We start from the raw sequence: 102,900 nt of genomic DNA on the forward strand, positions 1-102,900 counted from the left end.
TTGCTGCGTTAGATACACTGCCAACTGCACTGCTTGCTGCATTAGATACGCTGCCAACTGCACGACTTGCTGCGTTAGATACACTGCCAACTGCACTGCTTGCTGCATTAGATACGCTGCCGACTGCACCGCTTGCTGCATTAGACACACTGCCAACCACACTACTTGCTGCGTTAGATACACTGCCAACTGCACCGGTTACTACATTAGACACACTGCCAACCACACTACTTGCTGCGTTAGATGCGCCATCAACTGTTGCCTCAACTGCTAAGGAAGTTGTATCATATATACCGCTAACCGTATTATTTACCGTTTCCATTGCACCACATAAGATAGTACTCACATTAGATACACTGCCGACTACACTGCTTGCTGCATTAGATACACCGCCAACTACACTACTTGCTGCACTTCGTCTTCGTCGTCTTCGTCTTTGTCGTCTGCCGCCTTCCGCTATCACTCGTATCGGTGCATGGCGTATACCACCGACTGTGCCGGTTACTACATTAGATACACCGCCAACTATACTGCTTACTGCACTAGATACACCGCCGACTGTGCCGGTTACTACATTAGATACACCGCCAACTGTACTGCTTACTGCACTAGATACACCGCCGACTGTGCCGGTTACTACATTAGATACACCGCCAACTATACTGCTTGCTGCACTAGATACACCGCCAACTATACTGCTTACTGCACTAGATACACCGCCGACTGTGCCGGTTACTACATTAGATACACCGCCAACTGTACTGCTTACTGCGTTAGACGCGACAGCAACTGTTACCTCAACTGCTAAGGAAGTTGTATCATATATACCGCCAACTACGCTAGACGCGACAGCAACTGTTACCTCAACTGCTAAAGAAGTTGCATCATATATACCGCCAACTACGCTAGACACACCGCCAACTACACTACTTGCTGCACTAGATACCCTGCCGCCTGCGCCGGTTACTACATTAGATACACCGCCAACTATACTGCTTGCTGCACTAGATACACCGCCAACTATACTGCTTGCTGCACTAGATACCCTGCCGCCTGCGCCGGTTACTACATTAGATACACCGCCAACTATACTGCTTGCTGCACTAGATACACCGCCAACTATACTGCTTGCTGCGTTAGACACGCCATCAACTGTTGCCTCAACTGCTAAGGAAGTTGCATCATATATACCGCCAACCGTATTATTTAGGGTGCTCACGATGTCTTCAAGTTTCTCTGCTGCCTCTATTTCTCCGGAGGCTCTTGCTTCTGCCGTAGCCCTTTCTCCTCCTTCCTCAGCTCTTTCTTCTTTGGTTCTTATCACTTGTTTTTCTAAACCGGTCTGCATATTGAGAGCATATGCTCTTGCCATCATTATTTTAGCTTTATAAGAATAGATTCCCATTGATAAGAACAAAACACCTAAACCTAACGAAATCATTCCTATCGTCATATAACCGCTGACAGGTAAACAAAGGGGGAGAAGGGTAAAGGATAATACCGTCAATGCAAGACAAACAACACCCAAAACAATCGATATTATACGAATCATATCACGTTTTCGAGAAAAAGGATTCAGTATGGAATCCCTTTGACACGTGGGGTTCATAAGATTCGGGAATATTGAAGCAGCCAAAGGATTCGTATCAGGACCGAAACCTGAAGAATTCACAAAATTAACACCGGATATTGCACGCTCCAACATATCTGAATAATTAGATAACCTTGTTATTTTAAGAAAAGACGCTTGGTCCATCTTCACAAGAGATACAATGGACAAAGCAAGGCCTACTACTAAAATTACCGTTCCCATTATATAGGCAATGGTTGTTGACAATCCTACGAAAGGAGAAATAAGCATCAATATGCCAAGAAGCAAAAGGATTACTCCCGCTATTAAGGAGATCGTATTACGCAAAAAAGAACAATTTTCTTTTTGAATAAGTCGAGAATCCAATTCTGAAGAAATTGCCCTAGACAACCCATTAATAACATTCATAATAAATTATTATAATAATTAATTAAACAATACATGATATAAGAAATATTATTTTCTATAAAGAGCAAAGTTTATTTGTTGTTTCGTAATTATTCCCGCTCGTAAAATTTTTAGAGGAGTTAAGGAAATAACGGTAGAAGGAACACCTTTTATGGATTCGTCATCTTCAAAAATAACAGCAGCTTGCTCTTTGATTGTTTCGGGTATGTCCGTTAAGTCCTTCTCAGGAGAAATCCCTGAATAATTAACAGACGTTGCTACAATCGGATGTCCCAATTTTTTAATTAGGGCTAAGGGAATAGGATGATCGGGGCTCCTGACTCCTATAAAAGGAGTATTTGAATAAAAACGAGAACATTTGAGAGCATCCGTCATCGGAAGAAGCACGGTCAACGGACCGGGAAAAAATGTTTCATACAATTTTAAAAAATCATCGGAATATTCGGAAACAATCCCTTCCAAATCATCCAAACAGGCAATTAAAATTGCCAAAGGCTTATCTTCGGATCTTTTCTTAAGAGAAAAGATTTTCTCCACACCTTTTTCCGAATATAATGAAACCCCTAAACCGTAAACCGTATCGGTAGGAAAAATAACAATTTCCCCTTCACACATTTTAAGAGCCGCCTCCGATAGTTTTTCTTCCAAAAAAATGACCGTCTTCTTAAGTTTTAAAAAAGATTTGATATTTTATCGGAAAAAATAAATTTATAGAATAAAAATTCGATTTTAATATAGAAATATTTATAAAAATAAATTATAAAAATAAGTTTTTAACCAAAATCTTAAACAATCAAGACAAGGACTAGTACATTATGGAAAATCATTCTTTTGTTAAAAAAATGATCGGAGGTTTAGAATTTATGGAAACTCCCGGAAATGACGAAGACCCTATTATAATTTTATTACATGGATACGGAGCGAATGCCAATGATTTAACTTTTTTTCCCGATTATTGTCATTTTAAGGATGTCAAGCCTACTTGGATTTTTCCTAGAGGAATCGAACCGGTTCAAGGATTTTCGGAAGGAAGAGCCTGGTTTCCTTTAAGTATTTCTCAACTTTTAACCGATGAATATCAACATTCGGATAAAAAGCTTTCCGAATTGTTTCCTGAAGAGCTTTTTATTAAACCCACGGAAGCCATAAAAAATCTTGTTGAAGATCTTAATCTTCCGCACGAACGAACGTTTTTAGGCGGTTTTAGTCAAGGCGCCATGATTTCTACGGACGTAATCTTAAGCTCTCATCATCAATTTCCCGGTTTATTCGTATTATCAGGCACCTTAGTAAAAGAAACCAAGTGGCGACAATACGCCATGACTAAGAAGAAACTAAGTATAATTCAAACGCATGGCACTCGTGATGATATTTTACCTTGGAAAGCAGCAAAGAAACTAAGCGAAGTTTTACAAGGTCCAGGAATCACCAGTGAATTTATTTCCTTTGATGGGGGACACGAAATTCCCGGCATTCTATTCAATAAATTTGTAAGTGTTATCGAGTCCGGAAATTAAACGGCATTTAAACCAATAAGATGCTCTAACTCCAATAGAGTCCGTTCCAGACAAAAACTTTTGTTGGTTCCTTTTTCCAAAGCCTCGTAGGCTTTGTTTATGACGTCTAAAACCCTATGTAAAGACAGATAAGGTAATTTACGAATACTCTCCTTATGAGAAGAAAAACTCATATAATCAATCATATCGTGTTCTAATAAGAATCGATCTCTATAAGCAAGCAAAATAGAATTAAGAATTTCCTTAATTTCATTTTTATCGGGTGATTTATTATTCAAAAATTCATTGAGTAGATACAATCTTGACGTGTTTAAAAATAAAATTTTTTCGGAGAAAAAGTTCTCAATAACGGATGTTTCTTCGGAAAGAAAAAAGATTTTGCATCTAGATAAAATCGTTTCCGCTAGATTTTTCCTTTTATTTGAAGTAAGAATGAAAAGAGTATCCGCCGGGGGTTCTTCTAAAATTTTTAACAAAGAAGCAGAAGCGGATAAAGACATTCTATCAGCAGCATAAATGACGAATATTTTCGTTGTGAAGATGAATGGCTTTTCATAAGCTTTTTTAGTCATGCTACGAATAGTATCAATAGAATGAAGATATATTTTCCCTTCCGGAAAATATTCGTAAAGATCAGGGCGATTCTTATCTGCTATAAATTGACGAGAGACGCCTTCACGATAATGAATTTTTTCAGTAATCTGACGAACTTTAGACTCCACAAAATTAGATCTTTCGGATAGAAGAACCACCGCTTGAGGAAACTCATTATTAGCAATCAGCCGATCGAATACTTCCATAAATTTTTAAGCACACAAAAAACCGGGAAAACAAAAAACAATTTCAAGAACTTCCTGAGAAAGCTCATGAACGGGTTTAGAAGCATCTATTGCTCTGATTCTTTCCGGATATCTCTCTTTCATTAATTGAAATCCTTTCTCAACCCTTTTATGAAATTCAGAACCTCTCACTTCTACTTTGTCTAGAGGACTTTGCTTTTTTTTGCGTAGAATACCTTCGTATGAAGGTATTTCCAAAATAAAAGTAATATCGGGCATCCAGTTTGTTTCTTTAAAAAAGAAATCATAAAACCGCCTACAAAAAGAATCGACGAAATCCAACTCAACAATACTTTCGTTAGGAGAATATCCTTGGTACACAACGGTCGAGTCATGGAATCTTTCACAGATTACGATATTTTTTCTATGCAAAGCCGGAAGAATAACCTCCTCCAAATGCTGAGCTCTAGATGACAAAAACAAGAGCAGTTCAGCAGGAAGATTTAAATCCAAAGCTTCTTTTTTTAAAAGAATCTCCCTCAACTCTTCGCCTAAAGGAGAGCCTCCAGGTTCTCTGGTATGGACAACTTGTTTGCCCATATCTTTCAGTTCCCTAACTAAATTCCGAGCTAAAGTAGTTTTTCCGGAACCTTCACCGCCTTCTATGGAAATAAACAAGAACACCGTCCTCTATAAAAATAAATAAGAATTAATCAATTCTCTTTTACTTCCGATAGTTTTTCACTATCCTGGTCCAAAACTTCTTCGGATTCTCCGATCCCAGACAATTTTTCAACAGCAACCAAAACATCATCCCCTTTTAAATGTACGAGACGGACTCCTTGAGTCGATCGCCCCATCACTCTAACATCTTTCATGCTGATCCTAATAGCCTGTCCATGAGCAGACATCATCAAAATGCTATCGTGATCCGTTACAGTCAATGCCCCTAAAACATTACCGTTTCTCGAACTTGTCAAAATCGAGCGAACACCCACTCCCCCTCTGTTCGTTTCTCTAAAACCTTGAACTAACGAACGTTTACCGCATCCCTTTTCACAAACAATCAAAACAGATTGACCATCGGATACGACCTCACAACCTACAACTCGATCTCCAGCTCCTTTTAAGGTAACCCCTCTTACCCCTCGAGCTGTTCTTCCCATGGCTCTAACTTTATCTTGAGGGAATCGAACGGCTGCTCCCATATGAGTAAATAACATGATCTTATCTTCGAGACTAAGAATCCTTCTCGCCATGATTAACTCATCACCTTCGTCGATTTCAAGCGCCCGAATACCTTTTTTACGAGGATTGCTAAACGCTTGAAGATCTACTTTTTTAACTACTCCGTGTCGAGTCGTCAAGAAAAGAAAACCTCCTTCTCCAAAATCCTTTACGCGCACAACGGCAGCTACACGTTCATCTTTACGAATACCTTCCAAAAAATTAACCAAAGATTTCCCTTTAGAACGTCTCTCACCTTCAGGAAGTTGCCATACTTTTAACCAAAAACACTGACCTAAATTCGTGAAAATCAATAAATAATCTTTCGTAGAAGCTACATAAACAGTCTTTAAGAAGTCGGTTTCTTTCTTCATGTCGAACCCGGAAACTCCTTGACCTCCTCTTTTTTGCTCCTTGAACAGTTTAATCGGCATACGTTTGACATAATCATCTTTCGATACGGTAATAATTACAGGCTCATCGACAATAATGTCCTCTATATCCTTTAAATCACTCTCCGCTAATTCTATTTGAGTCCTTCTTACTGAAGAATGAGTCTTCAAAACATCGGTCAATTCTCCGCGAATAATATCTTTTACAAGGATTTCTTGAGCCAAAACATCTTTGTAATAAACAATTTTAATAGTGAGTTCCTGATGTTCCTTTCTAAGCTTTTCGAATTCAAGTCCGGTTAATTGATAAAGCCGAAGCTCTAATATGGCAAGAGCTTGTTTTTCTGAAAATTCAAAAAAATCAATCAATCGAATCTTCGCGTTCTCTTTATTATCGCTCTCTTTAATCGTTTTAACGACTTCATCCAACATCGATACAGCTTTTAAATAACCCTGTAAAACATGAGCCCGAGCTTCCGCTTTGTTAAGTTCGTATCTCGTCCTACGTCTGACAATTTCAATTCTATGACGAATCCAACAGGATATCATACGTTTGATATCCATGGTTCGCGGAAGATTCTTATCCAAAGCCAACATATTACCGCCGAAAGTCACCTGAACATCGGTGAATTTCAGCAGTCTATTAATAATAATTTCCGATTGCTCTCCTCTTTTTAATTCGATAACAACCCGAATGCCTTCTTTATCCGATTCATCACGAACGTCGGATATACCGACGAGAGTCTTATCATTAACCAAATTAGCGATTTGTTCGATTAGACGAGATTTATTGACGTTGTACGGTAATTCAGTAATGATAACGGCATCTCTACACTTGTCGCTACTTTCTTCAACAATCATTTTTGCTCTGACCTTTAGCTTCCCTCTTCCGGTCAAATAAGTAGAACGAATACCTTCGGTTCCACAGATGATTCCTCCGGTAGGAAAATCGGGGCCCGGCATTACACGCATGATATCTTCAACAGTTGTTTCAGGATCCTCTAAAACCAGAAGAGTAGCATCGACAAGTTCACGCAGGTTATGGGGAGGAATATTCGTAGCCATACCCACTGCGATTCCTGAAGAACCATTACACAAAAGATTAGGAAATTTAGAAGGAAACACCGTCGGCTCCATACGAGTCTCATCATAATTAGCCACCATGTCCACTGTGTCTTTATCTAAGTCCTCCATTAACTGGAGCGACCCTCCGGTCAATCTGGCTTCGGTATATCGCATAGCCGCAGGCGGATCTCCGTCTATTGAACCGAAATTACCTTGTCCGTCAACAAGAGGATACCTCATTGACCAATCTTGAGCCATCCTAACGAGAGTCGGATAAATGACGCTTTCACCGTGAGGATGATAGTCTCCGGAAGTATCTCCGCATATTTTAGCACATTTTCTGTGTTTGCTACCGGGAGATAGATTAAGCTGTCTCATAGCATATAGAATTCTTCTCTGAGAGGGTTTAAGACCATCTCTTACATCCGGAAGAGCCCTGGAAATAATGACGGACATTGAATAACGGAGATAGCTCTCTTTCATTTCTTCTTCCAAATTTCTAGGTAAGATGATCTCATCCTTTCCGAACGACATATAATAATCCTTAAATATCTAAATTACTCATTCTAATTGATAAAGCGTGACTTTCAATAAAATTTCTTCGGGGAGGCACATCCTCGCCCATAAGCATAGTAAACGTATGATCGGCTTCCATCCCGTCCGTTACCGCAACCTGAATCAAAGTTCGTTGATTCGGGTTCATAGTAGTATCCCAGAGTTGATCCGCATTCATTTCTCCAAGACCTTTATAACGCTGAACTTCTATGCCTTTTTTTCCGTTTATTCGAAGAAAATCTATAGCATCCTTAAGAGAACGACATACTTTAACTTCCTTATCTTCCGTAATTACGGTTAATAACCCTTGCTTGGAAACGATCGAATAATCGGATAATTTCAATCCGTAACTTTCCAAATTTTTATTAAGCTCAACAAAAGAAGTCTTCTTATGTAGCTCTATGGACTTAAAGGGAACTTCTTCTTTAGAAAATTCTTCCTTGAGCAAATCAAGTTCCTCATCGGAATAGATAAAACGAATGTTCTGTTGTTTATTTGTTTCCCAAGAAACGGAATACATCGGATAAACTCCGGATTCATTTCCGGCTTCAATGAATTCTTCAAAAGGAACGGCTTTTTTCTCCAATCCCGAAATAAAACTTTCAACTCCTAAAATTGCCGATATCAAACTTTTTACGGATTCTCCGGATAACTCCTGTCCATCCGTAAGAACAATCTTAACATTTCCCGACCCTAAAGAAAGCAAATATTCATCCATCTCTTTTTCCGATAAAATGTACCGAAATTCTTTTTTCCTACTGACTTTATATAATGGAGGTTGAGCTATATACACACATCCGCTCTCAATTAAAACAGGCATATGACGATAGAAAAACGTTAACAAAAGAGTACGAATATGAGATCCATCAACATCTGCGTCGGTCATAATAATAATTCTTCTGTAACGCAATTTATCGATATTAAAGCTTCCGGGGCCTATACCGCTACCTAAAGCGGCTATGATAAAACCTATTTCCTGATTCTGAAAAACCTTCTGTAAACGAGCTTTTTCGACATTTAAAATTTTACCGCGAATCGGAAGTATCGCCTGAAATTTACGATCTCTTCCTAACTTAGCCGACCCACCTGCAGAATCACCTTCAACTATGTAGATTTCACATTTCATTGGGTCTTTTTCCAAACAATCTATCAACTTCCCCGGCAATCTGGCACTATCCAATGCACTTTTTCTTAAAGTTAATTCTCTGGCTCTTTTAGCAGCCTCTCTAGCCTGGGCCGCGATCAAGACTTTATCTACAATCATTTTGGCGGTTTGAGGATTTTCTTCGAAAAAAACAGTTAATCCTTCACCGGTAACCTGTTGAGCTATAGACCCGACATCACTATTCCCTAATTTTTGTTTAGTTTGTCCTTCAAATTGAGGATTAGGAACCTTAACGGAAATCACAACCGTTAATCCTTCTCTCATATCATCTCCGGTTAAAGAGATCTTATCCGATTTGAGCAAATTATGATTCTTAATGTAGGCATTCAATACTCTAGTAAGAGCTGTTGAAAATCCAGTCAGATGAGAACCGCCTGATCTTGTGGGAATATTGTTGACGTATGAATGGATGAGTTCGATATACCCATCGTTCCATTGCATAGCCACTTCAAACTCAACAAGACCGTCATCCCCCTCTTTTACCCCTTTGAAATAAATCGGAGTATTGAATAAACACTCCTTGTTTTCATTCAGATAATTGACGAACGAACGTAAACCGCCCTCATAAGAAAAAACGATTTTATCAAAAGAATCATCTCTTTCGTCTTGAAAGCCAATCGAAATACCGCCGTTTAAAAAAGCCAATTCTCTAAATCGCTTAACCAAAATACTCCGATCGAAATCAACGGAAGCAAAAATCTTAGTATCCGGGTAAAAAACGATTTGAGTTCCCCGCTTATCGGTTTTGCCCTTAATCTCTAATTCACTAGTCGGAACTCCTTTCGAGAAGGTCATTTCATAAATAAAGCCGTTTTTATAAACTCGAGCAATAAAAGTCGAAGACAACGCATTGACACAAGAAACCCCTACTCCGTGTAAACCTCCGGAAACTTTATAACTCTCCTTATCAAATTTTCCTCCGGCGTGCAAAATCGTCAAGACAACTTCCAAAGCGGACACATCCCTACCCGCTTTTTGAGACTCCCCTTTATGAATTTCAATGGGAATCCCTCTCCCGTCATCCTCTATCGAGATGCCGCCGTCTTTTAAAATCTTTACATCAATGGACGAACAATGACCGGCCATAGCCTCATCGATACTGTTATCAATGACTTCGTAAACCAAATGATGTAATCCTCCAACACCGGTATCTCCTATGTACATTCCGGGACGCTCTCTTACCGCTCGTAGCCCCTCCAAAACGGTAATAGCCGACGCATCATAATGATTATCTTGAGAATTCATAAATTTAAGTTACCCTAAGAAAAATTCTATTCTTGTTACTGTTGTTCTGGGAACGCGCGCCCGTAAACGTTCCATTAAAATCTTCTGATTAAATTGTTTAAGAGAGCTATAGAATGACGAATTATATACGACGACCTTTAAAACGGAATCGATAAACCCTATGGCTCGAGACATATTTTTAAATTTTTCATTTATAATCAAGTCCCATGCTTCCATAACTTCCAAAGAAGACTCCCGCTTCATTTTTTTGAAACGAATCTCCGCTTCAAAAAGAACGTCTTTTAAAGATGTAGTGGTTGTTGCCGTAAGAGATCTTTTTGCACGTTTCAGTGAATTGTTATCTTTCGAAAAAAACCGACTCACCCATACCTCTAAAGTGAAAATAACCTGGAATTTCGGTGCCTCAGTAAAGAGAACCCATTATAAATCTTCCTTAAAAAAAGTCAAGACGAGGTAAAATTAGAAATTTCGATCGCTCCCTGAAATTCATTTTCAATAAAATCCCTGATTTCAGAATCGGAAAGGTACTTTTTTAATAAAACAAACTCGGGCTTTTCCGAATCTTCACTTCTAACGACAACGATATTAACGTATTTAAGCGAATCAATCGATTCGATAAATAAGGCGTCCCGCTTAGGATTCAAACCGGAAGCCAAAGCAAAATTCCCGGGAATCACCGCCAAATCGACGTCATTCAGACTACGGATGAGCATAGGCGCGGGAACCTCAACTAAAGTAATCTTACGTTCATTACCGTAAACATCTCGCGCCGTTGCGGTATTCAAAGAATCTTTTTCTTCTTTAAAACGAATTAAAGACAACGACGACAAAAGATCCAAAGCTCTTTTTTCGTTAGTCACATCAATAGGAACAGCTATGGTTAGAGGACAAGAATCATTCCGAAAGTCTTGTAACGACTTATTTTTCTTGGAATAAATCCCCATCGGCTCTATATGAACCGGTGTAAGAATAGCCAATTCGCTATATTTCAACTCACGACATTCATTCTCAAAATATAAAATATGCTGAAAAAAATTGGCATCGACTTGCTTGTCCGCAACCAATCGATTAGGTATTTTATAATCATCTACTTCGATTATTTTTAAAAATACTCCTTCTTTTTCCAATTTCGGTTTGATCCGTTTCAGAATTAAAGCGTGAGGAGTAGGTGTAGCCACTATAGATATCTCGGTAATATTTTCCGAAAGTTTAGATTTATTTCGGCATCCGCTACAGAGGAAGCATAAAAGCAAAATAAAAACGGATAAATTACGGTTCATTTAAAGAAGTCCTCGTTTTTTAAGAATATGATTCATCAAAACATTACCTATAAAATTGGTAGTTTCTACCAGAATTAACGTAACAATCAGGACCAAGACGACTACAAACGGATTAAATCGATAATAACCGTATTGCATAATCAGTTGTCCTAAACCACCCCCACCTACAAACCCAGCTAAAGCGGATAAACCTATTACGCTAACTACAATCGATTTAAGACCTGCAATCAAAGAAGGTAGACATTCGGGAAGAACTATTCTGAATACGGTTTGAGAAGAAGAAGAACCGAGAGACAAAGCCGCTTCTCTGAAATAACGATAAACAGGTAAACACGTTTCCGCAACTAACCTTGTTACGAAAGGTATCATCCCTATAGTTAGAGGCACGACGGAAGCGGTAGCACCTAGACTGGTACCGACAATTAATCTTGTTAGAGGAAATAAAAAAACAATCAATACGGAAAAAGGCACGGAGCTCAAAAAATTCAATAATAATTGGATCCCACTGTTAATCTTTTTGAGATATCCGTTTTTTGCATTTGCGATGATACAAAACAAACCCAAAGAGAATCCGATAATTGATGATAAAACGAAAGATAGACCTACCATGTAAAGTGTCTTTAATAATTCTTTGGGAATTAAACTAAGAGCAAACGAAAGATCTTTCCAAAATACCATATTTTTTAAACCGGACTTGAAACGACAACGTGAAATTTCTCAAGAGATTTACGAAAATTAATCCGATCCGACTCCCGTCCCGTTAAAGCAATGACGAGAAAACCGACAGGAGAACGACACAGTAAATCAATATCACCGGCAAGAATATTAACAATTACGGGAATTTTTTTCAGCAATTCTCCTATGATCGGACGAAAAGCATTTTCTTTGAGAAAACCTAACCTTAAAATTTCCGTATCGTCTTTTGTCAAAAAATCATTATATTTTTTAAAATCTTCGACTCCTCCAATCAACATTCGAGTCAAGTCATGCTCGGGCCGTAAAAATAAATCTTCGGAGAATTTTTCCTCAATTTTTCTTCCCTGATGCATAACCATAATTCTATTGCAAATTTTCTTTACAACATTCATTTCGTGGCTGACAAAGACTATGGTCAATCCGGAAACGCTATTCATTTCGATTAGAATATTAAGAATATCTTCGGTTGATCGTGTGTCGAGAGCGGAAGTAATTTCATCGCAGACCAAAACTGAAGGATTCATAACCAAAGCTCTGGCTAGGGCTACTTTTTGCTTTTCTCCTCCGCTTAAAGCGCTAGGATAATCGTTTTTCTTATGCTCCAACCCTACGGCAGCTAGCAGGTTTTGAGCCTCTTTCAAGGCGTTTTTTTTGCTGATTTTTCTAGAAATGAGTAGAGGGTAGACGACATTATCCAAAACGTTTTTTGAAAAAAAAAGACGAAAATCCTGAAAAACATGACCTACGGAAGACCTATCGCACGAATTTTGTCCGCCTTGAATTGTAATAGTCCCCGAAGTTATCTCCGTGAAAGCACTGAGACAACGCAATAACGTCGATTTTCCGGATCCGCTGAAACCTATGATCCCAAAAATGTCTCCTTTATTAACAAAAAAAGAAATGTCTTGAAGCAAAACGGTATCACAGCCTCTAACTGAAACCGATTTAAAAATGTGTTCCACTTCTATAAGAGGTCTCGATATCATTGAATCAAGAAAATAAAATTAAAGACGGCAACAGATTGTAGCGTACCTTTCGAAAAAAAACCATAATTTTAAGCAATGGATCGAGACAATGAATTCCTGTTTGAATTTATTGGCTCCGAATCGGATTTATTCGAAAATGGGAGTTACATCCGACAACTCATCCATCTGTGTGACCGCTTTTTTCAAAGCGGTTTTGAGATCATCGATTGCAAGATAATTCTGGTGATGTCTTTCCGTTAAACTTACAATTTTCTTCAGTTGTTTTTCCGTCTTTATTTTTCCGTTAAAATATATCTGTGATAAAACAAGAATTACTCCTATGCATAATGTCACAATACCGATGCAAACTCCTGCAACGACGGGAAGACCGGCAATCAATCCGAGAGAGGAGATAATCGTAAAAATTACCGCAAGAATTATAAAAAGCATACCGCAAACAAATTGAACCTTATTTAAAAGCGAACTTGCTTTTTTTTCGAATATTCTGGGAACATCGGTCCTGAGACTATTTCCCTGAGTCAAAGATGCTTCTTCAAGCAAATTTTCGTCAGAAGAAGAAATCGATATGTTCATAACTGGAGGAACTTCAGGCATAAAGGCCATAACATTTAATCCTTTAATTTTTAAATAAACTATTTCGTTTGTTTTGATGATTTGCAAGTTTCATCAAAAATTGATTTTAAGAGCTTTCCTTCCAAAATCAATAACAACAATTCTTCTTTGGAAACACCCGTTTGCTCCTCGACAAATTGCAATCCTTCCTCGAATGCCGTGGGATTGCTTACTTGTGCCGAATAATAATAACCTCTTAGCATGTGATCAAAGAATTTCAAGATACTACTTAGAGACACATATTTTGCGTTGAAAATTGTAGCCATTTCCATTAAAAACTTCCGAAGTTTGTCGGAATTTAGAAGTACGGCAGCCAGAAGACAAGGACATACAGCCAACACTCTACTGCTCTCGACAAACGCATTTGAGAAATCTTCTATAACGGCAGAACGGTCAGAACTGAACAGCATTAATTTTTGGAATGTGTTACTTACCGGAAGGTCACCTAATTTATTACCTTTGTCTAAAATTGAGTTATACGCCTGTTCTTTTTCGACTCGTTCTTCAAGACTGCTCTCAGTAGACGGTACAACGGGAATAGCTCCTCTTGAATCCTCATTTTCAGGATCAGGAATTGAATCAAACAAATGTATCGAATCCCTTTTAAATAATTTCAATATGAATAAATGGAATAGTTTGTTTTGTTGAAGATGTTTTTCAACAACAGCCTTATATTTTGCTTCATTTGAGAATAAATAGGATTCACGCAATAACTTATCTCTTAAATTTAATTTGACTTGTTGCAACTCGACAAAACTAAGCCCTCCTATCAAATAAGTATTTATAACCTCAGCCGTTGCATTCAAACAACCGGAATCACACTGAGTGAAAGGATCCTCAAGCCCTAATGACTTATAAAGAGTGTCGGCTTTGATAATAGCTCTTTCCGCTAACAATTTAGAAAAGACCATTGACGAGCTTTCATTCAAGGAATCTTCATTTTGTAGCTCTATTAAGGCTATAAAAACACAATAAATCTCAAAAAAATTTTTATTTCTAAAAACACCCTGTGAATCTACTAACTCTTTTTCACTCGTATCAAGTAACAAAGCGCAAATATCCTTAGTTTTAATATGAAAAAAATCACGCACCCAGCCCGCTAAAGGCTCGAGTTCGCTTTTTGAAAAGCTCAAACCGATGTTCAGTAAAATTTTAGCTAATTCTGTATTGACATTAATGTTAATAGTCTTTTTTTCAGAAAGATTTTGAAGTCTTTTGAAAAAACTCAACAAAGGATTGTCACTTATGAAAAATCGTTTGAGTTCTTCTTTTTTTTGAGAAGATATACTAAGTGGCCTAAACCGAACGCTTTTGTCATCCCGAAGACTTTTAAGAGTGTTGCATCGCTCAATGTAATCAATTGTTGTTTGCTCATTCATTTCGATCTTTTTTTCCAATCCATGTTGAATACGATTGGAAAAATAATGAGAAAATATTAAAAAGGACAGCGCAACTAGGGAAACGGAAAAAAATACAATCCAAAGACAAATGGAAAGCGGCAAAGGTGCCATCAATATTCCGGCAAGCGCAGCAAACAAGCCTACGATTAGAGAAATCACAAGCAAAGTCCGTGCAATTCTAAGACACGTGTTTCTTCGAGTTATCAAATTACCAATATTCGAAGACTTCGGAGAATTGGGGAGTACCGCAAAATTATTCATTAATCACCAATTATATTGCCTGTAAAAATCCATTTTAAATCAAAAAGTTAAAAAGATAAATACTAAACAACCAATTTTTAATAATGAAAAAATATTTTAATAACCTAGGTGTTTAAAAATTAATTTGTGAATTATTATCGGTATGCCTCAGTATGAGGTAAATTTTTCTTAATATAAACCGGAGTTTTTGAAATGACAGCCGACTCTTCCATACTTAGTATTATAAATCGCCTCCTCGGTAACGAGGCTGAAGAACTCTTAACTTATCGTTGTCGTCATATAAGTCAAGAATCCTTAACCCTCCCTTCTCCGCAATTTTTAGACACCGTTTTCACGGAATCCGATCGAAATAATAGAACGCTTAGATCATTACAGTCTCTTTTTTCTCAAGGTCGACTTAAAAACACCGGCTATTTGTCCATTTTACCTGTCGACCAAGGTGTAGAGCATTCGGCAGGGGCAACATTTGCGGCTAATCCGGAATTCTTCAATCCCGAAAATATAATCAGATTGGCTGTCGAAAGCGGTTGCAGCGGGGTGGCTTCGACTTATGGAGTGTTAAGCTTATTATCGAGAAAATATGCACATAAGATTCCATTTATCGTAAAACTTAATCACAACGAGCTTCTTTCTTATCCGAATACCTACCATCAAATATTCTTTACCCAAGTTGAAGAGGCTTATAATTTGGGAGCCGTTGCTGTCGGAGCCACTATTTATTTCGGATCGGAAACAAGTCGAGAAGAGATTATCATGGTTTCCGAAGCTTTTTCCAGAGCCAGAGATCTTGGAATGGCTACTATTCTTTGGTGCTATTTAAGAAACAACCACTTCTCACAACCTGAAACGGATTATCATGCAGCAGCCGATTTAACCGGACAAGCAAATCATTTGGGGGCAACTTTGGGAGCCGATATCGTTAAACAAAAATTACCTACTTGTAATGAAGGGTTTAAAAAATTAAAATTCGGAAAAACCGATGATCGTATCTATACTGAACTCTCTTCCAATCACCCCATAGACTTATGTCGTTATCAAGTCCTTTGTTCGTTCGCAGGAAAAATAGGTTTAATCAATTCCGGCGGTCCTTCCGGAACAAATGATCTGGCCGAAGCGGTAAGAACAGCTGTTATTAACAAGCGCGCCGGAGGCATGGGATTGATATTAGGAAGAAAAGCTTTCCAAAAACCTTTTAAAGAAGGAGTCGATATCTTGGAAACGATTCAAGATATTTATTTAAATAAGAATGTTACAATAGCGTGAGGACAATATGCATAAACATAAAAAAGACAAGCCGTTGGGAACGTTTACTTTGGCAATGTTATCACTGGCCGTTGTTATTAGTTTAAGAAACTTACCTCTAACGGCAACTCAGGGTTTATCCACTCTTTTTTATTACGGATTAGCCGTTTTGGGGTTTATGATCCCCTATGCTCTGATTTCAGCTGAATTAGCCTCTATGCATCCTCAAGGAATTTATGCGTGGGCTAAAGAATCTTTCGGACCGAAATGGGGGTTTTTTGCTATCTGGATGCAATGGTTTCATAACATGACATGGTATCCTGCTATGTTGGCTTTTGTTGGAGCTTCTTTAAGTTATCTCATAAATCCGAGTCTTGCTCATAACAAGATTTATTTGATGAGTATTATTTTAGTAGGTTTTTGGGGATTGACCTTTTTTAACTTCCGCGGTGTTTCGATTTCCGCTAGGTTCAGTACCATTTGTGTAATAGCTGGAACTATTATTCCCGGTATTATATTAGTGACATTGGCTTTGTATTGGATTATTGGCGGTAACCCAATAGCAATCTCTTTCGATTCATCAAACCTTATTCCTAAGTTCAATGATTACTCTTCTCTTGCGTTGCTGGCAGGTATGTTTTTAGCTCTAAGCGGATTGGAAGCTAATGCCAACCTAGCTTCCGATATGAAAGATCCTAAGCGTAGTTATCCGAAAGCCGTTTTCTTCGGAGCCTTTTGTACACTGGCAATTTTAGTTTTGGGATCTATTTCCATAGCTATCGTTATACCTAAATCCGAAATCAGTCTTGTTTCGGGTTTAATAAATGCCTTTTCTCTGTTTTTCAATAAGTATAATTTGCAATGGATAACTCCCATTATTATTTTTTTAACGATTGCAGGCTCTTTAGGCGAGATGAATGCTTGGATGTTTGCCGGAACTAAAGGTTTATATATCACAGGGAAATCGGGATGCCTACCAAAGATTTTACAAAAAGTCAATAAAAACGACGTTCCCGTTAATTTGATGCTATTTCAAGCTATAATGGTAACGATATTTACGGCAGCTTTTATTTGCTTGAGCAGTGCGGACCTAGCTTACTGGATCCTCAGCGCATTAAGTACGCAAATGTATTTGGTTATGTACATTTGCTTGTTCTTAGCGGGAATCGTTCTACGATACAAACAACCTCAAACTAAGAGAATTTATAAAATTCCCGGCGGTAATTTCGGTATGTGGGTACTAGTATTGACAGGTGCTTTTTGCTGTATTTTGGCTCTAACGATCAGCTTTTTTCCTCCTAAGATGTTAATGGAGGCTCATGAATTGATAAAATATGAAATTTCCCTGATATCGGGGTTCTTATTTTGTTTAATTCTTCCCTTAATCATTTACGCCATACAAAAAAGAAAAGAAGCAGTCTAAGAATGTTTAGGAGAACACTAATAAAAAATGCGAACCGGAATTCGGTTTGTATTTTATCCGGTCCTTCTCATGGAGATGACTTATACAAAAAAGAAAAAGAAAGCATCCTAGGATGCTTTCTTTTTTTAGGTAGATTGTTAAGTAAAAAATAGGTACTGAATAAAAGCAGTAATCACAAAAAAGATCGTCATTGACATGATGTCGTTAAAAGCCGTCACAATCGGGCCGGATGCCAGAGCAGGATCTACTCCGATGCGAACGAAGAAAAAGGGAGAAAGAACCCCTAAAGTGGTAGCTGTCAAAGATGCTCCTAAAATTCCCGATGCAACGGTAATCCCCAATTGAACGCTATTTCCGGCAAACATTCCTATTTTCAAAAAACTCATCATATAAACAATAAATCCACAAAAAATCCCGAGAACGACCCCAGTCAATAATCCAATACTCATTTCCTTAAAAATCGTATCTTTTCGTCGACCTAAAGACAAAGTACCCGTTGCCATACTTCTTACGAGAATCGTACTGCATTGAACTCCCACATTGCCGGACATACCGTTAATAAGAGGGATAAAAAATAAGACTAAAGCAAGCAAAGTGGGAGCTATTTGTTGAAAATAAGCCATTATCGCAGCGCTAACCAATCCTGCAAATAACGTTACCAACAACCAAGGAGCTCGGGATAAAAATCTTTGAAAAACATTGTAATTATGATAACCGACATCTTCTCCAGTCCCTGCCATTTTAGCAATTGTTTCGTCTGCAATATCTTCAATAGCCTCAACAACATCTTCGTACGTGATTGCACCTATCAAAAAATTTTCCTCATCCACAACCGGAAGAGCCGCAATCTTATATCTTTCAACCAAATCAACTACTTCTTCTCTCGTAGCATCCGGAAGAACTTTGTGTTCGACCTGACTCATAATTTGTCTTAAAAAAACGTCCGGAGCACTGATAATCAAACTTCTATCCGTAACTACTCCCTGTAATTCCCCTTTAAAATCCAAAACGAATACCAATCTTGTTAAATCAATTCCAGGGTTATTACGCAAAGAAGAAGCAACTTCTTTAATAGTGGTTTCCATCGAAAAAGCAAAAAATTCATTCGTCATCAACCTTCCGGCCGTATTACGACTATGTTTTTGCAGATCTTTAATTTTGAGAGCCTTTTTAGAGTCTATTAAATCTAAAACTCTCCTATATCTTCTATCGGGAATATCATCTAACACCCAAACCGCTTCATCAGGAGGCATCTGTTCGATAAGAGCACAAATCTCATTATCCGACAGCTTTCTGAAAATAGCCCAACGAGAGGCCGAATCCGTGTTGATGATAAATGCTACTTTTGAAGTCATACAGGAGAGATTTTTATATAAAATCGATCTCATTACAGGAGGAAGCCCAGAAACCGCATAAGCAAGATCTATGGGATTATATTCAGTCGCTATTTTGGCTATATCATGAGAATGAACGTCTTGCGATAAATGATTAAAAGCCTTCTCTAATCGAAAGCTCAATTCATCGTCCAAATGACTCGTCTTGGAATCCATATAATTTTATCCTTTTAATAATCGGAACGAAACTTTTCATCGGCATGATAAGATAACGCTTCGTATTCCGATAAAAATTTCCTAAACAATTCCGAATCCTTAAGATTTTTCAAATAAAGATTCCTATCAGAGAAAAACATTGGAGGAGTTACCTCACTCATCAAAGCCCTTCTCAAGTAGTATAAGGATTTATCTAACAAATTTTCTATAGAATATAAGCATGCCAACCAATAATCAGCCTCAAGACTGCCTAAATTTAAAGCTTTAATAAGAAATTTCTCGGCACTTCGTCTTAAAGAATCTACATCTTCTTTCAAATATCCCATCTCCGAACAACAAAAAGACAGAGCTACCAAAGCTCCTCCTAAAAACATCCACAGAAGTTCATTAAAACCATCATTTTTTAATAAACCGGCCGTAAGATCCACAACCTGAAATAGCGATTCCTTATTAAAAAAATAATAACCGTACTCGAAAAGAGCCTCAAGATAGAAAGGCATAATCATATTCTTGTTTGGAAATAAGGATTCAGCATAGTTCAATATTTTTATCGCTTTCTTATAAAATTCTTCTTCATTCAACAATTTGCCGATTAAAAGACAGGATTGTCCCCAATAAGATAAAATTTCAAAACGATTTTCGATTCGCCAAGCTTGTAAAAAACAATTTTCAGCATCTTTAAAATAAAACTCCGCATAAGCAGATTCGAAATCATATTTTCCGATTGCCAACAAAGAACAACCCTTAAACATACGATAAAGTGCACAATCGGGTCTTAAGGAAATGATAAAATTAATGATTTCTGAAGACTTTCCTAGCAGACGAAGATCTCTCTTAAAAGACCCCCAAGAAAAATAAGCCTTGTAAAGACCGTATCGAGCTTTCAGAAAATGTGGTTCCAGATCAACGCAAGCCGAAAAATAAGCTACGGCAGAAGAAAAAAATCGTTCATCGTCAAAATATAAACCGGAACACAAATAAGTCATACCAGCGGCAAATAATAAATCGGTATTAATGGGAAATGAGGATAACAGAGATAAAATGCGAACTCTTCCCTCTCTTAATAAATCGGGATCTTCCAAAAAATGTCCTAACATACCGATTCCGGTAGCCAATAGACCGGATAACTTTAATTTTAAAAAGTCATCAATCTCTCCTCGAAAAGAAGTTAATTTTTCTAAACCCGTTTCAATCCTATTCAAATCTCCTTTCAACCAACCGGAATATAAATAAAGTTCACCCCAAGAAAGTTGTAATAAAGATGAAGTTGAAAAAATTTGTAAGGAATTTTTTAAAATTTCATCAGCGAGAATGAAATCTTCTTCGGAACAAGTAATTTCAAATAATCGTTTAGCGTTAAGAGCATATTTAAGCCAATACTCCTTATAACCGGCCTCACAGTCTCCTTTAGATCTGAAAGATAAAAAAATAGCCTTGGAAAAATGTTTCAATGCTTCTTTCATCATTGATTTTCGTCCTAAATGCATGCTCTTACAAGCCAGCATTTCTCCTATATAAAAATGAATCTCGGAAACATTGCCGTCACATAATTCTAAGGCTCGATTAAAAGAAGTTTCGGCCACACTAAGATCAATTAATTCAAGAGATTCAAGATAGAGAGACAGATGTATTTTTCCTTTATCCAGATAAAAGCAAATAAGAAAACTATGCGACTGTATGTTTAACTTATCCAATAACCTGTCCGCTTTTAAAATATGTTCGACTGCCCAAACTAAAGAGGAACGGTCTTGAGAAAACAAGTAAATACCGTAACGACACTTATATTTTAAGTATTCAACTTCAAACGACTCCTCCGTTAAGGATAGAGATTGGTTTAAAACGGAGATTGCATAAGAAAAAAAATCGATATCGTTTTCGGAATTACCGTATTCGAAGGACAGGTGAGCTATTTTGACAACCAATACCCTGTCCTGCGGGTTCAGCAGCAATATGGTAGTTGCTAAAGCAATAAATGATTCTTTTAATTCAAAACGCGGCAAACGTCCAGCTTCAAATAAACAAAAATCCGTTAGAGATATCGTACCTATTTCTTCCGTTTCTAAAACATCCGTAAATAAAGTATTAAAAAAAAATGACTTCATAAACAATCCGTAAAAAGGATTCAAGACAAGATCATATCAAGTTAAAAAAAATAGTCAATAGTTCTAATTTATGTAAAACTCTATATTCGAAGAATTAGTTCAACAACCGTCTCAACATGCATTGTTTGAGGAAACATATCGAATAGTAGGACATTTTTTATTGAATAATCATTTTTCATTAAATTTAAGTCTCTAGCCAAAGATTCAGGATGACAAGAAATGAAAATGATTTTTTTCGGTCGTTTTTTTAATAAATTCATGATCAATATTTTCTCACACCCTGCTCTAGGAGGATTTAATACGACTGTATCGCAATCCGGTAAGCGATGAAAAATTTTCTCCAATTTATCGCATATGAAAAGACAATGATTCGTTTTATTTAAAATCGCATTTTCATTTGCCGATTTTATTGAACTCGGAACACACTCCACCCCAATGACTTTACGACATTTGTCTTTTAAGAGTATGCTTAAAACTCCTATACCGCAAAATCCGTCGATTACGTTAGGCCCCTCTATCATATCCAAAACGGTCCGAAACAAACATTCAGCCTGAAGATGATTTACCTGAAAAAAATTTCCCGCTCTTATTCTAAAAACGCTTCCTAAAAATTGTTCCTTTAAATAATCACAACCGAAAATTAATGAAAAACGAGAGGAAAAATACGACTCTTTAAGATCTTTTCTGCAATTAAGAACGACTCCGGAAACGGAAGGACAAGCCTTAATAAGTTTATCAACCGGAGATTTAAAAGGTTCCGTATTTTTTTGATCGGTAGCCAAACAAATAAGATATTGTCCCGAAAAACGACTTCGCCTGATAATTAAACGAGAACAAGGAGGAAAACGCGATAGGTTTTGTCTGAAAAAATCCAAAATGTTATTAATGCCTTTTTCAAGAAAACAGTAGGGAATTTCCGTAAAACGATTCTCGTCTGAAACGGAAAATCCAATTTTACGATTAGGGAAGTCTATTGAAAAATCCAATTTGTTTCTGTATTCGAATCGCTCCGGTGAGGGAAGACAAGAAGGAACATGAATATCAAGAGATGCAAACTTACGAAAAGCGCTGACAACTCTATTTCTTTTAAGATCAAGCTGTTCGGAGTACACCAAGCCCATCAAAGGACAGCCGTTACATGTTCCCGCAAGCTTACAACGAGCTTCTTCTCTTAAAACGGAAGGCGATACAATCTTCACGATTTTTCCCAGAAGATAGTTTTTACGTTCGGCAATAATGGACACTTCAAGATTGTCTCCTGGAAATCCCCCAGGAATAAACACTTTGATATTACCGAAAGACCCTATTCCGAAACCTTCCGAAGTCACGGAAACGATATCCGTAATAAAACTACTATACATTAATTGAACGACACACTTAAAAGATCGGTCTCTCAGTATAACCGAAAACTAATACTATTCGTTAAACATTTGAATCTCCGATGATTCCGATGACTCCGATGAGTCCGATGAGTCCGAAACGCAATTCCAGACATAAGCATAATAGTCTTTCCGATAGGAATTTTCGGCTTGTGTCATTAGGGATCGAGAACCGCTGACGACACGACCTTGTTTGAATAAGAAAAAGAAACGAGGTTGACAACATTCCATTAAGTATGTTGCATTCTGCCCTAATAGAGAACGCTTTCCTCCGCCTTCCCATTGCCATCGATGCAAACTCTGATAATCGCAAAAAATATAACCGCGATCACACGAAACATCGTCATTCCAATCTCTTTCTATTGCGCCCGTTAAGATTCTTCCGGAATAAGGTTCTATAAGAGAATAAAAAAGAGAAAATATCATCCCAATTCCATAAAAGGGAGATTTGACGACATTAAACAAAGATCTTAAAATTTCTCTCGGAACATCGATAAGCCTAAATTTATCCTCAATAGTGCTTTTTCTTTCTTGAATCATTTTGTAAAAAATATAGAAAGGGATAATCAAACTTCGAAACAAATTGTAAACCATAACCCCGAGTACGAAAAAAGGCATGAGAACAGTCACAGAAAAGACCACGGAAAATCGATCCGCCCTCTCTCCCGAAGGGCATATATAAGCTCCTACTATTCCATTTCCGTTTTCATCCAAACCCGAAGAATCCAAGTACCATAAAAAACGACTTACTTTGAATTCGCAATCAGTAGACGGTGATTGAATATTTACTCCAATATTGGATACGGAAATAGGCCTTCCGGGATTAATTCCGAGAGGACGATGAGTAAAAACATCCCTTCTATAAGCTGCTCTCAAAAAGATCAATAACCCTCCTATTCCCAAAATGAAAGGAACGGACAGGGCCAAACCGAGAGCAAGTCCGTTAAACGGCAAAACACTCAAAGAAGATAAACAAACACCTCCAATCATAAATACGAGAAATATTAACAGTCCGACGAAAATACAACATATTCTTCTATTTCTATTAACAACCGAAAATTTTGTTGAATCTGCCGAAGATTTCATAGCATCGGCTATCTTAGGGAAGGAAGAAAAATTTCGACCGATTCGAGCCCATTCACTTTCCGATGGAAAGGACTCTTCTTTCAAAAAGAGAGTTGATGATTTTTTTAAATGAGAATCAGGTAAAAATAAACTCATAAACAAATGAAGTGGATTATAAACCATTTATAATTTTTATTATACAATAAATGGATCATTCCGGTAATTTTTCTTAAATTTTTCGAATTAAATCCAGAATTTTATGAAAAAAAATATAATGCTCAAATTAAAAATACTTTTATAGACATGCCGGAAACGGCCTTAAACGTATGGTTCGATTGTATTATAACTTCTGTAGTTAACAAGGAAATGAATACAAAAAAAATTAATCCACCCTTAATGATTAGATATTATGTTTAAAGAACGATTTTCTTCCAGGCTAGGTTTCATCCTATCCATGATGGGAATAGCCGTAGGAGCCGGTAACATTTGGCGATTTCCTCGAGTGGTTGCTCAAAATGGAAATGGGTCTTTTCTTCTTGCTTGGGTTCTGTTTTTATTCACCTGGTCCATTCCCTTGATTATAGTCGAACTTTCGATAGGAAAATTAACGAAATCTCCTCCTATACAAGCTATTGCAGCTATGGCAGGAAAAAAATTTGCTTGGATGGGAGCTTTCATCACTTTAGTAACGACCGGTATTCTTGCTTATTATTCCATTGTGGTTTCTTGGGGGGTCAACTATTCCGTGTATGCTGTTCAAGGAAAACTCTTAAGTCATCCCAATCTTACCGTTTTATGGTCCGAAACAGCATCCGGATATCAAACTTTATTAATTCACGGACTGGTTTTGCTTTGCGCCCTTTTCGTTATCAATAAGGGCGTTTCCGGAGGTATAGAACTATGTAATAAAGTTCTTATTCCAGGATTTTTTATATGTATTAGTTTGATCTTCATACAGGCTCTTTGCCTCCCCGAAGCTTTAGCGGGCATTAAAAAATTATTTACTTTAGATATTCAATCATTTAAGGAATCCAAGACCTGGATAGAAGCCCTAACTCAGAATGCTTGGGATACCGGTGCAGGATGGGGCCTTTTATTGGTCTACGCAGGATTTGCTCCCAAAAAAGAAGGAGTCGTGACAAATGGCTCTCTAACAGCTATATCAAATAATTTAGTCTCTCTCATTATGGGGATGATTTTGTTTGCGGTTATAACTTCTCTGGATTTCAACGGGATCTCAGCTTTAAGGGAAGGAGAAGGATCTACAAGTTTAGGGCTTACCTTCGTTTATTTGCCTCGTCTTTTTCTTGGAATATCTCCATATACTTTTCTTCAGTATTTTTCGGCTTGTTTATTTTTTCTTGCCTTTACGATGGCTGCATTTTCATCCATGATATCCATGTTGTTTCTTTTAGCGCAGACTTTAAAAAAAATTGGATTAGCGAAGAAAGAAACCTTAGCTAATTTTTTAGCTTGTCTGATAGCTTTTGTATTGGGGGTTCCTTCCGCTTTAAATTTATCTTTCTTCCAAAATCAAGATACGGTTTGGAGTATAGCGCTTATCATTAACGGGCTGTTTATTATCTTTGCCGCGTTAAAATTCGGCGTATGGCTATTGACCAAAGAAATAAACAAGTTTTCAGAAAAAGATTTTAAATTAAGAAAAGGTTTTGTTCTTATTATTCGATTCGCAATTCCTATTCAAGGTATCATTTTACTGGCTTGGTTTTTGAAAATGGAAACAATGAATTTTAATATTCATCATTTTTTTACAACAAATGTAGGAAATATGCTTTTACAATGGGGAATTCCATTAGTGATATTTATAAGTCTAAACAAACGATTAATAAAAAACACATATTAACTCTAGACTTATTGATATCACTATAGTAGAATGCTCCGTTTACTCTTCTTTTTAAGAGTTTTAGACAAAGTTTTGACGCTTTTATAAGCCTATTTACCCCAGGAGATCAGATTATGTCAACAAACCCAGTACAATCTCAACCATATCCACAGTCTTATTATTCGGATCGGCAACCTTCATCACCCGAACAGAACACCGAAATTCTATTAAACGCGCTAGCGGAAAGGCTTAGAACAACCACAAGGACACCTGATTCCCGTGCAGATCTCCGTGCAGATCTCACTTATTGTAAACAGGCTTTATGTGTTTTGAACACTAATCTTCAAGGCTTAAGAGCAGAGATAGCCGGTTTGAAAGAAGCGTCCGAACCTTCTTCCGTCGCATGTTCGATTTTTCGCTTTATCTGTGTTGTGATTACAATTCTGGCTCTTGCCGCCTTGGTTGTATTAGCACTCACCGCTTGTGGGATTATTCCCGGTTTAGGTTCTATAATTATGGGAAGCGCAATCGGTGCGGCATTCGGAGCCAATACTTTCGTGGCTCTTTGTTCGATTTGTGCAGGTATTGCTCTTGTCGGTGGGATTGGATTCTTTTTATCAGGGAAAAGACCACTCTGCTGCTAGAACAAGACAAAAGAGAGTTATCCGTTGTGTGACTCTCTTTTTATCGGTAAGAGAGATTATTTTATTTTTTAATAAAAAGTATTGTGAGTTTAATGACAATCCCCGCTTCTCATTTATCTACGATCGAGCGTGCACCCCCGAAATGTCCGTCCGCCGAAGAGGAGATTGAACGTCTCAGAAGAGATATTGACGCTTTAAAAGCAACAAAAAACTTAGTTGCCCCTCAGAATATATGTTCAGGTCCTGCTTTCCTTAATTCATGTTTGATGGCTATAATTATAATTTGTACCATTGGAATTGTTTTGAGTGTTTTAGGACTTGTCGGTGTTTTACCTCAGATTTTGCTTATACTCGGAGCAGGTAATCTTATATGGCTAATCATAAGTCTATCTATGGCCGCTTTACTAAGTTTTGTATTCGCCGTAAGCATGATGTTTTTCTATTCAAAGTATATAGCCCAACCAAAATCCATCGAGCACATTCCTTTAATTACTTCTCAAAACGACGTTCTGGCACTTCTCAACGAAATTGATCCTAGTTCTAAATAGGTCGGTTTAAAGACTTGAATTTTTTTTTGATAGCTAATACAATTTAAACTTCTTACTTTTATCGACTTTCTAATTTGAGAGATGATTGTTTACTAAATTTTTGAACAAATCTTCGGATTTTGTAGGTATTCGATTATAATGCAAAGTGTTATTCGTTTGCTTTTCAACTTGTACCCGGGAGAAGAGAAAAAATCAGGATTATTTCTTCTTTTAGGTCTTCTATGGGGTATAGGCAGTTATGGCACTTTAACTCTCTCGGAAGGTCTATTTATCGAAAAAGTAGGCGCTTTTTATCTTCCTAAAATTTACTTAATTTCTTCTTTTTTTTTATGCTCTTGCTCGGGATTATTGTTATGTCTGATGACAAGAAAAAAAATTTCTTCGAAATATCTTTTTTTGGCTCCCGTCATAGGGATTATTTGCAGTAATCTGTTTCTTCTTTGTGCATTGCCTCAACTCACTGGTTCGGCTTTAAAAGCCATCTATTTTTTTTATCGTATGACGGGATTCGGATTTACTATCTTATCATTTACGACGTTTTGGAGTTTTGCCGATCAGTTCTTTAATCTTCAAGACGGTAAGCGTTGTTTCTGCATTTTCAACGCCATTATTTTCTTCGGAGACGCTATAGGAAGCGGTAGTATTTCTTGGTTCATAGATTATATCGGCATTCGGGGCATTTTGATTATATTTACTTGCTGCCTGATATCGACAATTCCTTTAATCTTCTATATATCCAATAAATTTAAATTTTTATCCGAAGAGCATAATCTCTATATTGAAACCGAACACTCTCCTTCCATACGAAAATCCTTAAAAATCATTCTACAATCCAAGTTTACTCTTTTATTGGTGGGTTTTTATTTTTTAATGCAAATTTTAGCCATTGCTACCGAATACAACTATTCGAGCTTCTTTGAAAAGACTCTTGTGTCAACACAATCCAATCTTCCGATTACCTCATTCATCAGTAAATGCAGTTTATGGGTCTCCCTGGGTAATATGTGCTTTGCATTACTTGCTTATAGTAGAATCATTAAAAAAATCGGCATCAACAATATTATCATTATTGCTCCAGTTTGTTTCGTTCTTCTTTTTTCCGTTTGGCTATGCAAGTCCTCTTTATATATAGCGATTTTAGCCGTTATAATTAGAGAAGGAGTTTGTTACGCTTTAGACGATAATAATTTACAATTACTGATATCGGGAATACCTAATAAAATTAGAAATCAGATTCGGATTTTAGTGGAATCTTTTATCGAACCGTTAGGCATGCTGATGTGTTCTTTCTTATGTCTACCCGGAAAACAGATTCCTTTATCCTTCGCAATAGCACTGACGGCTTTACTTTTGGTATTTCTTCTCCGCTATCAATATCCGAAAGCTATTTTTAAAAATTTATCGCTCGAAACCATTTCTTTTGATAAAAAAATGGTTGATTGGATCAAACAGTTGTCGAAAAAAGAAAAACGACAAGCCGAATTGTTTTTTCTTAAAACCCTAAAAAGTCAAAGCGAAAAAGAGCAAATAATCACCTTTGAGCATCTCTTAAAAATAGGCGATCGTAACTTACTACCCAGTCTTTTGGCTCATTTAAATAAATTTTCTCTTCCTGCAAAGGTGAAAGCAGTTGAATTACTCAGGGAAAGTATTTGGGCTAATGACTATTTTTGCATCGAACTACTTGAAAGATGGCGAAAGACCGTTCCACACCCCGCCATCAAAACCGCTATTTACCTTTATTTTGCTAAACATCGTCTTCTCAACCCGGACGACATTGCCTGCGATCTAAACTTATACAGCCCGCAAGCGGGATTATTTATGTCATCAATCATCGCCATCAGATCTCAGACCCTCGATCATCCTCTTATGTCAAAAGCCACTGAAAAACTTAATGAACTGTTAATGTCGGATCTAAAGGAGGATATTATTCAGGGAATCACTATTTTGGAATTTGAATCCAATCAAAGAAATATTCAGACTCTCATAGAATTCCTATTCCATCCTTCCAAACAAATACAAATTGCCGCCGCCAAAGCTTTGGCCTCCAGTGTTTCTTCGGAACAAAAATATTATGCTTCTAAAATAATAAAAATTATAGGCGTTACCGATAATACCTCGCTTAAAATGGAACTTCTTCATATTTTAGAACAGATTTTGGATAAAAATACGGTTAAAGAATTCGTTCTAACTATAGCTAAACTGAAATCTAAAGAAAAAAAATATGCCGAAAGTATCGTAGTCAATCTTAAAAAAGAGATTATTCCCGATTTGCTCAATATTTTATGTGATGAAAAAGACAACAATAAAGCTCGCCTTTCTGCGGCAAGAATTTTAGGAAAAATCGATATCGTTCTTTTAAGAAAAAAGATTCATAAACTGGTAAAACAAGAGATCAGTGTGGCTTATTGCCATGCTCATCATGTGGAAATGCTTCCGAAATTGTATCCCAATTACGATTTAAATTTACTCACTAACGCTCTAATGACGAATTATCGTTCTTGTGTTCAGTTTATTATAGAACTATTAGGAATTAGCGGTTCGGCAGAAAATTTCGATGTATTATCAAGATCCTTAAACAGTAAAAATTCGAAAATTAAAGCACAGGCCTTGGAATCTCTTGAAAAGAGTTGCAGTAGTTCACTTTACGCACTTATAGAACCTTTTATGACTAAGGAAGCCCCTCATTCTTATCATACACGTAAGTATATTAAGTCTGGAAATCGGACGTTTAGTTTAAAAGAGATTTTAAATATAATGAGCAAATCTTCGGTTAGATTGAATCAAATAACCGCCGGACAGTTGCAAGAAGAATTGTCTTGTTTAGATTCGGTTTTCAAAAAACCTACGGTTTATGAAGAAATTATAAAAGAACAAATTGAAGAAAATATCTCTGGATTAAACATGGTTTAATGTCTATGAAAGAAACAGAACAAAATCTAGTTAGTTTAATTGATAAAGCCTTTTTGTTAAAAAGAGTGAAATTGTTTTGTTCTTTAGATATGGATTTTCTACTTGCGATTTCAGAAAAAACGGAAGTATCCAGTTACAAGAAAGGCGACGGGATCTTTAGAAAAGATCAAGCAGGGAATCGTCTGTATATTATATCAGAGGGAATCGTAGAAATAAAAACGGAAGATAAAAAAGATGTGTTTTCCATCTGGGAACTTAAGTCTCCCGAATGTTTCGGAGACGAAAGCTTAATTAATGAAAATCCTCGTGGGTATGAAGCAACGGCAAAAACCTCTACGAAACTACTCTCTCTAAATAAAATCCAATTTTTGCATATTCTGGAAGAATGTTCGTCGGTATCTCTGGCATTATTGGAAGTCTATACAGCAAAAACTACCTTTAGAAGAAGATAGTCTTTGCCTGTTTCACCGACTAAATTCATGCTCCTTTCTTACTTTTAATATAAGAAATAGCATCCCCTACAGTGCGTAGTCTTTCAGCTTCTTCTTCCGAAATTTCAAAACCGAATTTCTCTTCAAACGTCATAATTAATTCGGTCAAATCAAGACTATCGGCATTAAGATCCTCAACAAAAGATTTTTCAGGAGAAACATCTTTTTCATCCACACCTAATTGCTCAACAATAATGCTGATGACCTCATTCTCTAAACTCATTGTTCTTTCCTTTATATTATTCATATATAACAAAACGTAACGGCAAATTATATTGGGAAAAAAAATTTTTTTTCAAGTTTTCCAATACAAACTTCAATTTAAAAAGGAACTATTCCCCCATCAACAACCAAAACTTGAGCCGTTATATAACTAGACATATCCGAGGCTAAAAAAACGGCTGCATCAGCTATGTCTTTCGGTTTACCCGAACGTTTTAACGGCACTTGCTTAATCCATTCCGTTTTTAAATTGTCACTGAGTACAGCTGTCATATCGGTCTCAATAAAACCAGGAGCAATACAATTAACTCTAATTCCTCGGCTACCCACTTCTTTAGCAAGGGATTTCGAGAAGCCGATCATGCCGGCCTTACTAGCGGCATAATTCGTTTGACCAGGAGAACCTCCTAATCCGACGATAGAGGATATGTTAATAATACTACCCGCATTCTTCGACTTTAACATTAAAGGAACGGCAACGGAGCAGGTATTATATATGCTCGTCAAATTAGTGGATATCACTCGATCCCAATCTTCCGGAAGAAGTCGCATCAAGAGTTTATCTCTGGTAATTCCAGCATTATTCACTAAAATATCAATCCGGCCGAAAGAATCAAAGAAAGTTGTTATCGCATTCTTTACGCTTTCCAAATCGGAAACATCGACTGATCTAAAAATAATATTTTGACCTTCATTTTTTTTTATTGAGCTGACAGCTTGTTCTCCCTTCGAAGCATCGATACCCCAAATTTCAACCACGGAGGCTCCTTGTTCCGCAAAAGCGGTAGCTATAGCAAACCCTATGCCTCGAGTTCCTCCAGTAACTATAGCACGTTTTTCCGACAATAAATCCATTCATCTACCTCCGAATCAACAATAATTCATAACTTTTAAAAAATTCTCTAATCCAAGCAAAGAATCAATATTATAAGAAGGTTGTTTTATGCCTATAGACTTATTCAAATTCGTAAGAACTTTTCCGCAACCTATTTCCAAAAAAACTTCTGCTTGATTTGACATTTTCAAACACCCCTGAAACCACTTTGTGGGTGACGTGATCTGCCTAAACAAAAGATTTCGAATCTCTTCCGATTCGGCTACATAATCACCGACAACATTAGAAACGAACGAAACTGAACTGTCGCTAATCGGTAAATCCACTAAATAATTCTTTAAAAGACCCTCTGCTTTCTGCATCAAAGGAGAATGAAAGGCTCCGGAAACATTTAACTTAATAAGTTTACGAGCTCCCTTGTTTTTTATCACCTCGGAAGCATGCTCAACAGCTTTTTCTTCACCAGAAATTACTGTCTGAAGCGGAGCATTGTAATTGGCTATCCAAACATCGGTTCCTAATACCGAAATCACTTCTTCAACCTCTTGAAACGGAAGTCCGAGAACTGCAACCATAGAACCTTTAGACTCATGACAAATTTCATTCATGAAGCCGGCACGAAGTTTAATGATTTTCAATCCATCGGAAAACGTAATTTTTCCGGAAGCGGTTAAAGCCGTATACTCACCGAGACTAAGACCGGAAACAACTAGCGGATGCAAATCAGGGAGCTCTTTATTTAAAATTCTTAAAAGTGCCATTCCATGAACATAAACAGCTAATTGACTATTGACGGTTTCCGTTAATAAATCTTGAGGTCCCTCAAATAAAATATTCGAAAAATGAGATTTCAGAAAATCATCGGCCGCATCAAAAATTTCTCTAGCTTCGGAAAAAGCTTCATATAAATCTTTTCCCATAGAGACATATTGACCGCCCTGACCGGAAAACAAAAATGCATACTTAACCAAAATGACCTCTTGTTAATCTTATAACCGTCTTAAGATGGCTGCTCCCCAAGAAAGCCCTCCTCCGAAAGCCACAAGTAATATGTGATCATTCGTATGAACAAGATCCTGTTTCAAAAGCTCATCCAAAGCTATTCCCACGGAAGAGGAAGCCGTATTTCCGTATTTATGTACCGTTTTGAAAACTCTATCATCAGAAATTTTAAAACGTTTGGCAATGGCATCTATTATTCTGGCGTTGGCTTGATGCGGAACGAGCCAATCCAAATCGTCTTCCGACAAATGAGCATCTTCCAAACACTTCTTTGAGGCATGTTCCATCCTTCTAACGGCATGTTTAAAAACTTCTTTTCCCTCCATTGAAATAAAATGCAAACCCTGCTTTACCGTGTCTGCAGTAGCCGGTATTCGACTCCCTCCTGCAGGCAAACTCAACAAACCAGCCAAATGACCGTCGGTTCCCAAACAAATTTGGACTATCTCGGATCCGACGATATCTTCAGTTTTTTTTCGAGAAATGACGCAAGCGGAAGCTCCATCACCGAATAAAACACAAGTATTTCTATCTTGGTAATTTACGAATGAAGAAAGTTTGTCTGCAGCTATCAAAAGAACGTTATCGTAGCTGCCTGATTCAATATAAGCTTTCGCTACGGACAAACCGTATAAATATCCCGTGCAAGCTGCCGAACAATCAAAAGCGGGTATCTCAAATAAACCGAGATACGCCTGCGCAAGAGAGCCGCTGCTCGGAAAAATATAGTCGGGAGCCGAACTTGTAAAGATAATACACTGAATATCCTCTTTACGAAGACCCGAAGCTTCGATAGCTTTTTGGGCGGCTTGCGCTCCCATATATGAGGCATGCTCTTCCTTTTCGGCTATTCTTCTTTCTTTCATTCCCGTTCTGGATACAATCCATTCATCAGACGTTTCGACTAATTTTTCCAAATCCGAATTAGACAAAATCTTTTCCGGAAGATAAGATCCCGTACCTAATATTAACGCCTGATTTTTCATACATATTCCTAGGTATCACATCGAAAATCAAATTCAAAAAACTAAAGTAATTTACAAACAAATTAACTCGTGATCATAATCGGATAAACGATAAATTTCTAATAAAAATTTTTATTTCTAAAAAGATTGTTTAGCTTTTTTTTCTAAAATCACGACAATGGTTCGTCGGACTGAAAAGTTCGAATTATTTCATGAAAACCTCAAAATTCAACCACGTCTATGTCTAAATATCCTCCCTCACTCAGCAAAATTATTTTAACTCTTAAACAGCTTCCCGGAATAGGATTTAAAATGGCAGAACGATTGGCCTTTGATCTTCTTAGCTGGCCCAAAGAAAAATTACAGAACATAACGACCGTTTTGGAATCCATACCCGATCATTTTGATAATTGTTTCGACTGCGGAATGCTTATAGAAAAAAAGACGGACTGTTCATATTGTAATTCTCAAACAAGAGACTCTTCGGTTATGTGTATCGTAGCTTATCCCAGAGATGTTTTTTCAATAGAATCTTCAGGAACTTTCAAGGGTATTTATTACGTTCTCGGCAGTCTTTTCTCACCTGCATCAGGGAAAAAACCGATACCGGGGCGAATCATAAAATTACGAGAAAAAATTTCGACGATTAAAACCAAAGAAATCGTGATTGCAATGGATTTCACGCTTGAAGGCGATACTACTGCACTATATCTCAAAAAAGAATTGGGAGATTTAGGCATTAATATCACTCGACTGGCTACAGGATTACCTATGGGTCTGTCTTTGGATTACATCGATTCCAGAACCTTAGCAAAAGCTTTTTCGGGGAGAAACGTTTACTGATTAAGTATTCCGTATCATTATTTTTCATTTTCAGTTTAATACATTTGTAGTATGAATGTTCCTTGAACTCAAAGGAATCCTTCTTAAAAGGTGTTTTATGAGAAAAATTTTTTTTTTCACGCTCTCCCTAGCTTTCTTTTTAACAAGCATCTCTTGTTATCTTGTCGCATCGGACATTCAAAACGATCCCGTAGTAGTAACAGACATCGAGGTCTTGATTGAGTCCCCTCAAGGTCTCAAAAAAACTCACTGCGAACTCAAAACAAGAAGAGGTGAAATTTTTTCCCAAAGCGATTTCGACGTCGATTTAAAAACGCTATCGAAACAGTATGATTATATAGATCCCGTTATATCCGTAGATAAAGGACTGGCGTCTATTCATGTTACGGTCAGAGAAAAACCCGAAATCGGGATGATAACAATTCGAGGAAATAAAAACGTTTCGGATACACGAATTTTAAAAATATTGAAAATATCCAAGGACGAATTGTTTGACAAAATCGACTTCTTAGAAAATTTCGATAAGTTAAAAACTTTTTATTTAAAGAAGGGTTACTTTGAATCGAATATATCTTATAAAATAAACTACGTCAATTCCGGTATCGTGAACATTTGCTTGGATATTAACGAAGGGTGTTGCGGGAAAATCAAAGAGATACGAGTTTTCGGAGTTTCTAAAAAAGAGCAAAATGATATTCGAGAGCTTATTTTCGTCAAAAAATATTCTCCTCTTTTAAGCTGGTTCGATGGATCCGGCCTTTATCATCCGGAAATGGGAGAACAAGATAATCTATGCATCACTAACTATTTCCTTAATAAAGGTTATGCAGATGCTGAAGTTACGTCATTTTTTGAAGCTAAAGGAAATTCCGTCATTTTCGTTATTAATGTGGACAAAGGATCTCAATATCGATTGGGTCACATTCACATCGAAGGAAATAAGATTTTTTCAAAAAAACAGTTAGACGGTTGTCTTCTTATAGGTCCGAAGAGTCTTTATTCACCCGATCTGGTTTGGGAAGGAGCTCAAAAACTTAAAGAGCTTTATGAACAAAAAGGATACGTAAATGCCTCGGTAGACGTTCGTTTTAATTTAAGGGAAGACGATCATGTTTACGATGTTTGTTACCAAATCGACGAAGGAACCCCTTATAAGGTAGGTTTGGTTAAAATCACCGGAAATACTCAAACGAAACAAGAAGTCATTTTGCATGAGAGCTCCTTGTTTCCGGGAGAAACTTTTGATAGAATAAAGATTGAAAGTACCGAAAATCGACTACGAAATACCAGTTATTTTAAGACCGTTAACGTTTACAGCACACGTTCTCAGTTAAACCCTGTAGACGAGAATGAAGAGTACCGTGACATATATATTGAAGTAGCGGAAACTTCTACCGGAAACATCGGTTTATTTTTAGGATTCAGTTCTTTAGATAACTTCTTTGGGGGGGTTGAATTATCTGAGAGCAATTTTAATTTATCGGGATTGACTTCCATATTAAAGAAAGGTCCGAAAGCTCTTAGAGGCGGCGGAGAATTTCTTTATTTAAAAGCCAATATAGGAGGTAAATTAACGGATTATTCTTTGAAGTGGACTAAACCTCATTTTTTTGATACTCCATGGATTTTCGGAGCGGAAATCGAAAGAGCTATGAATAAAGCTCTTTCTACGGGTTATGATGTCCAAACTTATGGCGGTAATACAAGTTTAACTTATGTCATCAACCGGTATTTAAAATACGGTTTCTATTATCGAGGAAATCAAAGCAGTCTTCATGTTAAAAAGAACAATCCGAATCCGTCTCCCAGTGAAGACGATAATAAAGGATTTCTTTCCGGTTTGGGATTAAATTTTGCTCTCGATTCTACCGATAGTTTTCGTAATCCTAAACAAGGCGTAAGAGGAAAATTAAATCTTGAAGTGGCAGGATTAGGCGGGAAATATCATTTTTTGAAAACATCTTTTCTCGGCAGCCTTTATAGAAAAATAACTGATAAAGGCATCTTAAAACTTAGAGGAGAAATACAGTTTATTCAACCTTATGCAGATACTACTGCCAATAAAGTCCCCATAAGCGAACGATTTTTCTTAGGTGGAGAAACGACCGTCAGAGGGTTTAAACCCTTTTCCATCGGACCTAAATACTCAGCAAACGAGCCTATGGGAGGCATTTCGTCTTTATTGATTTCGGAGGAAATTCAGCATCCTTTAATTTCAAAACCTTGCGTAAACGCCTTTGTGTTTCTCGATGCCGGATATGTAAGCTTAAAACCTTTTCACTTATCTCGTCATATATCTGCCAGTTCAGGGTTCGGAGTACGTTTTGAAGTCATGCAAAACGTTCCTATTATGTTGGGCTTGGGATGGCCGTTCAATCCCACCGAAATACTAGAAGGCAAAAAAATTAATAATAGTCAAAGATTCTTCTTTGCTTTAGGAGGGATCTTCTGATACTGTTTCGCTTCTATTTTATTGGATAATAAAGAGAGTTTTATGAAAAAATTACCGCTATTATTTCTGTTGGCTTCTACCTGTTTGCCTCTTTCGGCTCAAGAGATCAGATCGTTAGATCTAAAAAGATGTTTTGAAGAATCTCTTTTAGGACAAAAAGAAAGGACATCGTTAGAACTTCTGAAAAAACAATTTTCTGAAAATACCGAAAAGTTGGAGAAAGAATTGGAAACCTTGGGTAATCAACTTCAAGATGAAGATTACATGGCTGGACTGTCAATGAAAGCGGCTGAAGAGTTAAGAAAAAAATTTGACGAACTCGGTCAGGAGTACAATATCTATCATAATCAATATTATCAATTGTTGAATCAAGCCAATATGCGCGCTACTCAAAAACTTTTGAAAGCCATTAAGTCGGCGTCTCTTCAAGTTTTGAAAAAAGAGAACTTAGATTTAATTGTTAATGAAGAAGTGATTTTAGCTTCGAAAGAAGGTATTGATGTTACCGATAAAATACTGAATATACTTGAAAAAGATTTTAAGGAAAGTAGTCATAAAATCGAAGCCGATGATAACTCCTAGTTTATAAGAGGATTTTCATGTCTGAAATAAATTTATCTTTTTCATTGAAAGAATTGTCCGAAATCACCGGTTCTCAGATATTTGGAGATCCCGATTATATCATTCAAGGTGTCGGCGCTATAGATAAATCTTCTTCTGCCGAAATAACTTTTCTTGAAAATTCAAGATATGACAAGTTTTTTGCGAATTCTTTGGCTGGAGCCATTATAGTTTCACCTAAACACGATTTGGTGGAAGGTAAGAATTATTTGTTGCATTCTCAGCCGATGTTGGCTTTTCAGAAAATCGCAGAGCTTTTTATGAAAACACCGAATTCCGGTTTTGAGGGAATACATCCTACGGCAATCATACATGAGGAAGCAATTGTAGAAGACGGTGTTATTATGGAACCTTATGTCGTAATTGCTAAAGGAGTCCAAATCGGTTCCGGCACAAAAATCAGTACCGCTTCTTTTATAGGAGCCAATACGAAAATCGGAAATGATTGTTTGATACATGCTCACGTCACAATCAGAGAAAACGTCATTATCGGAAATCGAGTTGTCATTCAACCTGGAGCCGTTATCGGTTCATGCGGTTTCGGTTATACGCCTGATCAATGCGGCAATTACAATTCTCTCAAACATTTGGGAAAAGTTATCATCGAAGACAATGTTGAAATAGGAGCTAATACGACGATTGATCGCGGTAGATTCGAGTGTACGTTCATTGGGAAAGGAACAAAAATAGACAATTTGGTTCAAATTGCTCACAATGTGACAATTGGCTCTCATACTCTAATAGTATCGCAAGCTGGGATTTCCGGTTCGACTCAAATAGGAAATCGAGTTATTATCGGGGGACAAGTAGGAATAGCCGGTCATTTATCTATATGCGACTTAGCCGTAATAACGGCAAGAACAGGATTGGCAAAGTCAATCCCGACTCCCGGAGTTTGGGGAGGAGCGCCTGGCAGACCTCATAAAGAAAATATGCTTAACCAAGCGCAATATAAAAAGATTCCCTCTATAGAAAAAAGAGTCAAATCTTTGGAAGAAACTTTAAAAACTCTTGAACTTGCCGGAAAATCATAAACTCCCCTTAGCCAAGGCTTCGAGTTTTTTTCAAGTTTCTGGTACATCTGGATTTAACCAAGAGAATTTTTTTGAGGATTCTGTTAAAGTTCAGCGTGCTGACTCTTCCTACTCTCAATAATTCAACAATGGATTTAATTCCGAATTCCAGTTCCTCTTCGGTTTGAAAAATGAAAGCATCTCCCCCTGTTTTAAAAAAATTCAAAAAAATCCTATTTGAAAATTCAACACTCTCCGAAACAATCTCGCTTAAATTGAAAAACTTCAGATTAACAACGTTTTCTTGAATAAGGACTTTTTGTTTCGTAACTTCATAAACATTGTTTTTTAAATAATCGGTATATAATTGGGTGTTCGTATTAACGGATTCTTCAGGAGTGAAGGAACGAAGCAAGTTCAAATCATTTTCCAAACCGAAAAATAGTCCGCCTGCCGAAAGGCCTTTACATAAATCGGTTTGAAAATTTTCATCATAAGCATTTTCTTCTGAAGATTTTTCGAATACATCATTCCCCATTTGAAGAAAAACTCCCTTTTCACTAAAAAAATGAGCTAATTCCAGACCGGAAAAATAAACGGTATCTCGATCAGGAAACACCTTGTCTTCTTTTTTTAAATAGGTATTGAGCCCATGAGATAATCCATTACACATAATCAAAGGAAGATTGCTTACTTCGGAATAACAATCCATTAAATAAGTTTGTCTTAAAAAATCTCCTCGATAAAAAATGATTCCTCCCAAACTTCTTACTTCTACCATTAATTCAACATTTTTTTGCAAGTCGGAGTCATAAACAGCTTCGGTTTTCAAAAAAAATAATTGAGAAACTTTATCTTCGATTGAACCAAGACTATTGAAATAGCATTCCGCCTTATCGGAGTCTTTTTTCACCCTATATTCGTCAACCGAAGATTGAGTAAATCCCGAAAAAGTAATATTTCTTGAATCACATTGAGAATCATCAACCTGCATAGTAGAAATCCTTTTGGTTAGGTATAAATTTTTTGTTTCTATAATTAAACCAGTTAAGGTCAAGTATTTATTTCGATTATCATCGCCAAGTCCTCCATTAAAATCACCGCTGAACCTAAAAGAATTATCGATTTCTTTCCTATAAATTTTCATTTCCACGCCTCCGGTTCTTGGATAAAAATATTTTTTTACAACCAAAGCTAAAGGATGGTATGGGATGTCGACAATTTTTGTTAAGAAAACAATCATGTTTAAATAAATTTTTTACATGATAGTGTGAAAAAAAATAAAAATTTATTACTGATTTTGACTTGTATTTTCGAAATTCAGTAAATATAATCACCTGTGATAACTTTCGAAAGTACATATTTCTATGAGTCCTTGCAATTCTTATTTTTCTTTATATCCGGGCTTAAGCAGACTGGAATTTGTAAAGAAAATGCTCGATGATTTCGGCGAAAACAACTGTATTTCCTCACTTAAGAGAATGATCCTAGTTAGGGAATTCGAAACTCGAGGCGAAGCCGCTTATCTTAACGGCTTAATCGGAGGCTTTTATCATTCTTATGCCGGAGAAGAAGCCATTGCGACGTCTTTAATTGCATCGTGCGGAAAAGAGAATTTTATATTTGCTTCCTATAGATGCCATGCTTACGCGTTGGAACTCGATGTATCGCCCAGTGCTATCGCCGCTGAACTTTTGGGTAAAACCACAGGATGTGCTCTGGGCAGAGGAGGTTCGATGCACATGTGTGCAGACACAATGCCCGGAGGATTCGGTATAGTAGGCGGACAAATTCCTTTAGCCCTGGGTGGGGCTTTTTCGGCTAAATATCTTGATCGAAACTGCATTTCAATCGCCGTTATCGGCGACGGTGCCGTAGCACAGGGAGTTTTTCACGAAAGTCTCAATTATGCCTCTCTTCATTCTCTTCCCTTAATGATCATTGTAGAAAATAATTTTTGGGGAATGGGAACGTCGTTAAAAAAAGCCATAGCAGCTCTTCCAATATGGGAACGTTATGGAAAGGCTTATGATATTCTCTCTTATTGTTTAAACGGAATGGACTTTTTTAATTGTTTATCAGGTTTCCGTGTCGCTCATCAACAAATGTTCAAAACTCAACGACCGGCTCTAATCGAATGTTCGTGTGCACGGTTTAGAGGCCATTCCATATCCGATCCAAATGCTTATCGAAGCGAGCAGGAAATGAAAGAAACTTTTCAACAAGATCCGATCATACTTTTAAAAGATGATTTGATAAAGGCTGGTCTTCTGACTTCCGAAGAATACGATGTGTTTAAAAAAGAAGCCAAAAACACTGTCCGGGAAGCATTTTCTTATGCCGAAAATTCACCGGATCCTCTTATTACAGAATTGGAAGAAAACGTCTATGCCCCTTAAACAAACTATTCCTATTAGAGAAGCCCTTCGACAAGCAATCGATGAAGAGATGTCTCGAGACGACACCGTCTTCGTAATCGGCGAAGAAGTCGGAAGTTATAATGGCGCCTACAAAGTGACAAAAGGATTATTGGATAAATGGGGACCTAAAAGAATTATAGATACTCCGATCAGTGAGGCAGGTTTTGCGGGTATGGCCATCGGAGCGGCAGTAACCGGATTACGTCCCATCGTAGAATTTATGAGTTGGAATTTTTCTTTAGTAGCAGCCGATCAGATTATTTCCAATGCAGCAAAAATGTATTATATGACTGGAGGAAAGTTTTCGGTTCCGATAGTATTTAGAGGCCCTAACGGAGCGGCTGCTCAAGTCTCTTGTCAACATTCCCATTCCTTGGAAGCCCTTTACGCCAATTTTCCTGGTCTTATTATTGTAGCTCCGTGTACACCTTTCGATGCTAAAGGATTATTGAAAAGTTCAATACGTAGTAACAATCCGGTTTTATTTCTGGAAAACGAATTGCAATATCATATTCAAGGCGAAGTTCCAACGGAAGAATATACGGTCCCTTTGGGGAAAGCACGTATGGTTCAAGAGGGAAAAGACATTACGATAATCGGTTACAGCAGGATGATTTCGGTGTGTTTAGAAGCAATCTCAGTCGTAAAGAATTTAGGAATATCCGTAGAACTCATTGACTTACGCACAATTAAGCCTTTAGATGTTTCTTCTATACTCAGATCAGTGCATAAAACCGGAAAATGTCTTATTGTTGAAGAAGGTCATTACTTTTCGGGAATAGGAGCGGAAATAGCAGCTACTTTAGTTTCACTGGCTTTTGACTCATTAGACGCACCTGTTTTACGCGTGACTCAAAAAGAAACCCCCATGCCCTACTCGAAAATTCTTGAAGCAAATAGCTTACCTAATGCCGATCGAGTTGTAGAGGCTATAAAAAAATTAATGGGATAATTTTTATGCTTATCAAAATCAATATGCCTAAATTATCTCCTACTATGGAATCCGGAGCTATAGTAAAGTGGCATAAATGCGAAGGGGATTTTATTGAAGTCGGCGACCCGTTATTGGATATAGCGACGGATAAAGCAGTCTTATCTCATTCGTCAACCGAAGAGGGTTGGTTGGGATTGATTATAAAAAAAGATCGAGAAACAGTTCCGGTAGGATGTACTATAGCCGTTTTAACTTCGGAAAAAGAAGAAGTCGTGAATCCGGAAGATGTTATTACTTCTGTTATAAAAGAAGTTATTTCTTCCGAACCGAAATATCCGAATCAAGAGGATAAGGATTCGAATAAAAACTTTGAACGAACTTATATAAAACAAGCCGGTTTTTCTCCGGAACCTCCGTTAACTAAACTTCCAGTAAGACGAAAATCAAACAAAGTTTCTCCTTTAGCTAGGAAGCTTGCCTCCCTCAATAATCTGGATCTTTCAACGGTATGCGGCACAGGGCCTGGAGGACGAATCATGAAAAAAGATATCGACTATGCCCCCAAAAAAGGTTTAGTCAGCTTCGGTTGTGATCACAACGAATGTTCCGATCTGCCAGGCTCGTTCGAAGAATCCAAACTTTCTCCTATTCGATCGACGATTGCCGCACGGCTGCAAGCGTCTAAAAGTTATATCCCTCATTTTTACGTTACTCAACGCGTTAATGTATCGGCACTGATCGAAGCCAAAAATCAATTAGAGAATTTGGGATGTAAGTTTTCAATCAATGATTTACTTACCAGAGCTTGTTCACTGACATTAAAAGCATTTCCTTGTGTGAACTCAGGATTTAATAGCGTAGAAAATAAAATCATCAAATTTAAGACCATCGATATCTCGTTTGCTGTAGCAATTCCGGAGGGACTAATTACGCCTATTATAAGATGTGCAGATAAAAAAAATTTAGAAGAAATTAGGGAAGAAACTAAAAAACTTGTCACTAAAGCCAGAAACAATTCCTTGAAAGAAGAAGAATATAAAGGCGGATCTTTCTGTATTTCGAATTTGGGGATGACTGGAATATCAGAGTTCACCGCTATTATAAATCCTCCTCAAACGGCAATATTAGCCGTCGGCGGAACGGAAACCCGTCCCCTTGTTTATAATGGGACCATTGTTATTGGACAGGAAATGACTTTAACTTTATCCGTAGATCATCGTGTAATTGACGGAATGAAAGCCGCTCTTTTTTTGAAACATTTACAAAAGCTTTTGGAAAATCCTATCGGGTTACTTATCAGCTGATGGAATGTACGTTCCAGATATTTTTGGCATAATCGGCAATGACCCTATCACTTGAAAAAAATCCCATTCCGGATACGTTACGGATTGAAGTTTTTGTCCACTCTTCTTTTTTCATAAAAAGATCGTCGACCTTTCGATGAGCTTGTGTGTAAGAAGAAAAATCTTCCAAAACCATATAATAGTCTCCCCCCTCAAGTAACCGATTGCTTATAGGCTCGAATAAATTCTTGTCTTCATCAAAAAAGCCGCCTTTAATTAGATCCAAAGCCTTTTTTAAAGAAGGATTCCTTTCATAAACTACCTGAGAAGAATAATGCGGTCTGAGCTCTAAAACCTCACCTTCCGTTAAACCAAAAATAAACATATCGTCTATTCCGATATGCTCGGCCATTTCCACATTAGCCCCATCAAGAGTACCGATAGTAAGAGCTCCATTTAAAGCAAATTTCATATTTCCGGTTCCGGAAGCTTCCGTTCCCGCCAATGAAATTTGCTCGGATAGATCCGAAGCAGGAATAATAATCTCAGCAGAAGAAACTCTATAATTCGGAAGAAAAACTACTTTTAAAAATTCTCTTACAAACTTATCGCCGTTTATGACGGTAGCCACACTATTAATTAACTTAATAATTAATTTCGCAAACACATAACCGGGAGCAGCTTTTCCGCTAAAAATAACGGTTTTAGGAACATGATTGTCGTTAGGATTCTCCTTAATCAAAATATAATCATGAATAACCCTTATGATATTCATAAGCTGTCTTTTGTATTCATGAATTCTCTTCACGTGAGAATCGAACAAGGAATCACAATTTACGGAAATTTTCGTTTCATCAAAAATCATGTCGGATAATCGTTCTTTATTCAGAGTTTTTATTTTTTGCCACTCTTCTATGAAAGAAGCATCATCTAAAAAGGTATGTATTTCCGAGAACTTTCGATAATCGGTAATCCAAGAATCCCCTATCGATCGATCAAATAGATTGGCGAGCAGAGGATTGCAAAGTTTTACCCATCTTCTAAGAGTGATTCCATTAGTCATATTAGTAAATTTATTCGGAAAAATTTCAAAAAATTCTTTGAAAAGATGTTTTTTCAAAAGTTCCGAGTGAAGATTTGAAACTCCGTTAACATGTTCCGAACCTACAATCGCCAGGTTGGCCATATTAATCATTTTATTAGGAGTTTCTTCTATAATCGATAATTTCTTGACTTTTTCGAGATCATCGGGAAAAACGGATTCCACATATCCGAGCCATTGAGAATTTATTTTATAAATAATATCCAAATGTCTCGGCAATAATTTTTCAAATAAATGAACGGGCCATCGTTCCAAAGCCTCGGGAAGAATCGTATGGTTTGTGTAATTAAATATTTTCGAAGTTACTTTCCAAGCTTCATGCCATTCCATCTCTTCCCTATCGACGAGAATTCTCATCATTTCGGCTATACCTAGGGTGGGATGTGTATCGTTTAATTGAATAGCCACATGTTCGAACAATAAACGTAAATCTAAATGTGTTTTATTATACCTTCTGATGATATCTTGGATTGTTGCCGAAACCAAAAAATATTCTTGTTTTAATCTCAGTTCTTGCCCTTCAAAAATGGAATCGTTAGGATAAAGCACTCTGGAAATATTCTGAGTCATAGCAATGTCTTCAATTGCTTGCATATAATTTCCGTGATTAAAATAGTTGAAATCAAAACCCTTCGGAGATTGAGCTTGCCATAACCTCAAAGAATTAACCGTTGTATTTCCGTATCCGGGAACAGGAATATCATAGGCCATTGCTAAAACTTCTTGAGTATCGACCCAATCGAAGATCTCTTTACCTGAAGCATCGATATATTTATGGATTCTGCCGTAAAATTTAACGGGATATAAATATTCGACACGACAAATTTCCCAAGCATTACCGTATCTTAACCAATTATCCGGTGTTTCAACTTGAAATCCATCAACAATTTTTTGTGAAAAAATACCATAATCATAACGAATTCCGTAACCGTAAGCAGGAATACTTAGAGTAGCCATTGAGTCGACAAAACAGGCTGCTAATCGTCCCAATCCTCCGTTTCCTAACCCGGCATCGTCTTCCATTTCGGCGAGCTCATCCAAAGTGTAACCCAATTCATGAACTGCCTTTTCCACAAGTTCCAAAAGACCGAGATTTAATAAATTACTTTTTAAACTCTTTCCTAAAAGGAATTCCATAGAAATGTAGTAAACTCTTTTTGAATTATCTTCGTAATATTTTCTTTGAGTTTGAAGCCATCCCTTCGATAACCATTCCATAACCATAGAAGCTAAAGCTTTAAACATTTCTCTCTTTGAAGCAATGTCAGGTTCCTGTACAACACCCAAATACAGTCTTTTTAAAATAGATTTTTTAATACTATCAACGGTCACGGAATTACGATCGAAAGATAAGACTTCTTGCATGAGACCTCGATGACTTTAGTAATAGTATTCTAACAAATACAGAAAAAATCTAAATATGTGAAATAAAATTAATTTTTTCTTCTTAAGAAAGAAAGTGTTTAATACAATTAATGCGTATTTATGTATTTTTGGATTTAAAAATGGTTCGAACAGGTCGTTGGATCGACGGCAACGGTAATCTGACTGATTCCGGTCCCAGTGTTAGAAGAGTCGGTGTTCATACATTGGGGTCTTTTGGCGATTCTTCTAGAACAAGCAACCATAAGTCGCCTACTACTAGGATACAAAGCGGATTTTCGGATGGTCTTGGAAATTATGATTTAACATACTCCGGGCGGAGTGAAGGTGAGATTGCTAGAGGACACCGCAAAGTAAATAATTGTTGTAGGGAGACAAGATTTCCTAGTTGCTTAGCCTCGGTTATCGGAGCCGTAGCAAGTTGCATATTCGTAGCTTTTTTTCATAACGGAACCATATCTAACTTGCATTGTGCTTTAGGAATTGTTGGATTTTCGCTTTCTCTAATCATTTTGCTTGTGTGTTTAGGCGTAATACTTCTGAATCTATATAGGAGCGTTATGTATGCCATTTACCAAAAAGAAGTTAAGCCATTATGTCCAAACGGAGCAGATCAGGGTCTGATCGTAATGGCTGAGAGACATTAGGTGTAAAAAGTTATATTTTTTATAACATATAATAAATAGGGTAAATCGTTGTTGAATTAGTCATTAAAATAAAAACTTTATTCTAATACTTGCTTCGATAAAGCAATTTTTAGTTTTTTGATTTGTTCAAGACAATTCTTCTCTTTCATTGAATTGGCTACTTCCGGTCGGAATAAACCGAATCGTCTAACAGAAAAAACGGACTTGTTTCGAAGTTCAGAAATATCAGTCGTTATATAACATTTGCAATTCATAGCCATCTACTAAATAAACGGCATTCAAGCATTTTAAATGCTACAAAAAGATCCATCACAAGCAACTAAAAAATGAATATAAACTTCAACACAGTTCAGATTAAATATTTTTTTAAACAAAATGATAAGAATTTGCTTTATAAAACCAGTTGATCCCTCACTTTACTCTTCATCATTCTGCTCATAACCCCCCGATTCGATATCCTCTGTAACTGATACGCCTGATTGATTCATCCTAACTAAAGATAGGACATTCTTCAACTCTGTCGTATTTGCACATATAACAGTTGTTTGTTTCAAAAGAGCTTTTATATCTTCAGCATTTCGAGCTATAATTTCGTTTTTAAAAGCTCTATCTTCCGTACCCAAACGTTCATTAATCTTCAATTGTTTAGACAAACGCTCATTAGCTTTATTTACCAGTGTTTTCTTAGAATAAAGATGATAAGCCAACACCACAAAGAAAACCGTTAAAGAACACAATACTATTCCAAAAATGAGTCCAGGTTCAGAACAACCAAGAATACAAACAGCACAAACACCAAAAAATAAACATATCGCCCCGATGACTGTAAGCGCAATAAGCGAAATTGTTCCTGAGCACTGAGGAAGAGGAAATAGCATTTCTAATTTATCAGGTTCACTTTTCCTTACTAGACAATCAATACAACCGAAATTCACAGATTGACCTAAATTCAATTAGGATTAGGCTAAAGATTTTCCTATTAAATTTAAAGCACTTATGAGATTTCTATTTCCTGATTCCAGCTCTTCTTTGATATGCTTGACGGCAGACATAACCGTGGAATGATCTCTTAAAAAAATATCTCCTATCTTAATGTAAGGCATGGCCAAATACTCCCTGCACAAATGCATGGCTACCTGACGCGGCACCACATTTTCCCTAGACTGAGATTTACTTAGAACATCCTCTATTCTGATTCCATAATACTGGGCTACAACGGTAATAATCGTAGCTGGAGTCAATTTGTTTTTTCGAAGGATATCTAAAAAATCTTTAAAAATTTCCTGTAATTTCTCAAAAGTACAATATTTTTCTTTTCCCTTAAGCCTCTTTGGTATTTCATTAACAAGTTCGACAGCACGTTTCATGTCACCGTAAAAAAACTTACATAAAAACGTAATTATTACTTCCGAAGGAAAAATTGATTTTTCTTTCAATCGTTCAATAAAAAACTCTCTTAAATCAATATCCTTTAAAGGTTGTATGGAGACGACAATCCCCCATTCAAAACGACTGACCAGTCGATCTTCTATTCCCTTTAACTCCTGAGGATTCATTCTGGATGCGAGGCAAATTAATTTACCTTCGATATGTAAAGAATTAAAAGTATGAAAAAACTCTTCCTGAGTTGCGGCTTTACCGCTTAAATGATCTATGTCATCGATGAATAAGGCGTCCGCTTTACGACACACAGAACGAAACTTTTGCATTTCACCGTTTCTTATGGCACTCACAACATTGTAAGTAAAAGTATCGGCTTTACTATAGACTATCTTTTTTCCTTCAGCAATAAGTCTACGTGCAGTAGCTATTAACAAATGAGTTTTTCCGCTGCCGGGAAGACCGAATAAATACACTGGATTAAAAGCATCTTCGAAATTAACGGCATCTTTGAGTAGCTTATAGGCCAATTCATTGCCTTGGTTAATTCGAAAATTGTCAAAAGTAAAATTTTTTGATAAAGAATCAGTATGTAGGCGAAAAAATATAGGACGAGAAGCTTCCGCTTCTAAAGATTCTTTCACTTCCGGAGAGTTTACTAAAGGCAATTTGAAAAGCGAAAGATGCACCTTAATGCGTTTTCCGTTGTTGTTAAAAAACTCCCTATCAACCTTATGACGCATATGCTCTTCAAACCAAGAATAAGCAAAAGATTCGGCCGCTTCTAAATAAAGATTACAAGCATCAAAACAAACGACTCGTAAAGGACGTAGCCACTTATTAACGGTCTCTCTACCTATTTCTCTCTCTTGTTTTAAAAGAAATTCATTCCAGGCTCGCATAATGCATCATCCGTTTCCCTTTAGCTGTTAACAAGTCGATAAATTCAAGACTACTTTTTCGAAATTTTCCCTAATATGATTTCATTCTTAAGGTGTTTTTTATCTAAAATTTTGTTTGTTAACCATTGTTGCAAAACGCCAAGTAACATTGAAGACAACCAGTATAAATTCAATCCCGAAGGAAATTTATAAAACATAACGGTGAACAACACAGTCATCATCGTTCCCATAACCTGCTGCTGACGCTGTTGTTCTGTCGGATTGGTTTCAGCTCGTTTTCCGGCTGAAATTTTTTGTTGCATAAACATGACGACACCTAAAAGAATAGGAAGAAGATGCAGTTGATTACCTATGAAGAAAATTGGAGTCTTCCAAGAAACAAGAACATCCGGAGCTGCCAAATTATCAATCCATCCAGGAATAAAAGCAGCCCCTCTAAGCAAAAATGATGACTTCAATAAATCAAACATAGCTATAAGAAACGGAATCTGTATAAGAACGGGAAAGCAACCGGTTAAAGGGTTAACTTTATTCGTTTTGTACAATTCCATTATCTCGGCTTGAGCTCTTTTAGGTTCTTTCTTATATTTTTTTTGGATTTCTTGGATATACGGAGATAGTATTTGCATTCTCCTCATAGATTTAATCGACCATGCGTTAAGCGGATAGAGTACTAATTTCAAAAACACGGTAAGAAGAATAATAGCTATGCCCCAGGAGTGAGTCATAAAATAAAAGAATTTCATAACCAAAAACAAAAGTCTTGCAAAAGGCTCCGATACAAATGCAAAAATACCTCTGAAGGTTAGGCAAGAAACGTAATTAGGGTTAAGTCCCGTTGTAGTATTAGTATTCGTAAAAGTTGCATCCACAGTATTTAAAACCGCTTCCTCTAAAGGACCAGCGTAAATTCGTAACTTTTGAGTATTCTTCTTATCAAAAGTTAGCGGTAAAACTACCTCATAACCCGGATATTTGGATGCAGGATAAGGGTCATTCCTTGGATCTATAAGAGAAAGTCGTGTCGGAACGGTTTCTCCCGGAATCATTACGATTTTGTAACTATCAAAAGCATTCTCAGTTAAATCCGTGAGTATAACACTGAAATAACCGTTCGAATTAGCAACCCAAAAAGGATGGCTGGATCCCGATAATACGGGATGCTTTATTTTCGGAAGCTTCTCTTTAGAAAGAATACCCTTTGATTTATTTGTTAAAGAGTATGTTTTAATCGTTGGCACAAAAGCATTGGACAATAACTCAACTTCAGGAATACCTGAAGTAATCCAAAGATCGGAAGCTCCTGTTGTTCCGGACAACTCAATATAAAGATCAAAACAATAAGGAGCAGAAGCTTCATCTTGAGGCAAAACGAATCTTTTCGAAACTTTTTTGTCTAAACTTTGAAAAACAACATGTTTATCGGAAAATTCCGATACTCTAAAATCACTGAACGGGTTTTCGGATAATCTGGATCCAACTATATGCAAGGCCTGATATCGATTAGGAATTCCTTGATCCGGGGCTGATAAAACTCCTCTACGTAATAAAGGATAGTATCCACCAATTTGTTGATTCCGGTTAATATTACGACTTCCCGAAAAATAAAAAGGAAAGCCCGGAAAAGATGCATTTCTCGGAGAAGATTCTTCAATCTGTCTATCAAAATTGATTTCATTGACAACGCTATTCTGATTTTCCTCATTAAAAAAGGGTAAATTAACACCTTCCAGCGACCCTGTTGTTTCGGAAAAAACAAGCTGTAGATAGTTATTTTGCAAGACGTAATACGCGTTTGCTTCTTCTTGAGAATCCGTAAACTCACCACTAACCGTTACGGCACGATTGATAGGTAAATCAACCGAGAACATTCTTTTTTCGGTAGGCTCATAAACTCCGAAAGGAACATATTCTCTTCCGGATTGCCAGAAAACCAAACAAGTGCCCAGAACTTCAAAATCTCGGTTAACAATGTGTCCTCCAACATACTCTCCTTTGAACAGAAAAGGTTCCTTTTTGTTTCTGAACTCAACAGCTAAAATAGGTAAAGATCCCGGCCCGGACGGAAGGAAAACTTTGCTTCCTTGTTCGGAAACAGTAGAATCAGAATTTTTGTATAAAGAAACATTCAGTCCATTAGGAAGAACATAAGTATCTTTAAAATACCATTTTTGTCCTTCCTCACCATAAATAACCGTTTCTAATTTTTTGTGTTTGGACAATAAAAATAAGGAGTCATTTGAAAATTGAACCCCTTGATGTTTGGCAATACCCTTATCGAAAAATCGTTCTTCACAGTCAATGAGAGACAAACCTAAAATTGACGAGGCTATATCATCGGAAATTATTTTTTGACTTTTGGCAAGATTCTTATAAAATGCCAGATCTTTATAACCTAGAAATACTTGAAAACCAAAAAAAGAAACACTTATTAAGGCAATAAACAATAAGAGACGTTTATTCATAAAAAGAACTCATATAAAACGTAGTTAAATCCCAGAGGACAACGGTAACACAGACGATATTTATATCCAAAATAAGAAAAGAGATCTCTTCAAACCTTATCTCCAGCCGATCTTCTCTCAATAAAAAAGCTCCGAGCAAAAATGAATGCCCCGAATAAAAACAAAGGCAGTGATAACAATTGCCCCATAGATATAGGACTGGAACTACTTAGCATTATGCCTTGATGGCTTTTAAAAAACTCTAAACCGAATCGGATTGCGGAAACTGCCATACATGCCATACCGGTGAGACAACCGTTCCCAACCCGCTTAGGATTTAATAATAAAAAAATCAAAAAAGCAATAGATGTGATTAAATAACTTAATCCCTCATAAAGTTGTACGGGATGCAGTGGAAGGCTGGAAGAACCGTCGAATGAATCCAAAAATACGATTCCCCATGGCATATCAGTAGGTTTTCCGAGTATTTCGCGATTAAACAAATTACCCAATCGAATCATAAAAGCGGTAAATCCGAAAGTGGCTGAGGCAATGTCCGTAATAAGAAAAAAACCTAAGCCGCGAATCTTATCCTTCTGTGTTCGTACAAGCATAGCTACAAAGAAAAAAAAGCCTAAAATTCCCCCATGACTGGACAAGCCTCCCTCCCAAATTTTAAAAACGGATGAAAAATTTTTTAAGTAATAAGGAAGACCGTAAAATAAAACGTAGCCTAATCTCGCTCCTAAAACAACAGCAATAACCAGGAAAAATAAAAATTTTTCCAAAAATCGGTCTATAATCGAGCAATTCAACTCAAAATTTGAATCAATGTGACTCAACAATCGGTTTTTAAGCAAAAACATAACGGAAAAAGCACTGCTAAAAAAACCTAGAGAGAAAAACAATCCGTACCAACTCATATTAACATGAGTTCCGAAAACATCAAATTCAATTAAAGACCTGGAAAAATTCCAATAAAACACAACGACCCCTAAAGAAGATAATTTATCAATCAAATAATAATAGATAAAAAAGAAAAAATCCATAACCTAATAACCACCTCGAAAGTAATTAATTCATCAATGAATCAACGACCCCCAATTATTACCGTTATTCCAGGAATTTTATGGATATCAAGCAGCATTTTTTTATTTAAAAATACGCTAATCGGAATTTTAAATTACGAAAAATTTCCTATCCGTCTTTTACCTTTAGGGGGACTTTTTCTAATAGCAATATCAATCGGAACCGCAAAGTATATATTCATCTTTAAAAAAATCGTTTTAAAACAAATTTATGCCGCGGAAAAATTTTCAAAAACTTTTTCTAAAAGAAACTATTTGAAAGAAATTTTTGAAATAAAAAAAATTCTCGTTTATTCGGTAATCAGTTTATCATCAATCTTTCTAAGAAAAAAGTTAGGCGGAGAATATTTCTTCTACTTTCTTAAGACCGCCGTCGGAAGTGGGCTATTTATTGCCGGAATAAATTATTTTAAAAAATTAAGACAATTTTAATTAGTTAAACATCTAATGAACAATCGAAAATTTGATTCCGTTATGGGCATAGGGACTGACATCATAGAAATTAAAAGAATCAAAAATGCCTTTGAAAAGCACGGTCAACGATTTTTGGAAAGAATTTTTACACATGATGAACAAAACTACTGTTTCTCTTTTAAAAACCCTTTCCCTTATCTTGCTGCAAGATTCGCAGCAAAAGAAGCCGTCACTAAATCTATAGGCACTGGAATAAATAAAATTATTTCTTGGAAAGATATTGAAATTACCAAAGACATCAGCGGGAAGCCCATCGTCAAACCATCCTCTGGAGTCATAAAACATTACGGAACCATAAGATTTCTTCTATCAATAAGCCACTGCGATACTCATGCCACTGCCACGGCAATTTTCATGTCCGCTATTTTTTAACTCATAAAAAAACAATACTTAATAAAACATTTTTTCAGCATCTAAAGCGGCCATGCAACCGGATCCGGCAGCCACAATGGCTTGTCGGTATATCTTGTCTTGAACATCCCCTGCAGCAAATACTCCTTTCACAGAAGTATGAGTAGAACCTTTCTCTGTTAAAATATATCCGCTTTCATCCAAACGAAGTTGTCCTTTAAGGAAATCGACGTTTGGAGTATGGCCTACCGCAAAAAAAACTCCTCCTGCTTCCATTGAAATTTCTTTACCAGTTAAATTATTTTTTAATACGACGTTTTCAACAAATTTCTTACCAGAAATTCGAATGATTTCACTATTCCAGAGAATTTCAACTTTATCATGTGTTTTAATTTTATCACTCATCGCTTTGGAAGCTCTTAAAACATCTCTTCTATGAACAAGATAAACCTTAGAAGCATAACGCGTTAAGAATAAAGCCTCTTCAACGGCGGCATCCCCTCCGCCTATAACAAACAAATTTTTATTACGAAAAATAGGGGCTGCTCCGTCACAAACGGCACAAGCCGTAACCCCTTTTTGCCAAAATTCGCCTTCACCAGCTCCTGGGATAGGCAATTTTTTAGCACTGGCTCCCGTCGCTATTATAATAACATCAGCAGTATATTCCACCGAACCCGAAAACACCAAAAAAGGTTTTAGTGATAAATCCACTCCAGTTACGTCTTGAGTTAGAATTTCAACTCCCGATTTCATCACCTGTGCTCTCATGGAGTGCATCAAATCGGGTCCTTGTATACTTAAAAATCCTGGAAAATTTTCTATTTCGGTAGTCGTCATCAATTGCCCTCCCGGAGTCCCCGATAAAAATCCCTCTAAAAGCAAAACTTTCAACCCTGCCCTTCCTGAGTAAATACCGGCAGTACAAGCCGCAGGACCGGAACCTATAACTATCACTTGGGCATGCATAAACCGACCTAAAAATTTAAATAAAACCAGAGAAAATATGATAATAAAATACCTTCGTCAACCACTTTTTATGAAGCAAATCGATAGAAAAAAAAACTTATTATCCAGTCATCAATGTCAATTCTTGCCTTTTTTGAGGTTTATATTTACACTGTCCATTTGAGTTTTTGTAGTCTTAGGAGAATAACAATAAATGCCCAAACAAGCCGAATATACATGGATGGCCAAAAAGAATTTTGATAACATAGATTACCTTGAACAGGACGCCAAGGAATTCAAAAATCTTTTATACTCTTCTCATGGCATAAAGAAGGAGAATACAAAGGAATCTGTAGAGGAAATTCTTCCTGGAGCCATTCTTAGAGGCACGATCGTTGACATTAGCAAGGATTTTATCGTTGTTGACGTAGGATTGAAATCCGAAGGAGTTATTCCGATGGCTGAATTTGTCAACTCCTCAGAGGGACTCGAAGTGGGGGCTGAGGTCGAAGTTTATCTTGATCAAGCAGAAGATGAAGAAGGAAAGGTCGTTCTTTCCAGAGAGAAAGCTGCCAGACAAAGACAGTGGGAATACATCTTAGTCAATTGCGAAGAAGGTTCTATTGTTAAAGGGCAAATTATGCGGAAGGTTAAAGGCGGTTTGATGGTAGACATCGGAATGGAAGCCTTTCTTCCTGGATCCCAAATCGATAATAAGAAAATTAAAAATTTGGATGACTACGTCGGCAAGGTATGCGAATTTAAAATTCTGAAAATCAATATCGAAAGACGCAATGTCGTGGTTTCTAGAAGAGAACTTTTGGAAGCCGAAAGAATTTCTAAAAAAGCCGAAATTATTGAACAGATTGTTATCGGCGAGAAAAAAATCGGTGTCGTTAAGAACATAACGGATTTCGGTGTCTTCTTAGACTTAGATGGAATAGACGGTTTGTTGCACATAACCGATATGACTTGGAAAAGAATTAAACATCCTTCCGAAATGGTTGAACTGAATCAAGAACTGGAAGTAGTGATTTTAAGCGTCGATAAAGAAAAGGGTCGAGTGGCTCTGGGACTAAAACAAAAAGAACCTAATCCTTGGGAAGATATCGAGAGGCGTTATCCTCCAGGAAAAAGAGTTTCCGGTAAGATCGTTAAGCTGCTTCCTTATGGAGCGTTTATAGAAATCGAAGACGGAATAGAAGGCTTGATTCACGTTTCCGAGATGTCTTGGGTTAAAAACATCATCGATCCTAGCGAAGTCGTTAACAAAGGCGACGAAGTCGAAGCTGTTGTTCTGTCTATTCAGAAAGATGAAGGAAAAATTTCTTTAGGCCTTAAGCAAACCGAAAAAAACCCTTGGGATGACGTTGAAGCCAAATATCCTATAGGTCTTAGTGTTAAAGCTGGGATAAAAAATCTTACGAATTACGGAGCTTTTGTCGAATTAGAGCCAGGGATAGAGGGATTAATTCATATTTCCGATATGAGTTGGATAAAAAAAGTTGCTCATCCTTCGGAATTATTTAAAAAAGGCGAGAAAGTCCAAGCCGTAATTTTATCCGTTGATAAAGAGAGCAAAAAGATCACTTTAGGAGTTAAACAATTAACTTCCAATCCGTGGGAAGAAATTGAGAAAATGATACCTTACGGCACTATTGTTAAAGGCATTATTACTAAAACAACTGCTTTTGGGGCTTTCGTCGAATTGCAAAACGGTATTGAAGGATTAATTCATGTTACGGAACTTTCAGATCAAGCCTTTTCGAAAGTAGAGGATGTTGTTTCTGTCGGAGATACCGTTAGTGCTAAAGTTATCAAACTCGATCCGGAGCACAAAAAAGTCTCTCTTTCAGTTAAAGAATATTTGATTGATAAACACCAAGTGAATCAAGACGATATAGTCATTAAAGATCCCGATTCTATGGTTGACTCAACCAGGGGAAAGAGAAAAAAATAGGTTGTCTGTTTTTTAAGTCGGGAATCTATTAAATCAATGGTTTTCCTTGATTGAAATGCTTATGTTTTGTTGTTGTGGAGTAATAAATGAATAAAGATCTTATAGCTATTTTTGAATACATGGAAAGGGAGAAAGGAATCAAACGTTCCATTGTTGTCGAAGCTATTGAAACGGCTCTTAAAATTGCAGCCAAGAAGACAATCAAGGAGGATGCTAACATTTCCGTCACGGTTAATTCAAGAACGGGAGACATCGAAGTTTTTTGTGAAAAAGAAATTGTCGATATCTGTGAGGATCCTGCATGGGAAATTTCTCTTGAGAATGCTAGAGAGTACGACCCGGATTGTGAGATCGGTCAATACATAGATGTTCCTTTTACTTCGGAAAACTTCGGAAGAATAGCTGCTCAGGCCGCTCGACAAATCATAGGACAAAAATTACGCAATGCCGAAAGGGACGTTATTTACGAAGTCTATAGAGATCGTGTTAACGAGATCGTTACGGGAGTTATTAAACGATTTTCTCGAGGTTCCAATTTAATTATTGATCTTGGGAAAGTCGAAGCAATTCTTCCTTCACGTTGTTATCCTAAAACCGAAAAATACAAACCCGGTGACAAAATCTGCGCTCTTTTATATGAGGTTCAGGATGCCGAAGACGGGCATGCGGAAGTTATTTTGAGTAGATCTCATCCGGAATTCGTCAAGCAGCTGTTTATACAAGAGGTTCCCGAACTTGAAGACCATGTCGTGGAAATCGTAAAAATAGCCAGAGAAGCAGGATATCGAACTAAGATGGCGGTATCGTCTATAGATCCTAAAACAGATCCGGTTGGATGTTTCGTTGGAGTAAGAGGAGTCCGAGTTAAGAATATCATTCGAGAACTGAATGATGAAAAGATAGATATCGTTACCTACTCGTCTAGTCCTACAGATCTTTTATATAATTTGTTACAACCCATTGAAATTCAAAAAATGGTCGTTTACCCTGACGATAAGGTTATTTCTATTGTCGTTAACGATTCCGATTACGCTACTGTGATAGGTAAAAAAGGTGTTAATGCCAGATTGATTACGCAACTGATTGAACATGAGCTCGAAATTCAAAGAACGAGTGAATACAATAAATTATTGGAAATTCAGAGATCGCAATTAGCTGAGCTTGATGATCCAAGTCTGGATCTACCTTTAGAAATAGAAAACATTAGTAAGTTAGTAGTTCAAAACCTTGTTCAGTCGGGATATGACACGTTAAGAAAAGTATTATTGGCTAGTGTCAATGATCTCGCTTCGGTTCCTGGGATTAGTATCGAGCTTGCTTACAAAATACTTGAGCAGGTTAGCAAATACGGAGAGAGCAAAATTGACAAAAAATTTGAAGCTGAAAATTAAAAACTCGCAGTTAGCTAAAGCTGCCGGTCTTGATAAATTAAAAGAAAAATTAGCCAAAAGTAAGAAATCTAAAGAAGAGATTATCGAGGCTAATGAAATTAAGATTAAAGAGACTGTTTCCATTTCCGAGCCTTTAGGTGGATTAACGGGGCAACAGACCGATAAACCCCGAAGAATTAGGGCAAAATCCCATTCTTCGTTCGTTCCGGTGTCTGAAACAGAACAACCTTTAGCGACGAACGCTTTCGATGAAGCCACGTATTCGCCTACACAAGAAGACGGTTCGATGAGTATATCGACAGCGATCGCTTCTGAAGACTCAATTGCAGTTGATATTCTCGATACCGAATCCTACGTGGAAACTACAAAAGAAGTACAGCTCGAAACTCATAATCATGATTATTTAGACAATGAAAAATCGTGTGTTACTACTGTAGAAAAACAAGAAACTAAGGAGACAACGCCTCCTCCCGTCGTTAGATTGAATACTACTTTTGGCCCTACAGGACGACACGTAAAACAGTTACTAACACCTTCTTCGTTCAATAGGGATAATAAAAAACCCAGGACCAATGAAGCGGGAACCGAAAATAAGTCCCCTTTTATAAACGATAGAAATCGAAATGCAGGTTCAAAAACAAGATCGGAAGAAAGTAATAACAAAACCACTACTAAGACGGACTCCGTCACTAAGCCTTCGACTTTCTCTCCGATTAAAAGAGACGGTGTAAAGAAAGGCAGAAATGATTTTCACGATTTTCGTAATGCGCAGAAAAAATCGGGTGACAATGTAAAAAGTTTTACTGGTCGTGATCGATTAGGTTTAAACGAAAATTCCGATGACGACCGTTGGAGAAAAAAGAGACCCGTTAAAGTTAAGAAGACTCAAGAAGAAATTGCTATTCAAAGACCTTCGCATATCAAGATCATGCTTCCGATTACCGTTAAGGATTTAGCTGTCGAAATGAAGCTTAAAGCTTCGGAAATTGTTCAGAGAATGTTTATTCACGGCTTGATTTATGTAATTAACGATCTTATCGGAGACGAAACAACGGTTCAATTTATAGGTTCCGAGTTTGGATGTCAGGTGTCGATCGACAATACGGAAAAAGATCGGATTAGAATTGTTTCTAATACGGTTAAAGAAGAGATTATTCAGACGAATTCTGAAGATTTGAGGGCGAGACCTCCCGTAATAGCTTTTATGGGACACGTAGATCACGGCAAAACGACTCTTGTAGATGCTCTAAGAAAGACTAATATAGCTTCTCAAGAGGTTGGAGCCATCACTCAACATATCGGTGCGTTTCGTTGTTCCACAAACCATGGCATTATTTCCATTCTCGATACACCGGGACATGAAGCATTTTTTGCTATGAGAGCAAGAGGTGCTGAAGTTTGCGATATTGTCGTTTTAGTTGTTGCCGGAGACGAAGGAATCAAAGAACAAACTATAGAAGCTATTACGCATGCAAAAAATTCAAATCTTTCCGTAGTAGTTGCTGTTAATAAAAGTGATAAACCCGGTTATGATTTAGAGAAAGTTTATAGGCAACTAGCTGACAACAACTTACTTCCTGAAGCTTGGGGAGGAACTATTTGCACGGTATCGATTTCAGCAAAACTCGGAAAAGGTTTAGACGAGCTTTTGGAAACATTGGCTTTACAAGCCGAAGTTCTTGAATTAAAGGCCAACCCTAACGTGAGAGCTAGGGGTATTGTTATCGAATCCGAATTACACAAAGGATTCGGTTATATAGCAACGGTTTTAATTCAAAACGGAACTCTCAGATTAGGAGATGCTTTGGTTTTGAATGATGTTTCCGGAAGAATAAAAACTATGCATGACGAAAACGGCAAGGCTGTTAAGGAAGCAGCTCCTTCCACTCCGGTTTTGATCACCGGTTTATCCGGAATGCCGAAAGCCGGAGATTCTTTTGTTGTCGTTAAAAATGAAAGAGAAGCCCGGGATATTGTTGAGGCTCGTATTGCAGGTCAACAACGTTACGCTATGCAACAACAAAGAAAAACCTTTGAAACTATGTTGCAAAACAAAAAGAATCTACGATTAATCGTTAAGGCAGATGTTCAAGGTTCGGTTGAAGCACTTTTGAATTCTCTCAATAAAATTAAATCCGATAAAGTTTCCATTGAAATCGTTTCGGCTGGAATTGGAGAAATATCAGAATCCGATATTAGGCTAGCAAGTGCTTCAAAAGCCATTATTATCGGACTACACACTGCTATAGAGTCACATGCAGAGTCTTTATCGAAAAATTGCGGTGTCAAAATTTTCTTACACACTATTATTTACCATGCAATCGATGAAGTAACTAATTTAATGCAGTCTATTTTGGATCCTATTGCAGAAGAAAAAGAACTTGGGATAGCCGAAATAAAGGCCGTCTTTAAGTCTTCACAAGTCGGGGCCATTTGCGGATGTTTGGTTATTGACGGATTGATTACACGTAATGCTAAATCTAAGTTGATTAGAAATAATGAGATTATATGGAGAGGCGGCATTTCTTCTTTAAGAAAAGTTAAAGAGGATGTCAAAGAAGTCAGGAAAGGTCTTGAGTGCGGGATTCTTCTAGATGATAAAGGATCGTCTCTTGCAGAAATAGGAGACCTAATACAATGTTATGAAATAGTTTATCATCCCCAAAAACTCTAAGATATGAAATCTGGAGAGGAGGAAATTAATGACGGAAGATAGTCGTAGAATGCAAAGGGTGAATTCTCTTATTAGAGAAGCGATTGCCTCCGTTATTCTAAAAGAAGTTGAACATCCTAAAATATCCAATAAATCCATTACAATTACGAGAGTTGAAACTTCTAAAGATTTACAGACGGCTCGAATTTTTGTATCGATTATGTCAGGAGAAAATTCTAAAGAAGAAACCTTGGAAGCATTGAAAAGTTCATGCGGATTTATAGCGTGTAAAGCATCCAAACAAGTTAATTTAAGATATTTTCCTAACTTGGTTTTCTATCTTGATGAAATATTTTCCAAACAAGATAAAATCGAAAACTTATTATGGAAAATTCGTCAGGAAGAACGAAACAACAATCATGAATTCAATATCGAATGATGCATACAGTTACCGAACTTAAAGAAGGTCTTCTATTGATAGATAAGCCGCAAGGACGTACTTCCTTCAGTCTTATTCGAGCACTTACAAAGATTACGAAGATTAAGAAAATAGGACATGCCGGAACCTTAGATCCTTTTGCTACAGGTGTTATGGTTATGCTCATAGGTCGTAAGTATACTCGTATATCTAATGAGCTTTTATTTCAAGATAAAGAGTATTTTGCAGTAGCTCAACTTGGAATGACAACCGATTCTTATGATTGCGACGGAAAAATAGTAGGTACGTCAAAAAAAATTCCTTCACAACAAGAGATCGATGAGGCCATAGCACTGTTTCAAGGAGAAATCCAGCAGATCCCTCCTATGTTTTCGGCAAAGAAAATTAACGGTCGAAAGTTGTATACATATGCTCGAAAAGGAGAGATTATTGATAGAAAACCCTCTTCCGTAAATATAAATATTGATTGTGTGTCTTATATGTATCCCGAAATTCGATTTAGGGTCAGTTGCACCAAAGGAACCTATATCAGAAGTTTGGCTCATGAAATCGGAATTGTTTTGGGATGCGGTGCTCATCTTAAAGAATTAAAGCGATTAAAAAGCGGAAATTTTTGCATAAAAGATTGTATTGACGGTAATTTACTAAATATTCCCGATTTCGACGTTACTCCATATTTGAGATCATTGCCGGATGGAGAAACATTCTAAGAGTCAAGAAACGGTTGCTTTAACTATAGGTTTTTTTGACGGTGTTCATAGAGGTCATAGATCCCTTTTGCAAACACTTTCGGACAGTGCCGATAACTCTTACCTAGTTACTTTTTCAAAGCATCCAAAAGAAATCTTAAATAGGACCACGATCTCCTTGTTGACAACTTTTCACGAAAAGATTTCTCTCATCAAATTCTATGCCCCTAAAACGAAAATTCTTTTATTACCCTTTTCTAAAGAATTATCCGATTTATCTCCGGATCTGTTTCTATTTGCGATAAAAAAATTAATTCCTTTTACTAAATTGATAATCGGTCATGATACAAGAATAGGAAAAGACGGATTAGGCGATCTTCCCTATTTACGCCTTCTCGGAAAAGATTTAAATTTTGATGTCGTCGCTGTTCCGGCAATACTTGCAAACAACCAGGTTATTTCAAGCAGAGCCATTAGAGTTGCCATTATGTCAGGAGATTTGGAATTGGCTAAAACTTTTCTCGGACGCGATTATTCCATATCAGGAACCGTAATCAAAGGTCGAGCTCAAGGAACGATTATCGGCTATCCTACTGCAAATATAAACCCAATGAATATATGCACCCCTCCCAACGGGGTTTATGCCGGAGAAATAATTATTGAAGGAGAGCCGATATTAAAAGGGACGATTCATATCGGAATTTCTCCTACTTTTCAAAGAAACTCAAAATTACTGGAGACATACATTTTTGATTTCGACAAGTGTCTCTATGGTAAACAAATGACCGTAAGATTTAAACGATTTATAAGAGAAGAACGTAAATTTAAATCGATCTTGGAATTATCGGATGCGATAAAAAATGATGTCCTGTCGGTTAAAGAATATTTTTACTCACTTATGTAAAAACAAAATAACGTCTCCGTCACAAACGATATAATCTCTACCTTCCGCCCGTAATAATCCTTGAACTCGAGCCTCGGCTCGTCCCCCACACCGCATGATATCATTAAAAGAAATGACCTCAGCTCTAATAAATCCCTTTTGAATGTCCGTATGTATCGCTCCGGCTGCTGTTACTGCCGTGCTTCCTTTTTTAATAGTCCACGAACGACTTTCTTCAGGACCTGCGGTAAAATAGGAAATTAATCCTAAAAGATCAAAAACCTGTCTAACTAATCGATTTAATCCGGACTCTTGTAAACCTGCGCTCGTAAAAAATTCATTCCTTTCTTCGGTAGGCAATTCCGAAATTTCTTCCTCAAAACGAGCACAGATAGGAACTACCGGACACCCTTGACTATCGGCATACTCTTTTACTTCTCGGACATAAGCATTATCCATCAAAGGAAGCGCGTTTTCATCTACATTAGCCAAGTATAACATCGGTTTATCCGTCAAAAAAGGATACGGCTTAAGAAGCTCTGACTCTGCTGAGTTGAATTTAAGAGAATTCAATAATTTTCCTGCTTCTAAATGAGTAATAATTCCTTCCATTAAACGTAAGACCGGTAATAAATCTTTCTTACTTTTGGATAATTTTTCCAATCGAGAATGAATACCCAAGGCCGAATTGAGATCCGATAAAATCAACTCGATATTTATGGTTTCGATATCAGAAACAGGCTCTACTTTTCCTGATACATGAGTAATCTTAGAACCTTCAAAACATCGAACTACGTGAGCGATAGCAGCAGTTTCTCTGATATGGGACAAAAATTTATTACCCAATCCCTCACCTTTAGAGGCACCTTTAACCAATCCGGCTATATCAACGAATTTTACATCACTATAGATAACGTTTTTACTGCCGACTAATTTCGCTAACTCACCTAATCTCTCGTCAGCAACCGGTACGACCCCGATGTTAGGTTCAATAGTACAAAAAGGGTAGTTTGAAGAAGGCACGGCAGCACCCGTCAAGGCATTAAACAAACTTGACTTCCCTACGTTGGGAAGACCGACTATCCCGCATTCCAAGTATCCCATATCGATAACTTTACAAAATGAAAAACCCGAAAGTATAAGAAATGTATGAATTTATTACAGATCTAACTTTACGGAAAGACATTCGATTTCAATGAATAGGTAAACGCCTTGTTTAAAAACAAACAATCAGTTAACTTTCGGAAAACAAAGTTTGCTCTAATAACCGTATCATCGTCGCAATCTCATAATCCTGTTATTAACAAGGCATCATGGCAGAAAAAACCGAAAAGGCAACCCCAAAAAGGCTTAGGGATGCCAGAAAAAAAGGTCAGGTTGCGAAATCACAAGACTTTCCATCTGCCATTACCTTTATAGTGGCTATGTGGACGACATTCTACATGGCTAACTTTTTCTATGAAAAATTAGGAACTTTCCTCTCCGGAATGTTGATTCGAGCCCCGATTAGTCATAATCCAACCGAAGCTCTTTATTTTCTCAACCAATCGCTGATGCTGATTTTAACGACTTCTCTACCTCTATTGGTACTGGTAGGAATTATAGGGTCTTTAGTAGGATTTCTGATAGTAGGGCCTACTTTTTCTACAGAAGTCTTTAAACCTGACATTAAAAAATTTAATCCCGTAGATAATATAAAACAAAAATTCAAACTGAAAACCTTAATAGAGCTTCTGAAGTCTATCTTAAAGGTATTCGGTGCAGCTTTGATACTTTATCTGGTGGTTAAAGGAGAAATCCCGCTAATCATACAAACAGCAGGAATTTCTCCGATAGCGATATCCGAAATATTTAAAAAAATATTATATAAAGCCACAATAGCTGTAGGTATTTTTTTCGTTATCGTAGCTATATTAGATTTGATTTATCAAAGATTCAATTTTTCTAAAGAATTAAAAATGGAAAAATTCGAAGTCAAACAAGAATTCAAAGATACTGAAGGTAATCCGGAAATTAAGGGAAGACGAAAACAGATTGCCCAAGAAATTGCTTATGAAGAAGGCACTAGTCAAATCAAACACGCTAAAACGGTCGTGTCTAACCCTAGAGATATAGCAATAGCCATAGGATATGCTCCAGAAAAATATAAAGCGCCCTGGATCATTGCAATGGGAGCGGATGCTAGAGCCAAAAGAATCATAGCCGAAGCCGAAAAATATAATGTTCCCGTAATGAGAAACGTACCTCTAGCTCATCAACTCTGGGATGAAGGAAAAGAGTTGAAGTTTATTCCGGAATCCACGTATGAAGCTATTGGGGAGATATTATTATATATTACGTCTCTTGACATACAAAACCCTAACAGCGACTACTTTAAGTAAAAGAAAAATCTCATATGAATAAATTTTTCGGTTTTATTTCGAAAACAATGGGCGGAGAGAAGGCTCTAAGCTTCATTAACAGATCCAGTGATTTACTCTTAGCGGTTTGGATGATAGGCATCGTAATGATGATTATCGTTCCCATACCCTCAGCTTTGATCGACTTAACGATTACACTCAATTTAGCGATATCCATGTTTCTAATGGTAGTGGCTTTATATATTCCGAGTGCTTTGCAGTTATCTGTTTTTCCTTCTCTTTTATTAATTACGACTATGTTTCGTCTCGGTATTAACATTGCCTCTTCAAGACAAATATTATTGAAGGCGTATGCGGGAGAAGTCATTCAAGCATTCGGTGATTTCGTCGTCGGCGGTAATTATGTCGTCGGATTCATTATTTTCATCATTATCACTTTGATTCAATTTATCGTCGTCACTAAAGGTGCTGAGAGAGTTGCCGAAGTTGCTGCTAGATTTAGACTGGATGCCATGCCCGGTAAACAACTTGCCATCGATGCCGATTTACGTGCCGGAATGATTGATGCGGGACAAGCCCGAGATAAAAGGTCTTTAATTCAAAGAGAAAGCGAACTCTATGGAGCCATGGACGGAGCCATGAAGTTCATTAAGGGAGACGTTATCGCCGGTATCGTTATCTCTCTCGTTAACGTGATTGGAGGGTTGATCATCGGAGTGACCATGTTGGGAATGGAGCTGGGACAGGCAGCTCGTGTTTATGCACTACTGTCTATCGGTGATGGGCTTGTTGCTCAAATTCCGTCTCTCCTTATTTCCTTAACCGCCGGTATTGTAACTACTCGAGTTTCAAGCGATAATAAGAACAGTAATCTGGGTAAAGAAATTTCCGCTCAATTGATTAAAGAGCCACGAGCTCTTTTGATTTCTGCGGTAGCCGTTTTAATTATCGGATTTTTCAAAGGTTTCCCTCTTTGGAGTTTTGCTTTATTAGCCATAATACTCGGATTCTTCGGTTCCTCTCTTTGGTTAAGGAAAAAAGAAGGACCTAAAAAAGGCAGCGGCTCCGGTTCTACAGTCGTAGGCTCTGCAGAAGGCGGAACGCCCGGAGAAAATTCGGACGATTACGCCTTAACCCTACCGGTTATTTTAGAAATGGGTAAGGAATTATCCCAAATCGTACGAAAAGGTAAAGGAAATCAAAATTTTATCGACGATTTGATTCCGAAAATGCGTCAAGCCCTTTATCAAGATATCGGAATCAAATATCCAGGTATTCACGTAAGAACGGACTCTCCATCTTTAGAAGGATCGGAATACATGATTCTTCTCAATGAGATTCCTTACGTGAGAGGAAAAATTCCTACCAAGCATTTATTGACCAATGAAGTTGAAGAAAATCTACAAAGATACAATCTTCCGTTCGTTAGCTATAAAAACGCTTCCGGCTTGCCTTCGGCATGGGTGAAGGAAGAATCGAAAGTCATTTTAGATAAAGCCGCTATAAAATACTGGGCTCCTCCCGAAGTCATTATTCTCCACTTATCAAACTTTTTTCATAAGAATTCGCAAGAATTTTTGGGCATTCAAGAAGTACGTACTATGATGGAGTTCATGGAACGTTCATTCCCCGATTTAGTGAAAGAAGTAACAAGACTGATTCCTTTACAGAAACTGACGGAAATATTCAAACGTCTCGTTCAAGAAGGTATTTCGATTAAAGATTTGAGAACGATTATGGAATCCCTGAGCGAATGGGCACAAACGGAAAAAGATACAGTATTACTCACTGAATACGTTCGTTCTTCATTGAAACTCTATATCAGCTTTAAATTTTCTCAAGGGCAATCATCCATTTCGGTGTATTTATTAGATCCTGAAATTGAAGAAATCGTTAGAGGAGCCATCAAACAAACTTCCGCAGGTTCTTATTTAGCTTTGGATCCGGATTCTGTTAACTTAATATTAAAATCAATGAGAAATACGATTACATCTACACCTCCCGGAGGACAACCTCCCGTTCTCTTGACAGCAATTGACGTTAGAAGATATGTAAGAAAATTAATCGAAACCGAGTTTCCGAATATCGCGGTTATTTCCTATCAAGAGATTCTTCCTGAAATTAGAATACAACCTCTCGGTAGAATCCAAATCTTCTAAACCATAAGGGGGTGTGAATGTCTTCTTCAGGAGCCGGAGGACTGGGAGGTTCGACCGGAGTCAATGTTTCTGCATTAGAAGCTAAAGCAGCAGCTCAAGATGCACAAAATATCGAGGCCACACAAGAAGCATCGGAAATGAGTATGATGTCATCCGTTAATCCGGATATGACTAATCCCGCTGCTGCAGCAAGAACGACAAAAAAAGAATTAAAATTTAGACCTCTAGCCGAGAGAAAAAAGGCCTCCGAGACAAGCGAAAAAAAACCCACGAAAAGCACTGAAGAAAAGATGCAAGAGGATCTTGCAGATAAACACAGCAGCGATTCTACGGAAATTTCAGCTCAAGATCTCCGTTCTTTAAGAGACTCAATAGCTCCCGATGCTTCTCCGGACGATATTCTTAAAGCCGTTCAAGAGAAATTTTCGGATCCCGTTCTGGCATCTCGAGCCTTGGACTATTTGGACGCCTCCGTATCTTCTTCGGACGGAGCTCTTAAAAATGCCATTATTCAAGCTAAAACCACCTATAATACTACGCATAAACAGGCAATCGTCGGCGGAAAAAATATTCAATTCGCCACTCATCAATTTGCTTCCGAATTAAAAGTCTCGCCTTCAAGTTTAAGACAGCTTTATTTAGAAGTAACTTCGAAAGAAAATACCTGTAAACAAATGTTCACTCTGTTAACGGAGCGTTATTTATTCCCCGATATGAAAGCGGTAACTTCATTTCTTCTGAATGGAATATCTGCAGATATGAAATCGGAAGGCTCCTCCATACCTTCCGCTAAACTAATGTTGTTAATGGGAGAGATAAGAAATTTAGAAGCGGTTGTTGATTCTTATCAAATTTTCGAAAGCGCTTTTCCGCGAATGCAACAAAATGCTCAAGCAGAAGGACTCTCTTTTCCCGATCATGTCAATTTCGTATCTTTAGCCGAAAGTTTTCAAAAGCTTGTTGGAGACAATTATCCCTTAGCAAAAAAATGCGAAACCGAAGTACAAAGCCTGGTCGGTCCCGATACCGATCTACAATCGATCGTCCTGAATAATTTTTTCACGGCAGCGAGAAACGTATCTCCAAGATTTTTTGAATCGGTCGGTAAAAGAGATGCTTTTTTAACGGCACTTGCCAACGCTTTAGATAATATAAACAAAGATAATGACGACTATCCCAAACCCAGCGATTTCCCTAAACCCAGTCCATGGAGTTAACGAAATGAAAAATCAATTCGAGCAATTATTAGAAGAAATCGGCAAGGAATTGAAAACCACGTTATCCTTAGATGCCAATCAAGCATGTTCAATCTGTTTAAAGGAAAACGGTATTGCCGTTCAACTCGAACAAGGAGTTAACAGCGATGAGCTCGTTATGGGTACCGTCATCGGAACTTTATCTAAAGGACCTTATAGAGATAAAGTATTTAAAGCAGCCTTGTTGATTAACGGGGCGCAGCAACCCGGTATTAAAGGTACCCTGGCGTACGGAGAACACACTGAAAAATTATATTTATGCGATACCGTCGAAATGTCTTACATAAATGCGACTGATCTTGTTGCTCGCATTAAACAATTTTCAAGATATGCCAAAGTTTGGCAATCTTCTCTGAGCTCCGACACTATTCCCGATCTACACGATCTCGGTATTTACAATATATGAGCATCTTACCCCAGGTTACCGAAAATACGATAACGTTTATCAAAAACACTCCTGCGTCACACGCCTGGGATAAAATAGGAATAAAACATCATTACGGAGTATGTTTCCCTTTATCATCCATTCGTTCCGAAAATAGCTGCGGTATCGGTGAATTCCACGATCTCATTCCGATGATCGAATGGTGTCGCAAAATCGGCTTCGATATTTTACAATTACTTCCTCTCAACGATACGGGAACAGACACGAGTCCATACAACGGTATTTCCGGATTTGCTTTGAATCCGATTTTTCTTTCTCTAACGACTCTTCCCGATATCCATAAAGTGTCTGATTACAAAAAAAAAATACAATCCATGCAAGCTCTAACCACAACGTCTTCGGTGAGATATGGCATTGTCGGAAATAAAAAATTACAATTTTTAAAAGAATACTACGAGTGTATCAAATCAAACATCCTCCGAGACGAAGGTTTTAATACCTTTAAGGAAACTCAAAATTATTGGTTAGTCCCCTATGTTTTGTTTAGAGCTATTAAAGAAACCATACATTGGTCTCCTATGGAAGAATGGCCCGAACATTTAAAAAACCCCGACAATATATCTTCTCTTTCCGAGAATTTAAAACCTTTGACGGAATTTCATGCCTACATACAATACCTTTGTTTTCAACAGTTGAATTACATCAAGCGGTTTGCTCTCGACAACGGTATTTTCATCAAAGGAGATATTCCAATCCTCATAAGTAAAGACAGCTGCGAAACTTGGTATTTTAAGGATTTTTTTATAAAAGAAAACTCCGCCGGATCTCCGCCGGATGCCTATAACAAGCACGGACAAGATTGGCAATTTCCCTTATATAATTGGGAAGCGCTAAAAAAATGCCATTATGTTTGGTGGAAAAAACGCGTTGAATACGCAGAAAACTTTTATTCCGTTTATCGATTGGACCACATAGCCGGTTTCTTTAGAATTTGGGCCTTAAATAATTCGGGACCTAATCCTTCTGCGGGAAAATTTATTCCCGAAAATAAAAAAGAGTGGCTCGCTCAGGGTAACGATATTTTGAAAGCAATTTTAGATTCTTCCGATATGTTACCTATAGGAGAAGATCTAGGTATAGTTCCGCAATGCATTAAAGAGGCCATTAAAAAATTCGGTATTTGCGGAACAGTAATCCCCCGATGGGAAAGAAAGTGGGATGGTGACGGTTCTTTTATTTTACCGGCGAATTACTCTCCGTTGTCAATGACTTCCTTATCAACTCATGATTCGGATACGTTATTGCTTTGGTGGAATCATTCTCCGGAAGAAGCTAAGCTGTATGCAAAGAATAATCATTTTGCTTATACTCGATCACTATCTCCTGAAACTCAAAAACTTATTATTAAAAATAATTTTTTATCTTCAAGTTTATTTCATATCAATATCATTAATGATTACTTGTCTCTTCGTCCCGATCTTATTTCCAAAGATCCTTCAAAAGAACGTATCAATAGACCGGGAACCGTTTCTTCATCGAATTGGGTCTATAGAACCATACCTTATGTCGAGGAGCTTCTGAAACATAAATCATTTAACGATGAATTAAGTGCTCTTCTCCCTTCATAAATTCAAAAAACGATTAAAATATATATTCTTTTGCTCTTTTATTACTAATAAGATAAAATCCACACCTTGTCGTGTCTTCTGTCCGACTGTTTTTGAAATCCGATAAAGTTTAGGTTTAGTTATGTCTAGGAGATGTCAAATTACGGGGAAAAAGCCCATTAAAGGGTACTCTTACACGTTAAGAGGTATTGCTAAGAAGAAAAAAGGAATCGGTTTAAAAATTACCGGTAAGACAAAAAGACGTTTTTTGCCTAATATAGTCTCAAAAAGATTATGGTCAGAGACGGAGAATCGTTTTGTAAGACTTAAAGTTTCTATTGATGCTATTCGCACTATAGACCGTTTAGGACTCGAAAAAGTCATGAAAAGAGCGGGACTTTGTAAATAAAGTTATCTTAATCGATGACTGCTTTACAGGAGTTTTTATCTTTTTTAAGATACAAGAATGAGATTGTCGAGGTGTCTTGCTCCGTTGATCCTCATTTAGAAATAGCTGAAATTCATAGGAGAGTGGTTGCCTCTGGTGGGCCTGCTCTTTTGTTTACCGACGTTATCGGTTCTTCTTTTCCTGTTGTTACGAACTTATTCGGCAGTCAGGCAAGAGTTGACTATGCGTTTTCTTCTTATGAACCGAAAACAGTTTCTAGGTTTTTGGATTTTTTTTCAAAATCTCCTTCCCTTTCATCATGTTGGCAAAATCGAGATTTGGTCAAAGGACTTTTTAAATTAGGATTAAAAAAGAAACGCTTATCCTGTTATTATAAGGAACCGTCTCTAGATCTTAATTCTCTGCCTTTTCTTACTTCTTGGCCTGAAGATGGCGGTCCTTTTTTAACTTTACCTTTGGTTTATACTGAATCTCCCTTATCGGGGATTCCGAATCTAGGTATGTATCGGATGCAGAGATTCGATTCACAAACAACCGGCCTTCATTTTCAAATTCAGAAAGGCGGGGGTCTTCATTTTCATGAAGCCGAGCAACTAAATCAAAACCTTTCGGTTAACGTCTTTTTAGGAGGCAATCCCTTTCTTATTTTATCAGCTATAGCTCCTCTTCCGGAAAAAATATCTGAAATCTTATTCTGCAGTTTTTTAATGGGTAAAAAACTCTTTTACGGAAAATCATCTTATAATCATTATCCCTTGTTCTCGGATTGTGAGTTCATACTTTTCGGAAAAGCAGTTAAAAACATAAGACAACCCGAAGGCCCATTCGGTGATCACTATGGGTATTACAGTCTGACTCACGATTTTCCTATTTTCAAATGTAGCGGTATATATCATGCGAAGAAAGCCGTGTTTCCTGCTACTATAGTAGGGAAACCTAAACAGGAAGATTTTTATCTCGGAGAAAAACTTCAGGAATTTTTATCACCTCTTATTCCATTCGTAATGCCCGGTGTTATCCAGCTAAAATCATACGGAGAAACAGGCTTTCACTCCTTATCGGGCGCAATAGTTAAGGAACGATATAAAAAGGAGACTCTCACCTCAGCTCTAAGGATTCTTGGAGAAGGACAACTGTCTTTAACAAAATTTCTTCTCGTTACCGATCGAATCATTGATCTTAACGATTTTAAAACGCTTTTTCGGACAATTTTAGAACGTTTTTGCCCCAGTCAAGATTTTATTATTTTTCCGTACTCCAGCCAAGATACATTGGATTACACGGGCCCCGAATTAAATATGGGTTCCAAAGCTATTTTAATGGGACTGGGGCCCCCTATAAGAATATTGCAAGATCAATTGGAATATCGTTTACCTAATCAAATCAAGAATCCAAAAGTTTTCTGCCCGGGATGCCTTGTCATTGAAATCGAACCATCGGTTAAAATTGAAGAACTTTATAACTTTTCCGAACTACAAGAATGGCCTATCGTAGTCATATCGGATAATGCAACAAAAACATCAAGCAATAAAACTTCTTTTCTATGGAGAGTATTTACCAGATTCGAACCGGCATCCGATATTTATTTTAAAACTTCAGGATATAAACGACATTCCCAAATAAGAAAGTTACCGATTTTTATAGACGCCAGAATGAAAAATAATTATCCAAAAGAAGTTTTTGCCGATAAACACACTAAAGACATCGTATCAAAAAAATGGAGCAAATACTTTCCTAATGGCCAAATCCAATCGGGGGATTACGATGATATTTAATACAAAAGAAAGAAATCTAAAATCAAGTCGTAAAGATCAATCGTTGAGTATGTTTCCGGAAGATTGACTATTCTTAATAAGCGATATTCCGTTTAAACAAAGCCTCCGTTTAAGTGCTTGGCTGGACGGAAGAAGTCTCAGCCTCCTCAGGAGGCTGCACAACAGAAGAAGGCTCGGCCTCTTCCTGATGAGGTCCAATAATTGAAGCCGTAGCAAGAGGTTCGAAATGCATCCCGCTTCTTCCATAAATAAGAGGAACTTCCGAGCATCTTTCTGCCCCGAATATACGAGTCATTTCCCCGATATCTACCATATAGTGCCCAGATTTATTCGCATTTTCAAATACTCTAAAACCTTCTCGAAGCAAAACTTGCTTTGCCTGCTCTATCGGTTGAGGACCAAAGTCTCCGGTTAGAAGCTTAATATTCCACCTTGTTGTAGGGGCTATTGAATATAGCACAACAGTTGTTTCGTAGAGATGACTCATAGCCAATCCCATTGAACAAGCTACATAAACCCCATTATGCGATAAACCGGTTATATACTCTTCCAATAATACCTCAGCAACCGGATGAGTTCCTTCATAAGGAATCAGAAGATGATGATTCAAGCCGGTAACATCGCCTTGAACTCTATTACGTTCACACAAAGAGTAGATAAATGACCCCAGTTGTCCGGTAATTAATGCCCTGAGTTGATCCAGTTTTGATCCCTTAGGGATTCGTTTCTCACATGTATCTAAACTCGTGAGCATATCTGCATAAAGTAAATGACAAACTTGCGGGTTACTCCTAAAGTTTTCACGTAACCATTGACAACAGGCCGTTCGCAGCTCTTGATAAGTTATAATAATCCCTCTGCGCCTCAATAGCTCTGACATGGTATGAAAGAAACAATTGCCATCGCCCGGTGCATGAGAAATATTTGTTATCACCCTTGATTTTAATTCTTTAACATATTGACGAGCTCGCTCAACTCCATAAGGGAACGGAGGCAAACTTACAGGCAGCATTTTAGGAAGTAAAGCTTCGGAAGGCTCATAAACCGGCACACCGGATTCATCACACACAGATACATAGTTCTCTTCCGCCACTCGGACCAAAGCCTTTACATCCAAAGATGCGGAATTTAACCAGAGGTTTTCAAAAGGATTTTTAAAAAGAGATGTAAACAAAAGTCTACGAGGCGATTCGACTGCCCACTTCAAATAAGTTTCGGACGGAATACATGCCAAAATTATACAAGAAATAATCAACGAAATTATACTGATTCCACCTAATATAAGAATCGGTGTCAAGGGACAACACCCAGTAATCGCCATAACTACGGAAAAAACAAATAAGATAAGAGAGATTACAGCTATCGTCATACAGACATTCACTAAAATCGGGTTATCCTTATCGGACCAACAGGATTTCGTGCTACTCTCGGGAGATTTCAGTGTAGGTGTCGAAAGAGGCAATGATCCTACGTTGAGAAGCATTTCTGATACCAAAATTCGAATTTCCTTTAAATTATGATTAACTTCTAGTTAAGAAAAAGATTATACCATAAGGATTTTTCATTAAAAACAATTAATTAAATAAAACATTAAAAGACTTAAAATAAAGGTTGTATTTTAAATAAGTAATGAATAGTAATAATAAATCTATAAAATTAAAAAGATTATTCATAATAATAGGGATAAGTTTTTTCTTTATTTTTTTTAAAGAACCTTCTCCCCCTTTCATATCCGAGAAGCTGGAACCCATTATCTGCTCTCATCAAATAGGAGATAATTTAAAAAAAAATCTTGTCTCAACCATCAAAACGACAAAAAAATCCCTCTTTCTCAAAGCTTATCAAATTACCGATCAAACTATTTCAAGGGCCATTATAGAAGTTCTTAAAAATAAAAATATTATCGTTGACTTGGAATGTCATGAGCTGAAGGAATGCTCTTATTTTCATACTATTAAAGATAACGCCCAACTTAATATAAAATTGAACGATAAACCGAAAAATAAACTCATGCATATGAAAATTTTAATGATTGACGAATGCTGTTTTTGGATCGGATCCGCTAATTTTACGGATATTTCTTTATGTAAAGAGAGCAATCTAATGGTAGGATTCTATAGTCAGGAACTAGCCGAATATGTTCGCTCGAATCGTTCCTGTTCATTCATGATCAATGAACAAAAAATTGATTTTAAGGTACTTCCCAACGATTCTCGAGAAACGCTGGAATATTTAATCAAAACAATCGATACCGCACAAAAATCCATTAAGATCGCTATGTTTGCCTTTTCCCATCCTAAAATAATGGCGGCTCTTGAAAACGCTTATTTAAGAGGTGTTGACGTAGAAATCATCATAGACAAAAACTATCTTAAGCTTACTAAACAAATTCTTAAGACTACCGAAGCTTCCGTTCCGGTTTGGTATAAAACTTCGAAATACCGCCTTCATCATAAATTCGCTTGGATTGATGAAGATATATTAATATTCGGATCAACTAATTGGACAATGAATGGGTTCAATAAAAACGATGAATGCATGTTATTCCTCGATAATCTAACCGAAAAACAAAATAGAAAAATGAGACAAATATGGAACAATCTGACAAATAAAAGAGAAGTTCTTGCAGAGATTATTCCTTTTCCTATTTTATTTAGGGCAGCCTAAAAATCGGATAATCTATGGTGAAACAGATCTTTTTTATTAAGGATTCATATCAGAACCTTCTATCGAATCGACGAGGTGATATTTTTCTGGAAACTCAACTCCTTTTCGGCGAGATCGTTTTTAAGAGTCCACCTCAACCGGAGTACATATTTTCCTGCGAACAAACCATTATCAGGATAAACGGCAACAGAACATATTATCCGGGCCATATCTCAGATCATGCAGCTCTTTTTCCCGTCTATACAAACTGCTGCCCTACACATACGATTGCCTCAACATGCGCTGTTTTAGGGGAAAAAAAATTACCTCTTTCATTCGGAACACTTGTAACAGCTGATAATTCAGGAAATATCAGTCTTCCCGACGGCACAACAACTTATTGCGATCCGGTACATCTTAGACCTCTTTCTCAAAATTTTTCCGTTGAAACTCTAATTACCGATGCACAACGACTTATCGGATTTCCCTATGTTTGGGGTGGACGTTTTCTTTTCAAGCAAGATTTTTCAAATCGTTACGGAGTTGATTGTTCAGGATTTCTTAATCTTTTATTTCGCGCACAAAATATTTCGATCCCTAGAAATTCAATCGATCAATTTAAAAATTCAACCGTCATTCGTTCGTTTGATGAACTTTCTGTAGGAGGAGCAATTTTTCTGGCAGAAAATCAAACCAACCGAATTACACACGTGATGTTAAAAACCGGAGAAGACACAATTATCGATGCCTCAAAAGGAGCAGGAAAAGTCAGAGTTCTAGAAAGAGGGCGAAATTTCAAATTTTCCGAAATGAACATGCACCTATCGTATAATAAGCAACCTAATAAAGTTATAACGGCATTTTTCGGAGACATAAAAAAACACCCGTTCGACAGGGTGTTTTAAAAGATAAAAATACTTTATAAAAAAAATACTATCTCTTAGAAAATTGATAACTCTTTCGAGCTTTCTTATGACCGTACTTCTTACGCTCCTTGATTCGAGAATCTCTGGTAAGAAAACCTTCGGACTTCAATTCCTGCTTAAAAAGCTCATTTTCCTTAACCAAAGCACGAGAAATACCCAACCTTGTTGCTATTGCTTGTCCTTGAATCCCCCCTCCGGAAACCCTAACAATCAAGCTAAACTTCTTTTCCAATTTCGTTTTTTTCAAAGGAGCTAAAATCATTTCCCTTTGAACTTCCAAAGGAAAATATTCTTCAAACCCTTTTCCGTTGACATCAATCTGCCCCGAACCTTCACGTAATCTCACACTGGAAACAGCACATTTCCTTCTTCCGGTTGCAACGGATTCCTTAACAGGCTTACCTAGCATCTTTATCATCTCTCATTATATATTTACAACGATCGGCTTTTGGGCTACATAGCGCTCAAAACTCGCACCTTTAACTACCCTTAAACTCTTTAACTGTTTACGACCTAACTTGGTTTTAGGCATCATCCCTTTAACGGCATGCTCAATAACATAATCGGGTTTTCTGGCAAGCATATTCTCGAAAGGAATTTCCCTCATCCCACCGATATGTCCCGTATAATAACGGTAAATCTTTTGCGCCTTTTTGGCTCCCGTTAGACGAACTTTCTCGGCATTGATAACAATGACGCCGTCTCCGGAAGGCATATAAGGAGTAAATGTGACCTTATGCTTCCCTCGTAAAACCTTTGCTATTTCGGATGATAATCTCCCCAAAGTCTTTCCTGAGGCATCAAATAAATACCAGCTACGATTTTCGCAATCAACGGATTTTAGGAAAGTCGTTCTATTTTCTTTTCTTTTTTCCATATAACTCAACCTCGATATTGGGGGATTTTAAAATGAAGCATTTTTTTTTTCAATGAGATAAAAAAATTAACTTAATTTTCCGTTGTTTAAATTAAATTTTACATCACAGGAGTCGGCAAAATTGAAATTATGAGTAACCAAGATCAATGCGACCTTCTCTTTACGTGAAATTTGAAGAAGAAGTTCATGAACGATCGATGAATTATGTGCATCGAGGTTTCCTGAAGGTTCATCAGCAAAAACGACGAGAGGCGAATTAATAAGTGCTCGTGCTAAGGCTACCCGTTGTTTTTCCCCTCCGGACAAAAATCGTGCAGGCATTTTATGCAATCCTGCAGAAATACCGACTCGTTCCAACAAATAAAGACCTCTTTTAAAAATAAACGATCCCTTCGAAAGATCTTGACGGGCTATCAAGGCAGGCATAAGTACATTACTTAACACGGTTTCATCTTCGATGAGAAGAAAGTTTTGAAAAATAAACCCGAAATATCGATTTCGGATTAAAAATTTTTTTCTCGAAGCTACCGGTTTGCCTTGAAATAAAATTTTTCCGGAATCCGGAAGATCCAAAAGACCCGCTATTTGTAATAAAGTACTTTTACCATTACCGGAATTACCGGTAATAGCCGTAGTAATACCGGAAAATATTTCTAAATTAACCTCACTAAGAATCGGTCCTAAAGGATGTTCCGGAAAACTTTTGCTAATATTGACAAGTTGCAGAATCGGTAGCATCAATCACTCTTTAAAATTTCGGAAATATTCATCCGGGAAACTTTTCGAGCAGGGAAAACACCGGAAATTCCAGCCATTATAACCGTAGTTATTCCTAAAACGATTAAAACCTTAAAATCGATTCTATCGGGCGTAAAATCACCGAAAATGGCTTTATTAAACGATTGTCTCCCCTGTAAGACATTAAAAATCGTTATTATGGAATCTAAATTCCTGACCGTTACAAAAGCTAAAATACCTCCAAATAACGAACCGAAAAGACCGATAACAGCGCCGCATATACCGAAAATACATGACAGACTCCCTGGGGAAGCTCCTAACGCTCTCAAAATACCGATCTCTTTTTTCTTATCATTAACCAATAAAACTAACATCCCGATTACGTTGGAACAAGCTACCAGTAATAAAATAACGGCCACAATGAGGAAAATCGTTCTATCACTTCGTAGTTGATCGAAAATGGGTTTAAACTGAGGAGAGTCATAGAACGATTCGACCGTCCAATAATCGGAAAGCCCCGTTGTTTCTAAAAATGACGTAATTAACGAGCGAGATTTGTCGATTTGCTTCAGGTCCGTTAAAACAATTTCCAAACAGTTCATAGAATAAGGAAGCGACTCCGTATGACGCATACAATCCAAAACGGAAGATGAAGCAAAAACGGTTTTAGCTCCGATCGGAGAAATTCCCGGTTTATAAAACCCAGAAACGCGAACAGCTAGACTTTGTTCTTCAAGGCCTTCGTCACCCATAGAGTAAAAGTTTAAAAATCCAAAAACGCCTTCAGAGACACCTTCAGAACGAAAATGTTCCGGTAAAATAACAATTTCTTCTCCGTCTGAATTTTTATTTAATCGAGCTCCTTGCATAAGAAGACTCGACATCTTCGATCCTCTCGCATTAAGAATACGGGAAAATTGTTCGATACGGCGAACACCATCTTCTTCAGGTAAATCGAATTTCAAGCATCCAACACCCTCCTCGTACTCTTTGACAAACCAACCGTGCTTTTCGGACAAAAGAGCCAATCCGTTCCATGTCTCCTTGACGTAATCCCTTAAGGAACCGTCGTCAGATATTTCAGGATAAGGAAAATTATCCGGTAAAGGATCGTCATTCAATCTATCATAAGGATCGGTGCGGGGAGAAGCAAATTTTTCCCCTAAAGTTTTAGAGGAAAAGCCGGAATCCGAGGCATGCTCATCTATTCTATAATAATAAGAACCGAAATACTTCTGAGAAGGAACTAATTTGATGTGTGGGATAACTCTTGAAAAATCATGAACCCAGCGCTCCTCCAATCCCCCCATAACACTAAGAAAAACCGTCGTCAACCAAAAAACCAACGCTATCATGCTCATGGCTAATAGCGATAGAAAAGAAGAAAAAAAACGACGCTTTCTAGGGAAAAAATACTTTAATACTAAAAAACATTCAAAACGCACGGGAGCAATACTATAAACTGAAAAGAAGACCTAAAGACCGTCTATTTAGCTTCCTTAAAGTTCACATGACGTCTTAACTTTTTATCATACTTTTTAAGCTCCAGACGACCCGTCGTTTTTCTTTTATTTTTAACGGTCCAATAAATATCGGTACTCTCGGAACTTTTAAGTTTAATAATTTCTCTGTGTTTACTTGCCATAACGTGTCACCCGAATTATAAAAAATCCACAAGGAACGTTAAATGAATTTATAAAAAATTGCAAGTCTATCTGCAATTCTTCTTATGACAAAGAAATAATTTCAGGTTTTTTAAACTCAATAAATTGTTTTTTTGCTAAACTCATCCTCTTCTTAGATCAACTATTTCTAGTATTCCCTTTCCCCATGTATATCAAATCGTTTCCAGATTCTTCTTGCTCATTCAGCTATGATAATAATGGGTTACGCTTCGTAAATCCGGTACGCCTTCGTCATCCGATTGAACGTACGGGCTTCTTTTTCTCGTTTCCCTCAAATCGGATACGATCTTATCGAAGAAGTAATAAAAAAATGATAAGTTAAACTTCATGAATGGATAATTTTATGAAAAAACAAAATGTCATTCGTACTTTATTATTGGTTTCCCTATCCGTAGGTATGCTCAAACCGGTTGTACTATGCGGTACAAGCTCTGGAAAGAGCTTAAAAAGAAAATCGAAAAACGAATACTTCGTACAAAAAAAAGTTTCCTACAAACAACTCGAAGCATTGATCAACATGTTATACGCTATAATTCAAGAACGCAAATCGCATTGGTCCAACGCTCAAACGGTCACATCGATCTTATCTTGCTTAATAGATGAGTGTCGAGAGATGGAAGAATCGCTGCAAAATCGAGATTATAAAAAAGCCGAAGAAGAATTCGGAGATATTTTAGGTATGACGCTCCAATTGGGACTGATTGCCGAAAGAGACCGATTATTCGATATTAATAAATCAGCCGAAAACCAAATCAATAAAACACATAGAAGAGCACCTTATATTTTCGATGCTGAGTTAGCTAAACAAGTATCCAACCTCACGGAGGCTATTGAAATCTGGTATACTACCAAAAGAAAAGAGCGAGAGGGTTAACGACTCTTTTGATTTATTTTCTTTCCTCTCCATAAAAAAGCTTTTCAGCCATTTTCAGTAATTCCAAATTTCTTGTCTGAACCCACGATTTGGCAGCATCGGTAATAGCTTCCTGAGCTCTCTTTCCTAATTTAGCCGTTGCTACCTTATGGTGATTAACCGTAGTAATATTTTTGTTTCTGTTCCCTTTTTTTCCTCCCTGTTCTTCTTTTTCCTTTTCTTTTTCTTTTTCTTTTTCTTTTTTCAGTAACTTAAAATTAAATTTCCAAGGAAGATTAAGGTTTGATAGAATGACTTCCAGATGTTTAGATTCAAGAGAACGTAAACTACGTGCTTTCATACTCAAGTTCGATCCGGATTTCCAAGCATCCCGAAATGCCCGACTCACCTTAGCATTTATTTCCGATTGTTTTCCGATTTTGTCTCTTCTATCGTCTCTCCCGGAATCCGGTTCAATAGCACAATATCGAATATTACCGTATATGTTCATTTCGTAAGACAAAGTACATACTCCTTAAAATTAAGATACTTGTTTATCTGTGCCATCTTTATCTTCCGATTCATCATTATTTTTCTTTTTCTTCTTGCCCTTATCTTGTCCCCTGCCTTGAGAATAATCTCCTCCGGCTTCAATCACGGAAGGTTTCCCGGATAAAGTATGACGACTATCGGATACATAAACCGGATTTCTGAGAATGATAGGCGGATCTATACTTATGCTCCTATATTGATAAACCAGAGGATTCGGCGGTCCTCCTTTCCCGTCTTTATTCCGATCGCCAATCGAAAGATCTATTTTTTCGGTAACATTATTATTTTCGAGAGAAACCGACATGCCTGAACTTGAACCGAAAGCAAAAATGGAAGACGTTAATAACGTAACATCTTGATTTTTCGATGATTTTTCATCAGATTTTCCGTAATCGGACGACATACTCGGGTTTGATATCCGTTCCTCTCCTAAAAATGAAGAGACCGATGTCTGCTCGAGACCGGATTTACTTTCATTAATAACTCCATCCGATTTCGTGTTACCCTGTTGCTCATTAATCCGAGTCGGTTGCATCAATCCTGTAACTAGAGGTAGAGTAGTAGGATAGGATGTTGCTCTCTCAGACAACTTACCGGAAGAATAAATCGTCGGTAAAGATGCTTGATTATTCGAGGGTATACGAAATTCGGACGAACTCGCGCCAGACCAAGTCCCTGAAACCGTTTCTCCTCCGACTAAAGGAAATCCTCCAGGAGGCATCCCGCTCAATAAAAGTTGTTTCATAAGTTCTTCGACGGTTTCATCTTCATCAATCTCTCCTTGAGCGTCCTTTTGATTATTCGTTTCATCACCTCTTAACAGCATTTCCTTAATCAAAGCTTGTTCTTTTTTTTCAGAAGAGATCGGAGATGATTGACGTTCAGTAGGTTCCGGAAATGAAGTTAATAAGTCGGAAACATCCGAACTTTCTTCAATTGTTGTGGGTTCTTGAACTCTGGATGCCAATGCGGATTCTTCAGGAAAATTCAGCGTTAAAGACCCCAGCTCACCTCCTCTCATATAATCCGTTGTCCAACTATTTCTAACCGATTCCAAAGAACTCGTTCTCGACAAAGCTTCAAAATAACTTACAAGATGCGGAACGCTTACGGAAGCTCCGGTGCTTAAAAATTCAGAAGATTTCTTAAAAGGATCTTCTTTCCATGTTTCTACATTAGGAACACCTATACCCTCGAAAAGCAAAGAGGCCGTTTGAGGAGAAAAAAACTTAGGTTTCCTGGATTCCAAAACATCACTGGGTAATAAAACTCTTCCATCCCCCTTAGTCTTCTTATCCCCGCTTATCCCAGGATCGGAATAGGAACGACGAGTCCCAGCCGACTTAAATCCAGCCATAAAAGCCTTTCGACTCGATCTCGATTTGTTACTCGTTAACTTTAATTTTCCCGACGATGATGCCGATTCTTGAGCTTTATTAAACTTACATAATCCCAGTTCGGAGTCGGATAAAAACTCGGCTCCGATCGATGAACGTATCACAGACTCTTGTTTGGAAGTACTTTTGCCGGTGCCTTCGGCAAAAGCGTCATAGCCGCTACCGCTCACTATTCCCGAAGATTCAGTGTTCTTAGATTCGGAAATTTCCTTATCTTTGGGAATTTCACCTAAATTCCAATCCCCAGAACCCGGCCCTCCAGGTCCTGAAATATTTCCGGAAACCGACATGCACCCTCCCTGGTACAAATCAAATTCTAATTTATTAACAAATAAGTTAAATAAAAAATAATTTAACTAAAATTTTGTTGTTTGTTTTTATTGTTCAAATTTTTTGAAAAAAAACCTTTATCGTAATTAAAAATTAATAATTTATGATTCTTATTGTTTAAAGCACCGGTATCGGATAATTTTTTTGAATTCAAAAATTCTCGGACAAACTCATCGAATTCCTTAACTTTTTTACTAATATTTGCTTTTTTATCCAAAACCTTGATTTGTCTGGATTTAATATCTGAATTGTTAGGTTTCAATACCATTCGTTTCGAAGACACTCGAGAAACAGCCTTTGTTAAAGATCTTTTATTGCGCTCTTTTTTAAAGTTTTGTTTAATAGGATTCTTATTAAATTTTCTCAAAACAATCTATAAAATTAAAAACAACTCACAACATGATTTTATTAAAATAAGAATAATAATTACATTTAAAAAATGAAGAATGTTTTTACAGATAAATTAAAATCCATTAATTGTTTAATGTTATCAACCATTTGTATTTTAGTAATTCCTTTAACTACACTTTCCAACAAAATTCTTTTTTTCGCTCCTTACTTAGCTTTTAATTTTTACGGAAAAAGCAAAACAAATATTCTAATGACAGCTTTCGTTTTGGGATGGTTTTCGGATATATGTTCCGATTTCGTATTTAATTCATACACAATCCTTTATTCATTGACTGCTTATCTTTGTTATCCTTTACATAAGTTCTTTTTCAAAGACAAGATCCTATCGATTCCTTTAATCACAATTTTTTTCTCTATCGTTTTTTCGTGTTTATCTTATCTTGTACTTCCCTGTTTAGGAGTTGACTTCGAGTTCTCTTATCGACTTATTACTCTAGATCTTAGACAAGCCTTACTTACGGATTTCGTTTATTCGCTTCTTATTTGCGTATTACCTGCCGTAATGATAGATAAAATAAATAGATTGGTTCTTTTAATAAAAAGATTTAAAATCAAACCAATTAAGTAAATTCCGGTAATAAATGACAATCCTTAACGGAACAGCCGTTGCCGAAGAAATTTTTTCCGAATTAAAAAACCGAATTAAAAATGCATCCCGTAAACCCGGGCTTGCGGTTATCTTAGTCGGAAATAATCCTGCCTCACAAATTTACGTCAAAACCAAATCCAAAAAAGCGATGGAGTTAGGCATGGAATTTTATCTCATTCATTTACCTGACAATTCCACAAAAATGCTTATAATCCAGGAAATACTGAAACTGAATGTAAATCCGGAAATCGACGGAATTTTGTTGCAGCTTCCGTTACCACAACACCTTAATCCCGAAGAAATAATAGAAAGCGTAGATCCTTTTAAGGATGTGGACGGTTTACATCCCATTAATTTAGGTAAACTTCTAGCCGGTTACAAAGATGGATTTACTCCCTGCACTCCTCTGGGAGTAATAAGATTAATGACAGCCTATAACATATCACCTCAAGGGAAACATGTCGTTATTTTAGGTAGGAGCAATATTGTCGGAAAACCCCTGGCTGCCCTGTTAATGCAGAAAAACAGTAATGCAAATGCAACAGTAACTCTTGTACACAGTAGATCGAAAAACATCAAAGACCATTTAAAGCAAGCCGACATCCTCGTAGCAGCCATAGGTTCTCCTTTGTTCATTAAACAAAATATGATCAAAGAAAAATCCGTGATTATCGATGTCGGTATTAATCGTTTGGATGCTCCTTGGACGGAGAAGGGTTATCAAATCGTAGGCGATACCGATTTCAATAACCTCGTATCCAAATGCTCCGCTATATCACCCGTTCCTAAAGGAGTAGGTCCCTTAACTATTGCAATGTTGATGGAAAATACATGGTTAAGTTATTCAAAAAAATCTCTTTGCTCATAGTCGTGCTATTCATTTCGGGTTGTACAAAAAAATCTTTTCTTATCTATGAAGGCGTTGCTATGACAATACCTTATAAAATTATTATAGGCGATCTCATTGATAAAAAATCCGGACAACTTATTTCAAAAAAAATCAATGAAACCTTTTCGATTACGGATAGAATATTTAACAACTGGAACCCAAATTCAGAAATTTCATTTATCAATCAAGCTTCCGAAAACCTAGAACTCTCGATTTCATTAACTCTTTTCGAATTTCTGGAAGAAGTTGAAACCGTTTTTCTTCTCACTAAAGGATTATTCGATCCTACTATTTTGCCTTTAAAAGATTTATGGTTATCCAAACTAAAAGAAGGATCCGTTCCTTCCGAAGAAGAAGTACAAATGTATAAAGAGGCGGTTGGATTCGAAAAAATTCGATTAAACAAACAAAACCTTACGATAACCAAAAGCAATTCGAATACTCGCATTGATCTTTGCGGCATAGCTAAAGGACATACGGTCGATCTCTTAATTAAAACTTTAAAAGATAACCGTATTTGCAACGCTTATGTAGAATGGGGAGGAGAAATAAAAACCATCGGTAAGCATCCTATCGGAAGATATTGGCAAGTCATTCCGATTAAAACCTTAAATACCCCTATTGAAATCAACTCATGTGCCATAGCATCAAGCGGAAACTACGAACAGGAATGGACAGTGGAAAACAAGACGTACACTCATATTATTCATCCAAAAACCGGATGCCCTCTCGAAATTAATGAAAAATCCGTTCAAGCTACCACGGTTTTACACGAAAAATGCCTATACGCAGACGCTATGGCCACAACGCTAATGCTCTTTCCATCAAAAGAAGAATCGCAGCTGTGGGCAGAATGTCAAGGACTAACCACTTATATCAAAGGCGGTGATTCTTAAGACGCAATGCCATTTCTCTTTTCTTTTCTCTTTCGATAACGGTTTGTCTCTTATCATGCAGCTTTTTACCTTTGGCACTACCGATTTTAACCTTAACCATTCCGTTTTTCAAAAAAAACCCTAGAGGGATAATCGTAAATCCTTTTTGCTGAATAAACTTTCCTAGTTTTATTATTTCCTTACGATGCATAAGTAATTTTCGATTTCGTTTTTCGATATGGTTATTAATATTTCCGAAACGATAATGGGCAATATTAGCACCTACCAACCAAAGTTCGTTACCCATAATCGAAACATAAGCTTCGGATAAACTGCCCCCGTGATCTCTTAAAGACTTAATTTCAGTACCTAATAAAACAATACCCGCCTCATATGTCTCTAAAATTTCATAGTTGTAAACGGCTCTTCTATTTGATACTATTTCTTTTTCTTTATGTGACATCATACTTCCGAAAACAGAACTGCGACCCGCATTTTAAATCAAAAGTCAAAAAAAATTAAGAATTAAAATTCACTTCCGTAATTCCCGAATTTGTTTTATTTGAATTTTTCCTTCTTGACTTTTGAAAATATACAGGATTATTTTGTACTGATATTGTTGAGGAAGTGACTGCACATGAAATTTATCGTTTCTCGAAATGAGCTTAGTAATCTTATAAGAAAAATTCAGAATGTAGTTCCTACAAACGCACCTATCCCTATATTATCCAATGTTTTAATAGAAGCTTCAAGTGAAGAGCTGGTTTTTACTGCCACGGATTTAACCGTAGGAACCCGCTGCGTAACGAAAGCAAAGATTTATGAAACCGGTAGTCTTTCCATCCCCTCCAAGCGTTTTTTTCAATTAGTAAGAGAATTGACGGATTCGAACATTGAAGTTTCAGCTTCGGATAACGAGATGGTCGAGATTTCTTCAGGCTCGTCTCGTTTTCGCCTTCATAGTATGGAAAAAGAAGATTTCCCTTCATTGCCGGATATGGAAAATGCCGTCAGATTCTCTCTTCCGTCCGAAAAACTTAAAGAAATGCTACAACGAACTTCGTTTGCAGTTTCTAAAGAAGACAGTCGTTACGTACTTACCGGCGTTCTCTTGAGAATAGAGAACGGTGAAGCTATTTTCGTAGGCACTGACGGTAAACGTTTAGCTAAAACGGATATCAGCATAGATATAGAGAAAGAATTCACTGGTGAGTACATTATCCCTATCAAAGCCGTTGAGGAAATCACAAAAATGTTCGGTGAGGATCCTAAGGCAACGATCTTCCTCACTGAGGATAAGATAGCTGTCGAGTCTGATCGCACTCTTCTGATTACCAAACTTCTTTCAGGCAGTTTTCCTGATTTTCTTTCTGTTATTACTACTCAAAGCAACGTTACCTTAGATCTACACCGTGAAGAATTAATGACCCTTTTAAAACAGGTTGCTCTTTTTACCAATGATCTATCTCATTCAGTCAAATTTACTTTTACTACCGGTGAATTAATCCTCACGGCCAATTGCTCAAAATTTGGCGAAGGTAAAGTCAGTATGCCCGTTAATTATGAGGGCGGTAAGTTGGAAATAGCTTTCAATCCGTTCTTCTTTCTGGATATCTTGAAGCATAGCAAAGATCAATCCGTTAAGCTGGGGATATCGGACTCCTATAATCCGGGAGTCATTACGGATTCTACAAGAAGTCTTTTTATCATAATGCCGATGCGATTGCATGACGATTAGACATGCACATTAAACGTTTGTTTTTAAAAAACTTTCGTAACTATAAAGAGGCAACCGTTTTCTTTGAAAAAAGCATAAATTACATTCTCGGGAAAAATGCCCAAGGCAAAACAAATCTCCTTGAAGCCCTCTACTTATTGATAACCGGGAGGTTGTTCCGCGATAGAGATCTAAGTAACTGTATCTCTTTAATGCCGACTTCTTTTATCTCGAATCTACTTTGAAAAACAGGCTCCGGAACAAGCGTTAACTTTTTATTTTTCCATTAAAGGAAGAAAGATATCCCATAGCACTCCTTTAAAAAGTCTTACGGAACTTCTCGGAATCATTCCGGGGGTATTGTTTTGTCCGAAAGACATTAATCTAATTGCAGGGTTTCCGGCATTCAGACGACTCTTTATCAATCTGTTATTGTCTCAATCCAATCACGAATACATTACTGATCTATCCCGTTATACCCAGTCTGTTAACCAAAGAAATGCTCTTCTTAAAAAGAATCAGTTACAAGGGATAGGATTTAGCTTCCTATGGCGGTCATCTTATAGTGTGTCACGTCAAAAATCTATTGTCCTGTTTAATGACATTTTAACTAAAACTTTGCATCGTCTTGAGTTTAAAGATTTTTTTACTATTAAATATAAAGGATCCGTTTCCGATAGTCCCGACGACTATAATAAAACGAAATTACAGATTCTTAAGTTGTTAGAAAAAAACATATCCAAAGAAATTATGTTAAAACGCTCTCTTTATGGTCCTCATAGAGATGATTCGGTTGCCTTGTTTGCAAGCGAAGAACAGAAACGCTCTCTTTTAGCTCTAATAAAAATGACCGAACATTATTTTCTAAAATTTAATTTTCCTGAAATTAATCCTATTTTCTGTCTGGATGATTTGAACATCAGCTTAGACGTAGAAAGAAGCTCAAATATTCTTTCGGAATTTTCCCGGATCGGTCAATCGTTTATAACTTCTTGTAATTCAATAAGCGACGAAACTCTCCCCGGAAATATAATTTTTATTGATTCCAGGCACTCGGTCTCAATATTAAAAATATAATGAATAAAGATTATACATTAACGTTTTATTAAATAAAAATAATCTAAATTTATTATTAATAAGTAATAAAAAACCATATTTTATTATTATCTAAATTTTTGTTTGTCATTATAATTTTATTATATGGTGTGACATGCAAAAATTATTATTATCATTTTTAATTACATTAACGACTTTCAATGTTTTCGGTACGGAATCCATTAAATCGACCAATAAGGAGAGTATTCCTCATATCTCCAGTTTAGAGTCTCAGAAAGAATCCGTAGTCTGTATTCATGCTTTCCTTAGGTCATACACGTCACTTAAACCCATAGGAAGGGTAATGGACAAAGAAAACTATGAGGTGTTTTTGTGGAATTATGAAACAAGAAAATTCACGCTGGAAGGACATGCCGATAATCTAGTTAAACTATTAAAAAAAATAGCCCAATTGAAACCAGGTGTCCCTATAAATTTCGTTACGCACTCAATAGGAGGAGTCATACTCCGAGTGGCTTTATCAAGAGATGATTGTCCGGAAGAAGCAAAAAAAGGTAGAGCCGTACTAATGGCACCCCCTAATGCCGGATCGGAACTTGCCAGAAGATATAAATGCGTCGGAATCGTACAATTCGTGTTCGGGGGCAAACTCGGAAGACAATTATTGACATATGAACCGGAACAAATGCTATCTATAGCTCAAATACCGGATTCGGTTGATGTCCTCGTAATCAGCGGTCGTAAGAAAAGTAGATTTATTCCTTTTAAAATGAAGGATGAAAACGACGGAAAAGTTCGTATTAAAGAAACTTTACTTAATACCAAGTATACTCACGCTGTCATCAACGTTAACCATACCTATATAATAACAGATAAAGACTCACTTTCCATGATGAAAAACTTTATTACGGAAAACAAAGTAGTAAATACCAACCCTAATCAATCAAGAAACAAAACAAACAAAATTCATATCATACATTGTGTAGCTTCAAAACCCGGATTATTAATAGGTTTTCCTCAACTCTATAAAAAACCTTAGGAGAATAACCGAAATAGGTCTTGAAAAGTTAGAAAAACAAATAAAAGAATCAATAAAAACACAAAAGGCCCTAAAACTCTTTCCATTAATTTCAAATTCAATTTCTTTCCGGATATGAATTCCCACAGACACATCAAAATATATCCCCCATCTAAAGCAGGAATAGGCAGTAAATTCAATACTGCCAGATTAATACTGATTAGTCCCACCCAAAATAAAGCCTCGGTAATCCCTAAAGACCATCCATAGTGAAGAGTTTGAACGATTCCTACGGGACCTGATAACCATTTAGGACTCAAATTCCCAGTCACCAAAGCTTTCAAAGTTCGGAAACTTTCTCCGAATACTCCGTTAACCATTCCCCAAACACCAGGATTATATCGAACTTCCCGATCTTTTAATGAAATACCTAAAAGAGCCTTTTTTTGACTTAACTCCCATAATTCTAAATATCGACTACGTTTAGTTTTATTTCGAATCTTTAAAATTTCTCTTTGTTGCTCTTCTTTTTGTCTGGTTAATTTTTCTCTGGTTTCAAGAGATAAGTCAAATTCATCCCACGTTCTTGGATGAACGGGACGTAAAAGATTATAATCTCCGAATTCAGAAACGGATCCGTCCAAGCCGATACCTTTGATAATCGATTTCATCTCATTAAAATCAAAAGTATTGATAAACTCCAAGTCTTCTTCCGTTATGGACTTAATATCAAAGTTATTCTTTCTTTTGACTATAATCGAAACCGAACGCTGCTGCAATTTTTCCAAAAGATCATAACCGTTCGATATAGGGAAGCCATCCACCGCTATGATGCGATCTCCTATCTCTAAAGGCTGATACCCTCCGTTTGACCGATTAGCATTTACAGACTCCAAAGATCCTTCAATATAACCGTTGATATTCATATGATAAGGAATTAACCATAAGACATTCCACTTACCTCTGATATGAGCTTCATATTGCCAGTCCATCAGATCGTGTTTTAAGTAATCCGGCAACATCAAATCACCGGCAAGAATCCGAGGCTGCTTGATAAGAAAGGTTTCTTTATTTCTTTCTACGGTCAACAAAGTATAATTGGAGTTTAATAAGACGGAAAGTGCTTCTAAGGAAAAAATAAATTCACCGTCTACCCATACGATTTGATCCCCAGCTTGTATACCTGATGAACGCATAGGAGACCCTTCAGGAAGCTTACTTCCGTCATAAATCAAATAAGACGCACCTAAAAAAGGCACCTTTTGAAACCCTTCTCGATTTGAAGTAACCCAATAATCAAAGACTTGTTTATCCTCATAATACCCCCCGAATCCAGGTCTGAATCCCGTTATATTCAAACGATCTTTTTGAGAAACGGTCGCGTAAATCAAATCTTTCGTTCCATTATAATCTCTTTCATCTAAAGAAGTTACAACATCTCCTGCTCTTAACCCTTTCTTATAAAAGTTCGAATCCGAGTTAATCCAACCCACTACTTGGGTAAATTCGGAAAAATTCTTAACCCTACCACCCAATAGTGAAACACAGCCGAAAACTAAAAAAGCCAATAAAATATTCGCTACAGGACCTGCCGCAAGAACAATAATTCTTTTGAAAGGAGATTTACTGAAAAATCCTGAAGGAATTATATAAGGATCGATATCCTCCTTCCCCTTTCTTCTATGCGTATCCATCCCGGCAATTCTAACATATCCCCCAAAAGGAATAATACCGATTCGCCACTCAACACCTCGTAATTTTTTACTGAAAATTGCCGGCCCGAAACCGATACTGAAGCTTTCTACGGACATACCGACTTTTTTAGCCGCAATGAAATGCCCAAGCTCATGGATTAAAATAAGAATACCTAAAGCTAAAGCGGCGAGAAAAAAATATATTATCGTCATGAAAAGGCCTCTATACTTATTTTGTGACGGCTTCCTGCCTTACGTTACGATCTACTTCAATAACATCTTCAATTGAAGAAATATCATGAGGCTTGTGCGATATCACAATATCGCAAAGCTTTTCGGAGATATCTATCCATCCAATCTCCTCATTTAAAAATCTTTGGACCAAAATCTCATTGGCCGCATTATAACAACAAGCGAAACTTTTTTTAAGCTTTAAAACTTCTTTAGCAAGAGCTATTGAAGGAAACTTAACATCGTCCAAGGGGAAGAATTCCAGGGTTCCATGTTTTAGAAAATCAAAAACATGAAACATTCCGGAAGATCTTTTAGGCCAAGTAAGCGCATATTGTATGGGATAAATCATACTGGGTTTACTCATTTGAGCTATAACGGAACCGTCTATCAACTCAATTAATCCATGAATAACACTTTGCGGATGTACTATGGCATCAATTGAAGACACATCAAATCCAAACAACCAATAAGCTTCTATAATCTCTAAACCTTTATTGACTAAAGTCGAAGAATCTACAGTTACCTTCTTACCCATAGACCAAACAGGATGCTTCAGTACTTTTTCGATACTCACGGATCGTAGCTCATCCATGCTCATTCTATAAAGAGGTCCTCCGGAAGCAGTTAAAACAATTCTACGTACGTCTTTTTTGTCGCGTTGTTCCAAACACTGAAAAATCCCGCTATGTTCGCTATCTATAGGTATTAACGAGACACCGTTTCGAGTCGCTTCAGACATAACGAATTCTCCTGCGGCAACCAAAACTTCTTTACTTGCCAAAGCCACGTTTTTTTTTGCCCTTAAGGCAGCGATGCAAGGAGATAATGCAGCCAAACCGGGAACTGCTAATACTACTAAATCCGCAGAATCAAAAACGGCAACTTCCCGGATTCCTTGATCACCGAAAACCCACTCGATGTTGGGGAATCGCGCGCGTAATCGTTGAAACACCTCATAACGATTCACAGAGACTATTAGAGGTTTCCAACACAAGATCTGCTGCTCTAATAAACTCTCATTCGACCCTTCGGCAGCTAATCCCACTATTTGAAAATCATCTTTTAAATGCTCAACAACAGATAGCGTTTGCGTCCCAATACTACCCGTTGAGCCTAAAATAACTAATTTTTTCATGAAAAATAATGTCAAAAACGAAAAGGCAGAATAATACCCCGAGTATCTCGAGTTGTCAATTCTCTAAATAATCTTACAAAAATCCTATCAATAAGAAGATTCTATTCCACGAATTTTTTTTCTTTGAAAAGAGCAAAACAATAGAGAACAAACATAAAAGAAAAAGAAAATTATCACAGTTAATCCTGCGGTAGACAGACCGGTTCCGGACCATGTCAAAAAGTACCTTGAGACCGCCGGAGATAAAAACGCCGTCATCAATCCTAAGCAAGCAGAAGCCACGATCATTTGTCGTACAGACTTAATAAAAGGTTTAACTATAAGTTGAGGCATAATTAAAAAAGATAATGCCATCAAAACTCCGGTAGCCTTAAAGGATACAATCAAATTCAAGGAAATTTGAAACATAATCAGATGTTCGAAAAATTTTAGGGGGAAACCGCTTAAACGAGCGAATGACGGATCGAAAGAAATAACCAAAAAACCTCTGAAACAGGTGGCCAATATGAGCACGTTGAGCAAAAAAGCCATCCAAACGTGAATAAGATCTTCGAAAATCAAAACATCGGAATTACCCATAATCAAATCAATACCGATATGAACGTTTCCAGTTAAAAAAACCAACACAACCAACCCTAAAGCGAAAAGAAAACAAAATATGAAAGCTATACCGGTATCGATTTGAATCTTAAAATAATCAACCAATAATCTAACGAGCACTCCTGTTAATACCGCCGTACTCAAAGCGGTCAGCATAAGAGACGTAATCGTTAAATCAAGTCCGGAGACGAAAAAAAATGCCACGCACAAACCCAATAAAACCGTGTGCGAGACAGCATTGGCAAACATAGTCATTTTCTTTAAAGTCAAAAAGGTTCCTACCAAAGCTCCCGATAAGGCCAGTCCCGAAAATATAATAATTTGCAATTCGTCTATATAGAGAGGTTTATGAAAAATACCGCCGCTGATAACCCGAAAAAATAAAACCCGAAAAAAAGTGAGCAGATCGGTTCCGTAATAAGGGTTAATCACAATACTCCTCATCATTAATTTTAGGTATGATCCGATTATGCGGATCATAAACAGGATCCTTTAACAACTCAGTTAAAGATTTATCCATTTCGGAAGTTAAAACGTGTTCGATTTCTTCTGCCAAGGGGTGAACATCGACAGCAGAAAATGCCAATGAACCTACCAAATACGCTTCCCATAATCTATGTAGTCGAATCAGCCTTACGGCTTCTCTGTTGCCTCTGCCCGAAAGCCTTATTTTTCCGAAAGAATCGATTTTGATTAATCGTTTCCGGCAAAGATACTTCAAATATATTTCGATAAATACAGACTTCGAAAACAATTCCTTAAATTTATAATGACCGAATAATACTTTTTTACTAAAAGACTTATGCCCTTCTTCGGAAATCATCCATATAACTTTCAATAAATTTTCAATTTGCCGACGAAAAAGAAATGAACTTTTTCTAAAAGCCCTGATAAACAAACCGTTATCCGTAGAAAACACCAATGCCAGAACAACGATCCCTCCCGATGCTAGGACAATCAAAGGACCGGTTGGTAAATAAAAATTTCGATTACCGATCTTAATCGATAAAAATAAGGATACGAGACAGCCTATCAAACCGGAAATTCCCCCGAAAATCATGGAACCGATAATAACTTGCCATAATTTTCCGAAAAACCGCCCGGCAGCCAGAGGAGGTCCCACAAACATTGCGGATATCAAAATCACGCCAACGCTTCTTATACCTACCACAACAACCAAAGAAACGAAAATAAGAATGGTATATCGTGTAAAGCTCAAAGATAAACCGTTTAACACGGAGTATTCGGGATCAAATGTCGATGTCAACAAAAATCTATAAAATAAACAAACGACAATCGCCGTGGCGATTATTAAAATAAGAGATAAAATGAGATCGAAAGAGCCCAGAGTAGCTGCTTGGCCGTAAAGATAAGACTGAACTTTAGAATAATCTTCCGGAAATGCACCTCTTACATAAGAAGACAAGGTTATCCCGATACCGAAAGAAACAATTAATACTACGCAAAGAGAGGAATCTCTATTAACACAAAATCGGGACTCTAATAAATTTACGCAAAAAAAACCTAAAATTGCCGAAACGAAACCCAGTAATACAACCCAAAACTCCGTACAACCGAAGCACTGACTAATCCCGCCTACGATCACTCCCATCAATAATCCAGGATAAGATGCATGAGAAACCGTTTCACCAATCAAGGATTTATTCGATAATAATAAGAAAACTCCCCAAATTGCCGACGTCATACAAACTAATACGACGGCAATGCACCCGGAAAAAAACGGAATCCCTAAAACGGAACTCACAAATTAATCCCTCTCGATTTCAGTCTTTCCAACTCTAAAGCTTTGTCAAACAATCCTATATCCCCTCCATAAGCAATTGCCAGCATATCTTCATTAAAACAACTTTCGACAGGACCGGCTACAATTAAGCGTTTATTCAACAATATGATCTCATCGAAATATTCAGGAACATTATGAAGGCTGTGATGAATAACAACTATGGTTTTCGATTCAAGACGAAGTGATTGTAAAATTTTCATTATCGATTCAAAAGAAGCAAAATCAACGGCGGCAAACGGCTCATCCATTAAATACAGTTCCGCACCCTGCATCAAAGCCCTTCCTAAAAAAGCTCTTTGCTGTTGCCCTCCTGAAAGTTTACCTATTTGCTTATTCGACTCTTTCTCTAATCCGACTTTCTCCAGATAAACCAAAGCTTCTCTCTTATCAGCTGCGTTGATTCGTCCGAGTAACCCTTTTTTTCCGTATAAACCCATCAGAATAAAATCAATGACTGTCATTGGAAAACTCCAATCCAAAACGGCTTTCTGCGGAATATAAGCCACTTTAGCAAAAGCCTTTTTCAGAGAGCGATGAAAAAATCTGACTTTTCCTGAGACGGGTTTTATAAAACCGAGACATCCCCTTAAAAGGGTGCTTTTGCCTGCTCCGTTAGGACCTATTATAGCCACTAACTTACCTCTGGAAATTTCAAACGAAACATTATAAAGCACGGAAAATCCGTCATATTTGACGGAAAAATTTTCTACGGACCAAACAATATCGGAATCATGCATGAGCCAATCCTTCAGAGATGACCCGAACGTTGTGACGAAAAGTATCTAAAAAATCAACTCCTCCTAAAGCAACACTGTCAGAATAAATCAAAGATTTCGACAAACGAACATCTCTTTTACCTTTGACTGAAGATACGACTTTTTTCAATCCCTCTTTATTCAGACCGCTTTCCGGGAAAACAATATCGACTTCATGCTCGATAGCATAATATGCAACTCGAGCTATGTCTTTGAAACCTATCTGAGCTTCCGGAGATATTCCTTCGGGAGCCGTACATCTTATGCGCCATAAATCAGACGTTTTTTCGGAATCAAGGGCTAAATATCTTCGAGTAAAATACCTAAAAGCATCGTGACCCGTAATTAGGAATCTCTTTTTCTCAGGGATGGCTGCAAAGACATCAACGGACCAAGAATCCAACGCCAACATTTCGTTTTTCAGTTCACGTCCTCTTTTATCGAATTCCTTAGCATGAAGAGGAAGTTTTTCAGAGAGAGAGCGAACGATATCGTCAATCGTTTCGGCCCATAAACAAAGGTCTAACCAAATATGAGGATCGAGAACACCGTCGTCCGAAATGAACCAGTTCGGATGGCGCTCAAACAGCAAATCACCCAAAAAGACCGTGCGGGGATCGGTTTTAAGAGCTTTTTGTAAGCTTAAGGAGTGCTCCAGTCCCAGTCCGTTTGCAAACACTAGATCGGCCTGGCCGATCTTATCTCCGTCTCCCTTAACAAGCTCATATGAATGAGGATCGATGGCACCATCCATAAGAACAACGGAATGTACGGCATCACCGCCTATTCTTTGAACTCCGTCATGAATCATTCGAGTCGTTGACAAAACGGTAAATTTGTGAGATTCAGGTTCAGTTTTCAAAGAAGGATTTTGCGAATTTCGACAAGAACATCCCGTTAAAACGACAATCCCAAGTACTAACAAACAAAAAACCCAGAAGATGCTTTTTTTCATAGATTACAATCTCCTTAATCGAAGTATTCGGACTGAATTTACCGAAAAACCGATGGAAAACATTGTATGCCTGTCTTGTAATATTGTGCAATACGGTTATATTAACGGTTTTTTTTTCTATAAAAATCGTAAATCATAGATAAATATCTATTGCTTCATTTGAATTTTAAAAACAAATATCTTATGTCTATGATGTAGAAAACGAAGAACTTTTAATCAAAAAAGAGTTTAATTGTTTAAAAAAACTATCAAAAAATATTAGTATTTCCTAGAATTATCTCCCAATACAAACTGAGAAATTTTACAAATAATATTAAGATATATTCAAACATAAGTAATAAAACAGTTTGGAATTTATTAATTATCAAGCAAGGAAGGTAAATAATGGCCTCGGCTGACAGTGCGAACACGAAAGCAAAAGAAGAAACCGAAAAGTTGATTGAAAAAGCAGTTAAGAAGGTACATGGGGATAAGGAAAACGACCTTTGTAGGTATCTTCCGGGTCCCGGCGGTGGATATATGCACCACTTTACATTAAAAAAACTTAAAAACACTCACCCCGAGCAACTGAGCAGCATGTTAAAAAAATTTATCCTTAACTCAGAACAACCCAGATTGTTGGATCCTAAACCAAGAGCTCCTAGAGGTTCAAAAAAAAGACGAGATTTCATTAATTTCACTAAAAATGATATTGAACGAGTTCTGGAATTGGCACGTCAAGTCGGGGATAAGGATTTATTGGCAAGATTCAGTCCTAAAAAACCTTTGCCTTCTTTAAAAAGAGAGCTCATCCGATCTATCCGTAACGGACTCGTTTGCGTTGAGCTATGGGCTGCTTACGTCGAAACCGTTAAAGCTTTAAACAACGTCTCTCTTTCTCTGGAAATGGTTGAAACGTTTGCCTAAAAGTTCTGTCTAACTGGATACCTTTCCCTATAAAAAGCACCCGATTTTATTTTCATTGGGTGCTTTTTGCTGACTTTCTCCTGTTTCCGCTTGTAATTCACTCAAAAATCCAGTATAATCTTTCGTTTTAAAGTAAGTAAATTTTTTAAGCAAACTCCCATACGTCGAGGAGTACTTGATAATAAAATGTGTTTTCAGAGGATAATATGACAACAAAAATAGAAGAAAAACCTTTTGGAAAACTGCGTTCCCTCATATGGCCCATTCATAATTATGAGCTGAAAAAGGTTCTGCCGATGTTCCTGATGTTTTTCTGTATCTCATTCAATTATACGATTCTTAGAGATACAAAGGACACCTTGATCATAACGGCACCGGGATCGGGAGCCGAAGCTTTGCCCTTCATTAAAGTCTGGATGGTAGTTCCGGCTGCCGTTTTATTCATGATGGTTTACGCCAAGCTCAGTAATATTTTGAGCAAACAAACCATATTTTACGTAGTCATTGCTCCTTTCATGATTTTCTTTATCTTATTTCCTACGGTGATTTATCCGTTTAGGGATTTTTTGCATCCTATGCAACTAGCGGACACTCTTCAGAGCATCCTACCTGCCGGATTAAGCGGTTTGGTTGCAGTATTCAGAAATTGGTCGTTTGCCATATTTTTTGTACTAGCCGAGCTATGGGGAAGCGTTATGTTATCCTTAATGTTCTGGGGATTTGCCAATGAAATTACTAAAGTCGGCGAAGCTAAGAGATTTTATGCGCTATTCGGAGTCGGAGCCAATATTGCTCTTCTTTGTTCGGGCCCTGCTATTATTTTCGCTTCCAATATGCGTTCCAAAGTAGCAGCCGGAGTCGATCCTTGGGGTTATTCCTTAAAACTATTAATGGCCATGACTTTCATTTCCGGTTTGGTAATTATCGTTTGTTACAGGTGGATTCACAGTAACGTATTAACCGATGCAAGATTTTACTCACCAGAAGAAGTCGGTAAGAAGAAATCTAAACCTAAAATGGGTCTCAAAGAAAGCTTCCTCTACCTGATTAAATCTCCTTATATTTTATGCTTGGCTATGTTGGTCATCGGTTACGGTATTGCCATCAATATTGTTGAAGTTACTTGGAAAAGTCAGCTTAAACTTCAGTTCCAAGATCCGAATTCATACAGTGTTTTTATGGGTAAATTTTCTACTTGGACAGGAGTCGTATCAGTATTCACGATGTTATTCATAGGCGGAAACGTTCTTAGAAAATTCGGTTGGTTAACAGCAGCCTTGGCTACTCCATGTATTCTTTTGTTTACGGGAACCGTATTTTTTATGCTCGTAATTTTCAGGGACAACTGTATGGGAATGATTTCCTATTTAGGAACAACACCTTTGATGATGGCAGTTATCGTCGGTATGATACAAAACATTCTTTCCAAATCGACCAAATACGCTTTATTTGATCCGACGAAAGAATTGGCTTATATCCCTCTTGACCAAGAACAAAAGGTTAAAGGAAAAGCTGCCATTGATGTTGTTGGAGCTCGTTTAGGTAAATCCGGTGGTTCCCTTATTCAACAAGGACTATTAGTGCTCTGCGGAAGTATTTCTGCTATGACTCCTTATCTAGCCGTTATTCTCTTCGGGGTCATCGGTTTATGGATGATTTCCGCTAAGAAGTTGAATAAACGCTTCATTGCTCTCACCAGTAAAGAGGAAGCGGTTGAAGAAGTTCCAGCCACGGCTACTGAAAACGCTACTGCCGAAACGGCTTAATAAACCGAAATTCAACGCGTTTTTTGAAGAAACCCTAATAATTCTTAGGAATATTAGGGTTTCTTTTTATCCGAAAGATTGACAACTTTCATCCGTCTTTTTTAAGATTAAAAGCACTATTTTTGACTTTAACGGTTTATTTTGAGTACTAAAAATCAATATTCTACAGAACTCATAAGAAATTTCTCCATCATTGCTCATATCGACCACGGCAAATCTACCATTGCCGATCGATTATTGGAGATGACTCAAACCATAGAAGACAGAGATATGAAGGAACAGCTGCTGGATTCTATGGATCTTGAGCGTGAGCGAGGTATTACAATTAAAGCTCACCCCGTAACGATGTTTTATGAATATAAAGGTCAAACATATCGAATTAACCTTATTGACACACCAGGTCACGTAGACTTTTCTTATGAAGTTTCGCGTTCACTTTCCGCTTGTGAAGGTGCTTTATTAGTAGTCGATGCTGCTCAAGGAGTCCAAGCACAGAGCATTGCAAACGTTTATCTAGCTATAGAGAAAAATATCGAGATCATCCCTATTCTGAATAAGATTGATCTTCCCGCAGCAAATCCCGAAGAAGTTAAGCGACAAATCGAAGATTACATAGGTATCGATACGAGAGAAAGCGTAGAATGTTCGGCAAAAACCGGTTTAGGAATCGAACAGGTCTTGGAGAAAATTATCAAGCTTGTCCCTCCTCCTGAAAATCCGGAAACCGATTATTTACAGGCTTTGATATTCGATTCCCATTATGATCCTTATCTAGGCATCATGGTCTATGTTCGAATATTTAGCGGGGAAATAAAAAAGGGAGATAAAATCACCTTTATGTCCGGTTCCAAGACGGTTTCTTTCGAAGTCCTGGGGGTCGGAATATTTAAGCCTAAAGCCACCTTGATCGATGAATCGTTAAAACCCGGACAAGTCGGTTACTTCATTGCCAACATTAAAAAAGTAAAAGACATCAAAATAGGAGATACCGTCACCCATTTTAAACATCGTTCCCCAACCCCTCTTGCCGGCTTTAAAGAAATCAATCCGGTAGTCTTTGCTGGTATATATCCGATGGATTCTTCTGATTTGGATCTCCTTAAAGATGCTTTGGGTCGTCTTCAACTTAACGATTCAGCATTAACTGTAGAACCAGAAAACAGTCATTCATTGGGGTTTGGATTTCGTTGCGGATTTCTCGGTTTATTACATCTAGAGATTGTTTTTGAACGATTGATCAGAGAGTTCGATATAGATGTCATTGCTACTCCTCCAAGCGTTATTTACCACATAGTTTTAAAAATCGGAACGGTTATTCCTATCGATAATCCAACGGGGTATCCTGATCCCACTCTAATTGAAAGAATCGAAGAACCTTGGGTTACGGTCAATATCATTACCCCTGCTGATTTTTTGGGTAATATTATGAATCTATGTATGGAAAAACGAGGCACCTGTTTAAAAACGGATAAATTAGATCATCAAAGACTGGTCCTAACTTATGAGTTACCTTTAAATGAAATTATTTCGGATTTTAACGATAAGTTAAAATCCGTAACCAAAGGCTACGGTTCTTTCGATTATCGTTTCTTGGGATATAAAAAAGGAGATATCATTAAACTTGAAATATTAATTAATGATGAACCGATAGATGCATTTTCCTGTTTAGTCCATAAAGATAAAGCCGAAAGCCGAGGTCGAAGTATCTGTAAAAAACTACTCGACGTTATTCCTCAACAGTTATTTAAAATCCCCATTCAAGCGGCTATCAATCGAAAAATCATTGCTAGAGAAACCATTAATGCTCTTTCCAAGAATGTAACGGCTAAATGTTATGGAGGGGACATTACCAGGAAACGTAAGCTGTGGGAGAAGCAGAAGAAGGGTAAAAAACGTATGAAGGAATTCGGTAAGGTATCAGTACCTCAAAGTGCTTTCATAGAAGTTTTAAAAATGAACGACTGAAATATTCAAAACATTACGGATATACCTCGTTTGAAAAAACGGTAATCCTCAGATTCCATAGATCAGCGAAAAAATATTTATTTTATCCATGAAAAATGGAATCATTCAACTTACAAATACAAACATCACGGATGATTTAAAACTATTCCTCCGATTAAGTCCATTTAGTATGAAAAAATTCTCCTCGAGGAGTGTCATTTCGTTCGTAAGTATGCGCTCCGAAGTAATCCCTCATTGCTTGAATCATACAAGCCGATGATGAAGACTCGCAATAACCGTCAAAGAAAGACAAACTCGAAGAAAAACAAGGAATCGGAATCCCAAGGCTCATTGCAACGGTAATCATTTTTCTCCAACTTTTAACAGAGGTCTTTAATGCCGATTTAAAGAAAGGAGCCAAGATTAGAGAAGGAAGATTTTCATCAAAATCAAAAGATTCTTTAATATTATCTAAAAAAATGCTCCTTATAATACAACCGCTACGCCATACCAAAGCAATATCTCCATAATGCAAATTCCAAGAAAAAGCATCGGATGCTTGCTTCATGAGCATAAAACCTTGAGCATAGCTTATAATTTTAGCAGCATAAAGTGATGCTTCAAGGTCATTTTCTTCCAATTCCTGAATAGTGTCGTAAGCAGTATCAATTTCGGAGAATTCTCTATCTGCAAGGAGCCGCTGTTCTTTTAATGAAGACAGATATCTAACAAAAACCGCTTCGGAAATCAACGATGCGGGAACGCCCAGCTCTAAAGCTGCTATTCCTGTCCAGGAACCGGTTCCCTTCTGACTGGCAACATCTAAAATGCAATCCAATAAGAATTTACCTGACTCATCTTTAAAACGAAGAATATTTGCAGTGATTTCAATCAAATAGCTGTTTAGTTTCCCGGAATTCCATTTATCGAAAATATCTGCTATTTGGGGATTACTAAACCCCATAATCCGCTTCATAATACTGTAAGTCTCGGAGATCAACTGCATATCTCCGTATTCAATACCGTTATGAACCATTTTAACGTAATGTCCCGAACCTCCAGGACCGATCCATTGACAACAAGGTTTTCCATTAACCTTTGCCGAGATGTCTTTAAAAACGGATTCTATAAATGACCATGCCTCAATATTTCCTCCAGGCATAATGGAAGGACCGAAACGAGCGCCTTCCTCACCACCGGAAATTCCAGCGCCTACAAAAAGAATGCCTTTATTTTTGAGCGATTCACATCGTCTTTCGGAATCCCGATAATGACTATTACCTCCATCAATAATAATATCCCCCTTCTCCAAGAAAGGAAGCAAAGCTTCGATAAAATCATCTACCGGATTTCCTGACTTAACCATCAGCAAAATACGACGCGGTCTTTTTAAAGAAGAAATGAAGTCTTTCAGAGCGAAAAAAGGACGGACTGACGTATCTCGAGCTTCATTAACCATAAAGGCTTCCGTCTTATTCCCACTCCTGTTAAAAACAGATACGACATAACCATGATCATTCATATTCAAGACCAGATTTTGTCCCATTACAGCTAAACCTATTACGCCTATATCTGATTGCATAACGTCTTTCTACTTTCAGTTCACTAATTTTGAACACGCTTTTTCACTACAAAGAGCGAGTTTTTTCTTTTTACCGCATCCTACGATAATGAATTTTCCTTCCTTAAAATCCGAAATATCCACACAAATGTCCCCAGTCAATAAAGCCGATCCGTTAACGTATATTCCCTTCTGATCGATAAGCCTTCTCGCTTCGCTTTTTGATGAACAAAGACCGCTTTCTACTAAAACGTCTATCCACTTCTTAGTCGTTATTTCCTGAAGATCCACTTGACGATACGAGCCCGCGCTAATCAAACTTCTACAAACATCCTCATTAGCCTCGTCTATTCGACCCGGGGCAATTTTAGCGGTTAACTCCTTTGCCGAAGATAACCCTCTATCACCGTGAACGAATTTCGTAATAGAGTCTACAATTAAATAACGCACTCTTTCGGAATCTACGGCAAGCTCCTTGCGTAACTCATCTATCTCTTCATTTTTTAAAAAAGTCAATGATCGCATAACTCCCGATAACCCTTCATCAGGCAAACGACACAAGTATTGATAAAAGTCGTAAGGCGAAGTTTTATCGACATTTAACCAAACGGCTCCCGACTCCGTTTTACCCAATTTTTTACCGTCAGAATTAACAAGTAAAGGATAAGTTAATCCGTAGACGTGCTTACCTTGCTTACGTCTGACAAACTCTATTCCCGAAACGATATTTCCCCATTGATCACTACCGCCTAGTTGAAGAGATACATTCCGATTTTCGGAAAGATAAAAAAAATCATAAGCCTGAAGCAACTGATAACTGAATTCCGTGAAGCTAATGCCTTCTTCGGATTCCAATCGTGCTCTTACGGAATCTTTCGACAACAAAGTTCCCAAACGAAAATGTTTACCGATGTCTCTTAAAAAATCTATCCAAAAAATTTCCCGAAACCAATCGTAATTATTAACGATCTCAATGTCATTACCCAATAATTCTTTTAATCTTTTACCGATTGCTTCCGCATTATTACGAACGCTGTTTTCGGAAAGTAATTGTCTTTCTTCGGTTTTTCCCGAAGGATCACCGATCATACCAGTTGCTCCTCCGACTAATACGACGACTTTGTGACCGAAACGAATGAAATGCTTAAGGAGGAGAATGCCGGCTAAATGTCCGATATGAAGCGAGTCTGCAGTAGGGTCAAAACCCATATAAACGGAAACAGGGCCCGTAACATCTTCCAAACCGCCGGAAACATCTTCCAGAATCTTTCTGGAACGCAAATATGACAGAATTGATCGCATAACTCCATCCCAACTAAAAACAACAAACCGA

General features: G+C 37.3%; 87 protein-coding genes and 1 pseudogene. 42 read left to right on the top strand and 46 right to left on the bottom strand.

Annotated features, from left to right (window positions below; genetic code table 11):
* Positions 1-1,879, bottom strand: a 1,879-nt coding sequence (locus RSA43_00810; protein ID MEG2495828.1) for a hypothetical protein, incomplete at its 3' end; no start/stop codon positions are given.
* Positions 1,880-2,047: 168 nt separating this feature from the next.
* Positions 2,048-2,647, bottom strand: a complete 600-nt coding sequence (locus RSA43_00815; protein MEG2495829.1) for an L-threonylcarbamoyladenylate synthase — start codon at positions 2,645-2,647, stop codon at positions 2,048-2,050.
* Positions 2,648-2,814: 167 nt separating this feature from the next.
* On the opposite strand from RSA43_00815, the gene RSA43_00820 reads away from it, so the two are divergent.
* Positions 2,815-3,516 carry a hypothetical protein gene (locus RSA43_00820; GenBank protein MEG2495830.1) on the top strand — a complete coding sequence of 234 codons (702 nt, stop codon included), beginning with the start codon at positions 2,815-2,817 and terminating at the stop codon, positions 3,514-3,516.
* On the opposite strand, the gene RSA43_00825 is transcribed toward RSA43_00820, so the two are convergent.
* The 10 genes from RSA43_00825 to RSA43_00870 all read right to left on the bottom strand — a co-directional run bounded on the left by RSA43_00825 (position 3,513) and on the right by RSA43_00870 (position 15,179).
* Positions 3,513-4,316 carry a hypothetical protein gene (locus RSA43_00825; protein ID MEG2495831.1) on the bottom strand — a complete coding sequence of 268 codons (804 nt, stop codon included), beginning with the start codon at positions 4,314-4,316 and terminating at the stop codon, positions 3,513-3,515. The genes RSA43_00820 and RSA43_00825 overlap by 4 nt on opposite strands.
* Before the next feature lie 6 nt (positions 4,317-4,322).
* Positions 4,323-4,973 (bottom strand): dTMP kinase, encoded by a 651-nt coding sequence (gene tmk, locus RSA43_00830; protein ID MEG2495832.1) that lies wholly within the window; start codon positions 4,971-4,973, stop codon positions 4,323-4,325.
* Between the two features lie 35 nt (positions 4,974-5,008).
* Complete coding sequence (gene gyrA, locus RSA43_00835; protein ID MEG2495833.1) at positions 5,009-7,513, bottom strand: DNA topoisomerase (ATP-hydrolyzing) subunit A; 2,505 nt, start codon at positions 7,511-7,513, stop codon at positions 5,009-5,011.
* A 10-nt stretch (positions 7,514-7,523) separates the two neighbouring features.
* Positions 7,524-9,944: a DNA topoisomerase (ATP-hydrolyzing) subunit B gene (gene gyrB / locus RSA43_00840; protein ID MEG2495834.1), complete on the bottom strand. Its 2,421-nt coding sequence runs from the start codon at positions 9,942-9,944 to the stop codon at positions 7,524-7,526.
* 9 nt (positions 9,945-9,953) lie between these two features.
* Positions 9,954-10,307 carry a DUF721 domain-containing protein gene (locus RSA43_00845; protein MEG2495835.1) on the bottom strand — a complete coding sequence of 118 codons (354 nt, stop codon included), beginning with the start codon at positions 10,305-10,307 and terminating at the stop codon, positions 9,954-9,956.
* Positions 10,308-10,387: 80 nt separating this feature from the next.
* Positions 10,388-11,224, bottom strand: a complete 837-nt coding sequence (locus RSA43_00850) for a MetQ/NlpA family ABC transporter substrate-binding protein (GenBank protein ID MEG2495836.1) — start codon at positions 11,222-11,224, stop codon at positions 10,388-10,390.
* Positions 11,225-11,902: an ABC transporter permease subunit gene (locus tag RSA43_00855; GenBank protein ID MEG2495837.1), complete on the bottom strand. Its 678-nt coding sequence runs from the start codon at positions 11,900-11,902 to the stop codon at positions 11,225-11,227. It abuts the gene before it with no gap.
* 5 nt (positions 11,903-11,907) lie between these two features.
* Positions 11,908-12,882, bottom strand: a complete 975-nt coding sequence (locus RSA43_00860; GenBank protein MEG2495838.1) for a methionine ABC transporter ATP-binding protein — start codon at positions 12,880-12,882, stop codon at positions 11,908-11,910.
* A gap of 150 nt (positions 12,883-13,032) precedes the next feature.
* On the bottom strand, positions 13,033-13,509 hold the full coding sequence (locus RSA43_00865) for a hypothetical protein (protein ID MEG2495839.1): 477 nt from the start codon (positions 13,507-13,509) through the stop codon (positions 13,033-13,035).
* Positions 13,510-13,538: 29 nt separating this feature from the next.
* Entirely contained in the window at positions 13,539-15,179 is a 1,641-nt protein-coding gene (locus RSA43_00870; protein ID MEG2495840.1) for a hypothetical protein, read from the bottom strand.
* 192 nt (positions 15,180-15,371) lie between these two features.
* On the opposite strand from RSA43_00870, the gene RSA43_00875 reads away from it, so the two are divergent.
* Together RSA43_00875 and RSA43_00880 are read left to right on the top strand one after the other, a co-directional pair.
* Positions 15,372-16,442: a class I fructose-bisphosphate aldolase gene (locus RSA43_00875; protein ID MEG2495841.1), complete on the top strand. Its 1,071-nt coding sequence runs from the start codon at positions 15,372-15,374 to the stop codon at positions 16,440-16,442.
* A 7-nt stretch (positions 16,443-16,449) separates the two neighbouring features.
* Positions 16,450-17,844, top strand: a complete 1,395-nt coding sequence (locus RSA43_00880; protein MEG2495842.1) for an amino acid permease — start codon at positions 16,450-16,452, stop codon at positions 17,842-17,844.
* Positions 17,845-17,981: 137 nt separating this feature from the next.
* Here the strand turns inward: RSA43_00880 and mgtE are convergent.
* From mgtE to RSA43_00900, 4 genes and pseudogenes are all read right to left on the bottom strand, one after another.
* Positions 17,982-19,406: pseudogene (mgtE, locus tag RSA43_00885) on the bottom strand (magnesium transporter).
* Positions 19,407-19,408: 2 nt separating this feature from the next.
* Positions 19,409-21,496: a hypothetical protein gene (locus RSA43_00890; GenBank protein MEG2495843.1), complete on the bottom strand. Its 2,088-nt coding sequence runs from the start codon at positions 21,494-21,496 to the stop codon at positions 19,409-19,411.
* 80 nt (positions 21,497-21,576) lie between these two features.
* A complete protein-coding gene (gene rlmD / locus RSA43_00895; protein MEG2495844.1) occupies positions 21,577-22,857 on the bottom strand; it encodes a 23S rRNA (uracil(1939)-C(5))-methyltransferase RlmD in 1,281 nt (426 codons plus the stop codon).
* Between the two features lie 54 nt (positions 22,858-22,911).
* A complete protein-coding gene (locus RSA43_00900; protein ID MEG2495845.1) occupies positions 22,912-24,123 on the bottom strand; it encodes a hypothetical protein in 1,212 nt (403 codons plus the stop codon).
* Between the two features lie 226 nt (positions 24,124-24,349).
* Between RSA43_00900 and RSA43_00905 the strand changes: the two genes are divergently transcribed.
* The 5 genes from RSA43_00905 to RSA43_00925 all read left to right on the top strand — a co-directional run bounded on the left by RSA43_00905 (position 24,350) and on the right by RSA43_00925 (position 30,340).
* Positions 24,350-25,804 (top strand): sodium-dependent transporter, encoded by a 1,455-nt coding sequence (locus tag RSA43_00905; GenBank protein MEG2495846.1) that lies wholly within the window; start codon positions 24,350-24,352, stop codon positions 25,802-25,804.
* 113 nt (positions 25,805-25,917) lie between these two features.
* Entirely contained in the window at positions 25,918-26,427 is a 510-nt protein-coding gene (locus RSA43_00910) for a hypothetical protein (GenBank protein ID MEG2495847.1), read from the top strand.
* Positions 26,428-26,519: 92 nt separating this feature from the next.
* On the top strand, positions 26,520-26,975 hold the full coding sequence (locus tag RSA43_00915) for a hypothetical protein (protein ID MEG2495848.1): 456 nt from the start codon (positions 26,520-26,522) through the stop codon (positions 26,973-26,975).
* A 138-nt stretch (positions 26,976-27,113) separates the two neighbouring features.
* Positions 27,114-29,888: a hypothetical protein gene (locus RSA43_00920; protein ID MEG2495849.1), complete on the top strand. Its 2,775-nt coding sequence runs from the start codon at positions 27,114-27,116 to the stop codon at positions 29,886-29,888.
* Between the two features lie 5 nt (positions 29,889-29,893).
* The gene (locus tag RSA43_00925) at positions 29,894-30,340 is read left to right on the top strand and encodes a cyclic nucleotide-binding domain-containing protein (GenBank protein ID MEG2495850.1); all 447 of its coding nucleotides are present in this window, start codon (positions 29,894-29,896) and stop codon (positions 30,338-30,340) included.
* A gap of 25 nt (positions 30,341-30,365) precedes the next feature.
* Here the strand turns inward: RSA43_00925 and acpP are convergent, their stop codons facing one another.
* The 4 genes from acpP to RSA43_00945 all read right to left on the bottom strand — a co-directional run bounded on the left by acpP (position 30,366) and on the right by RSA43_00945 (position 33,424).
* Positions 30,366-30,602, bottom strand: a complete 237-nt coding sequence (gene acpP, locus RSA43_00930) for an acyl carrier protein (protein ID MEG2495851.1) — start codon at positions 30,600-30,602, stop codon at positions 30,366-30,368.
* A 98-nt stretch (positions 30,603-30,700) separates the two neighbouring features.
* The gene (gene fabG / locus RSA43_00935) at positions 30,701-31,456 is read right to left on the bottom strand and encodes a 3-oxoacyl-ACP reductase FabG (protein MEG2495852.1); all 756 of its coding nucleotides are present in this window, start codon (positions 31,454-31,456) and stop codon (positions 30,701-30,703) included.
* A 15-nt stretch (positions 31,457-31,471) separates the two neighbouring features.
* Positions 31,472-32,407, bottom strand: coding sequence for an ACP S-malonyltransferase (fabD, locus tag RSA43_00940; protein MEG2495853.1), 936 nt, complete (start codon positions 32,405-32,407; stop codon positions 31,472-31,474).
* An 18-nt stretch (positions 32,408-32,425) separates the two neighbouring features.
* Entirely contained in the window at positions 32,426-33,424 is a 999-nt protein-coding gene (locus RSA43_00945) for a beta-ketoacyl-ACP synthase III (GenBank protein ID MEG2495854.1), read from the bottom strand.
* Between the two features lie 219 nt (positions 33,425-33,643).
* Between RSA43_00945 and recR the strand changes: the two genes are divergently transcribed.
* The 4 genes from recR (at position 33,644) to lpxD (ending at position 38,353) form a co-directional block, all read left to right on the top strand.
* On the top strand, positions 33,644-34,246 hold the full coding sequence (gene recR / locus RSA43_00950) for a recombination mediator RecR (protein MEG2495855.1): 603 nt from the start codon (positions 33,644-33,646) through the stop codon (positions 34,244-34,246).
* A 97-nt stretch (positions 34,247-34,343) separates the two neighbouring features.
* Positions 34,344-36,698, top strand: a complete 2,355-nt coding sequence (gene bamA / locus RSA43_00955; protein ID MEG2495856.1) for an outer membrane protein assembly factor BamA — start codon at positions 34,344-34,346, stop codon at positions 36,696-36,698.
* A 42-nt stretch (positions 36,699-36,740) separates the two neighbouring features.
* Positions 36,741-37,280, top strand: a complete 540-nt coding sequence (locus RSA43_00960) for an OmpH family outer membrane protein (GenBank protein MEG2495857.1) — start codon at positions 36,741-36,743, stop codon at positions 37,278-37,280.
* Between the two features lie 17 nt (positions 37,281-37,297).
* Complete coding sequence (gene lpxD, locus RSA43_00965) at positions 37,298-38,353, top strand: UDP-3-O-(3-hydroxymyristoyl)glucosamine N-acyltransferase (protein ID MEG2495858.1); 1,056 nt, start codon at positions 37,298-37,300, stop codon at positions 38,351-38,353.
* Positions 38,354-38,360: 7 nt separating this feature from the next.
* Here lpxD and RSA43_00970 read toward each other — a convergent pair whose 3' ends face one another.
* Positions 38,361-39,479 (bottom strand): hypothetical protein, encoded by a 1,119-nt coding sequence (locus RSA43_00970; protein MEG2495859.1) that lies wholly within the window; start codon positions 39,477-39,479, stop codon positions 38,361-38,363.
* Between the two features lie 220 nt (positions 39,480-39,699).
* Here RSA43_00970 and RSA43_00975 point away from each other — a divergent pair, with 220 nt between their 5' ends.
* The 3 genes from RSA43_00975 to RSA43_00985 are packed head-to-tail and all read left to right on the top strand — an operon-like array spanning position 39,700 to position 42,990.
* The gene (locus tag RSA43_00975) at positions 39,700-40,731 is read left to right on the top strand and encodes a thiamine pyrophosphate-dependent enzyme (protein ID MEG2495860.1); all 1,032 of its coding nucleotides are present in this window, start codon (positions 39,700-39,702) and stop codon (positions 40,729-40,731) included.
* A complete protein-coding gene (locus RSA43_00980) occupies positions 40,721-41,704 on the top strand; it encodes a pyruvate dehydrogenase complex E1 component subunit beta (protein ID MEG2495861.1) in 984 nt (327 codons plus the stop codon). The genes RSA43_00975 and RSA43_00980 overlap by 11 nt, the downstream gene beginning before the upstream one ends.
* Before the next feature lie 5 nt (positions 41,705-41,709).
* Positions 41,710-42,990, top strand: a complete 1,281-nt coding sequence (locus tag RSA43_00985; GenBank protein ID MEG2495862.1) for a 2-oxo acid dehydrogenase subunit E2 — start codon at positions 41,710-41,712, stop codon at positions 42,988-42,990.
* Here RSA43_00985 and RSA43_00990 read toward each other — a convergent pair.
* Positions 42,983-45,436: a glycogen/starch/alpha-glucan phosphorylase gene (locus RSA43_00990; protein ID MEG2495863.1), complete on the bottom strand. Its 2,454-nt coding sequence runs from the start codon at positions 45,434-45,436 to the stop codon at positions 42,983-42,985. The two genes, RSA43_00985 and RSA43_00990, sit on opposite strands and share 8 nt — an antisense overlap.
* Positions 45,437-45,546: 110 nt before the next feature.
* On the opposite strand from RSA43_00990, the gene RSA43_00995 reads away from it, so the two are divergent.
* The gene (locus RSA43_00995; protein MEG2495864.1) at positions 45,547-46,101 is read left to right on the top strand and encodes a hypothetical protein; all 555 of its coding nucleotides are present in this window, start codon (positions 45,547-45,549) and stop codon (positions 46,099-46,101) included.
* A 416-nt stretch (positions 46,102-46,517) separates the two neighbouring features.
* Here RSA43_00995 and RSA43_01000 read toward each other — a convergent pair whose 3' ends face one another.
* The 4 genes from RSA43_01000 to lgt form a co-directional block, all read right to left on the bottom strand.
* Complete coding sequence (locus RSA43_01000; GenBank protein ID MEG2495865.1) at positions 46,518-47,036, bottom strand: hypothetical protein; 519 nt, start codon at positions 47,034-47,036, stop codon at positions 46,518-46,520.
* A 24-nt stretch (positions 47,037-47,060) separates the two neighbouring features.
* Positions 47,061-48,383 carry a DnaA/Hda family protein gene (locus RSA43_01005; protein ID MEG2495866.1) on the bottom strand — a complete coding sequence of 441 codons (1,323 nt, stop codon included), beginning with the start codon at positions 48,381-48,383 and terminating at the stop codon, positions 47,061-47,063.
* A gap of 50 nt (positions 48,384-48,433) precedes the next feature.
* Positions 48,434-50,848: a membrane protein insertase YidC gene (yidC, locus tag RSA43_01010; GenBank protein MEG2495867.1), complete on the bottom strand. Its 2,415-nt coding sequence runs from the start codon at positions 50,846-50,848 to the stop codon at positions 48,434-48,436.
* 89 nt (positions 50,849-50,937) lie between these two features.
* Positions 50,938-51,876, bottom strand: coding sequence for a prolipoprotein diacylglyceryl transferase (gene lgt, locus RSA43_01015; protein ID MEG2495868.1), 939 nt, complete (start codon positions 51,874-51,876; stop codon positions 50,938-50,940).
* A 486-nt stretch (positions 51,877-52,362) separates the two neighbouring features.
* On the opposite strand from lgt, the gene acpS reads away from it, so the two are divergent.
* Positions 52,363-52,761: a holo-ACP synthase gene (gene acpS / locus RSA43_01020; protein MEG2495869.1), complete on the top strand. Its 399-nt coding sequence runs from the start codon at positions 52,363-52,365 to the stop codon at positions 52,759-52,761.
* Between the two features lie 18 nt (positions 52,762-52,779).
* Here acpS and trxB read toward each other — a convergent pair whose 3' ends face one another.
* Positions 52,780-53,709 (bottom strand): thioredoxin-disulfide reductase, encoded by a 930-nt coding sequence (gene trxB, locus RSA43_01025; protein ID MEG2495870.1) that lies wholly within the window; start codon positions 53,707-53,709, stop codon positions 52,780-52,782.
* Positions 53,710-53,902: 193 nt separating this feature from the next.
* On the opposite strand from trxB, the gene rpsA reads away from it, so the two are divergent.
* The 6 genes from rpsA (at position 53,903) to RSA43_01055 (ending at position 61,724) form a co-directional block, all read left to right on the top strand.
* Positions 53,903-55,648 carry a 30S ribosomal protein S1 gene (rpsA, locus tag RSA43_01030; GenBank protein ID MEG2495871.1) on the top strand — a complete coding sequence of 582 codons (1,746 nt, stop codon included), beginning with the start codon at positions 53,903-53,905 and terminating at the stop codon, positions 55,646-55,648.
* Positions 55,649-55,734: 86 nt separating this feature from the next.
* Positions 55,735-57,039, top strand: coding sequence for a transcription termination factor NusA (gene nusA / locus RSA43_01035; GenBank protein ID MEG2495872.1), 1,305 nt, complete (start codon positions 55,735-55,737; stop codon positions 57,037-57,039).
* Positions 57,011-59,713: a translation initiation factor IF-2 gene (infB, locus tag RSA43_01040; GenBank protein ID MEG2495873.1), complete on the top strand. Its 2,703-nt coding sequence runs from the start codon at positions 57,011-57,013 to the stop codon at positions 59,711-59,713. Before nusA ends, infB begins: the two co-directional genes overlap by 29 nt.
* A 28-nt stretch (positions 59,714-59,741) precedes the next feature.
* Positions 59,742-60,131 (top strand): 30S ribosome-binding factor RbfA, encoded by a 390-nt coding sequence (gene rbfA, locus RSA43_01045; protein ID MEG2495874.1) that lies wholly within the window; start codon positions 59,742-59,744, stop codon positions 60,129-60,131.
* On the top strand, positions 60,128-60,841 hold the full coding sequence (gene truB, locus RSA43_01050) for a tRNA pseudouridine(55) synthase TruB (protein ID MEG2495875.1): 714 nt from the start codon (positions 60,128-60,130) through the stop codon (positions 60,839-60,841). The genes rbfA and truB overlap by 4 nt, the downstream gene beginning before the upstream one ends.
* A complete protein-coding gene (locus RSA43_01055) occupies positions 60,825-61,724 on the top strand; it encodes a bifunctional riboflavin kinase/FAD synthetase (GenBank protein MEG2495876.1) in 900 nt (299 codons plus the stop codon). Before truB ends, RSA43_01055 begins: the two co-directional genes overlap by 17 nt.
* Here the strand turns inward: RSA43_01055 and ychF are convergent.
* Positions 61,713-62,807 carry a redox-regulated ATPase YchF gene (ychF, locus tag RSA43_01060; GenBank protein MEG2495877.1) on the bottom strand — a complete coding sequence of 365 codons (1,095 nt, stop codon included), beginning with the start codon at positions 62,805-62,807 and terminating at the stop codon, positions 61,713-61,715. The two genes, RSA43_01055 and ychF, sit on opposite strands and share 12 nt — an antisense overlap.
* A gap of 209 nt (positions 62,808-63,016) precedes the next feature.
* On the opposite strand from ychF, the gene sctU reads away from it, so the two are divergent.
* The 7 genes from sctU to RSA43_01095 all read left to right on the top strand — a co-directional run bounded on the left by sctU (position 63,017) and on the right by RSA43_01095 (position 71,654).
* The gene (gene sctU / locus RSA43_01065; GenBank protein ID MEG2495878.1) at positions 63,017-64,084 is read left to right on the top strand and encodes a type III secretion system export apparatus subunit SctU; all 1,068 of its coding nucleotides are present in this window, start codon (positions 63,017-63,019) and stop codon (positions 64,082-64,084) included.
* A gap of 14 nt (positions 64,085-64,098) precedes the next feature.
* Positions 64,099-66,222 carry a type III secretion system export apparatus subunit SctV gene (gene sctV, locus RSA43_01070; GenBank protein MEG2495879.1) on the top strand — a complete coding sequence of 708 codons (2,124 nt, stop codon included), beginning with the start codon at positions 64,099-64,101 and terminating at the stop codon, positions 66,220-66,222.
* A gap of 17 nt (positions 66,223-66,239) precedes the next feature.
* Positions 66,240-67,439 (top strand): type III secretion system gatekeeper subunit SctW, encoded by a 1,200-nt coding sequence (gene sctW / locus RSA43_01075; protein MEG2495880.1) that lies wholly within the window; start codon positions 66,240-66,242, stop codon positions 67,437-67,439.
* Positions 67,440-67,443: 4 nt separating this feature from the next.
* Entirely contained in the window at positions 67,444-67,884 is a 441-nt protein-coding gene (locus RSA43_01080) for a CesT family type III secretion system chaperone (protein ID MEG2495881.1), read from the top strand.
* On the top strand, positions 67,881-69,491 hold the full coding sequence (locus RSA43_01085) for a 4-alpha-glucanotransferase (protein MEG2495882.1): 1,611 nt from the start codon (positions 67,881-67,883) through the stop codon (positions 69,489-69,491). Before RSA43_01080 ends, RSA43_01085 begins: the two co-directional genes overlap by 4 nt.
* Positions 69,492-69,612: 121 nt before the next feature.
* Positions 69,613-69,879: a 50S ribosomal protein L28 gene (rpmB, locus tag RSA43_01090; protein ID MEG2495883.1), complete on the top strand. Its 267-nt coding sequence runs from the start codon at positions 69,613-69,615 to the stop codon at positions 69,877-69,879.
* Between the two features lie 14 nt (positions 69,880-69,893).
* A complete protein-coding gene (locus tag RSA43_01095; protein ID MEG2495884.1) occupies positions 69,894-71,654 on the top strand; it encodes a UbiD family decarboxylase in 1,761 nt (586 codons plus the stop codon).
* Positions 71,655-71,763: 109 nt separating this feature from the next.
* Here RSA43_01095 and RSA43_01100 read toward each other — a convergent pair whose 3' ends face one another.
* Positions 71,764-73,149, bottom strand: coding sequence for a hypothetical protein (locus RSA43_01100; GenBank protein MEG2495885.1), 1,386 nt, complete (start codon positions 73,147-73,149; stop codon positions 71,764-71,766).
* Positions 73,150-73,283: 134 nt separating this feature from the next.
* Here RSA43_01100 and RSA43_01105 point away from each other — a divergent pair, with 134 nt between their 5' ends.
* Together RSA43_01105 and RSA43_01110 are read left to right on the top strand one after the other, a co-directional pair.
* Entirely contained in the window at positions 73,284-74,321 is a 1,038-nt protein-coding gene (locus tag RSA43_01105; GenBank protein ID MEG2495886.1) for a phospholipase D-like domain-containing protein, read from the top strand.
* Positions 74,322-74,335: 14 nt separating this feature from the next.
* Positions 74,336-75,205 (top strand): NlpC/P60 family protein, encoded by an 870-nt coding sequence (locus RSA43_01110; protein ID MEG2495887.1) that lies wholly within the window; start codon positions 74,336-74,338, stop codon positions 75,203-75,205.
* Between the two features lie 28 nt (positions 75,206-75,233).
* On the opposite strand, the gene rpsI is transcribed toward RSA43_01110, so the two are convergent.
* The 5 genes from rpsI to rpmG form a co-directional block, all read right to left on the bottom strand.
* Complete coding sequence (gene rpsI, locus RSA43_01115; protein MEG2495888.1) at positions 75,234-75,635, bottom strand: 30S ribosomal protein S9; 402 nt, start codon at positions 75,633-75,635, stop codon at positions 75,234-75,236.
* 15 nt (positions 75,636-75,650) lie between these two features.
* Positions 75,651-76,103 (bottom strand): 50S ribosomal protein L13, encoded by a 453-nt coding sequence (gene rplM, locus RSA43_01120; protein MEG2495889.1) that lies wholly within the window; start codon positions 76,101-76,103, stop codon positions 75,651-75,653.
* Positions 76,104-76,169: 66 nt separating this feature from the next.
* The gene (locus tag RSA43_01125; GenBank protein MEG2495890.1) at positions 76,170-76,841 is read right to left on the bottom strand and encodes an ABC transporter ATP-binding protein; all 672 of its coding nucleotides are present in this window, start codon (positions 76,839-76,841) and stop codon (positions 76,170-76,172) included.
* Entirely contained in the window at positions 76,841-78,286 is a 1,446-nt protein-coding gene (locus tag RSA43_01130) for an FtsX-like permease family protein (protein ID MEG2495891.1), read from the bottom strand. Before RSA43_01130 ends, RSA43_01125 begins: the two co-directional genes overlap by 1 nt.
* Positions 78,287-78,327: 41 nt before the next feature.
* Entirely contained in the window at positions 78,328-78,486 is a 159-nt protein-coding gene (rpmG, locus tag RSA43_01135) for a 50S ribosomal protein L33 (protein MEG2495892.1), read from the bottom strand.
* A gap of 383 nt (positions 78,487-78,869) precedes the next feature.
* On the opposite strand from rpmG, the gene RSA43_01140 reads away from it, so the two are divergent.
* Positions 78,870-79,400, top strand: coding sequence for a MazG nucleotide pyrophosphohydrolase domain-containing protein (locus RSA43_01140; protein MEG2495893.1), 531 nt, complete (start codon positions 78,870-78,872; stop codon positions 79,398-79,400).
* A gap of 13 nt (positions 79,401-79,413) precedes the next feature.
* On the opposite strand, the gene RSA43_01145 is transcribed toward RSA43_01140, so the two are convergent.
* From RSA43_01145 to RSA43_01155, 3 genes are all read right to left on the bottom strand, one after another.
* Positions 79,414-79,902 carry a hypothetical protein gene (locus RSA43_01145; protein MEG2495894.1) on the bottom strand — a complete coding sequence of 163 codons (489 nt, stop codon included), beginning with the start codon at positions 79,900-79,902 and terminating at the stop codon, positions 79,414-79,416.
* Positions 79,903-79,920: 18 nt separating this feature from the next.
* Positions 79,921-81,618 carry a hypothetical protein gene (locus RSA43_01150; GenBank protein ID MEG2495895.1) on the bottom strand — a complete coding sequence of 566 codons (1,698 nt, stop codon included), beginning with the start codon at positions 81,616-81,618 and terminating at the stop codon, positions 79,921-79,923.
* 62 nt (positions 81,619-81,680) lie between these two features.
* Entirely contained in the window at positions 81,681-81,941 is a 261-nt protein-coding gene (locus RSA43_01155) for a hypothetical protein (protein ID MEG2495896.1), read from the bottom strand.
* A 318-nt stretch (positions 81,942-82,259) separates the two neighbouring features.
* Between RSA43_01155 and RSA43_01160 the strand changes: the two genes are divergently transcribed.
* The 3 genes from RSA43_01160 to RSA43_01170 are packed head-to-tail and all read left to right on the top strand — an operon-like array spanning position 82,260 to position 84,443.
* Complete coding sequence (locus RSA43_01160) at positions 82,260-82,637, top strand: hypothetical protein (GenBank protein MEG2495897.1); 378 nt, start codon at positions 82,260-82,262, stop codon at positions 82,635-82,637.
* Between the two features lie 13 nt (positions 82,638-82,650).
* A complete protein-coding gene (locus RSA43_01165) occupies positions 82,651-83,526 on the top strand; it encodes a bifunctional 5,10-methylenetetrahydrofolate dehydrogenase/5,10-methenyltetrahydrofolate cyclohydrolase (protein MEG2495898.1) in 876 nt (291 codons plus the stop codon).
* On the top strand, positions 83,490-84,443 hold the full coding sequence (locus RSA43_01170) for an FAD:protein FMN transferase (GenBank protein MEG2495899.1): 954 nt from the start codon (positions 83,490-83,492) through the stop codon (positions 84,441-84,443). Before RSA43_01165 ends, RSA43_01170 begins: the two co-directional genes overlap by 37 nt.
* On the opposite strand, the gene smpB is transcribed toward RSA43_01170, so the two are convergent.
* Positions 84,424-84,888, bottom strand: a complete 465-nt coding sequence (smpB, locus tag RSA43_01175; GenBank protein ID MEG2495900.1) for an SsrA-binding protein SmpB — start codon at positions 84,886-84,888, stop codon at positions 84,424-84,426. The two genes, RSA43_01170 and smpB, sit on opposite strands and share 20 nt — an antisense overlap.
* A 171-nt stretch (positions 84,889-85,059) precedes the next feature.
* Between smpB and dnaN the strand changes: the two genes are divergently transcribed.
* The 3 genes from dnaN to RSA43_01190 all read left to right on the top strand — a co-directional run bounded on the left by dnaN (position 85,060) and on the right by RSA43_01190 (position 88,234).
* A complete protein-coding gene (dnaN, locus tag RSA43_01180; protein MEG2495901.1) occupies positions 85,060-86,160 on the top strand; it encodes a DNA polymerase III subunit beta in 1,101 nt (366 codons plus the stop codon).
* A gap of 339 nt (positions 86,161-86,499) precedes the next feature.
* Positions 86,500-87,216, top strand: coding sequence for a hypothetical protein (locus tag RSA43_01185; protein ID MEG2495902.1), 717 nt, complete (start codon positions 86,500-86,502; stop codon positions 87,214-87,216).
* Positions 87,217-87,349: 133 nt separating this feature from the next.
* Positions 87,350-88,234 (top strand): hypothetical protein, encoded by an 885-nt coding sequence (locus RSA43_01190; GenBank protein ID MEG2495903.1) that lies wholly within the window; start codon positions 87,350-87,352, stop codon positions 88,232-88,234.
* Here the strand turns inward: RSA43_01190 and RSA43_01195 are convergent.
* The 6 genes from RSA43_01195 to RSA43_01220 all read right to left on the bottom strand — a co-directional run bounded on the left by RSA43_01195 (position 88,231) and on the right by RSA43_01220 (position 95,390).
* Complete coding sequence (locus RSA43_01195) at positions 88,231-90,120, bottom strand: site-2 protease family protein (GenBank protein MEG2495904.1); 1,890 nt, start codon at positions 90,118-90,120, stop codon at positions 88,231-88,233. The genes RSA43_01190 and RSA43_01195 overlap by 4 nt on opposite strands.
* A gap of 16 nt (positions 90,121-90,136) precedes the next feature.
* On the bottom strand, positions 90,137-91,276 hold the full coding sequence (gene dxr, locus RSA43_01200; GenBank protein ID MEG2495905.1) for a 1-deoxy-D-xylulose-5-phosphate reductoisomerase: 1,140 nt from the start codon (positions 91,274-91,276) through the stop codon (positions 90,137-90,139).
* A gap of 87 nt (positions 91,277-91,363) precedes the next feature.
* Entirely contained in the window at positions 91,364-92,308 is a 945-nt protein-coding gene (locus RSA43_01205; GenBank protein ID MEG2495906.1) for a metal ABC transporter permease, read from the bottom strand.
* Positions 92,301-93,641 carry a metal ABC transporter permease gene (locus RSA43_01210; protein MEG2495907.1) on the bottom strand — a complete coding sequence of 447 codons (1,341 nt, stop codon included), beginning with the start codon at positions 93,639-93,641 and terminating at the stop codon, positions 92,301-92,303. The genes RSA43_01205 and RSA43_01210 overlap by 8 nt, the downstream gene beginning before the upstream one ends.
* Positions 93,638-94,417 (bottom strand): metal ABC transporter ATP-binding protein, encoded by a 780-nt coding sequence (locus tag RSA43_01215; protein ID MEG2495908.1) that lies wholly within the window; start codon positions 94,415-94,417, stop codon positions 93,638-93,640. The genes RSA43_01210 and RSA43_01215 overlap by 4 nt, the downstream gene beginning before the upstream one ends.
* Positions 94,410-95,390: a zinc ABC transporter substrate-binding protein gene (locus RSA43_01220; GenBank protein ID MEG2495909.1), complete on the bottom strand. Its 981-nt coding sequence runs from the start codon at positions 95,388-95,390 to the stop codon at positions 94,410-94,412. Before RSA43_01220 ends, RSA43_01215 begins: the two co-directional genes overlap by 8 nt.
* A gap of 384 nt (positions 95,391-95,774) precedes the next feature.
* On the opposite strand from RSA43_01220, the gene RSA43_01225 reads away from it, so the two are divergent.
* The 3 genes from RSA43_01225 to lepA all read left to right on the top strand — a co-directional run bounded on the left by RSA43_01225 (position 95,775) and on the right by lepA (position 100,027).
* The gene (locus tag RSA43_01225; protein MEG2495910.1) at positions 95,775-96,296 is read left to right on the top strand and encodes a hypothetical protein; all 522 of its coding nucleotides are present in this window, start codon (positions 95,775-95,777) and stop codon (positions 96,294-96,296) included.
* A gap of 206 nt (positions 96,297-96,502) precedes the next feature.
* A complete protein-coding gene (locus RSA43_01230; GenBank protein MEG2495911.1) occupies positions 96,503-98,062 on the top strand; it encodes an NTP/NDP exchange transporter in 1,560 nt (519 codons plus the stop codon).
* A gap of 141 nt (positions 98,063-98,203) precedes the next feature.
* Entirely contained in the window at positions 98,204-100,027 is a 1,824-nt protein-coding gene (gene lepA / locus RSA43_01235) for a translation elongation factor 4 (protein ID MEG2495912.1), read from the top strand.
* Between the two features lie 154 nt (positions 100,028-100,181).
* On the opposite strand, the gene gnd is transcribed toward lepA, so the two are convergent.
* Both gnd and tyrS read right to left on the bottom strand, forming a co-directional pair.
* Positions 100,182-101,588, bottom strand: a complete 1,407-nt coding sequence (gene gnd, locus RSA43_01240; GenBank protein MEG2495913.1) for a decarboxylating NADP(+)-dependent phosphogluconate dehydrogenase — start codon at positions 101,586-101,588, stop codon at positions 100,182-100,184.
* Positions 101,589-101,603: 15 nt separating this feature from the next.
* Positions 101,604-102,900: tyrosine--tRNA ligase (gene tyrS, locus RSA43_01245; GenBank protein MEG2495914.1), on the bottom strand; the 1,297-nt coding region annotated here is incomplete at its 5' end.

Source organism: Victivallaceae bacterium (assembly GCA_036659455.1).
In the GTDB taxonomy this organism is placed as follows: Bacteria; Chlamydiota; Chlamydiia; order Chlamydiales; family Chlamydiaceae; genus JAVXCN01.

Bases quoted from the DNA above. Each gene is read 5' to 3' on its own strand.
- RSA43_00820 (MEG2495830.1), top strand. From the start codon at position 2,815: ATGGAAAATCATTCTTTTGTTAAAAAAATGATCGGAGGTTTAGAATTT.
- RSA43_00825 (MEG2495831.1), bottom strand. From the start codon at position 4,316: ATGGAAGTATTCGATCGGCTGATTGCTAATAATGAGTTTCCTCAAGCG.
- gyrA (MEG2495833.1), bottom strand. From the start codon at position 7,513: ATGTCGTTCGGAAAGGATGAGATCATCTTACCTAGAAATTTGGAAGAA.
- gyrB (MEG2495834.1), bottom strand. From the start codon at position 9,944: ATGAATTCTCAAGATAATCATTATGATGCGTCGGCTATTACCGTTTTG.
- RSA43_00850 (MEG2495836.1), bottom strand. From the start codon at position 11,224: ATGAACCGTAATTTATCCGTTTTTATTTTGCTTTTATGCTTCCTCTGT.
- RSA43_00855 (MEG2495837.1), bottom strand. From the start codon at position 11,902: ATGGTATTTTGGAAAGATCTTTCGTTTGCTCTTAGTTTAATTCCCAAA.
- RSA43_00865 (MEG2495839.1), bottom strand. From the start codon at position 13,509: ATGGCCTTTATGCCTGAAGTTCCTCCAGTTATGAACATATCGATTTCT.
- RSA43_00870 (MEG2495840.1), bottom strand. From the start codon at position 15,179: ATGAATAATTTTGCGGTACTCCCCAATTCTCCGAAGTCTTCGAATATT.
- RSA43_00875 (MEG2495841.1), top strand. From the start codon at position 15,372: ATGACAGCCGACTCTTCCATACTTAGTATTATAAATCGCCTCCTCGGT.
- RSA43_00880 (MEG2495842.1), top strand. From the start codon at position 16,450: ATGCATAAACATAAAAAAGACAAGCCGTTGGGAACGTTTACTTTGGCA.
- RSA43_00890 (MEG2495843.1), bottom strand. From the start codon at position 21,496: ATGAAGTCATTTTTTTTTAATACTTTATTTACGGATGTTTTAGAAACG.
- rlmD (MEG2495844.1), bottom strand. From the start codon at position 22,857: ATGTATAGTAGTTTTATTACGGATATCGTTTCCGTGACTTCGGAAGGT.
- RSA43_00900 (MEG2495845.1), bottom strand. From the start codon at position 24,123: ATGGTTTATAATCCACTTCATTTGTTTATGAGTTTATTTTTACCTGAT.
- RSA43_00905 (MEG2495846.1), top strand. From the start codon at position 24,350: ATGTTTAAAGAACGATTTTCTTCCAGGCTAGGTTTCATCCTATCCATG.
- RSA43_00910 (MEG2495847.1), top strand. From the start codon at position 25,918: ATGTCAACAAACCCAGTACAATCTCAACCATATCCACAGTCTTATTAT.
- RSA43_00915 (MEG2495848.1), top strand. From the start codon at position 26,520: ATGACAATCCCCGCTTCTCATTTATCTACGATCGAGCGTGCACCCCCG.
- RSA43_00920 (MEG2495849.1), top strand. From the start codon at position 27,114: ATGCAAAGTGTTATTCGTTTGCTTTTCAACTTGTACCCGGGAGAAGAG.
- RSA43_00925 (MEG2495850.1), top strand. From the start codon at position 29,894: ATGAAAGAAACAGAACAAAATCTAGTTAGTTTAATTGATAAAGCCTTT.
- acpP (MEG2495851.1), bottom strand. From the start codon at position 30,602: ATGAGTTTAGAGAATGAGGTCATCAGCATTATTGTTGAGCAATTAGGT.
- fabG (MEG2495852.1), bottom strand. From the start codon at position 31,456: ATGGATTTATTGTCGGAAAAACGTGCTATAGTTACTGGAGGAACTCGA.
- RSA43_00945 (MEG2495854.1), bottom strand. From the start codon at position 33,424: ATGAAAAATCAGGCGTTAATATTAGGTACGGGATCTTATCTTCCGGAA.
- recR (MEG2495855.1), top strand. From the start codon at position 33,644: ATGTCTAAATATCCTCCCTCACTCAGCAAAATTATTTTAACTCTTAAA.
- bamA (MEG2495856.1), top strand. From the start codon at position 34,344: ATGAGAAAAATTTTTTTTTTCACGCTCTCCCTAGCTTTCTTTTTAACA.
- RSA43_00960 (MEG2495857.1), top strand. From the start codon at position 36,741: ATGAAAAAATTACCGCTATTATTTCTGTTGGCTTCTACCTGTTTGCCT.
- lpxD (MEG2495858.1), top strand. From the start codon at position 37,298: ATGTCTGAAATAAATTTATCTTTTTCATTGAAAGAATTGTCCGAAATC.
- RSA43_00970 (MEG2495859.1), bottom strand. From the start codon at position 39,479: ATGAAAATTTATAGGAAAGAAATCGATAATTCTTTTAGGTTCAGCGGT.
- RSA43_00975 (MEG2495860.1), top strand. From the start codon at position 39,700: ATGAGTCCTTGCAATTCTTATTTTTCTTTATATCCGGGCTTAAGCAGA.
- RSA43_00980 (MEG2495861.1), top strand. From the start codon at position 40,721: ATGCCCCTTAAACAAACTATTCCTATTAGAGAAGCCCTTCGACAAGCA.
- RSA43_00985 (MEG2495862.1), top strand. From the start codon at position 41,710: ATGCTTATCAAAATCAATATGCCTAAATTATCTCCTACTATGGAATCC.
- RSA43_00990 (MEG2495863.1), bottom strand. From the start codon at position 45,436: ATGCAAGAAGTCTTATCTTTCGATCGTAATTCCGTGACCGTTGATAGT.
- RSA43_00995 (MEG2495864.1), top strand. From the start codon at position 45,547: ATGCGTATTTATGTATTTTTGGATTTAAAAATGGTTCGAACAGGTCGT.
- RSA43_01005 (MEG2495866.1), bottom strand. From the start codon at position 48,383: ATGCGAGCCTGGAATGAATTTCTTTTAAAACAAGAGAGAGAAATAGGT.
- yidC (MEG2495867.1), bottom strand. From the start codon at position 50,848: ATGAATAAACGTCTCTTATTGTTTATTGCCTTAATAAGTGTTTCTTTT.
- lgt (MEG2495868.1), bottom strand. From the start codon at position 51,876: ATGGATTTTTTCTTTTTTATCTATTATTATTTGATTGATAAATTATCT.
- acpS (MEG2495869.1), top strand. From the start codon at position 52,363: ATGAACAATCGAAAATTTGATTCCGTTATGGGCATAGGGACTGACATC.
- trxB (MEG2495870.1), bottom strand. From the start codon at position 53,709: ATGCATGCCCAAGTGATAGTTATAGGTTCCGGTCCTGCGGCTTGTACT.
- rpsA (MEG2495871.1), top strand. From the start codon at position 53,903: ATGCCCAAACAAGCCGAATATACATGGATGGCCAAAAAGAATTTTGAT.
- nusA (MEG2495872.1), top strand. From the start codon at position 55,735: ATGAATAAAGATCTTATAGCTATTTTTGAATACATGGAAAGGGAGAAA.
- rbfA (MEG2495874.1), top strand. From the start codon at position 59,742: ATGACGGAAGATAGTCGTAGAATGCAAAGGGTGAATTCTCTTATTAGA.
- truB (MEG2495875.1), top strand. From the start codon at position 60,128: ATGATGCATACAGTTACCGAACTTAAAGAAGGTCTTCTATTGATAGAT.
- RSA43_01055 (MEG2495876.1), top strand. From the start codon at position 60,825: ATGGAGAAACATTCTAAGAGTCAAGAAACGGTTGCTTTAACTATAGGT.
- ychF (MEG2495877.1), bottom strand. From the start codon at position 62,807: ATGGGATACTTGGAATGCGGGATAGTCGGTCTTCCCAACGTAGGGAAG.
- sctU (MEG2495878.1), top strand. From the start codon at position 63,017: ATGGCAGAAAAAACCGAAAAGGCAACCCCAAAAAGGCTTAGGGATGCC.
- sctV (MEG2495879.1), top strand. From the start codon at position 64,099: ATGAATAAATTTTTCGGTTTTATTTCGAAAACAATGGGCGGAGAGAAG.
- sctW (MEG2495880.1), top strand. From the start codon at position 66,240: ATGTCTTCTTCAGGAGCCGGAGGACTGGGAGGTTCGACCGGAGTCAAT.
- RSA43_01080 (MEG2495881.1), top strand. From the start codon at position 67,444: ATGAAAAATCAATTCGAGCAATTATTAGAAGAAATCGGCAAGGAATTG.
- RSA43_01085 (MEG2495882.1), top strand. From the start codon at position 67,881: ATGAGCATCTTACCCCAGGTTACCGAAAATACGATAACGTTTATCAAA.
- rpmB (MEG2495883.1), top strand. From the start codon at position 69,613: ATGTCTAGGAGATGTCAAATTACGGGGAAAAAGCCCATTAAAGGGTAC.
- RSA43_01095 (MEG2495884.1), top strand. From the start codon at position 69,894: ATGACTGCTTTACAGGAGTTTTTATCTTTTTTAAGATACAAGAATGAG.
- RSA43_01105 (MEG2495886.1), top strand. From the start codon at position 73,284: ATGAATAGTAATAATAAATCTATAAAATTAAAAAGATTATTCATAATA.
- RSA43_01110 (MEG2495887.1), top strand. From the start codon at position 74,336: ATGGTGAAACAGATCTTTTTTATTAAGGATTCATATCAGAACCTTCTA.
- rpsI (MEG2495888.1), bottom strand. From the start codon at position 75,635: ATGCTAGGTAAGCCTGTTAAGGAATCCGTTGCAACCGGAAGAAGGAAA.
- rplM (MEG2495889.1), bottom strand. From the start codon at position 76,103: ATGGAAAAAAGAAAAGAAAATAGAACGACTTTCCTAAAATCCGTTGAT.
- RSA43_01125 (MEG2495890.1), bottom strand. From the start codon at position 76,841: ATGCTACCGATTCTGCAACTTGTCAATATTAGCAAAAGTTTTCCGGAA.
- rpmG (MEG2495892.1), bottom strand. From the start codon at position 78,486: ATGGCAAGTAAACACAGAGAAATTATTAAACTTAAAAGTTCCGAGAGT.
- RSA43_01140 (MEG2495893.1), top strand. From the start codon at position 78,870: ATGAAAAAACAAAATGTCATTCGTACTTTATTATTGGTTTCCCTATCC.
- RSA43_01150 (MEG2495895.1), bottom strand. From the start codon at position 81,618: ATGTCGGTTTCCGGAAATATTTCAGGACCTGGAGGGCCGGGTTCTGGG.
- RSA43_01160 (MEG2495897.1), top strand. From the start codon at position 82,260: ATGACAGCTTTCGTTTTGGGATGGTTTTCGGATATATGTTCCGATTTC.
- RSA43_01165 (MEG2495898.1), top strand. From the start codon at position 82,651: ATGACAATCCTTAACGGAACAGCCGTTGCCGAAGAAATTTTTTCCGAA.
- RSA43_01170 (MEG2495899.1), top strand. From the start codon at position 83,490: ATGGTTAAGTTATTCAAAAAAATCTCTTTGCTCATAGTCGTGCTATTC.
- smpB (MEG2495900.1), bottom strand. From the start codon at position 84,888: ATGATGTCACATAAAGAAAAAGAAATAGTATCAAATAGAAGAGCCGTT.
- dnaN (MEG2495901.1), top strand. From the start codon at position 85,060: ATGAAATTTATCGTTTCTCGAAATGAGCTTAGTAATCTTATAAGAAAA.
- RSA43_01190 (MEG2495903.1), top strand. From the start codon at position 87,350: ATGCAAAAATTATTATTATCATTTTTAATTACATTAACGACTTTCAAT.
- RSA43_01195 (MEG2495904.1), bottom strand. From the start codon at position 90,120: ATGACGATAATATATTTTTTTCTCGCCGCTTTAGCTTTAGGTATTCTT.
- dxr (MEG2495905.1), bottom strand. From the start codon at position 91,276: ATGAAAAAATTAGTTATTTTAGGCTCAACGGGTAGTATTGGGACGCAA.
- RSA43_01215 (MEG2495908.1), bottom strand. From the start codon at position 94,417: ATGCATGATTCCGATATTGTTTGGTCCGTAGAAAATTTTTCCGTCAAA.
- RSA43_01220 (MEG2495909.1), bottom strand. From the start codon at position 95,390: ATGAAAAAAAGCATCTTCTGGGTTTTTTGTTTGTTAGTACTTGGGATT.
- RSA43_01225 (MEG2495910.1), top strand. From the start codon at position 95,775: ATGGCCTCGGCTGACAGTGCGAACACGAAAGCAAAAGAAGAAACCGAA.
- RSA43_01230 (MEG2495911.1), top strand. From the start codon at position 96,503: ATGACAACAAAAATAGAAGAAAAACCTTTTGGAAAACTGCGTTCCCTC.
- gnd (MEG2495913.1), bottom strand. From the start codon at position 101,588: ATGCAATCAGATATAGGCGTAATAGGTTTAGCTGTAATGGGACAAAAT.